Genomic DNA, 115343 nt, shown 5'->3' with positions numbered 1-115343 from the left:
TTCCGTAATTCAGGTCTTTCGGAGCCGTTCTTGGATAGGTTGTATTGGTTAAATCCTGTGCCTTTTCAAACTGACTTTCATTGATTAACCTTCTCACTTTCTGAATACTGTCAAACGTGTTTTTCGGGACATTATTTCCCGGTTCGCCTGCCCAGATTGTCTCTTCATTGAGCTGAAGATGCTCCTGAACAGCGCCTCCGAAAATCATTGCTCCCAGCCTACCGTTTCCTATAGGTAAAGCTTCGTTCCAATTTTCTGCAGGTTTGTTGTAGGTTAATTTGAGATTCTGCTGTGCAAAAGTTGAAACAGAGATCAACGTTCCACAAGCGAGTAAGATTATTTTATGTTTGATTATTCTTAGCATTTCTAAATTGTTTTTGTTAAACGCAAAGGCGCAATATTGTTTAAATTATAGTACTTTTAAGGCGCAAGAAAATCGAAGATTTTCAGCAAGGAATAAATTAATACACGTTAAATTTTATCGAAGATAAAATCTTTGCGCCTTAAAAAAAATGAGTTTGTCAATTTTCTTGCGCCTTAGCGATTAACTATTTTTTAATTGCTCATTTCCCGTTACTTATTACTAATATTCTGGAGCCAATCTGAGCAGATTTTTTTCCAGTTATCTGTCAGTTCAGTTTTATTTGAAATTCCGATATTGTGTTCACCTTCCGGAAAAATGAAAACTGCTCCTTTCACTTTATTTTTAATCATCGCTTCGTAGTACATGATACTGTTGACGGCAGGAACAGCGGGATCATTTTGAGCATGAAATAAAATCGTTGGCGGTGTTTTCTCTGTCACGCGATTCTGCATAGAATATTCTTTGATTTTTTCTGGGGAAGCATTTTCTCCTAATAGATTTACTCGGCTTCCTTTATGAGCAAATTCTCCCAAATCAATAACAGGAGAAACCAAAATTGCAAAATTAGGAATCGGTGAAACACTTGTCCAGTCACCTTTCAATTCAGTATAATCGGTTGGAATATTACTTACCATTGTTGCCAAATGTCCACCTGCTGAAGTTCCCAAAACTCCGATCTGATCGGGAGAAATTCCATATTGGGAAGCATTTTTTCTGATTAATTTTATTGCAGCCTGAATATCCTGAAGAGGTCCGATTTCTCTCTGTTTTAAATCAGGAGAAGTGGGCAGACGATAGTTTAAAACGAAAGCCGAAATTCCTAAAGTATTGAGCCATTTTGCATAGGAATATCCACCCAAATCATAGGTCAAATGTTTGTAACCACCACCTGGAATGACAATGATAGCCATCTTTTTTCTTTCCTCTTTGGCAGGCAGAAAAGCGAACAGTTCGGCTTCCTGAATTTGGGTAATGCGACCTTCTTTTTCTTCAACGATGTTTAATTTTAAACCCTTGGAATTGGGCATTTCACCTTTTGTCCAAACGGTTAATTTTTGCTGAGCTGAAATTTGATTAAGGAGAAAAATTAATATGAGGAAAGCTGCTTTTTTCATTGATTTTAAAATTTGATGTTTTTCGATAATCGCAAAGGCGCAAAGTTTTTTAATGAGATACTGTTTTTAAGGCGCAAGACACTTTGGTAAGCTCAGTGTGACAGTGTAATTGCAGAATTTCTGAGGCAAATTTTAAAGCATTTTAAATTACTCATTACCTATTACTTATTGCCAATACTCAAAAGCCAGTCTGCACACAGTTTTTTCCAGTTTTCGTTCAGTGGATCTTTATCGGTGACAAAAAACCGATGCCCGCCTTTAGGAAAAATAAACATCGCTCCTTTCACTTTATTTTTTGTCATTGCCTTGAAATACAAAATGCTGTTCATCGACGGAACTGCGGTGTCGTCCTGATTATGAAACAAAATCGTTGGTGGCGTTTTTTCAGTTACCAGATTTTGCATTGAATATTCCTTGATTTTTTCCAGCGAAGCGTTTTCTCCCAATAAACTATCACGACTTCCTTTGTGTGCATATTCGCCCAGATCAATGACCGGACAAAACAGAATCGCAAAATTCGGAATGGTTGAAATGTTTTCCCAATCGCCTTTTAGCTCTGTATAATCTGTCAACATATTGCTTGCCATTGCCGCCAAATGTCCACCTGCTGAAGTTCCGACAACGCCAACCTGATTTGGAGAAATCCCCCATTGAGCCGAGTTTTTTCTGATGTATTTGATAGCAGCCTGAATATCTTGCAATGGCGCAATTTCTTTTTGTATTAAATCGGGCGAAGTTGGCAATCTGTAATTCAACACAAAAGCCGAAATACCTAAAGTATTCATCCATTTTGCGATCTGAAAAGCACCTTCATCGTAAGTTAGTTTCGAGTATCCACCACCGGGAATGATGATAACAGATTTTTGATTTCTCTCCTTTATGGGCGGCAAAAAAGCAAAAAGTTCAGCTTCTTTTAATTCTGCCAATTCTTTTTCTTTTTGGTCTTTGAAGCCAAAATTTTCGAGTTAGGCATTTCACCTTTTGGCCAAAGAATAATTTTTTCCTGAGCTGAAAACTGAATGAAAAAGAGAATTATAAATACAAAAATTGCTTTTTTCATAGTTTTAAAATTATAAACCTCACAGGTTTTTTTAAATCTGTGAGGTTTGATTTTGTAAATTTAATCTTTTAGGAAATCTTCTCTAAACGGTGTGAATGCATCAATCAGCTTACCAGCTTCCAGACATTTTACCCCATGGAAAATATTCGGCTGGGCGAAAAATCCGTCGCCTTTTTGTAAAATTTTAGTTTTTCCGTCAACGGTTACTTCGAATTTTCCTTCTGCAACATACGTGATTTGCGAATGAAAATGTTGGTGTAATGTTCCAACCGCATCTTTCTCAAATTTAACGATGACCATCATGACCTGAGAGTTGTATCCCACAAACTGTCTGGAAACACCGCTTCCTAAATCTTCCCACTCGGAATTGCTATCGAAAAATGGCTCTTTTTTGAAATTCATATTTTTTATTTTTACTGTATTCTTTTGAAACAAAAGAATCAAAAATTCAAGACTTGGAAAATTCCACTAAAATTTTAAATTAAATCCTAAAATTCCCAAACTCGTGCGGATTGAAAATGGTTTGTCTTAAGATAATCTTTGCCGCACTCAAACAGTGGGAATTTTTTAACGGATTAAATTTAAATTTTCTTAACGCTCCATTTTCCTATGTCATTTAAATTATTGAGTTATTTAATATATTTTTCCAGACCGGTTTTTAAATCCTTCAAGGACTTTACCGCAAGTTTCGCCACAGTTTCTGCGCCCAACCTTGACAAATGCGTATCATCCGCTTTGTCTTTATCGTAATATGCATTTTCTCCAGCTTTAAAATGAAGGTGCAAAAGTTTTGATTTTTCAGGACCTGCTGAAATTTCCATTTGTTCGGTCAGTAACTGCATGTCTATGAAAGCAACTTTCATGTCATCTGCAACCATTCTCACCACCAACGGATAATCGGTGTGAGTATCAATTAAAACTCCATTTTCGTTGAAGTTTCTTCTTGTAATAGAAGTCATTAAAATAGGTGTTGCACCTTTAGCTCGTGTCTCATTCACATATCTTTCCAAATTGGCTCTATATTGTGTATATGGATTCGTAAATTTTGTTGAATCTTTCAATTTTTGATCATTATGGCCAAACTGGATTACAACGAAGTCACCTTTTTTTAATTGTTTTTCCACTTTGTCCCATCGTCCTTCTGTTCGGAAACTTTTTGAGCTTCTTCCGTTCATTGCATGGTTTTGAATTTCAATTCCATTGGTCATGAATTGTCCTAAAACCTGTCCCCAACCATGTTCCGGGTTTTTATCGGGATTGTCTTTGTTGGACATTGTTGAGTCGCCGATCAGAAATAAGGTTGGTTTTTTCTGCGCCAAAATTAAAGTGGAAACTGCAAGGCTAAATATTAAAAGTATTTTTTTCATTTTTTGAATTGATTTGTTTGAAGATGCTTCGACAAGCTCAGCATGACATTTCTAATACTAGCTTTTTTGAAACAACATTTTGTTTAATTTATTTTTAGTGAATATTAATAATTATTGCCTGTATTCGGATTCCAATCTCCGAAAATATTTTTAAGGGTGTATTTTTTTGCTTCTTTTTTTGTTAACTGATGCGACCATTGAACTCTTTGAGAAGTATTTCCGCCTTCGCCTTTGCTGTTGTATTCTGCATAGTAAGCAGTTTTATCTTTATCGGGAAACATTTTGTCACCTTTCCACGGATTCCAGCCTTCAGGAAGAATGTGACTTCCCATTTCGGTGTTGATGAAAACTGTTCTTGCATAAGGTCTCCAAGGTCTTCCCAAAAATACTTTGTTGATGCCTTCTTTGGCAATTAATTTACAGTCGAAAAATACATAGCCAAACCCTTTACTCTGATCTGTTGATGCCGCCGTAAGGTAAGAATTGGCTAAACTTTTTATCGTACAGTTTTTAAAAACTACCGTTGCCGAACCAAAAATAAAGTCGGTTGTGCCTTCGATAAAACAGTTCTCGTAATATTGTCTGCTGTGATTTCCGCCAGTGTAAACGGTGTCCTGACAACCTGAAATTTTAGAATCTTTGACGATAAAACGGTCACCTTCTACATGAAGTGCAACGGCCTGTCCCTGATTACATGATGCATTTTGAATGGTCAGATTATAAACTTTAACATCATCAGACATTACCAAAAGCGTGTATGAGTTGAAGGTTGTCATTTTCTCATTCAAAGCATCTAGTTTTCCGGAATAGTCGTCATTGGTAATGATAGTGTTTTCCTTATTTTCGCCCTGTAAAGTGATTTTATGTTTGGAGGATGGAATAACGATTTTCTCGTGATAAGTTCCCGCTTTAATTTTAACTAAAGCTTCGCCCGGACCCAAGTCTCTGATGGATGTTATGGCTTTCTGAATGGAAGTGAATTGTCCGCTTCCGTCTTGTGCAACGGTTATTGTGATGTATGGATCAGTTCCTGCCAAAAGTAAATTGGTGATGGAAATGAAGAGTATTAAAAGTAGTTTTTTCATAAACATATTTTATGATTGATTCTTAATTTTTTTAACGCAAAGATTTAATTTCTTGGTGTTGATATTTTTAAGGAGCAAAGGATGCGAACGAGTCGCTTAAGCTTGAATTAAAAGTGAGCTTATATTCTTTGCTCCTTAAAAGTTATTCAATTTTATAATAAATCTTTGCGTTTTAATTTTATCTAAACCTTATTTCAATACTTTATCCAAAAACTCCACCGTCAGATTCAAAGTTTCTGTGAACCATGGTTCGGCAGACCAGAATGAATGAGGAGTATCTTTAATTTCGTGGTATTCTGTAAAGATATTGTGGCTTTTTAAAATCTTCATCATGTCATCTCTTCCAGCATGAAAACGGGGCTGAGAAGAATTGATGAATAGAGTAGGAGGCGTGTTCTTGCCAACGTATTCCAAAGGTGAAGCTTCGGTCCAGTTTTTAAGATTGACATTTCTGTCTCCGCCCAACCAATAGGCTGCATAAGTGCTTTCTTCAGCTTCAGGATGGATGAAAGAAACAATTCCATCTAAGTTTACGATTGCTTTTATTTTGTTCTTGGATTTCACACCGACCAAAGTGGCGATTTGTGCTCCTGCTGATTCGCCTAAAACTGCCATTTTTTTGGTGTCCAAAGAATATTTTTTCTTGTTTTTCTTTAAAAAATGAATGGCATTTTCAACATCATTATTTGCGGCAGGGTATGCTGCGACCTCACTCAAACGGTAACCAACGGCGATGGCAACATAACCTTTGGCTGCCAATTCTTGAGCCATGTATTTTTCGTTCTCCTTGCTTCCCGAAATCCAGCCGCCACCATGAACTAATGCGATTCCCGGATGTTTTTTGGATTTATCGAGAGGATAGTAGATATCTGCTTTTAAAGATAGTCCGTTAATGTTGGAGTACTCAACATCTTTATCAATTCCGATGTTGGGCGGAACTGGTCTGTTCAGCGGAGTGATGAACGGATGTTTCTTTTTTAGTTTTTCATACGTTGCTTCGTTGGTGTAAGGAGTAGCATTCGGCTTTGTCTGACCGAATGCTGTTGCTCCTACAAAAAAAACAAAAAGAAAATATAGTTTGTGAAAACTCATATTCAATGAAATTATTTAACTGCATTTTTTGCAATCTCTTTCGAAACCTGCAATTGCTCGCCAGTTACATTTTTTGGTAATTTTACCGCTGAAGTTTTGCTTCCTAAAACTTTAATTGTCGGTTTCTGAGATGCTTCCAACTGCAGGGTAGAGAGGTCTACATTTTTACTGTTGTAAACAACAGCTCCTGTTCCTTCTGTATATTTCAGTTTTACGTTTTTCAGAACAATTCCATCGCCATCGATTATTGTCAATGCTTTTTTGGTGTCAAACTGAGAATCTTCAATCACGATGTTTTTAATATTCATTTCAGCCAAACCATTGATGGCAATTGCTTCATAAGAATTAACCGCATTAATATTTTTAAAATAAATATTTCTGAAAATCGGAGTTTTCTCGGTTACAGGAAATACTTTTTCAGGAACTTTATTTCCTTCTGCATTTTGTCCGTCCTCCAAAACAGGTGAAGCTCCTTCATAGAACATATTAAACCCGATGGTCTGCGTTGGAATGTTGATCATATCAATATTTTTCACATAAATATTTTCAACAACACCACCTCTTCCACGGGTTGTTTTAAAGCGAAGACCGATATCGGTTCCGATGAAAGTACAGTCTGAAACGTGAATATTTCTTGCACCGCCCGACATTTCACTTCCGATAACGAAACCTCCATGACCGTGATAAACGACATTGTTTTTAATGATTACATTTTCTGTCGGCATATTTCTTTTTCTACCGTCTTCATCTTTACCGGATTTAATACAGATTGCATCATCACCTACGTCAAAAGTATTGTCATAGATCAGAACATTTTTACATGATTCCAAATCTACACCGTCACCGTTTTGAGAATACCAAGGGTTTCTTACGGTAAGATTTTTAAGAATAATATTTGAAGACATCAACGGGTGAAGATTCCACGCCGGAGAGTTCTGGAAAGTTGGTCCGTCTAGAAGAACTTTATCGCAACCTACGATGCTCACCATTACCGGACGAAGAAAATCTTTTACAGATTCTAGTTCAGATTTTGAGATTTTATCTGGAACATTGAAGCTTGAGCTGCTTTCAAATCCTTTTTTATAACTTTCTGACGGATACCAGGTTTTGCCATCAGCAGAAACAATTCCACCTGATGCAACAAATTTTTTCCATTCAGTTTCCGACAGTTTTCCTTTTTTTACCGCTCTCCAAGCGTCACCATTTCCGTCGATCACACCCTTTCCGGTAATTGCAATATTCTTCGCATTTCTAGCAGAAATTGGAGATTGGCAACGGATTGTATTTAGTCCTTCAAAACTTACGTCAACCAAAGGATAGTCGCTTTTATCTTTGCTGAAAATAATAAAAGCACCGTCTTCAATATGAAGATTGATATTGCTTTGCAAAACGATTGGACCCGTCAGCCAGATTCCTCTCGGAACAACTAGTTTACCGCCACCTTTTTTTACCAAAGCGTCCATCGCTTTTTTGAAAGCTTCTGTGGTTTTTATTTTTCCACCTGCAATACCACCAAAATCTTTAATAGAAACGGTATTGGCTGGAAAAGAAGTTTCCGCCACCTGTGGCATTTTAAATTCAATATTTTTGTAAATGTCTAAATTTTGTGCGTAGATCTGTCCCGAAAACATCATTGCCGCAACAAGACCTATTATTTTGAATGACTTCTTCATTATATATATTCTTATTTTTTTGTTGATAAATTTTATATTTTTTCTCTACTAAAGATTTTTTAGATTTTCATAAACTTTATTGAAACCTATTTTCAATGGATGTGCAATCATCTGTGAAAATCCGTGAAATCTGTGGGAAATATCTAATTTTTTGTTATTCTAAAATATTCAAAATCGGCATAACCACCGCGATTTGCTTTCTGTGTACTCACAGAATATAATCCCACTTTGGCACCGATCCATTTTCCTGGTTTTGCCTGAAATGGTTCGCCTGCTTTGATGAAATTTTTTCCGTTTTCGCTGTAGCTGAATGTGCAGATGCCGTTGGGCTCGCTGACGTTGACTTTAAAATAAGCTTCGTTTCCTTTTAATTTAGCTTCAAATAACATCTTTTCAACGCCGCCTTTATCTGCCTTTTCAGCTTTTCTCAACTGAACGTAATATCCGTCGGGTTTGTTAGTGATAACAATTGATGCATGATCTAATCCCATTACCAAAAGGCCGGCAGTTTTTCCTTCTTTGGCGTCTTCGGGAGTCAATTTAACTTTCGTTGAAGCCACAAAATTCGGAGCAGGGAATTTTTGAGTCAGTAAATTCGGAACATTCCAAAGATTTAATTCTCCTTCAGGAGCTTTCATTGAAAATAATCTCAGGAATTTCTGTCCCGGAAGTTTGGAAGACCAAACGATATTTTCGTTGGCGCTCCATTGCCATTGTAAGCCTAATTTTTCACCATCAAACTCATCAGTCTCTGCTGGAGTTACAACCGGATAAGTTTTTCCTACGTTTGGTTTTTTATAAGTTAAAACAGGTTCACCGATTCCGTTTTTATCGCTGTCGATTCCCATTACCGGCCAGTCATTTTCCCATTTCATCGGCTGCAAATGCACGATTCTTCCTCCTGCATCCACATCCTGAAAATGATAGAACCAATCTTCACCTGAAGGCGTATCTACCCAAGCCCCCTGATGAGGACCGTTGATCTTTGTTTTTCCCTGCTCGAGAACAATTTTCTCTTCGTAAGGACCGTAAATATTTTTTGATCTTAAAACCAATTGCCAACCTGTAGCTACACCTCCCGCCGGAGCGAAAATATAGTAGTAGCCATTTCTTTTGTACATCTTTGGACCTTCAACCGTAGGATGCGCATCGTGACCGTCAAAAATATGAACGCCTTTATCTAAAACTTTTGTTCCTTCAGGATTCATTTTATTTAAAGACAAAATACTTTTCACTCCTGCACGGCTTCCTGCCCAACCGTGAACTAAGTAAGCATTTCCGTCTTCATCCCAAAAAGGACAGGAATCGATTAAACCTTTTCCTTCCATTACCAAAACGGATTCGTCCCATTTTCCAAGAGGATCTTTGGTTTTTACCATGTAAATTCCGAAATCCGGATCGCCCCAGTAAATGTAGAATTCACCTTTGTGAAAACGGATACTCGGCGCCCAAACAGCATCACCTCTTCTCGGAACCGAGAAATGTTCTTTAGGCAAAACATCCTGAATAGCGTAGTTGACCAATTTCCAGTTGACCATATCTTTTGAATGAAGAATCGGCAATCCCGGAGCTTCATTGAAACTTGAAGCGGTCATATAATAATCATCGCCAACGCGGGTAACGTCAGGATCTGAATAATCTGCGTATAAGATTGGATTTCTGAAATTTTTTCCCTGATCGGCAGTCCAGACTTCCGAAACGTATGGTTTTTCCTGTGCGGTCAAATAGGTTGATGCAATTGAAAATGCAGTGATTGAAAGTATATTTAAAATTTTGTTTGTCATCATAAAATCAGATTTTTGATCTGGTTTGTGTAATGTTAGAATGAATTTTTTTTTTCACCATTAAGGATTTAAGAAATACTAGCTGCTTAAATTAAGAATCAATAAATTGATTTTCATTAAGATCATTAAGTATTATGCTTAAAGCAACTCGCTTAATAAAATCTAGATTTTAACCTTAATGAATCTTAACTTCTTACCTCTCCTTAATGGTTTAAAGCATTATTTTTCAAATTCCAAACTTGCCAAAATAAATGGTCCTGTTCCTTTTCCGTCATTCGAACGGATTTCTTCATTTACATAATATTCGTAAGAACCGTCTCGGTAAGGTTTTCCTCCTAAACCGGCAACGGCGCAACATTTATTTAAATTTACCACTCCGTTTTCATCAACTGTGATTAAGTTTTTGATGATTCCGTCATAGCCTTTTTTAGCTGCAGTTTTGTATGATTTTGGAAGATATCCTTTGTTTACGGATTTAATCATCGTGTACACAAACATTGCTGAAGCTGTTGCTTCTTCGTAATTACCATTCGCTAAAGGTTTATCTAAAACCTGATACCAAAGACCAGATTTTTTATCCTGATATTTAATAATAGCGTCAGAATATGATTTGATATAAGAAATAATTCTCGCTCTTCCCGGATGATCTTTAGGTAAATAATCAAGAACATCTACCATCGCCATTCCGTACCAACCCATCGCTCTTCCCCAGAAATTGGGTGAAAGTCCGGTTTGTTTGTCTGCCCAAGCCTGTTCTTTACTTTCATCCCAAGCGTGATACAGCAATCCAGTTTTTTTGTCTAAAAGGTTTTTCTGAACCGAATCAAATTGCATCACAATATCATCATAAGCTTTGGTTGCATCTGCACCTTTTATAAAATCTTTTGTGTAATGCGTGTAGAAAGGCATTCCCATGTACAAACCATCTAGCCAAACCTGATAAGGATAGATTTTTTTATGCCAGAAAGAACCTTCATTTGTTCTTGGCTGTCCGTCGATTTGCAAACGTAAAGTTTGAAGTGCTTTCAGGTATTTGTCTTTCTTTTCTTTTTCATAAAGATAAAGCAATACGTTTCCACTGTTCAGCATGTCGATGTTGTACTTGTCAAGATCGTAAGTAGTGATTGTACCGTCTTCCTTGATCAAAGTTTCTCCGAAACCACTGATGTAATCGTAGTATTCTTTTTTACCGGTTTTAAGGTAAAGTTGCTCAGCACCATCCAAAACAATTGCCGAAGGATACGTCCATTTCGGGCTTTTGCTGAAATCAAGCATCCACGCTTCCGGGAATCTCTGCATTTCAGAAAGCATCATTCTTTCAGACCATTTCAGATTGGTAGGAACTACTTTTCCGGATTTTGAAGTTTGGATTGTCGCTTTTGCAGCCGTTGCAGTGTTTGTCTGTGCACAGGCAAGGAACATTCCTGAACCTAAAACTGCAACAGCGTATATTTTTAATTTTTGATTAATAAAACTCATTGTAAGTCAATTTTAAAGTTGATTGTTATTATCTAAAATTTCTAATTTTTTATCTAAATCTTTGTAAAATTCTGCTTCGGTTTTAATTCCGTTGGGTTCCTGTGACCAGGCTCCCATAAAATAATACGAAACATTTTTTGTCTTTTTGAAAACCACCACGTGAGTCGATTTGGTTTTTACAATTTTATCTAAATTTCCGATAGGGTAGAAGATGACCATTCCCAAATTATCTTCCTTTTTGGCTAAAGTTTGCGTTCCGTACGTTGCGATGTAGCCCCATTTTTTGTTTTTACTGACTGCCTGTTTCATTGGGATGTCTTTGAAAGCTACGATTCCTGTGCACAATCCTGAAAGTGTTTCATTTAAATTTAAATCAACCTTTACAAAACGGTCTTTGTTGAATATGGTTAATTTAGATTGAAGATCAACTGCTTTTCCCCAAGTTTTCCAGCCTTTGTAATCGATGGTTGCGAAAGATTTATCGCTTTCATTAACAACTTTTGCAGTGGTGGTTTTTACCGTTTTAAAAGTTTCCACAAAATCATTCTGATCATCATATCTTCCGTAAGAACCGACTCCGATGGTACGGCCTGATTTCAAAATATCCTGTCCCCAAGGTGCATCGTGATGATAGGTTTCAAAGCCGTCCTGTCCGACATCCGGCAATACTAAAGTATTCACTTTTTTACCGAAAATGTCTGTTGCATTTCTCCAGTCTAAATATAATCTGTAACCGATTTGATTGTTTTCCAAACCGATTCCTTCGTATCTGATGTAGTAAGAATGGTCGGTATGCTCTGCTGGAAGTTGTAATTCATTGATGTTTTTAAAAGTTCCGCCGATGTATTCGTTGCCTTGCCATTTTCCGCCATCTTTTATTGATAATTCGGCGTAGGAGAAAGGAGCTTTCGTGTTTTTACGGATTTTCTCAATCACATTTTTCTGTGCGAAAGATGAACCGCCTGCGAAAATTGCTGCCGCTAGAAATATTTTGAATAAGTTTGATTTTAGTTGTACTGACATTATTTTTAATTTAGATGACCGATGGGTCTGAAAGTTCAGTGACTATCGTTGATTTTCGGTTATTTTTTTAACGAGGCTATTGATATACACCTCAATATTATCATAATTTTTATCTAAATCTTTTCCGTTAGCATTTGCCGTATTTAGATCAAGATTATTTTTGATTTCCCAATCATCGGGCATTCCATCATTGTCTGAATCTGAAGGACTTTTTTCTGGTTTTAAATCAGGAAATCCTCCTACATCTTCCTGAGAATCTATGATTCCGTTATCACTTCCAAGCGAGCCTTTATGCGAAAATGTTCCGTTTTTTACATGTTCCAAAACACGTAAATCTACCGCATCTCTCACTAAACTGGCCCCTCCGATTTTTAATATTTTTTCATACGCCTCTTTTGGAGAATCAGTTTTTACGTTATTCTGAATATCGTGTGGCTGATTTATTTTAATTGAATTTTTATCAGCATCTGTTAAATTGTAAGCAGGTTTCATTTGATTGAAAACCCCCAAATTCCAATTATCGGCGGTAACTTCAGGATTTCCTTCCGAAACATTTCCATTGATATAATATTTGCCCCAAATGTTGTAAACTTCAGTTTCAGGCTTTTCATTTTTATCGATGGCAACTATTCTTTTCTTGTTCATCGATGCAGGTCCGGGTTTGTAATAATTGTTGACCATATTCACATTCATTCCCTCACCTCCGTAGACATTATTATGTCCCCAATTGTAAATGATATTATTTCTAAAATCGGTCAAATCGGTCAGAGCAAATTTACTTCCTGCATATTCTCCCAATCTCGGATTTCTGCTGTCGTGGTTGGCGTAGATATTATGATGAAAAGATGCGAATTTTCCACCGGCAATTCCGCCATATCCGTGAGCGCCTTTCTGATGGGCAGAGTTTCTCAGGCTTTCTGTAATTACACACCATTGGAGCGTGGTATTTTCATTCACATAAATGGAAACCGTCTCGTCCGTTGACCAGCTCATCGAACAGTGATCAACTATTAAATTTTTTATGAATCTTGCCCCTAAAGCGTCGCCTTCATACTTTTTCCTGTCACCCATTCTGAATCGCATGTAACGGATGATTACATTGTCTGCTGCCACAAAAGTTTCGTAGTTAGCAACGGTAATTCCGTCTCCGGGAGTGGTTTGTCCGGCAATCGTCACATCGCCTTCTTTTATTCTTAATGGAGATTCAAGGAAAATCGTTCCGGCAGTTTTGAAAACAATATATCTCGGACCTTTTTGTTCTAAAGCGTGCCTTAAAGTCCCTTCAGAACCATCGTCTGTCAATTTGGTTACGAATACAACTTTTCCGCCGCGTCCGCCAGTGGTAAATCTTCCAAAACCTTCTGCACCGGGAAAACTGATCAGCTTTCCTGAAACTATGATTTCAGATTCGGCTGAAGTTTTTATCTGGCTTGTACAGTTTTGTAAAGATAAAATTCCCAAAAGGATGATTGAATAAAAAGAAATTTTCATTTAAAATTTTTTGAGATTATTGAACTGCTTTTTTGAAGTTCCAATTGTCTTTTCCGGAAAGAATATTTTTAGCAGTATATTTTTTACTTTGCTCTTTCGTTAGCTGATGTGACCATGAAACTCTTTTTTCAGCATTAGCTCCTGAACCTTTAGAATTGTATTCTGCATAGAAAGTGGTTTTCTCTGCCTCAGGTTTAGACCAGTTGTGCCAACCTTCAGATTTTATTGTGGAATCGATTGCACAATTGATATAAATAGTCTTTGCAAATGGTCTCCACGGACGACCCAAATATACAGAATTTGCATCGGCATCTCCTGTTAAATTACAGTTAATAAATACATAACCGAACTCTTGACCTTGTGGCGTGGAGGCCGCAGTAATATAGGAAGCATTTTTTTTTGAGTAAATCGTGCATTTTTCAAACACTGCAGTTCCTGCTCCGAAGATGTAATCGGTCGTTCCTTCGATGTAGCAATTTTTAAAATAATTGCGGGAAGGTTTGCTTTTGTCCGGATTATCCTGAGATCCTTTTGTGTATAAAGTATCCTGAAATCCCAAAAAACGGCAGTTTTCAAATACAATCCTATCACCTGTCGTTAAAACTGCAACTGCTTGTCCCACGGGTCCTGCGTCATTTTGAAACGTAATATTTTTTGCTGAGAAATCATCAGAAAAGATAAATAGGGTAGATGAGCCAGTCGTTCCAATATTTTTACCCTCAGCATTTTGTTTTGAAGCGTGATCGCCGTAAACTAAGATTGTATTTTGTGCATTTTCTCCAATTAAACTGATCGGGCTTTTTGCAACGTCTACTGTGATTTTCTCTCTGTAAATTCCGGGTTTTACAATGATTTTTGTTCTTGCCGTTTTTCCTTTTTCAACAGAATTGATGGCTTCTTGAATGGTAGTGAAATTTCCTTTTCCGTCTTTCGAAACGATGATGGTTTTACCCTCATTCATCTTGAAAGAAAGAAGACTGATAACAACTACTGAAAAATAGGATAGGAACTTTATTTTTTTGTAAAAATTTGAAATCTCCATAGATTTTAATTTTCATTGGAAAAATACAGACTTTACCCCAATGAAGGAGAAAGTCTGTATTGAAATTAATATGAATGTATCTTGATTCTAATAACCGTAATCCTGTGTAAGATTGTAGTTATTTTGAATAAATTCGAAATAAATAGGTAATAATTCTCTCTTATTGGCTTCAAAATACTGTGCGTATCCTGCAGAAGGATCGTTTACATAAGTTGCCGTTATTCCTGATCTCCAGGCAATTGATTTGTAACCTGAAGGAGTCGTTGCAGACTGATTAGGAAGATAAAATACCTGGCTTTTGTCTGTTCCTGTAGTGTAAACGTCGATTGCAGCAATGTTTTGTTGAGCTGTTTTAGTTGGATCGTAAACAGAAGATTTATAGTAGATATTTAAAGGGACATTGGCATAAGCTCCTGTTCCGTTGATAAAATCTGTCAGTTTTTGTTTAGTTTCAATAATTTTTGAAGCTAATAAATTCCAACGAATCAAATCATATTTTCTAATTCCTTCAGAACCTAATTCCAACAATCTTTCTTTTACAATTGCATTGAAGAAACCAACTTTATCAGAAGGAATCGTTCCTACTTGTCCAAGATTTCCTGTATAGGCTCTGTTTCTTACCGCTAATAAAGCATTTTTTGCTTCTTGTGATGGTGCTCCGTGAATTTCATTATCCGCTTCTGCAAACATCAACATTACATCTGAAAGACGAAGTAGAGGCCAGTCAACCGCAAGTGTTTGAGATGGTCCTGTGATACTTGTCCAAGATTTTCTGTATTTAGAATCTGTCCATGCGTTTGAAGCAGCTAAATCAGCCTGATTCGTTGCATTAATGGTGAAAATTCCTACATTCATATCTCTTCTCAAATCATATTTTGTAAACTCATAAAAGTAGGTTGGTAACGCATTGATACCTCCACCACCTTTCCATACAGAGTTGTCATGGTGCTTCAGACCGTTGTAATATCCTATTTTAGAGTCTGTTCTGGTACCACCACCAAAAGCTCCTACTGCGAAAATAACTTCATTGGTTGCATCCTGAGCATTGGTATGTAAAGCTCTGAAGATATTTTCATAGCTTGGGTTCAGACTGTGCTCTCCTGTATGATTCATAATATCTTTACATTCGTCTAAAGCTATTTGGTAATATTTCTGAGGATTTGATCCCTGAGCCATGATTTGAGGACTTCTTCTTAAAGAATATCCTGCTCTTGCCAATGCAATTCTTGCTCTAAGACCTTTCACGAAACCTTTAGAAATTCTGTTGCTGGTAGTTCCGCCTTCAGATCTCCAAGGAACTAAAGTTGCAGCTTTCTCAAGATCGATAATCATTTGATCATAGATAATATCTCTGTCTGTTTTTGGCTGATTTTGCTCTGCCACATCAGAAGCTGGTACTAAATAAAAAGGTACATCTCCCCAGTTTCTGATCAATTCATAGTAATATTGAGCTCTTAGCGTTAATGCTTCTCCTAAAAATCTATCCATTAGTTTTTTATCTTCTGCTGACCCGGTTTGCATTACAGGAGATAAAGGAATATTTTTAATGACAAGATTTGCACGCTCAATTCCTGTATATAATTTTGAAAAAGGTCCGTTAAGTTCTGTATTGGTTGTACAAGCACCAAAAGTTGCTACCCCTCTTCTGTCATTACAATTGTAGCTTCCTGAAGTTCTGAAGTCGTCTCCGGATTGTGGTATAATCAAAGATAATCTTTGTCCATATCCGTCATCTCCTCCCAATTGAGCATACACTCCAACTAAGGCTGAAAATGTATCTGCAGTACTATCAAACTGCTGTGCTTCAGAAATACTTGAAAGGTTTTCCGGCTCAAGAAAATCGCTGCACGAATTAAGGAAAAGTGCACCTGCCAGAAAAGATAAAATAAATATTGATTTGCTTTTTTTCATGATAATAAATTTTAGAAAGTGATATCTACACCTGTTACAAAAAATCTGCTTCTAGGATATGCTGAATAATCTACCCCGGGAGTTAACGGATTTCTTCTTGTACTCGCTTCAGGATCATAACCTGAGTATTTTGTAATAACAAATACGTTGTTAACTGTTGCATACAATCTGAAATTTTTAACACCTACAGCTTCCAAAGAACCTTTTGGTAAAGTGAATCCTAAAGTAACGTTGTTTAGTCTTAAGAAAGAACCGTCTTCAATTCCGTAAGAATGTAAAATGTATTGTCCTGTCGGTGGCGTCCACATTGTAGTATTTGCGTTCAATGCTGCCAACGCAGTAGGATCGTTCACTTTTACCCCGTTGTTATCAAACCATCTCCATCTGTCTGCCACTTCTGCAGCCATGTTGTTGTCTCTATATAAGTATTGAGTGGTATTCTCTATTTTATTAGCATTGTAAACTTTGTTTCCAACTGAGAAATTAAAGAATAAACTCATGTCAAAGTTTTTGTAACGGAAAGTTTGGTTAAAACCTCCATAAAACTTAGGCTGAGCACTTCCTAATTCTTCTCTGTCTGCATCAGTAATCTGTCCGTCACCATTTAAATCTTTTAATTTAAGATCTCCGGGTTGAACGGCTTTTGCACCTAATGCTATAGCGCTGCTGCTAGGAACTCCTGCTTTTAAAGTGTAAACCTGTGTTGCAGCATTGTAATCAAAATCACTGATTTCGTATCTTCCTTCAGTTACATATCCGTAATAGGTTCCTACAGAACTTCCAACTTTAGCAATAAAGTCGAATCCGCCGATACCTCCCGATTGAACCAAATATGAATCTTGTCCCTGACGAACACTGCTTCCTAAACTTAGAATTTTGTTTCTGTTGGCAGAAAGGTTAATATCTGTTTTCCATGTGAAGTCTTCCTTGTTGACGATCACTCCTCCAAGAGTAAATTCTAAACCTCTGTTTTGAGTTTTACCTGAATTCTGAAACTGGTTTGAATATCCCGGGAAAGGAACTTTTGCTAAAACCAATAGATCTTTTGTGTCGGTAATATATCCGTCAACGCTACCATATAGTCTGCTGTTGAACAATTCAAAGTCAATACCGGCATTTTTTGAAACAGTAGCTTCCCATTTTACGTTAGGATTGGCCTGCGTTGTAGAAATCGCAGCTCCCGGTGTAACTGAAGTTCCGAATACGTACCCGTTATTTGCATTGATATTATAGAAGTTGGCCCAAAGGTAAGAGGTAATTCTATTGTTTCCGGAAAGACCGTAACCCACACGAAGTTTTAATTCATCTAACCAATTAACATCCTTAAGGAATTTTTCTTCTTTAATTTTCCAGGCCAGGGAAGCCGCCGGGAAATATCCCCACTGGTTTCCTTTCATGAAAACATTCGATCCGTCAGCTCTTACTGATGCTGTTAAGATGTATTTGTTATCAAAAATATAGTTTACACGTCCGAAAAATGAAGCCAAACGATCTGGTGCCAAAACTCCTGTTCTTGCAGCATCTTGGATTAAACCTGCTGGTGGAGTAGCGGCAGCAATATTCGCAAATGCCTCTTCAGGAAGGATAGATTTTGGAAACCATTTTACATACGTGTTACTTGTTTCACCATCTGTCTGAATGATCTCCTGACCTAATAAAACATCTAATTTATGCTTACCGAATTTTTTGGTATAGTTTAAGGTATTGGTATTGGTAATCCTTCTAGATTGAGATCTGTCTAACTGTACGATTGGCATATCAGCATTAGCTCTTGCCTGTGAAGTAACAGTGCCCCAAAACTGGTTGGTGATGATATCTCTCTGAACGTAACCGATTACACTTCTGAAAGTAATATCTTTTGAAATGTTCCAGTTGATATAACCATTTAATAGTAAATCGTTTGATCTATTGTCTCTTACTTCATTGTCATTTAAGATCAAAGGATTAACTAAGTTGGTATTCGTAGCGTAGTTAGGATCAAAATCATCAACAGGAATATTAGATCCACCTTCGAAAGGCTGATACCTTACAGCATTTCTTAGTCTATTATTACTTTGAGAACCTGAGCTTGATGTACCTACACCATTGATTAATGATCTGCTGTATCTTGCATTAAATCCGATTTTCAGTTTTTTGCTGATGTCGTAATCATATTTAAAGTTAACCATGCTTCTCTTAAAGCCTGATTTCAACATGATACCATCTTCGTCCACATGATTTAATGTTAACGCAAAAGCAGATTTTTCAGAACCTCCGTTTACCGTAAGGTTATGCGTAAAGTTGAAAGCTTCCTGTCCGAATAATTCGTCTTGCCAGTCTCTTCTTTTAACGTTACTGTACTTCGTTCCAAGCTCGTTATAAGTTCCATAACGGGTCGCGAAAGCTTGTACGTCAGCATCTACACCATTTTTATTATATAACTCGTACTGATACATTACAAATTCGTAAGGATCAAGAACATCCAATGTGTTCATGATTTTTCTTACTCCTGTAAATCCGTTGTAATTAATTGAAGTAGTTGCTCTTTTTTTACCACTTTTTGTTGTGATCAAAACTACGCCATTTGCTCCTCTGGAACCGTAGATGGATGTAGATGAAGCATCTTTCAAAACTTCAATTGATTCAATTTCTTTTGGGGTTAAAAGAGACATTGCGTTATCCATCTGTACACCGTCTACAATGTAAAGTGGTGCATTGCTTCCCGTGATAGAAGTACCACCTCTTACTTTGATATCCACCTCTGCACCTGGCGAACCTTCACTCGTCTGAACCTGTACTCCGGCCAATCTACCCTGAATTGCTTCAGCAGCACTATTTACCGGCATATCTTTTAAAGCCTCAGCTTTTACAGAAGATACGGCATTCGTAACGTCTTTTTTAGAAACCTTGGTATAACCTACCAAAACCACTTCGTCAATGTTGGTTTCTTTTTCTTTACCTTTCTCCTGCGCAAAGCCAAGTACGGGAAGCAGGAAAACAGTTAAATATAACCACTTTATTGAGTGTACTTTTTTATTCATTATTATATCCTTATATAGTTTAAAGTGTGGTCAGAAAGCATTTTTAAAGCTTTCAGCTTAGTTTTTTGTGGATTTTAAGTACTCTGTTTGATTTTATTATAAATTACGCTCTTCTTGTGCAATCGATTGCGTAATCTTTTACGACACATATTTATCGTGGCTCCTAAACTAATATTATTTTCCATTACACAAAGAAAAAAATATTATTTTTTCGTGAACTTATCTGTTTAGTTTGTTTAAAATTATAAAATGTTGTATGATATTTTTTAATTAAATATTTGATTTTTAAATAGTTACAAATGATATTTAAGTAAATGTAATAATTTGAAAAAAATATAAAATTTTAAGCTGTTTAGTCATTCAAACTATTAGAAATTGCATTAAAATCACTTGTTTTGCACTCTTAAAAATTCCCAAAATAGATACCCAACTGCCAAATTTTTAAATTTTAGCTGATTTTTATCAGTTTTTTATCATCAAGAAAAATGTGTATTTTCTAATTAGTGATAAATTCCCATAATTTAACATCTTAATATGATTATTTCTAATTTATCTTTGTGTATATGACATGAGTGTTATCATAGCTGTGTTTTGTGGCATGATTTTTATTTTCACAAGTGTTTCTATTTGATTTCGTTAAAAAAATACACATTCTTATTCTTAAAATTCCTTAATTTTTTTTAAAATGTCGGTTTTATTTTATTGTTAATCAGTTGATTAAAAATTTAAATAAATTTTTTGTTAACGGAATACATATTATCTATATATTTATCGACAAGTATTTCTGTACAATTTTAGTGTAATTTAATGCAATCGATTACACAATGTTTAACAGGTTTTTAAAAACCGTAATTTAAGTTTAAAATCTAGAGTATGACAAAATCAGAATTTCGATACGCCCATCATCCTGAAGATGTAAAAGAATATACAACTGAAGACCTGAGAAGGGAGTTTCTAATCAATGATTTATTTAATGAAGATCAAATCAATGTAGTGTATTCTATGTACGACAGAATGATCGTAGGTGGTGCAATGCCAGTAAAAAATGCGTTGAAACTTGAGCCTACTGATGATCTGAAGGCAGAAAACTTCTTAGACAGAAGAGAATTGGGAATCATCAACGTAGGCGCTGCCGGTAAGGTAACCGTTGACGGAGAGGTTTTCGAGCTTGGAAATAAGGAAGCTTTATACATCGGAAAAGGTGCAAAAGATGTTGTTTTTGAAAACGGAAATGAAGGTCAGACTTTATTCTATTTTAATTCTGCACCTGCGCATCACACTTTTCCTACAAAGAAAATCACTAAAAATGAAGCCGAAATTGTAGAATTAGGTGAAGCAAAATACGCAAATAGACGTACCATCAATAAACTGATCGTCAACAGCGTTTTGGAAACTTGCCAATTACAAATGGGAATGACCGAGTTGCATGAAGGAAGTGTTTGGAACACCATGCCTTCTCACACTCATACCCGCAGAATGGAAGCTTATTTTTATTTTGATCTTGAAGAAGGGCAGGCGGTAAGTCATTTTCTTGGCCAGCCGAACGAGACCCGTCATATCTTTATGAAAAACAATGAAGCAGTCTTGTCTCCGGAATGGTCTATTCACTCAGGAGTTGGTACTTCCAACTACACTTTTATCTGGGGAATGGCAGGAGAGAATATGGATTATGGCGATATGGACGCTGTTAAAACTAACGAACTAAAGTAATTTTTTCTACATGAATTTATTCGATTTATCCGGAAAAGTAGCCGTTGTAACTGGTGGTACTCACGGATTAGGAATGGCAATGGCTGAAGGTCTTGCCTCTGCAGGTGCTGAACTGGCAATCACAAGTACAACTCCCTCAAAATTAGATGAAGCTTTAGACTATTATCACAGCAAAGGATATAGCGCTACAGGTTATCTTTTTGATGTGACGGACGAACGTGAAGCTGCTCAGAAAGTAGCATTAATGCTTGCTACTCATGGGAAAATAGACATCTTAGTCAATAATGCAGGGATCATCAAACGTGTTCCGGCTATTGAGATGGAGGTGGAAGACTTTAGAAAAGTAATCGATGTAGATCTTACCGGTCCTTTCATCATGTCTCAATTGGTTGGGAAACACATGATCAAAAGACAATCCGGTAAAATCATCAATATTTGCTCTATGATGAGTGAGCTAGGCCGTGACAATGTAGTAGCATACGCTTCTGCAAAAGGCGGACTGAAAATGCTGACCAAAAATTTAGCAACAGAATGGGCAAAACACAATATTCAGGTGAACGGTATTGGTCCCGGATATTTTGCGACGAGCCAAACAGAACCAATCAGAGTAGACGGGCATCCGTTTAACGATTTTATCATCAGCAGAACTCCGGAAGGCAGATGGGGGAACCCGGAAGATCTTGCAGGAACGGCTATTTTCTTAGCTTCAGACGCAAGTAAATTTATCAACGGACACATTATTTATGTGGATGGAGGTATTTTGGCGACTATCGGGAAACCTGCTAATGAATAACACAAGAATTTTACAGAAATGAAATCTTTTATTACAGATCAATTTTTATTACAAAATAAATACGCGGAAGAATTATACTTCAATTTCGCAGAAAAACAGCCGATCATCGATTATCACAATCACTTGATTCCTAAAGATATCGCTGAAGATACGGTTTTCGAAAATATTTCTAAAGTGTGGATTGCGGGCGATCATTATAAATGGCGTGCAATGCGTACGATGGGCGTGAACGAAAGATTCATCACGGGTGACGCAACAGACAAGGAGAAATTTGAGGCTTGGGCAAAAACGGTTCCTTATACTTTAAGAAATCCTTTGTATCACTGGACACATTTGGAATTAAAGCGTTATTTCGGAATTGATGAATTGTTAAACGAGAAAAACGCATCAGATATTTACGACAACATCACGGCACAGCTTCAGACTCCTGAAAAGTCTACAAGAGGTTTGCTGAAAATGATGAACGTAGAATCTTTGTGTACGACAGAAGATCCGATCGATGTTTTAAATTATCATCAGGATTTGGCGAAAAGTGATTTCAGCATTAAAGTAAGTACCGCTTTCCGTCCGGATAAAGCGATTTTAATTGAAAACCACAATTTCGCAGATTATATTTCCAAATTAGGCGAGTCGGCAGGAATTGAAATCAATTCTTACCAGACTTTGTGCGATGCTTTATTAAAAAGAGTAGAATATTTCCACGAAAACGGATGCAGATTATGCGACCACGGACTGAACAATATTTCTTTTGAGGAAGCTTCAGAAGCTGAAGTAAGCGCAATCTTTAATGATAAAATTTCAGGAAAAGTAATCGCTGAAAAGCAGGTAAATCAATTCAAAACTGCGATTTTATTATTCTTAGGCGAAACGTATCATAAATTCGGATGGGTTCAGCAGTTCCACTTGGGAGCTTTAAGAAACAACAACGAAAGAATGCACAGAATTTTAGGTCCTGATACGGGATGGGATTCTATCGGTGACTTCGTACAGGCTGAAACTTTATCTAAATTATTAAACGCTTTAGACGGAAAAGACAAACTGACCAAAACAATTCTATATAACTTAAATCCTGCCGACAACGAAATTTTCGCAACAATGATTGGGAATTTTAATGACGGCAGTATCAAAGGAAAGGTACAGTTCGGTTCGGGCTGGTGGTTTTTGGATCAGAAAGACGGAATGATCAAGCAGATGAATGCCCTTTCAAACATGGGATTAATTAGCTGTTTCGTAGGAATGTTGACAGATTCAAGAAGTTTCTTATCTTACCCGAGACACGAATATTTCAGAAGAGTATTGTGTAACCTTTTCGGTGAAGAAATGAAAAACGGCGAATTGCCGGATGATATGGAACTGATCGGAAAAACTATTTCCGATATCTGTTATCATAATGCTAAAAATTATTTCGATTTTTAAGTTTCGAATAAATAAAAATCTCTCGCAGATTGAACTGATAAAGCAAATCAATTTTAAATCTGCAAAATTTGCTTAATCTGCGAGAGATAAAAAATAAATTTTAAACATTAAGATAATTAAAGTGTTAAGTTTTTTTAAGTTAAAATCCAAGATTTATTAAGCAGACTGCTTAAAGCAAAGCTCAACTTAAAATATCTTTAAAACTTATAAATCTTAATGGTTTAAATAATAACAATAATTTACATATCTGCAATTTTTCTAAACCTGAAAAGTCTTTGTGAGCTTGGCTGAGTAGAACGCCTTTGCGAACTTAAAAATATACATCGAGTTTAAAAGAAAAGCTTAGCGCACTTTGCGTTAAAATAACAGCAGATATTAAACAGAGTATTTATTAAATATGGCTAGCAAAATACTTACTTTCGGTGAAGTAATCATGAGGCTTTCACCTCCCGGGAACAAAACAATGAAACAGAGCCACGAGATGGAATTCTTTTTCGGCGGAACTGAGCTCAACGTAGCTTCTTCATTGGCAACAATGGGTTGCGACGTGACGCACATCAGCAATGTTTCTGATGATTTTGTGGGAGAATCTGCGTTGTCTTTCATCAAAAGTTTTGGGATCGATACGACTTTCATCAATAAAAACGAACACCCTTTAGGTTTATATTTCCTTGAAGTAGGTGCATCTGTTCGTGCGAGCAGAATTGCTTACAACAGACTAAACGGTTCTTTTGCCAACATCAAACCCGAACAGGTAGACTGGAAAAAAGCTTTGGAAGGTTGTAACTATTTCCACTGGACAGGCATCAGTCCCGGAATTTCAGAAGGCGCTTACGAAACTTTGAAAGAAGGTTTGTTGACTGCCAGAGAAATGGGAATTGAAGTAACCACCGATCCGGCTTACCGTTCCAATCTTTGGAAATATGGTAAAAACGGAAATGAGGTTCTAAAGGAATTGGTTTCTTACTCAACGATTTTCATCGGTGGTGTAAATGAGATCAATGAAATTTTGGGAACTCAGTTTTCATCAGATCAGCAAGGTTTCATGGAAGCTTGTGAAGAATTAAAAAAACAATGTCCTTCCATTCATAAAATTTTCGACAAAATAAGAATCGGCGTTACGGCGAGTTCTCAGCAGACACAGGGAAGAGCTTTGATTAACGGAAATTATTTTGAAACCAAATTTTTAGAAATAGACAACGTTGTTGACAGAATCGGAACGGGAGATGCTTTTGCCGCAGGTCTGATTTATGGTTTATTAAATTTCGATGACGAAAAAGCTTTAAATTTCGCCAACGCAGCCTGTGCCATCAAACACACTATTTTAGGCGACATTAATTACTGCAGCGCAGAAGATATCCTCGAAGTAATGGCCGGAAATTCCGGAGGAAGAATCAAAAGGTAGTTGGCTGTTAGCTTTTAACAATTGGCTCATTGCTTAAACAAAAAAATTGCGGACTTCGCTGAGTGGAACGCCTTTGCGAACTCAAAAATATACATCAAGTTTTAAAAGAAATCTTTGCGCCCTTTGCGTTAAAAAAAGGAAGTGTTGAAGTTACAGCATACCAAAGGATGGATAAAACTTCATCAAAGATTATTTTAACAAAATAATTAAACAAAATGACAAAAATTCAATTGGTTACAAACATCATTATTGATCAGGGAGCTTTGCCTCTGTATTACAATGCTGATGAAACGGTAACTTTAGAAATATTGAGATCGCTTTACAAAGCAGGAATCCGTGCGGTAGAATATACCAGCCGAGGAGAAGCTGCGTTGAGCAATTTCACAAAAATGGTAGAAGTTCGTAACGCAGAAATGCCTGAAATGCTTCTCGGAATCGGAACCATTAAAAATGTACAGCAAGCTGAAGATTATTACAAAGCAGGAGCGGATTTCTTTATCAGTCCTGGTTTTGTGGCGGAAGTTGCAGCATTTTTAATTCCGAAAGATTTGTTGTACAGCCCGGGTTGTATGACTCCGACAGAAATTATTGAGGCTGAAACGGCTGGGGTAACTTTCATTAAATTATTCCCGGGGAACGCTTTGGGACCTGGATTTATGAGCGCCATCAAAGATGTTTTCCCGAATCTGAAATTTATGCCGACTGGTGGTGTTGATACTACGAAGGAAAGCATTGAAAGCTGGTTCAAAGCCGGAGTTTCTGCAGTAGGAATGGGAAGCAAGCTGGTAAGCAAAGAATTGATGCTTGCGAAAGACTATGCGACGATAGAAATTGAAACCAAAAAAGTGCTGGATATCATTCAGACTTTAAAATAAATAAATGACTATGAGTTCAGTTAAATCTCTTAAGCCGACACAATACAGGTGGACGATCTGTCTTCTTTTATTTCTCGCCACCACGATCAATTATCTGGATCGTCAGGTTTTATCTTTGACGTGGAAAGATTTTATCGCACCGGAATTTCACTGGAATAACAATGATTACGGAAACATCACCGCATTATTCTCCATATTTTATGCGGTGGGAATGCTTTTCGCAGGAAAATTCGTGGATTTCATGGATACCAAAAAAGGTTTCCTTTGGGCAATCGGAGTTTGGTCGATCGGGGCAGTTTTACACGCATTCTGTGGAATAGCAACTTCAGGAATTCTTACTGGGACTTGGACGGCCGGTTTTCATGGTTCTAAAGAATTAATCGGAACAGTTTCCAATACTTCTGCCATCATCAGTACAAGTGTTACCTTATTTGTTTTTGCACGTTTCGTATTGGCGATTGGTGAGGCAGGAAATTTCCCGGCAGCGATCAAAACGACGGCAGAATATTTTCCTAAAAAAGACAGAGCATTTTCTACAAGTATCTGGAATGCAGGAGCGACAGTAGGAGCTTTGGCTGCACCGCTTACGATTCCATTTATTGCAAAATCAATGGGTTGGGAATGGGCATTTATCATCATCGGTGCGCTTGGGTTTGTATGGATGGGACTTTGGGTATTCGTTTACAAAAAGCCACATTTACATAAAAGAGTTAACGAGCACGAATTAACGTATATCAATCAGGATCAGGACGATCTCCCTAATGAAGATACTTCAGTTCCGGAAAAAGTATTTACGTTCAAAGAATGTTTCAGCTACAGACAGACCTGGGCTTTTGCCTTCGGAAAGTTCATGACAGACGGCGTTTGGTGGTTCTTCCTATTCTGGACTCCCGCTTATTTGAGTTCGGTTTACGGAATGGATTCCACACAAAGTGCATTGCCATTATTCGTATTGTACATGATTACTTTGCTGTCGATTATCGGAGGATGGCTTCCAAAATATTTTGTTGAAAAATTAGGAATGAATGCTTACACAGGAAGAATGAAAGCGATGTTGATTTTCGCATTTTTCCCTCTGTTGGCACTTTTAGCACAACCTCTAGGAACAATTACTTATTGGATTCCGGTTTTAATTATCGGAGTTGCAGGAGCAGCACACCAAGCGTGGTCAGCCAATATCTTCTCAACAGTGGGCGATATGTTCCCGAAAAAAGCCATCGCAACCATCACAGGAATTGGCGGAATGGCAGGAGGAATCGGATCGTTTATCATCAATAAATCTTCAGGAGTTTTATTTGATCACTCACACAAAGCATGGTCAACCGTTGACGGAGTTCCTCTGTTGGAAAAATATCCACAGTATGTCAACGACCGTTTACCGGATGATTTTTTCAAACAGTTAGAAAAATCAGGTGCAGTGGTTTCAGACGGAATTGACAAAGGATACATGATCATTTTCTCAATCTGTGCAGTCGCTTATCTTATTGCATGGGTCGTAATGAAATCATTGGTTCCAAAATATAAGGTAATCAGTAAATAGAAAATAAAATTTAAACCATTAAGGAGAATTAAGAAGTTAAGAAAGATTAAAAATTTGCAAGCAAATCGAAGTTCAATCTTAAGAAATATTTCTCTTAACTAATCTTAATTCCTTAATAAATCTTAATGGTTCAAATATAAAACTTTGAGTTCTTTGCTAAGTAGAACGCCTTTGCGAACTTAAAAATATACATCAAGCATTAAAAAAAATCTTAGCGGACTTTGCGTTTAAAGACAGCATCCCGCATCATGATTAAACAGAATTAAAAGCACAATTTAATTCAATTTAGAAAAATGGAAAATCAGACAAAACAACAGTTAAACCGTCAAAACAGCGGTATAGATACAAAATTACCAATCAAAATCATACAATTCGGTGGAGGAAACTTCATGCGTGGATTTACAGATTATGTAGTCGATAAATTAAATAAAGAAGCAGCTTTCAATGCAGGAATTGTAAACATTCAGCCTACTCCAAATGGTTCGGTTCACAAGCTTGAAGAACAGGGGAATTTGTATACTTTATTTTCAAGAGGTATAAAAAAAGGTGAAATCATCGATGAGAAATGCGTTATTTCAGCGATTCAGAAGTCGATTAATCCTTATACAGATTATAATAGTTTTTTAGAATTAGCAAAGGAAGAAGAGCTTGAATTTGTCTTTTCAAATACAACCGAAACTGGAATTGCTTACGACGAAACTGAAAATACCTACGAAGGTCCGCACAAAAATTTCCCTGCGAAAGTAGCGGTTTTACTTCATGAAAGGTACAAGCATTTCAATGGAGCGTCAGATAAAGGTTTAAGAATTATTCCCTGCGAGCTGATTGAAGAAAATGCGGTTGTTTTAAAAAATATTATCTTAAAATATGCCCAACTTTGGAATTTAGAAGAAGGTTTTGCGCAATGGGTTGAACAGAGCAATCACTTCCACAATACTTTGGTCGACAGAATTGTGCCGGGTTACCCGAAAGATGACGCGGCGACATATGAAGATCAGTTGGATTATGAAGATCCGATGATGGTGGTTTCTGAAACATTCCTTTTATGGGTGATTCAGGGGGGTGAAGATTTAAAACAGAGAATTCCATTCGATCAAATCAACGAACAGATTTTGGTGGTGGATGATATTCAGCCATACCGTTTGAGAAAAGTGAGAATCCTGAATGGTGGACATACGTTGATGTTGGCTCCGGCCATTTTAGCAGGAAAAGAAATCGTAAAAGAAGCGATTGATGACCAGTTTATCGGAACTTTTTTAAGCGAATCGATATTTAATGAAGTTAATCAGACTTTAGGTTTAGATGAAACTGAACTGAAAGAATTTGCGGAAGAAGTTTTCGACAGATTCAGAAACCCTTTCATTAAGCATCATTTGGCAAGCATTGCTTTATATTTTGTTTCTAAATTTAAAGTAAGAGTCGTTCCGAGTTTGTTGACTTATGTTGAAAGAAATAACAAACTTCCGTTGAACTTAACGTTCTCTCTGGCAAGTTTAATCAGATTCTATCAGGGAAGTTTTGGTGAAAAATCTCTTCCTCTGAATGATGAAGAAGCTATCATCAACAGATTCAAAGAAATCTGGAAAAACGAAGATTACGAAGTCGTTTCAGAACAGGCATTAAGCGAAAAACTATTCTGGGATACCGACCTTACAAATGTGGAAGGTCTGAAAGCCGCAGTAGCAAAAGCATTGTACGAAATCGATCACAATGACATGGAAACTGCTTACAAAAATTTTATTCAATTTTATTCTTAAACAATCATGCAAAAGAAAGTACTGAAAGTAAATCCCAAAGACAACGTTATTGTAGCGTTGATGGATTTGCCTGCCGGAGAATCGGTGCACTTAGACGGTACAGATTATACGATTCTTAAAGATATTAAAGCAAAACATAAATTCGCTGCCGTAGATTTTAAGGATGGCGACCATATTTTGATGTATGGCGTAATCGTTGGAAAAGCCAACCAATCCATCAAGAAAGGCGAAGTTATTACCACCGAAAACGTAAAGCACCAAAGTGCAAAAGTGGTCGGGAAAACCGCTACTTTGGGCTGGACTCCACCCAATGTTGACAAGTGGAAAGACCGTACGTTCATGGGCTACCACCGCGAAGACGGACAGGTAGGAACAGAAAACGTGTGGCTGTTTTTCCCGTTGGTATTCTGCGAAAACAAGAATATCGAAACACTGAAGGATATTTTCGAAAAAGAATTACTTCACGATAAAGCCAGCAAACACCAACTTTTACTTCGTTCGTTACTGAACGGCGGTGCAACTGCTGATGTTGCGGTGGAAGAGGAAGAACCTGATACAAGAGTATTTAAAAATATCGACGTAAGATTCATCACGCACCAGGGCGGTTGTGGCGGAATCCGTCAGGATGCTGAAGCGTTGGGAAGACTGTTCGCAGGATACGTCAACAATCCGAATGTTGCCGGAGCTACTGTTCTCAGCTTAGGCTGTCAGAATCTTCAGGTGCAGATTTTTATGGATTCACTGCACGCACTGGCTCCAAATAACAAAAAACCAATCGTCGTTTACGAACAGCAAAAATCGGGTACCATCGATGAAATGCTGACCGGCGTTATCAAAGATTCATACGAAGGCATTAAAAAAGCCAACGAAATAGAGAGAAAACCGGCATCTATCACCAAACTGAACATTGGTTTGGAATGTGGCGGCTCAGACGGTTTCTCAGGAATTTCTGCAAACCCAGTTTTGGGCGAAGTTTCAGATATTATGGCGGCAGTAGGCGGAACAACAATGCTGGCTGAGTTCCCTGAATTGTGTGGAGTAGAGCAGGAGCTGGTGAACCGTTGCATCAACGATGAAGACGGTGTAAAATTCCTGAAGCTGATGAAAGATTTTGAAGCCTCTGTGGTTGCGGCAGGATCAGGATTTGATATGAATCCGTCTCCCGGAAACATCAAAGATGGTTTAATTACCGATGCCATGAAATCCGCAGGAGCCTCTAAAAAAGGAGGAGCTGCCCCAATTGTGGAAGTTCTTGATTTTACAGAATATGCTACAAAACCAGGTCTGAATCTTCTATGTACTCCCGGAAATGATGCCGAATGTACAACGGCTTTAGTAGGTTCAGGTGCAACAGTGGTACTTTTCACCACAGGTCTTGGAACTCCGATGGGAAATCCTATTTCTCCGGTTGTAAAGATTTCTTCCAACACGGTTTTGGCAGAAAAAATGTCAGACATTATTGATTTCAATGCAGGTACCGTAATCAGCGGAGAAAAAACAATTCCCGAAGCGGCAGACGAACTTCTGGAACTCATCATCAACGTAGCAAGCGGCGAAGTAAAAACCAAAGCGGACGTTCTTAATCAGAATGATTTCATTCCATGGAGACGAGGAGTCTCTCTGTAATGGGTTAATTATATTAAATATTAGGGTTGAAAATGCTTCTTGCTTCGGTGGGGAGCATTTTCTTTTTTGGGTTTGTTTAAACCTTAGGATTGTCTAAACACAATTAACACGAATATTTTCACAAGCAAAAACAAATTTGGTATCCATAGGAACGAGCTTCAGCCCGTTTTTCTGTGAAGTATGAGGATTGGCTCTCACCTATATTCTATTAGTATAATTTTTTTATTAATAGTCTAGCATTTTTTTCAATTAATTCATATGAAATGATTGAAAAAACTAATAAAAACAATATGAAAATAAATAAGAACTGCATGTTGTCAATAGGCATATTATAATATGTAAATATTTTTTTCATTATTTTATTAACAGGATACTGGAGTATATACAATGAATAACTCACTTCTCCTAAATAGCAGAATATTTTATTGTCAAATATTTTTGTTATATAACCATTGTTTGCAGATATCAAAATTATTAATGGAGCAAATGTTACAGACAACAAACCATTGTGCAATTGTAATGATGTGAATTTTAAAATTATAATTGTTATAAATACAAATATTATTATTAAAAGGTCATAGTTTCTAACTTTCATTTTTGTTAAAAAAAACATTGCAGATAAATTTCCAATTAAGAATTCATTTAAATGCATAACGGGAAAATAAAATGCAAAATCATGACTTTTCGAAGGATATCCTTCATAAAAATTCGTTTTAGTAAAAAAGTTTATAAATAACTGACTTATAATCCAAAATACAATTATAATTATTGAAGTAGTTTTAAAAGTATATTTTTTAAAAAAGTAAAAAATAAGAGGAAATAAGCTGTAAAAAATATTTCAACAGAAATAGACCATCCTGGTGTATTTAATGTTAAAGGAAATCCAGGAATCCAAGATTGTAGTCCAACAACATTATAAAAAATCTGTTCATTATTATTGTTTTTAGTAATTACTAAAAACAATAATAATGCAAAAATGTACATAGGATATATTCGAGCAAATCTATTTTTATAGTAATTTAAGACATTAATATTTTTATTATTATAGGCAATAATCATAATAAAACCAGATAAAATAAAAAAATAGCTTACACCAATATGTGCATTTGAAACAATTAAATTTATATAATTATTTTCATAAAAAAAGTATTATGTCCATAATGAAATATTACAATTGATATTGCGGCTAAGAATCGAGTAAAAGTAATTTGATTTATCATCATAAAATTTGTGTTACATTTGGCTGTAAGCAATGCACCATCCAAACTATAATTTGTTAAAAATAATGAAATAAAAAGATATATCAAGTTTTAATTCACTTACTAGGAAAGCCCATTCGCCCGATGTCGCGGATTTGCAATCCGTGACTAAAAAACACAAGGAGTCACCCCATAAAAACCACAAAAACATCTAAAGCATTATCTAACTCTGCATAATTTCTGGCACTGCTGAAATAGTAATGCTTGGGCTCTGCCACTATTTTCTGTTTTACAGGATTTTGATGAATATAATTTATCTTTTCCTTAATCCATTTGTTTGAAAAAACTTCCCAATCTTATGCGAGCATCTTACTCGTATTCAATCAGATGCACTCAGAAGCAAACATTTTCTACATTCCTGCGAAAACAAACCACCCCGTCAAAAATTCTTTCAAATTTTCGCCACCCCTCCAGAGGAGGGGAATTTTTCATGTGTAGGTTTTCATTGAATATTTGTCTTATATTTCTAAATTTGAATTAAAGTCTTATTCTTCTTACGAAGACTATAATTCCCCTCCCTCGGAGGGGTGGATTTTTTCGAAGAAAAAAGACGGGTGGTTTAAGAAGTCCACAAATACAAATAAAAACACAGCACAATGAAAGAAATATTAACCCGAATCAACGGAATTTCCATCCGTGAAAATTTCGTAGAAAACCTTCCGTATAATCCAAAATTAAAATCATTATTATACGGAAAGCGAAAAGCCGGAATTTTAAGTGAAGTGATTTTTTGGAATCAGGTTCGAGCAAAAAGTTTTCACAACATAGATTTTGACCGGCAGAGAATTATTGGAAATTACATCGTTGATTTTTATGTCAAAAAGTTAGGGTTGGTTATTGAAATTGTCGGCTGGAGCCATGATGTAAAAAAAAGATTATGATGAAGTAAGGCAGAAGTATTTGGAATCTTTAGGACTGGAAATTTTTAGAATAACTGATTTTGATGTGAAGAATAATTTGGGGTTTGTGATAAAGGGTTTGGAGGATTTTATTGTTCAGCATTATGCTTATTAAACCACCCCGTCTCAATTTTCTTCGAAAATCGATCCACCCCTCCAGAGGAGGGGTGGATTTTTCCGAAAGGAAAAAAACGGGGTGGTTTAAAGAGTATTAAAAAAAGTTCTAAAGAGAAAACCTACTTCCTCTTCGAAGACTTCCTCACACAAATCTGCGGTGCCAGCACCACTTTCTTTTCAATAGAAACTCCGGAAGAATTATCTTTGATGCGATCTATAAAAACCTGTCCGGCCATATTTCCCATAAGCAGTGGAGTCTGATCCATCGAGCTCATCGGAAGCTCCATAAATTGAGTAAAAGGTTCATTGGAGAAACCAATCACAGCAACTTCCTGAGGGATTTTAATTTTACGTTTTTTTAATTCCTGACAAGCACCAAGTGCTGCAAAATCACTAGAAGAAAATATAGCATCGGGAATTGAAGGTCTGCTCCATAAAGTTTTGATGGCTTCAATTCCTGCCTCAATAGAACTTCCAGTAGAAATAATGTTTTCCTCTTTTACCTGAAAGTTGTGGTCGATTAAGGCTTGTTTATAACCATTCAGACGGTTTTGATAAATTTCAAGATTCAAATCTCCGGCAAAGTGACAGATGTTTTTGTAACCTTCACTAATCAGATGTTCGGTTGCCATATAACCGCCACGGTAATCATCAATCGTAACCGTGCTAATTCCAGGAATGTCTTTCTTTCTATCGAAAAATATAATAGGTGTATTTGTTGTATTTAAAATATGCTGAATGTGTTCTGTATCAACCGTTGTTCTGGAAACAGACATGAAAATTCCGTCTACCTGAGCATTTAGTAAAGTATTTAGGTGTTTCTTTTCGGTCAAAACATCTTCATGACTCTGGCAGATAATCACATGATAGCCATGCAGAGAAAGTTCCTCCTCAATTCCACGGATGACGGACGAGAAAAAGTTGGTATTGATGTAGGGAACGATAATTCCTACGTTTTTGGTTTCTCCGCTTTTGAGGGCTTTGGCAAGATTATTCTGCTTATAGTTCATCTCTTTGGCAGTCTTCATCACCAGATCTTTCGTGGCCTGACTGATTCTCGGATTGTCATTCAATGCTCTGGAAACCGTTGCCACACTTACGTTTAGCTTTCTGGAAATATCATAAATGGTGGCATTCTTCTTTGTCATAGGTATTCTGGACTAACGTTAAATTTCCTTCAATATTCCATTACGGAATGGAGGTAAATTTAATCAAATTAAGCATATCTGCGGTTAAAAAACCACATTTTTATTGTTTTTTAACTAGATGCAACGGACTTATAAGATAAAGATATTCTGAAGTTTAGATGGTGCTTAATCAAGGATGTATATTTTTTTATTTTTCAGGCTGATTCCTATTTTCTTTCCGAGCCAATTGATGCTGGTTTTCCCTTCGTAGATAAGGCCTTCTACAAACATCACTTTTGGATCTTTCAGTGTGACAAATTCATTGGAAATTGATCCCACTGATCCTTTGTAGAATTTGGTTACAACGTTTTCATTAAACTCACTTTTCTTTTCCATCATCTCGAGTTTTGCTGCATCCATACCCAAAGTTTTAATCAATTTGTCACTGAGCCAGAAAGAATTATTTCCCGCTCCGGAATCTAGTAAAACCTGAATTTTAAATTGATTATTTAGCATTATATAAGTAGAGATGTCAATGGTTTTATCCGCATGGGTGGTTAATTGAATATCAAAACTTTTTGACTTTTTATCTTTTGAAAAATCGGTTAAAGTGATTTCCTGCTTATCAAAATGAATGATAAAATCTGTTTCTTTAAACATAGGTAAAGAGATTAATCCATCGATACCGTCAAGTTTCATGTCAAAAGTTGAGTAAGAAATGTTGGTGAATTTTTTACCTGCAAATGTAATTTCTTTATTTTGGTACAAAGGAATATCTATTCTTTCGCCTGTCGCTCGGTAGGCTGTAAAGAAATTGTAAGTAGATTTTGGCTTGATGTCTTTCGCAAAACTGTCAAAGAAAAGATTGATTCCACCACCTGTATCGAAAATAAAATTTCCTTCTTTCCCTTCGATCGTGGCTTTTGCAATAATATGACCAGAAGGAAGAATTTTAATAGGAGTTTTTTGAGCAGATAAGAAGGTTGATAAGACGATGGAAAACAGGTATAGTATTTTTTTCATTTTCTTTTTGTTGGAATTTATTGATTTAAATGGAAGTCAAAAGTAAGTAGTTTCAATTAATTGTGAAATAAAAATAAAGTTTAATAATTTTTAAAGTTTTAAAAAAATAGTTTACATAATTAATTTTTCAACATAGAATAATAACTTTATCAATCGATGTATTTCTTATTTTTGTATTTTAAAACACAAATAATACAAATGCACAGTCTTTTACCTTTTATATTGGCAATGGTCGGCGTCATCGTTCTTTTGAATATGTTTGCTGCCAAACTGAAAATTGCTTATCCCATTTTATTGGTTATTGGAGGGTTAATCATCAGTTTTATTCCTGGATTACCTGTGATAAAAATTGATCCGGATCTGATCTTTTTCATATTCCTTCCGCCGTTATTGTTTGAAGCAGCCTGGAAGATTTCATTTAAAGAAATGATGAAATGGTGGCGAATTATCGGAAGTTTTGCCTTTCTTGTTGTGTTTTTTACTGCTTTATCTGTTGCGCTGATTACCAATTATTATATCCCGGGATTTACGATTGCTTTAGGGTTTTTGCTCGGTGGAATCGTTTCTCCTCCCGATGCAGTAAGTACGGGTGCAATCACCAAATTTGTTAAAATTCCGAGATCTACCTCTACAATTTTAGAAGGGGAAAGTTTGCTGAATGATGCTTCTTCATTGATTATTTTCCGATTTGCATTAGTTGCGGTTGGAACGGGGCAGTTTGTTTGGCAGGATGCTACGATGAGTTTCTTTTGGATGGTGATTGGTGGTGTTGGGATTGGCTTGTTGTTAGGATGGCTTTTCGTCAAGGCACACAAACTTTTGCCAACAGATGCTCCTTCTGATATTGCACTGACCATCATTGAGCCTTACGTCATGTACTGGGTTGCAGAACAGCTACACAGTTCGGGAGTTTTGGCAGTTGTAGCTGGTGGACTTTTCATGTCAGCAAGACGATTAAAATTTCTGAACAGCACAAGCCGGATTCATGCATACAGCGTTTGGGAAAGTCTTATTTTTATTTTGAATGGCGTTGTTTTTCTTATCATCGGTTTGGAATTACCGGAAATTGTAGATGGGCTTCGAGAGGATCAAATTCCTTTGGAAACTGCTATTGGTTATGGAGTTTTGGTAACCGGAATTCTAATCGCTGCAAGAATGATCAGTTCGTATGCCGCACTAATTTCTACCATGATTTTCCGTCCAAGTGTACAGCCACACGCATCTTCCAGAAGACGACGTTGGATGATGCCGCTTCTGTTAGGCTGGACAGGAATGAGAGGCGTAGTTTCTTTGGCAGCAGCTTTGGCGATTCCTGTGACTTTAGATAATGGCGAAGCTTTCCCGCACAGGAATTTGATCCTGTTTATCACGTTTGTTGTAATTCTGCTGACCCTATTGGTGCAAGGGCTTACTTTGCCTTACATCATTAGAAAAACTGGATTTTTTGATGGCGTTTTCAATGAAGAAAATGAAATTTTAACAAAACAAAGAATAAAAAAGAATTGAAACAACATATGTATCAATTTCTGAAGTCTAAATATGAAAACGAATTAAAAGATCACGCTGGATTGGAAATGTTCCTGAAACATTGGGAAGAACGTACAAAAGCTACCGATGACAGTTGGATGAATGAAAAAACAAAAGTAATTTTTGTTGAAATGCTTGAGATTCAGCGAGAATATCTTTCGGAACTGAATAAAGATCCCAAAATAAATGAGGAAATTATCCGTCAGCAATTATTCCAAATTGACTTGGAAGAGGAAAGGTTGAAGATGATTTAAAATTAAAATTTAGGTTAAACTAATTATATTGAATGAATGATTGAATAAGTATTCGATTCTTTTGATCGTTATAAATCAAGTAAATTTTCTGCTATCGTAGTTTTACTACATGAAATCGTAGAACTACTACAATTTTCGAAATAATGATTTAAAAGTTTAAAAAATAGTTTTTGTGTAATTATCTTTGGGTATACAAAAAATCATTACACGAAATATTAACGATTAAAATTTACAAATCATGGCAGCAAATTCAAGAGGAATCTTAAAATTCAATGGCAGCGAAGGTCAGAAATTATTAAAACTGAACTACAGCGTTTCAAGATCAACAGACGTATCGGGTAGAGTAGCATCAGATCCTTCGAATGCATTAATCAAATTAACAATCGAGGCAACAGAAAAATCTGACATCCTAGAGTCATTGTTAAACGGAAAATACAAGCCTACTTCAGGTGAAATCACTTTCAACAAATCTCACGAAGAAGGTACTTTGATTACTTTGAATTGGGAAAACGGATACGTTATTCAGCACGAAGTAGATTTCGATGCGGTAGACGAAAATTCAATGCTGATCAGCTTTATTGTAAGTGCTGAAAAAATCAACTACGGTACATCTGCTTATGAAGGTGTTTGGCCAACAAGCTAAATGAAAAACTTACCTTTTAAGTATTATTGTATACAAAGCAAAGACTGTCTTTAGAGGCAGTCTTTTTCGACAGAATATAAATTTCTGACAATATATTTATGAAAAGTACTTATGGTATTAGCTTTAGTATAATAATTAAAGTTTTTATATCATACGGTTTTGAATAAATTTTGTATATTTATCCTACCACACAATCACAAAATTATGTCAAGTACACCAGAACAGTCTAGTGGGAACCAATTCCGTCCGTCACAAAATGCGGCAGGAGTCTCAGAAAATCACCATACCGGCATCAACCGCCTGGTCAAATTATCTTTGGTTATTGAAGGTAAAGTAATCAAATATTACAAGCATTTCAAGCTTACTCAAAGTGCACAGAAGCACCACGAGTTTACATTGACTTTAGCTCACGACACTTTAGGTGACCGCCAAACTCATACTTTAGAAGAAGCCAATAAATTTTTAGGCAAACGTCTAACGGCAGTTATTTCTTACAAAGACATCGACAAAAGTCCTGAACGTACATTTGTGGGCGTCATTACGGGGGTAGGTTTCAGCCAGGAGAGAATGAGTTTGGGAAACATTGTTTTATCCGGTTACAGTCCGACCATTTTATTGGATGGTGCCCCTCATATTCAAAGTTTCGGCGGAAGTCAGGCCGTGAATATGGGAATTATTGCCGAAGAAGTCATTAAGCAAGGTTTAGATAAAAGCCGTTTTGATATCAGAATCGATACAAATGATTATTCTCAAATCATTTACAGCAGTCAGTATGACGAAACGCATTATAACTATTTGGCAAGAATGGCAGAAGCGTATGGCGAACAGTTTTACTACGACGGTGAAGTGCTGCACTTCGGAAAACTTCCACCACAAAACCAACCCATCAAACTGACGTATGGAAGCAGTGCTAATGACATAAAAGTTGAACTGAAAGCGGTTCACACAAAACCTCAGTTCTACGGCTACAACAGCAATAAAAATGAAGTTTTAAAATCAGGAGCAACCCCGATTCAACATGTTGGAGATTTGGCAAAAACTGCTTATCAGCACAATGATAGTATTTATAAAACTCCGTCATTAAGAGTCGCTCCAATCAAAGCAACAACCCATTTGGATGTAGAATATTCACAAAAAAGTACTTCGGGAAGTGAGGCGGTCAATGTTTTCAATATTTCAGGTTCAACGACGGTTCCTTTTCTACATCCCGGTTGCGCAGTCGATGTGGAAATGCGAAAACCTGATACGAATGAAACTTCGTATTTCACAAGAATCATGGTGACAGAAACGACGCATGAAATTGACACGATTGGTCATTACACCGGAAGTTTTAATGGAATCGCATCAGACACAGGATTTTTGCCAAAACCTGAGTTCACGACACCAAAAGCAGAGCCACAGATTGCCACAGTAATTTCCAACACTGATCCGGAAGGACAGGGAAGAGTTCAGGTAAGATTTGACTGGCAGACGAATGACACGACTCATTTCATCAGAATGATGAGTCCTGATGCGGGAGGAACAGACCAGATTACCCAGAACCGAGGATATGTAGCGATTCCAGAAGTTGGAGATCAGGTAATGGTGAATTTCGTACACAATCACCCCGATAGACCTTTCGTCATGGGCGGAATGTTTCATGGTGGAATTGGTTTGGGTGGCGGAATCAACAATCATTTGAAATCAATTCAAACGAGAAGCGGAATCAGAATTTTGATGAATGATGAAGAAGGAAGCGTGAACATCATCGATCCGAGTGGAAATACATACTTCATGGATGGAAAGGGAAATATTTCAATGAATGCTCCGAAAAATTTCACATTAAATGCAGGTGAAAACATCAATATTACAGCCGGTAAAGAAATATCAGTAAATGCAGGAGCTAGTATTACAAGTTCGGCAAACGACAATATTATTTCTACGGCAGGAACAGATATTGTACAAACTGCAGCAGGAGATATTCGTGAATCTTCAGACACCAGAACTGAAATGGTGGAAAAAGAATTTTTCCGTCAGTCTGAAACTTCCAACGAAATTGCCGGTGAAATGTCGATATTCAGCGAATTGGAAAACATGACAATGCAAAGCGGAAAGATTGTTGAATTCAACAGCGCAGAAAAATCAAAATTATTCTAATCATGGCCATTCGAAAAACTGCAAAAAATATTATCATCAAAGTGAACGATACTTATAATTTGAGTGTCGGGAAAAAGGCTGAAAAAATTGCGCAAAAAATCAATGCAGAGGCTAAAAAAGGCAATCTGGTTTTGGCAAGTAATAAAAAAATAATGTCTCATGGGAATAAGTAAGTTGAAAATATTACTTCTTTTTATTCTCTGTAGTTTCTCTGTGGCAAGTTGTCAAAATAAAAAAATGGACGAAAAATATAATTGGTTAGGAACCATCTCTGCGCCTGAGGAATATCCTATGGAAATTTACAAAGGAGCAATTATAGCAGATAATTTCACTTATGGTTTTGATGCTATTTGGGGGACTCAAAATACGGGTTGGGGAAATGAAGGCGGAACGATGAGTGTAGAAACCCAAAAAATGGACATTCCAAGTAAGCTGGAATTTACATGGTATTCTTTAGTTGAAAATAAATTTTATACCGGAAAATGGGATTTGGACAAAGAAAAAATAAAAACTCTTTTTGAAAAAGGATTTACTGATCAGGATAATGGCCAAAAAACAACATATACCAATTTTATTGTAGGCCTTGCTCCGAAGGGACGAGTTGTTTTATGGATTAATGGTGCAGGAAATCAAAGAGAAGTAGGTGTTTTTCAGGCTCATGATACATTAATTACTCAGGAAAAAGCCTACGACAATGCAAAATATATGTTGAAAGAAGGTTTTGCTGAAAGAATGTTAAAAGATCCGTCTTATAAAACATTTAAACCCGAAATCAGAGAAAAAATAGAAAAACAAGGGTATCCTTCACCTGAAATTTATGATGCTTACAGAGAAAGATACAGTTGGAAACCATCTGTTGTTTTGCCAAACGGAGCTGAATGGATTGACTTTGGAATGACGAATTATAATGGCGAGCAGGAAAACCTTTTTAATGAAAGCCTGACAAAAGATACTTACAAAAAAAGAGCGATTCCGAAATTCTGCGGTTTCTATTGGAGAGACCAAAATAAAAACAGATACGCTGTCTGGATAGATTCTTTTGACGAAAAAGAAATTTTTGGATTGTTCCAAAAACTAGGAAAAGAAAAAACATAGATTTTACGATAAAAGTTAATGACGATAATACGGCCGCAATCTTATCATTAAAAACCGATAACGAAGAACTGCCGATTACGAAAGCAAAAACGAGATTTTCCCGTAAGATAGAATAATCTATTCCTTACAATGTTTATTAATTAAGACAAAAAGAACAATGCATAATAACAAATTTGGAGACTACACCCCGGAAATATCCAAAGAGGAAGTTTTAGACATTACTCTTGGGATATTTTTTGACGGAACTTTAAATAATAAAACCAATACTATCGAAAGAAGAGATAAAACTCCGGATTACAAAAAAAACGGAGGCTCTCCTACAGATAACAACAGTTATAATAATGATTGGAGTAACGTCGCACGTTTATGGGATCATTATGATAAAAGTTCTGGGATCTATATAGAAGGAATTGGTACGGAAGACAAAGAAGAAGACTCAATGTTGGGATATGCTTTCGGAACGGGAGATACAGGAATCAGGGGTAAAGTAAGAAAAGGCTGTGAAGAAATCGTTAAGAAAGTAAAAAATATAAAAAATGCTAAAAAGCAGATAAAATAGCGGTGCTTACGTTTGATGTTTTTGGTTTCAGCCGTGGAGCAGCGGCGGCTCGTAATTTTGTGCATGAAATAGGTAAATCAAAATATAAAGCAAAAACCACAACGGTTTCTCATGAAGGGATGACTTTCACTTCTCATTCTGACAGCGACGGAAACGGAGTTGAAGGAGAAGAACTTCCAAAGTGGGGACATTTGGGATTAAAATTGCAGGAAGCCGGAATTAAAATTGATGTTCTTAAGGTTCGGTTTTTAGGAATTTACGACACAGTTTCGTCTTATTCAAAGAACTTTTCTCCAAAACCGAATTTTCACAATGATGTGGACGAATTAGGTCTTAATGATATCGGAAGAGCGCAGACTGTCATCCATTTTGTGGCAGAAAACGAGCATAGAGAAAATTTTGATTTGACCAATGTGCATGTTGGTATAGAAAGAATTTTTCCCGGAGTTCATTGTGATGTAGGCGGAGCTTATGAAGATGGCACAGAGAGTTGGGAAGAAATTGAGACCTCCTGGACAACGGCTACGAAATTAAAGACATTAAGAAGCCAGCTCATTGCAGATGCTTGGTTTAAAGAAGAACAGCTTACCATAGAACCTGGTTTTTATCTGGCATTAAAAGGAAGTCGGGATTTGGTGAAAACTTACAGCTATATTCCTCTGCATTTTATGGCAGAATATGGTGATCAAAAAGAAATTCCATTTACCTTAAAAAAACTTACCGACGAAAAACATTCTATCGCTTCTGATGCTTTGCTGATGAGAGTGAAAGATCGCTTAAGACCTTATGCAATGGGCAACGGAAAACAATATGTTTTTAAGAGATACAAAGAAGTTGAAAACGCTTATGGCGGCGCATCAATACCAGAACAAAAATATGCAGATTATCAAAAGAAATGAAAGAACAGGATGATCTGAGAATTCTCAGAAATAAATATCTGCACTGGTCTGCAAGAAGGGAAGGAATAGGAATGGATCCTACTTCCGACAGAGTAAGAGTTGTTCATTAATTGAGGAAATATTTAATGTATTTAAAAAAAGAAAAATTCGAAAGCTATCTATTGATGTAGTTGGAATTTAATTTATGCAGAAGTTCAACAAACATATTATACAACCCGGAGAGACTGTAAAAAGTATAGCCAATCTTTACAGCTTGTCTGAAGAATCTTTGAAGTTTTTTCACAACAATAATTGCAAAGTAGAAGACAGTATTTTAATAAATTTTACTCATCAAAAAGAGCTGTTTCTGCCAAGAACTGCGGTTATTGATAAAAATAAACTGGTAAAATTTGGTCATGGAAACAGTTTGATTTTTCAGCCCGAAAATTCATCGTTGAAATACAGTATGATCATAACTATCGAAAATGATGAATATAAAAATGAATTAAAATATGATGTTTCTGTTCGATGGATTAAATATGAAAGTGGTTTTCATTTTTTTGAAATCGATAGAATTTCAAATCTCTTTCTGAATGAAGAAGAAGTCAATGAAATTGCAGATCTGCTGGCATACAAAACGTCTAAAGTTTTATATCCAATGCAGATAAGCGTTGATCAGCAGGGGAAATTTAATAACATAGAGAATGCTGATATATTCAAAGAAAGATGGAAAGATGTAAAAGATGAGGTTTACAAAGAATTTGAAGGAGATATCGTTGATGAATATTGCCAGAAAATTGAAGCGGTTTTAGATGAACCCAATTCTCTTTTTATCTTCATTAAAAATGATTATTTCATCCGCACATTGTTTTTTGGGATCTATCAGAAATTTAATCAGGATTATCAGACTGAGATGACAAAAACTTTTCCGGTGATAAACAACGCTGTGGAACCGAATTATAAAATTGAAGTAGAAATAGATCCTTTAAAAGATGATTATGATTTAATAAATATTGTAGGAAACGGAAAATTACATGATGAAAGAAGCCGATATGATTTTATTAATGGAGCGCCATTTTCTCTGATTATAGAAGATAATCCTGTCATGAATGATGACGGAAATTTCAGACTTCAATATTATCTGAATGGTGAAACCCAACTTCCGGAATCATTGTATTTAGAATGTGATATCAACACTGAAAAAAGAAAAAAAATATCGGTTGTAATAGCTGTTATGACTGATTAATTTAAAATCAAACCAATGAAAAAAATATTTAATTATAAATTGTTTTTAACGCTGTTCATCTTAATTTCTACTCTCAATTTTGGGCAGAAAACAGAATTTACCGTTCCGAAAAATATTGAGGAATTACAAAATACCCTATTTGATTTTAAAAATGATTTCACGAGAGACGAAGCAAAAGCGGCAGCGGCGGGTGATAACGAATTTTCTACAACCGTTGATCTGTATGATTTGAAATTTGATGCTAATGAGAAAAATCCTTATTTAAATTTAGCAGTAAAGAATGGTGCAAAACCAAAACAGTTTATCCAGAAAGCAACTTGGAATGTTTCTATGAAAAAAGTTTCGGCAAAAAGCACGAAAATCAGTGTTTTTCTTGAAGAAATAAATCCGGATAGCTGGTCAAAAAAAGAAGTTGATGTAAAGCTTACAAAATCAACGGGAAAATTGGAAAAGGAAGTCAAAGAATTTCTTTTGAATAGTAAGACTAAAGCACTTTCGAAAGGATTGGAGGCTGTGGAAGATAGTGCAATTGATGCCGAAACAGTCGCAATGATGAATGCTCAGGCCGATGAACAGATTGCAGCTGTAGAAGTAAAACAAGCACAAAAAAAGATGACTTCAAAATATCTTCAGAATCTTTTTGCTAAAAAACAATTTATAAATCTTCCGACAAGCGCAGAACAGTTGACAAAACTTCTAAAAACAGACCCAAGTGAAATGGAATGCGAAACCTGCAAAAATGGCGAATATTCTAATTGGGATTTTGAAAATTTCAATATGATTTATGCAAATATGACCAGTGGTGAAGAGTATTATGCCATTCAATATTATGGTGAAGACGCAGTTTCTGGTTTGCCTTATGGTCTGGTTTTTAATGATAGTTCACCTTCAGAATGTAAAGATAAATTTGCCCGCTACAAAGCTCAATTGTATCAGACAACCGTGGGAGTTGATGAAAATACATCAAAAGCTTTAACGGTCGTAACCTTTAAAATGAATACTTCATTTGTCCGTTTAGAATTCGGAAATGAATATTTAACACGAATTGTAATTTCAAATAAAGAATTATAATCATGGCAGAAAAACACATCGTAGTACAGGGAGCCATGTGCAAATGTCAATTTGGGCAGGCTCCGGATAATCTTAAGGTTCTTACTCATCAAAAAGAGTATGCAAACGATAAAAGTGCAGCAAAAAAACTGATTGTCACGACTAAAGAAATCGGTGCTGCCACATTTGAAAAAAACACATTCGGAAATTGTACGAAAATGGGAGTTCCACCACCACCATGTAAAATTATGGTTACAGAATGGCAGAATTTCTATGATAAAGTACAGCTCAGCAATGGCGGATATATTATTTTGGAAGACAGCAAAGCAGTATGTGCAGTTGCAGGAACTCCGTGCATTGAAATTATAGATCACGGGCAGAGAGCAGAAGCGAGTCAGCAGAATTTTAAAAATGCAGATCAGGATGTGCAGCAGCAGATTAATCCGTTGATTAGTCCTAACGAAATGTTTGAAGAAGAGCCTACCCATGAAGGTCTTGAATCGGGGCAAACTGCACAGGAAGAATCCTTAAAATTGTAAAAAATGTCAAAAGGAATAAAGAAAATAAAATTTGTACCTCAACCTAATGAAGCCAATAACTCTAATTCAAGAGTTAGTGCGGATAAATGGGTAATTGTTCCGGCTAATAAAAAAGCTCATTTTTACATAAAAGAATGGCATAAGGATACTACTGAGGCTCAGAAAAAGGGAAACATATATTGGATGGTTTTGGATAAAGACAGAAAAAAGATAGTTGATCGTCTTCAATGTATGACCGACAAATATTTTTCGTATAAAATACCGAAGCGTCTATGTGGATATCCGTATTATGTGGAAGCTAGTATGACGGGGAAACCCGATATTAACTTCACAGGGCTTGTTATTCTAGCACAATGCCCGCCATTCATTGTTTCTAGTAGTTGGAGTAGAACAAGAGGTGGCAAGAATCTCAAAAATACAGATGATAATAACTATGGACTTTGCTACGGCGAAGAAGTACACTTCCATGCTGACACAGAAGGTATTAATGGTGAAATAGTTACCGTAGAGGTTTATAATGAAATGTGGAATGGTAATTATAAAATGCGTACAGTTCACAGTGTTACGGTTACAGACGGACAGATTAACCTTAAGATTCCTAATACATCAGAATGGAAAGCTTCAATAAAATTCATTCAGGATAATGAAGAATTTTATGTAAAAATTAAAAGAAAAACGGGTGGATATTTGCGAGACAAAGACGGAATAACAGAACACGGCAAGAACCTGAATATTAAAAATGAACTTAAAGTAGTCAATAAAACAAAACCGTCGAATCAATCTACAATTTTAGTCGGTAATACAGAAAAAAATCATCAGGGTGTAGGATTGTGTACATTTAAGCAAATTATTATTACTGATGGTACTCCTGTGACCATTTTTGAAGAAGGAAAAACAAAAGTAAAAAGAGGCGGGCAGACTTCTTATAATGAGATCATAGAGATTGTATATTTTGACTTCGATAAAAGCATCATTCGTGCTGATACCAGAAAGACACTAGATAATATAGCTAACAAACTCAAAAATAATAAACATTCTACTGTAGTTATAGAAGGTCATGCTGACGAACGCGGTCCCGGAGATTTCAATCTAAGGCTTTCCCAAAACAGATCAGAGGCCGTAGCTCAATATTTGAAGCAGCAAGGTCTTAATAAAACAAAGTTTAGCCCACAAGGATTAGGAGAAAATAATCTGATTTATCAAGGAACTAATCTTACTGAGAAACAACATCAGGAAAACCGTAGAGCAAAAATCAGATTTTCGGTAATTGATCATGACGAATTATCATTAATCTATGAAGTAATAGCACCACCTTATGATTCTGGCAATAAGAAAAAAATAACGATACAGGTAAATAATTTTGAAACTAAAGGATGCATCGGCTCCCATGAAAAAAATATAAAAATAACAGATATTGGGCAAGCTAAGAATGGGAACGAGAAAACTCAGTCATTTCCTGTTCCAAGCAAGCAATATGAAGTGTATTCAGATTTGTCAAAATATAATTTACTTCCTATACAATACATTTGGCCTGCTTCAAGTACCCCCAATAAAGTTTATATAGATGTTCATTCGTGTACTTATTTTGCCAATAAAAAAATACCGACAGTTATTGTTAGAACTTATCCTGATATTAAATGGAGATTTGCTTTTTATGTAAATCTAAGTAATAGTTTAAGTATAAAATGGCAAAAACTCTCTCCGGAAAAACATAAAGAATTAAGAAGTAAAGCACTAAAATTAGCAAATGAAGAAAAAGGTAAATATAGTGAGGTTGACTTTGGTGTAGAATTAAAGGCTTCTTTTGATAAGCAGAAAGATGGCACTTACGGCAGTAATCCTGAACTAACGGCTAAATATAGTGATAAGATCTCTAAATTATTTTCAACAATATCGTCTATAAAAAAATTGCCCAAGGAATTACCGGAGGAACAAAAGGTACTGTTTCTAAAGGTATTGGGAGAAAATTACCTTTTGAGATAAAATTAAATGCACCGGTGGTTTATCTTAGTGCCGATTGGGAAGCTGATGTAAGTGAAAAACACAGCGAAATAGGAACTAAACTGAAGTTCGCTTTAGAGACCAAGCCCTTAGTTGAGCTTGCTATTGTTTTTGATTTGTTAGGCTTAGCAGTTCAAGCAGGTGTTGCAGCGGCTACTGCGGGAACCGGAAATGTTTTGGCTCTTGAAATTTTTAATATGGTGAGAGAGTGGGCGGAAAAAGGATATGAATCTGAAAGAGTTGAAATTAAATTTAAAATGTACATTGACTTAGAAGTAAAAGGGAAGGTCGATGGTTCTGCTGATGTCACTTACAGTACCGTAAAAGATGGTAAAGAAATTAATTTTGATTTGACATCCAATATAACAGTAGAATTAAAGTCAGGATTAGAGTTAAAAGGAATGTTCGTGGTAATAGGAACAACTAAAAAACCTGAACTAGAAGGGCACATGGAGGGTAAATTATCTGCAGGAGCTACAATGGGAATTACCTCAGGGCACAAATTACAATATCAGTCTACTCAAGGAATTTACTATATTCCAAGTTTAAGTATAGATCCTTGTGTAGGAACAGTTGTTGTAATGGTAAAAGCAGGTTTTACATATAAAAAAGTAAGTTCAGATTGGACTCCTGTAAATTACAACAGAACAAGAACTTTCTTTGATGGATTTGATATAATGGGACATTTAGCAAAAATAACGGGTAGTGAAAATAAATTATTGCTTTGGGAAAAAAAGAAAAAATAAATTAATTATTTTACTTTTATTAAGTGTTTTTCTGACATCATGTAACGATAATACAATTGAATTATCTAATATTAATTTTCCTGTTAAAAAGGAATCTTTAATTAGTAAAAATAAATTTGAGGTCAAGGAAAGTAAGTATAAAGCTGGATTGCTGACATACGAGGTAAGTCAATTTAATAATTATAAATTTTTTAATGAAAATTTTGACGATGAAATTGCTCCAAATTCTGCCACATATTCAGGAGGAAATTACCTGCAATTTATAGGTAATCAAAAAGATATTAATGGTTTCCAAATTCATATTTACACAAAAAATGAAAGTAAAAAGCTCTTAAAGACCTTAGTGCAAAATTTAGGCAAACCCAGCTTTGAAGATGATAAAGGATTTGAGAAATATTTTATTTGGGAAAATTCAGGAAATATTTATATTTTAAATCAGGGGCAAAATGCAGTGATACAAAATGAAAAGACAATTGAATCTGATTTATTATATTTAAATATAAATAATTTAGGCGATGTAGCGATTAGTGCCACGTCAAATACAAAATATTCAGATTATTTAGATCATAGATTAAAGAGCAAAAAAAATAGTGTAACATATCCATATAGTGCTTATATAAAAGAAGTAAACTAAGAATTTATTATATGAAAAAAATAATTTTAAGCCAAATAATTTTGAGCTTTGTCTTGATTAATTGTCAGGAAAAAAATACCGAAAAATCAAATTCTAAAATAAATGTGTCAAATAACCAGATTACTAAAACAAACAATTCAAAATTAGACTTCAAAGAGTTGAAATTTGGTTCAAGTGTAGAGGAAGTATTGAAAGGAATAGGATTGACAACTAATGATAATGCATCAGATGAATACAATATTTCAGGTGATTATGAAGAGTTCCGATTTCCCAAAAACAAGAAATTAGACCTTTCAATTGCTGGTAATACTGTGTTGAATTCAGATAATACTTCAATTTTTATTTAAAAGAAAATAAAAAAATCTGGTGTTACGAAATGGAATTATTAAATCATAAAGACAGTAAAGAAATAATTAATTCAATCACCAAAACAATAGGTTCTAAACCTGCATTTTTAGAAAAAAATGTCAATACAAAAGAGAGACCTATATTTCTTGATGAAAATGGAGAATCTAAAACCGATCATATAGAAGAAACTAAGGAAGTTTGGGAGGATACTAAAAATAAAACCACCTATTTTTTTATTAATACCATCAATCATACTAAGAATGATAGCATACTGAAAATTTATGTATTGGATAAATTATCTCCAAAATACAAAGAATGGGTATCTTACCGTAGTTTTGATATGTTTTATAACAAATAAATAATATCACTGAAATGATTCACCAACCTTATTATACAATAGATTTTACGGCAGTAAAGTGCAGATTCGAAGTCCTGATTAATGATATACCCGTTATATCTTTGGAAACTGAGGGGCAAATGTCTCCAAACGTTCCAATAAATTTTGGGATTTTTAAATCAGGAAAACAAAAAGTAATAATCAATTTGTTTCCTGTTTCCGGAGAAAATTTACTGGATGATAAAACTAAGTTTGAATATGCCATAAAATTATTTGACGTTCATGGTGAAAGCTTCTCTCATGTAAAAGATTGTGTGAGTAATCAGATTCAAATAAATCGAAAGGAACCAAACTTTCAACAATCGTCATTTTTTGAAGCCGATATTCCGTATACAATGAGCTCCTTCGAAGATAGTGTAGATTTATCATTAGCTGTGAGAGATAATGTACTTGATGTCAACAACAGATTAGAGACAATCTACAAAAAAATAAACGCCTGTTTTGTCAATAAACAGTATGATTCTTTGTTTGAGATTATAAAGAATCGTGAAAATAATATGGCACTCTCAATGTATTTGAGTGAAGCAGATGCAAATGCGCGAATAAATAGTTTAATAGAAGATTCGCAAAATGGTTTTTTACCGATGCCTCTAAGTCATGATAAAGTTTTAAAAATATATGGCAATGGTAAATTAGCAACCTATAAAAAAATAAACGGAGAACCTGCTTTTTTTCTGTACAATAAAAATACAGGAGAAGAACTTATGCTCGATATTATGTTTCATATCCCAAAAGGGAAGAATGAATTTGAAGCTATTTAAATGTCTTTAAATGATAATGTTAGCTGTAAAAAATATTTAAATTAAAGAAAATATTGTTTAAAAAATCAGTGAATAAGACAGAATTTGAGATCTTTTAAAGTAAAAACCACTGAATTTCCAGTGGTTTAATTTTATTTGATAATGGATGAGTAATTCAAAAAGATTATAATTGCTCTTCTAATTTCAATATTTTTTCTTTAATCTCATTTTCGGTCAATTCTGTTTTGGTGTTTGATTCTAATAGGTTTCCAAGTGCTATAATTTGCGCTTTTACGAGTGCTTTTTCAGAACTTATTTTCACATCTGCATCAATTCCTGTATGTTCCCAATTCGTATTGGTGATTGTGTTTTTTTCTATAGAAATTGGGATGAAGAGATGGTATTTTTTACCAATAAAAAATGCTTTCACAGGATTTGCTGCGCCATAAGTTTTATCTCCAATTACTGTTGCAATTTTATGTTTTTGCAAATTATAGGCTAATGCTTCAGCCGCAGAAATGGTATTATTGTTTACAAGGAGGTATATTGGTTTATCTAAATACTTTTTGCTATTTACTTTTTTAAATGTGTACTTCTCTTCGGTTTTATTATTATATCTGGTGTAAATCTCACTTAATTTAATTCTTTCATTAAAAAAATAACTTAAAAATAGCCTTACCATTTTGCCATCACCGCCTCGATTGTTTCTTAAATCTATAATCAATGCATTTGTATTTGAAACAAAATTCATCGTCGCATCAAGAATTTGCTGAGCAGATTTGTTTCCTTCGGGGAATCCGGTGTATTCTATATAACCAATATTTCCGTCTAATCTTGTCACTTTTTCAAAGCCATAATTCCATTGTTTATTGATCGCATCATATTCTTTTAATATTTTTTTTCATCAACTGGTTTTTTTTCATCTTCCTGACTTGGGCGGTATAAAACATTGAAATGTAAATCGTTTCCGTTTTTGGTTAAATAAATTGAAAGCGCTTTTGCAAATTCTGCATCACTAAGATTATCAAAAGTTTTAAGTTCTATTTCTGATTTTAATTTTTTAGAAAGCTGACTTGCTACATTTTCAAAAATATAGTATTCATTAATTTTATCTGCAATTTCAGTTATTTGTTTATTTCTTTCAGCCAAATTTTGAGCATTTGCTCTTGAATTAAAACAAAGTATGGCGGAAAGCAATACTAGATTAAATAATATTTTCATTTTCTTAAAGTTTACAATTAGTAATTATTTTATTCAAAATTTTATCAAGCAATTCAATTTCTTCTGCGGAGAAACCATTTAATGCAGTATTTCTATTGATTAATACAATCGGGCTTATTAATTCCAGAGTTTTTTTGCCTTTCTCAGTTATTTGAAGGTTAAATTTCCGCCTGTCTTCAGTGTGAACAGTTCGATTCAGATAATCTTTTTTCACCATCAGTTCTATCATTCTCGTGATAGATGCATTGTCTTTAAATATCAGATTTGCAATTTCATTTTGAGAGATTTTCTCATCCTTGCTTAGGATTATCAAGACTAAACATTGATCAACGGTGATATCTTTTACAACTTTTGAAATATTTTTCTGAGATAATTTTCTATAATCTTTAATGGCTTTTTCTAATAAATAAAGAACAGTTCCGGTTGGGTTTTTTTGATTCATTATAATTTATTTGATACAAATATAATTGACATATCAATTATATAAAAATTATATTTGATTTAAATTATTTTATATATTCATTAGATCTTCTTTATAATAATATTTAAGCAGTCAATAAGCCCTTGAATAAAACAAAAGCCACTGAATTAGCCAGTGGTTTATTTGTTTTAACAGTAAAATTAAATGCTTATTTCTCCCAAACCTTCTCGATTTCCTCAAGAGATTTCCCTTTGGTTTCGGGAACCCATTTCCATACGAAGAAAAGTGAAAGAACACTCATCACGCCATAAAATCCGTAAGTAAATGCTCCACTGAATTCCATCATAAAAGGATAAGTAGATGAAATTAAATAATTAGCAGCCCATTGAGCCGCAACAGCAATTGCGATCGCGCTTCCTCTGATTTTATTAGGAAAGATTTCTGAGATCAAAACCCAGCAAATCGGTCCCCAAGACATCATAAAAGAAGCCGTGTAAACGATGATAAATACCAAAGTTAAAGTTCCGATGATTTGATAATACGATAAAATCGCAATCGCAAACATTCCAATTGCCATTCCAACAGAACCTACGATCAATAATGGTTTTCTTCCCCACTTATCAACCGTGAAAATAGCAATGACGGTAAACACAACATTCACCAATCCCATGACAACGGTCTGCAGCATCGATGAATCTTTGTGAACACCCATACTTTCAAAAATCCTTGGAGCGTAGTATAAAGCTACGTTAATTCCCACAAATTGTTGGAAAACAGAAAGCAAAATTCCGATCACAATCACGGTTTTCCCGAAGGCGAAAATTTCACTTTTATGTTCAACAACAGTACTTTTTATCTCAGAGAAAATTTCTTTCCCACGCGCTTCACCATTGATTTTGGTTAAAATTTTCAACGCCTCCGCATCTTTATTAATGAACGTCAGATAACGTGGCGTTTCAGGAACGAAAAACAGCAGAATTCCGAATAGCGCAGAAGGAATTGTCAGTGATAAGAACATATATCTCCATCCTATTTCGTTGATCCATTCTACGGTTTTTCCGCTTGCGATGCCCCAGTTCACAAAGTAAACCACAAGCATCCCGAAAATAATGGCAAACTGATTCAGTGATACCAGTTTACCACGTATTTCGGCAGGTGCAATCTCACCAATGTACATCGGGCAGACCGCCGAAGCCAGTCCTACACCGATTCCACCAATGATCCTATAAAAATTAAATGCCAGCAAAACACCCATAGAATGTTCGCCTTGTTTGAAGAGTAAAAATTCAGGATACGCCGCTCCCAATGCGCTGATGAAGAACAAAAATGCTGAAAGCATCAATGATTTTTTTCTTCCCAGCTTCGTGGAGATCATTCCGGAAATAGCGCCACCAATAATGCATCCAATCAATGCGCTCGAAATGGTGGCTCCGTGTGCCAATGAACTCAATCCCAAAGGAATAATCAGATATTCCTGAATCGATTTTTCGGCTCCGGAAATCACTGCGGTATCGTATCCAAACAAAAGTCCTCCCAAAGTGGCGACCAATGTGAGTACAGTAACGTACAGCATATTGATCTGCGCCTTTGTTCCTGAAGAATATTTAGGACCGGAATCTATTATCTGCATAGTTTGATTTAGTTAAATTGTTAAATTAAAACACAAATTGCACAATTGTTTAACTAATTTCACAAATATTTTATTAGTGTTATTTGTGAAAATTATTTGTGGCATTCGTGTTTAAAAAATTATAAATACTGATTAATAATACTCTCAAGATATTCCTGTTTTCCACTTTCTCTACCAATTTCACCAAGCCCTTGAGCGTAAGTGGCAAGATCGGTTAAAGATAAATTTCCGTTTTCGAAATCCTTTCCTTTTCCACTGTCGAAAGAAGAATATCTGTTGGTTCTGATCTCAGAATATTTTGATTTTTCTAAAATTTTATCTGCAGCTAAGAAAGATCTTGCAAAATTGTCCATTCCGCTGATGTGAGCGATGAAGATATCTTCAAGATCCGTAGAGTTTCTTCTGATTTTTGCATCAAAATTAACACCTCCACCTTGGAAACCTCCAGCCTGAATAATCACCAACATCGCCTGAGTCATTTCGTACAAATCAACTGGGAACTGATCTGTATCCCAACCGTTTTGGTAATCTCCTCTGTTCGCATCGATGCTTCCCAAAACATTGTTGTCAGCCGCTACCTGAAGTTCGTGCTCGAAAGTGTGTTGAGCCAAAGTAGCGTGGTTTACTTCAAGATTTAATTTAAAATCATTCAGTAAATCATACTGACGAAGGAAATTCAGACAAGTTGCAGCATCAAAGTCGTACTGGTGTTTTGTAGGCTCCATTGGTTTGGGCTCAATGAAGAAAGTTCCTTTGAATCCCTGAGCTCTTGCGTAATCTTTAGCCAAATGTAAAAACTTAGCCATATGTTCCTGCTCACGCTTCATATTGGTGTTTAGTAAAGACATATAACCTTCACGACCGCCCCAGAATACATAGTTTTCTCCACCTAATTTGATGGTTGCATCCAAAGCATTTTTCACTTGTCCACCAGCGTAAGCCAAAACGTCAAATGAAGGATTGGTAGCCGCGCCGTTCATAAATCTTGGGTTTGAGAAACAGTTCGAAGTTCCCCAAAGCAACTTCACCCCTGAAGCAGCTTGCTTTTCTTTAGCGTAATCGGTGATGAATTCTAATCTTTTGGTAGATTCTGTAAAATTATCTGCCTCGTCAATCAAATCATAATCGTGGAAACAGTAATAAGGAACACCTAATTTTGTGAAAAATTCGAAAGCGGCATCCATTTTTTCTGTCGCTCTTTGTTTTGCATCAGAGGCAGTTAGCCAGTCAAATTGCTGAGTTCCTGCACCGAACGGATCTCCACCAGTTGCGCAGAATGTGTGCCAGTAAGCAGACGCAAACTTGAAATATTCTTTCATTGTTTTTCCACGAACCACCAAATTCTCATCGTAAAATTTGAATGCCAACGGATTGTCTGATTCTCTTCCCTCAAACTTGATTTTTTCTATACCCTTAAAATACTCTTTGTTTCCTGTTGTAATTGCCATTATTTTGATTTTATATTTTTATTGATTTTTTTTAATTTGGGCAGCTATTTCCGCCTTCCACTCCCGCTTTTTTCTGAAAAAGCCAGCGCATTTCCCATTCATTTTTTCAGAAAAAGAGCTCCGTTCAAGTCGGGCTGCGAGTTTGTCATATGACAAATGAATGTTAATCCATCATAATTGAAACTATGAACCACTTATCACTTGCTCCAATTTATTTTTCCATTGACCATAACTTTCTCTGTACTGGTCCATATTTTTAAAGTCAGGAATGTAAGTGGTGGTAATATCTTTTTCGGTTAAAATATCATTTAAGGAATCAAATGCTCCCGCTCCTATTGCCGCTGCTCTTGCTGCTCCGGTTGAACCTGTCGTGTCGAAGATTCTGATTTCCGTATCTAATAATGTTGCAATCGATTGCGCAAATAGTGATGAACGAAATAAATTATCACCACCAGCTTTGATGATGCCTTTTTCTAGACCGTCATTCATCAGAATTTCAGTTCCATAAACGAAAGAGTAGGCGATGCCTTCCAATCCGGCTCTGAACAAATGAACACTTTTGTGACGGTTAAAATTCACATTATAAGTTGATGAACCGATGTCTTTATTTTTCAAAACTCTTTCAGCACCATTTCCGAATGGGAGAACGATAATTCCGTCTGATCCGATAGGAATTTGTGAAGCTAAATCATTTAATTCCTGATAAGAATGTCTTTTTTGATCTACCTGATGACGTAACCAGCTGTACTGAATTCCTGCACCATTTAAACAAAGCATTTTTCCGATTCTCGGTTGCTCTTTGGTGTGATTGATATGCGCAAAATTATTCACTCTCACAGATTCTTTAGAATGAATATTATCGGTCACCCCATAAACCACGCCTGAAGTTCCTCCTGTTGCAGCGATTTCTCCAGGATTCATGACGTTTAGCGATAACGCATTATTTGGCTGATCTCCGGCTCTGTACAAAATAGGAATTCCTTCCGGTAAACCACTTTCTTCAGCGCCCTGTTTTGAAACCACACATTGCTCTGTGAAATTGTCAACCACTGTTGAAACCAAAGATTCATCAATTCCCCAATGATTCAATAATGTTTTTGAAGCCTGATATTTCTGGAAATCCCAAAGTACACCTTCTGAAAGTCCGGTAACTGTAGTCGTTGCTTCTCCGCTTAATTTTAAAGCAATAAAATCTCCAGGAAGCATAAACTTCCAGATTTTTTCATAGACTTCCGGCTCATTTTCTTTGACCCATTTTAGTTTTGAAGCGGTGAAATTTCCCGGTGAATTCAAAAGTTTATTCATACAAACTTCTTCACCCAGATCATCAAAAGCTTGGTCACCAGTTTCTACCGCACGGCTGTCACACCAAATGATTGATGGACGCAAAACTTCTTTGTCCTTACCCACCAAAACCAAACCGTGCATCTGATAAGAAATCCCGATTCCTTTGATTTCATTTTTATCGATGTGGCTTTCTGCAATTATTTTTTGCGTCAGAATTCTCAGGTTTTGCCACCAGGCTTCCGGATCTTGTTCTGCCCATCCGATTTTTGGTGAATTGATAGGCATTTCTGTTTCCGGATATTTAGCATGTGCAATTACTTTTCCATGTTCGTCAACAATTGAAGCTTTCAGCGAAGAACTTCCAACATCATATCCTATAAACATTTTTTTGATTTAATATTTGTTAGTGACTAAATGTAATAATTTTATAATATAAATGAGATTTTTATTTTAAATTCATAATTTTTTATGATAAATATCTATTTTAAATGCTTGTTTCACAAGGGTTTTTAAAATACTAGTTATCTTATTTTTTATGATAAGGTAGTTTGCTTTTCGTATTTTTTACTCTAAGAATTTTACCGAAAAAGGCGAGTGAATCTGCAAAATGGGTTAATCTCCAGTAAAAAATGAGATTTTAGAAATAAATTACAGGATTTGGACTTAAAATATTATTTTTGAATATGAACAACAGAAATCGCGGGAAAAACACGGGCGACGATACATTATTTTCTTTACAAAAGCAGATCGACAAACTGAAACTGGCAAATCAGGATATGCAGTATTTACTAAACCGGGGCTATGCTGAAAAGGCTTCGTCAGATTTGGTGGGGAATCATTACAGATTAAAAGCCCGTCAGATTCAGGCATTGCGTGGAGCCTCAGCTTCTGAACTTCAGATTCACAATAGAAAATTAAAGGAGCTGGAAATTTCAGATTTAAAAAGCAAAACGATTTATCTTGATGGCTTTAATGTTTTGATTTTGTTGGAAAGTTTACTTTCAGAGGCTTATATTTTTGAAGGAACTGATGGTTGTTTTCGTGATCTGTCCGGCGTTCACGGAACATACAAAAGAGTAAATCAAACACAAAAATCGATTGAACTGGTTGTTGCATTTTTCAATAAATCACACGCTGAAAACCTGATCTGGATTTTCGATAAACCTGTTTCAAACAGCGGAAGGATTAAAGAAATGATTTTAGATTTTGCTAAAGAAAATTACCTCAATTGGAAAGTAGAATTAGAGTTTAATCCGGATAAATATTTAGTTGGAAATGCAGAAATAATGGTGTCTTCCGATGCCTGGATTTTAGATAACTGCAGAAATTGGTTTAATCTTGTGGGATATTTAATTAATGAAGAAAAACTTTCAGTCAATCTTGTGAAAATGTTTTAATCATGAATTTATTTAAAGAATTGATTCCATTCTTTTCACGCGAATGGAAAGAAAAATATCAATCGATTTTAGCTTGGGAACAGCTCAATAGTTTAAGTGAAAATATTCAAAAATTTAAAGACAATACTTTAGATTTAAATCTTCCTGTTTTCAATGAGGAAATAAAAATTGACCGAGATGAAAGTTTTAATCAGTTCATCGATGTTTTCAATTCAAAAAAATCAGATGAAATGAAAGCCAGAAGATTAGAAGAAATTCCATTTGAACATTGGCTGAATATTTTAGGACATAGACTGACTTCGGCAAGTCTTCGAGATGAAAATGCAATTCCACCAATGAAGAAAATGTTGATTGAAGCCTGTGAAAAGCCTTTTAACAATGAAATTATCATCGCACAAAGAGCCTGGGAAAAGCATGTAGGAAGAATGAATGACGAATTTTGGGGCGAAGTAAAAGGAAATAATCAAAAGAAACAACAAATGGTCATGGAGAAAATTAATTTCATTTTAGATCATAAAACATGGTGGAATGTTTTCTATCATTATAAACACGAATTGGTTTTTGAGGTCAGAGAAAAAGATGGTCACGGAATCCGGTGGAGCCATGGAGGGGAAAATCTGATTGGCTTTTTGGAGGGTTTTATGAATGAATGAAAAAATATTTTTTATTGCGTAAAAAGATTGCGCAGTTTCATTTTAGTTTTGCCAACTAAAATTTAATTATGAACACATTTATCGATATTGGCATTAATCTGACCAATAAACAATTCAACAACGAACACGAAGAAATCATCAATCGAGCTCTCGACAATGGAGTCGAACAAATGATTCTTACAGGAACAAGCGTCCGTGGAAGCAAAGAATCGGCGGAAATCGCAGAAGATTATCCAGAAATTTTATTTTCCACGGCTGGAATTCATCCTCACGACGCAAAATCTTATAACAACGAAAGTAGCAATGAATTAAGGAAATTATTAAAACAAGACCACGTCGTTTCAGTCGGAGAATGTGGATTGGATTTCGACAGAGATTTTTCTCCAAGACCCATTCAGGAAAAATGCTATCGTGCTCAATTAGAATTATCAATTGAAATGAATAAGCCTCTTTTTCTTCACGAAAGAGCAGCTTTCAAAAGATTTAACGAAATCACCGACGAATATCTATCCAAACTTCCAAAAGCTGTGGTTCACTGTTTTACCGGAACTTTACAAGAAGCAAAAACTTATCTGGATAAAGGATTTTACCTAGGATTTACCGGAGCAATAAGCGATACCAACAGATTTAAACATTTGGAAGAAGTGATTAAATATGTTCCGCTCGACAGAATGATGATTGAGACCGATGCGCCCTTTATGCTTCCGAAAAATATGCCGAGAATACAAAGCCGAAGAAACGAACCGCAATTTTTGCCTTATGTTGCCCAGACAATTGCCCATCTCAAAAAAATAAGTATTTCAAAGGTTGCCGATGAAACTACAGAAGTCGCAAGAAATTTTTTCAGAATATAAAAAAGAGCTCTACTGATCAAGTAAAGCTCTTTTTATTTATAGCGATTGTTTCTTATTAAATTACTTTCAAAGCAGCTTCCAAAGCCAGTTCAATCATTGGTTTTAACGCTTTTTCTCTTTCGTCTGCCGAAATAAATTCTTTGGTCGGAATAATATCAGAAACTGTAAGAATTGTCGCTGCATTTTTACCTAAATATTTTGCATTGGCAAACAATCCGAAAGCTTCCATTTCTACTGCCGGACAATTGTATTTGGTTGCAATTGCTGGAGTTGCAGGATCTTTTCTGTAGAAAATATCACTGCTGTGAATGTTGGTTGCTTTAGCATTTAAAGATAATTCTTCAGCTGTTTCATTGATGATGTCAAAAATATTTCCCTGATGAGACATAACTTCCTCTTCAAATCCCCACGCGTATTTTGCATACGTACTTTCACTTGCTGCATTTTCAACATTGAGAATATCAAATAATTTCACATCACTCGAATATCCGCCACAAGTTCCGATTCTGATAATCGTGTCAACCTCATACTCTGTGTACAGCTCAAAAGAATAAATTCCGATACTTGGAAATCCCATTCCGCTTGCTCCCACACTGATTTCTTTGCCTTTGTAAGTTCCGGTGTAATAGAAAATACCTCTCGTTTTACTTACCAGTTTTGCGTTTTCAAGAAAATTTTCTGCAATATACTGTGCACGAAGCGGATCTCCAGGCTGCAAAACAACTTTTGCGATCTCTCCTTTTTTGGCACTGATGTGTACACTCATATTTTTGTTTTAAATTTCAGCAAAGATAAAAACTTTTTAAATGGTATTGCATGAAACAAAATAGTAAACCAATTCCAACTGCGCATTGCCAATTATTCATTACTCATATTTAGGAGCTATTTCCTGCTCTCCGCAATCGCTATTTTTCGTGTTTCGGCGCGACGGCAAGCCGCCGCGCCGAAACACGAAAAATGAGCTCAAACAAATGCTGCGATCAGGGCTAGGAAAAGGCAAAATCAGCATTCTCAGAAACTTGTCTCCTGAATTGTGCTGGCGATGCCTCCCTCTTAATTTTGAATTATAAATATTTCGATAAATTAAAGCAAATGGAATAAAATTTAATTCTTAATCCTTGATTTAAAGTTTTATTCTCAGCAAAATAATTATATTTTTGTCATATCATGGAAATGAAATCCCCATTTTTAGACACTTTATTTCTGCTTCGGAAAGAAGAATGTATTACTATTTTTGAAGAAGTAAAAAAGATCTCTCCCAAAGAGGAGCAGGAAGCGGCAGCATATTTTGAAACTGAATTTGAAAAAGAAGGACTTGAATTTTTATCTGATCAGATTGCGTTTGATAGAGATTCTGCAGTTTGGGCAGCAAAAATTTTGTATCACAGCGTGCAGCTTTATCTTGTTCGTGAAAATACAGAAAAAGATCTTGCTCGGTTGATTTCGCCATTTAAAGGGAAATTTACACTTTCATCAAAATTATCTGCGGATTTATCACTGAGATTTTTGCCTCAGATTATTATAGCTCTGAAAAATCTGGATGCAGATGATCCGCTGATTCCACTTCTTGAAACTATTTTGCAACAGTTTCATTATTCCGGGATTGAGGCAGATTTAGATTTAGAAAAACTTAATTGGGAACAAGAGCTTCAAGATAAAACATACAGGAAACTCTATCTCGAAAGAATTGTAGAAAATAAAGTCTACAGACTGGCTGAAATTCCATACATCAACGCTTTGCTGACTGCAGAATTCGGATGGTATAAAAATGTTTTCTGGAAAGAATTAAAAATAAATAACACTGATCATCATGACTCAAAATATTGAAAAACTAAATAATGTTCTTAACTACGTCAAAGATACTTTCGTTGGGAAAAATGACGTCGTAGATTTACTCGGAATCTGTTTGCTGGCAAGGGAAAATGCATTTTTGTACGGACCTCCGGGAACAGCAAAATCCGCTTTGGTAAGAACATTAGCGAAAACCTTAAAAGATGGCAAAAACTTCGAATATCTTTTAACCAGATTTACAGAACCGAACGAGATTTTCGGACCTTTCGATATCAGGAAGCTGAAAGAGGGAGAACTTTTCACCAATACAGACGGGATGATGCCGGAAGCTTCGCTGGTTTTTCTTGATGAAATTTTTAATGCGAACTCGGCGATTCTGAATTCGCTTTTGATGGCTTTGAACGAAAAGATTTTCAAAAGAGGAAAAGAAACGAAACATTTACCTGCATTAATGTTCGTGGGCGCAAGCAATGTTCTTCCCGAAGATGAAGCATTGAATGCATTATTCGATCGTTTTCTTGTGAGAATCAATGTAGATTACGTACATCCTGATCTTCTTCAGCAAGTTCTTTTGGCAGGAAGAAAACTTGAAAACGATATAGATTCAGACATTCCTGAAATTTTGGCTCATGAGATAAAAGAACTTCAGGGATTATGCAAAACTGTAGATTTAAAGCCAATTTATGAAGCATATCTTAATGCCATTATCAGCCTTCGCAATACGGGAATTACCATTTCGGATCGTAGAGCGGTGAAAATGCAGAATTTGATCGCCGCAAGTGCATTAATCTGTGGTAGAAATGAAGCCATTCTTTCGGATTTATGGGTGTTAAAACATATTTGGGATACCGAAGAACAGATTGAAATTCTGGAAGGAATCATCAACAGAGTTATTGAAAAGGACGACAATCCGAAATCTCATCCGCAGGCATTGCAGAACAAAACTCCGAATCCTGAAGAAGTGATGAAAGATGTGAAGATACTGTCTGATCAATGGGAAAACGGGAGTTTGAGCTTCGAAGAACAAAATGTTATAAAAGACAAACTGAGATATCTTCAAACCCGTTGCGATTGGATCGCCAATGGAGAACAGAAACAGTATATTCAAAAAGAAATTGAAAGCTTATGGCAGAAGATTCTTCAGAGCGCTTAAAAGAATTTTGGGCTGAGATTTCCCGTAAAGATGAATATTCTTTAGGGGTAATCCGCGATTGGAAAAATATTCAGATTGCGGGAGATGATGATCTTATCTGGCTGAAAGGCTTTACCGCTGAACAAGCTGTTTCTTCGGAATTGAGGCAGCTTCCCAATTTTATATTGTATGAATTAAAGAACGGACTTTTATTCAGAAAAAATGCATTGGTTCCAAGTAAAAAAGTGAGAACAGGCTTACTTTGGTCACCGATCGATAAGGCATTAAAGCTGACTTTTCCTGTTTCAAATAATAATTTTTTCGGAATTGAGGAAAAGATTGAAGTTCATCTCAAGAAAGGAGAAAATGAATATCCTGCAGCAGCACTTTTATGTTCAATTGATGATGTTAAAGATAAAATCATTGAACTTCCGAAATTTAAGCTCGAAAAACTGCAATGGATGATCATCGATGACAAAGCATTATTTTTAGGAAATCCGTTGTTAGGCTTTCCGGGGAAGACTTTTTGGATGAAAGACAATCATCTTTTACCAAGCGGATTTGATTTTGAATTTAAAAATCTGAGCTCACTTTTACACAAAAAATATAACAAAGATTCCGATAAACTAATGGTCTGGAGTGAAAACGGAAGTTATTTGGCTATTGATAAAAATGATTTCAGGAAACTCTCCGTAAGCTCATTCCGTTTGACTCAAAAAGCAAGAGAATGGATGTAGTAAGTTATTTTCAATCATACGAAGATTATTTCTGGGAGTGGATCACAGATAAGGATGCCCGTGATCCGTCGGGATATCTTGAGAATAATCTGATTTCTGTTTCTCATGGAGGAGGTGCGATTGCTTACAGACCGTATATTATAGAGGTTTTAAAAGAACTCCAATCACAAGGTTTTCCGCCTTTCGGAGCTTTTCTTCTGACAATGTATGCAACTCAGGACGGCTATCTGAATCTGGATGGAATTTTTTATTTTTTGAGAAAATATAGAACTGAGGAAAGGAGTACATTTAATCTGGATATTCAAAACGCCTGTCAATTGCTTGAAAATCTTAGCAAAATAGGGGATTCGATGAAGAAAGGGCAAAACAGGATCAATCTTTTTCAGACTATTTTTAAAGATTCTGGTTACTCGGTTTCTGCTGAAGACTCAGAATACATTTTGACCTCTTATTACAGAGGACCTCATAAGATTGCTGATGCTGCGCACAAGCTTCCACTGACAAAAGATATTTACCATAAAGATATTGAGACACTATCATTTATTCATAAAAAATTTCCGACGACAGAATCAATTATTAAGGCCATGCGTGGTTTGGTTGACGAACCGGAAATTAAAGAAGAAATAGGAGAACAGCAAACGACAACAGAATCTGAAAAAGACTTTATTCAGGAGCTTATTGAAGAACCTAAAACTTTTCAGATCGGAAGTTTAATTAAAAGAATCTGGAGCGGTCTGAAAATCCCGATGCGGCATCTTTCTCCCGGTGCACAACCAATTGGCGGCGTTTCAGATATTACCAACAAAGGAGATCTTCACAGAATGCTGTTGTCAGAATTTGCCAATGAAGATGAGGTTTTTATGAACCGTGTGGCGAATAATGAAGCATTGTATATTCAACGCGAAATTCCGCCCGAAGAAAATGTTTTTGAAAGAATTATTTTAATAGATACTTCCCTGAAAAACTGGGGAACTCCGAAAGTATTGTCTTTCGCTTCGGCTCTTGCCGTGATCAAACATCCGAAAGCACATTCGGAGTGTAAGGTGTATGCCTTGGGACAATCAAGCATTGCTATGACATTAGACCTTGTGGAAGAGGTTATTGAAAATCTGAATTTGGTAAGCGGAACATTAGATGTTTCGGAAGCATTAGATTTATTCTTTAAAAAAGAACGTACAGAAAAAGATCTGGAAGTTTTCTTTATCACCAATCATGAAAATTTAGCGAATGAAAATCTGCAAAAAGTGATTCATGAAAACAGAAATCGACTTAAGTTTTTGGTAACCACGTCTGCAGATGGCGAACTGAATTTTTATAAACACCATCTAGGAGCAAGAAAGCACATTCAAAAGATAATACTTCCGCTGAAGGAACTTTGGGCAGATCCTCCACACCGAAAAAGTAAAAGGTCAGTGAGCCAGAATATTAAAGGTGAAAAAACAGATGTCCCTCTCAATTATCCTTTACTTTTTCCACTTCCGCAGCAACAGATTGCAAAGTTTATGTATGAAGGAGAATTTTTTATTTTAAGCAGTAAAAAGCAATTGCTGAGAACATACCTTTCAGATAATTATTACAATAGAGATTATTATGAAATTTATAAAATTCTCCGTGGCTGCGAGGTTTTGTTTGAAAATATATCTGTGAAAGACAAAGGAATATTTGCTTTGGCTAAAAATAAACAGCAACAGTTTATTTTATGTCAATATCAACAGGATAAAAAACTCATTTCAAAACTGAATATTGAAACTAAAGAATATTCCGAGCTTAATGTTTCCGGTTTTAATGTTCCGTTAAATATGGAATTGGTCTATTTTGACAGATATTTTTATTTGCATCAAAATAATTTGCCGACTATTTTTATGATTAATCTTGAAGGTGAAGTATCTGTAGATTTGGTGAGAAATGATCCTGAAATTCATAAAAATATAGAAAAAGTAAAGATTGAAGTCGATAAATTAAAGCAGAACAATTATAAATTTACCAGCAACTTTACCACGATTGGAATTAATGAAAATAATAATTTGGTGATTTCTAAATATGAATTAAAGTTTTGGGGAAGTTCAATGGCGCAGTATAAAAACCAATCTCCCATTGTGATGGTTGCCAATCAGAATAAAAATAAGTTCACTTTTTCAGACGGAAGCGAAATTGTTGCAGATTCTCGCGGAATGCTTACTTTCAGAAGTATTAATGCCAATATTCCCGAATTTTATATGCCGACTTCAACGCATACCGGAATGGCTTTGGCTTCTGAAACAGAATTTGGCGGTTATGAATATTTTTTACCGGATCATACTCTGCTGAAGGTAAAAACGATTGCAGAAATGTATGAAAATTACCTACAACCTTTTATAGATCAAGTATTGGAGTATGGAGTTGAAGATTAAACCCTTTCCGAAAAACAGTTATCCCAAAAGAGGCCTTCTCATCAGAAGTGCTTCACCTTTGGTATGGTTTCGTGAAATAGAATCATTGGGAATTGATCTGAATGTTGTGCAGACCTTTGCTATTCCTTCTCTTGAACCTAATGTTTTGTATGGCTGTTTTCTTATTTTTGGAGGTCAAGCTCCCGAGGAAATTGGGAAGAATTCTTATTTTCAATGTTTTGATAATCAATTGTTCATTCCAGAAAACACAGATTTTTATCCCAAGATAAATTCAGAAGACTGGAAAAATATTGATGCTCAATATATCATCATGCATCCTGATTTCGGATTTGTTAAATTAAATAAAACAATAGATTGGGTCACATTATTACAGAAATCGCCGGAAACAAAAGCAAAATTAAAAAAGCCGTCAAATAGTGTTTTCATTCCACAAAAAATCAGAAGCTTTAAAGTGGATATGAATGATGATGAGTTGCTTGAGCAGCTTCTTAATCCTACAACTGATGAAGATTGGATGAAAAATCTTCCATTCGATATGGAAAAGCTAAAAGTTGGAGATCAGGCCGAGATTTTGAAATATATAGAATACATTACAAAATATCCTGAGCGGGCGGTTTATTTAGGGATTCCATTAGATATTCATTCTACATTGCGAGGTGGTTTCGGAAATTTTGATTGGGGAATGTTTGGCGGAGCCGGAGGTGATAAAGATGATGGAACGCAAAATAAAAGATCACCATTGAAAATGACAGGGGCACAAAAGATGTTTGCCGTTTTCTTAGCACTTATTGTGATCATTATTTTTGCTTTTGAATTTGGTAAAAACCACGCGAGAAATGAACAGGTTTCTACAGATTTGTATAACGAGAGCACTGTTGAAATGGCTCCAGAGACAGAAAATAACGAAGGACTGATTTTTCAATCAGGTTTTACCGCTATTGATATGAAGGTTGATTCTGTATTTGGAAATGAAAGAAGATGGCTGGTTAATGATTATAAACAAACCTTCAATACTAGAGAAGGAAAAGCAGCAATGCTTTGGAAAATTGAAGAATACAGAGCCAAAGAAAAGAAATTCAGAGATTCATTAAAAAAATGTACCTGAAAAAAATAGAACATGTAGTAGATCTTAAAACAAGAAATTACCATAAAAAAATTCTGGATTCTATTCAGAAAGACCCATCAAACAAGATGTCTAAAATATCTAAAGAACTTCTTGCAGATGATATTCTGGAAATGAGAAAAATAATAATCAACGATTCTCTTGCAAGGATTTATGGCACAGACTATGAAACTAATCCTCAAATCGTATTCAATGATAATGTGCAGAATGATGCATTAAAAGCACCAGATGGTGCTCATGTTAAAAAAGAGATTTCCTTTTCCGAAATTGTCTGGTTGTTGCTTGCCGTTGTAGGTCTTGTGGGCGCGTATTCTTATTTTATCAGGAAAAAGCCATTTGACATGGGTGGGAGTTATGTTTCAGAAAGCATTAAACTGATTCTGATTGTCATATTGGGAAGTACCTTGCTGTATATTTTCTATCCTTTGATTGCTGCTTTCGGATACAATTGGCTGGTTTGGATATTAATTATTGGAGTCATTGTTCTTCTTTACCGTTTATTCAGTGAAGATATGGATGTTTTAAAATCAGGAAAGAAATGAAAAAGCAAAAGTTTATAGAAAAGTTTTTGACGGCCTTTTTTGTTCTTGTAATTTTTAAGGTGATTGCGATTTTTGCACAATTATCTCAAACAGATCTCGCAACTGTTATAGTAAGTTTGTTCAAATTTATATTTTTTGCCGCTGCTGCCATTGTGCTTATCGTTCTTCTGCAGAATCAAGAGAAAGATCCTCAGCCTCCTGCAACAAAGAATTATGGAGGTGGTGGTTTGTCTATAGATACTTCATTGTTTGACAAGCTGCGAAGTATATATGAAGATATAGCCAGAAAACACATTGAAGATAACGAATACAAAAAAGCGGCTATCGTTTACATGAATCTTTTAAAAGATAATTATCGTGCTGCCGCAACATTAGAGGAAGGCGGTTTTTATAACGAAGCAGCAGTTGTTTTTTTGAAAAAAGTATTAAGTAAAGCGGATGCAGCCAACTGTTATGTGAAAGCAAAACAGTATGATAAAGCAATTATTTTATACAAAGAGCTTCAGCAAAAAGAAAAAGTAGGCGATTTATACAAAGAAATCAACGATTCTGAAAATGCATTGATCTTTTATCAAATGGTAGTAGATGATTATCTACAGAGTCATCAGATGGTAAAAGCCTCTTTGGTATATCGCAATAAAATGGATAAACCGAACGAAGCCCAACAAATACTTTTACAAGGCTGGAAGGAAAATAAAGAAGCCTTCAATTGTCTTCAAAATTATTTTGCAAATATTCCTGAAATCGGTCAACTGGAAAACGAAATTCAGTATTTATATGAAAACACATCTCCCGACAAAAAATTGGTATATCTGGAAGCCATGAAAATTGAGTTTAAAAAAGACCAGCGATTACAAAAACCCACAAGAAATATTGCCTACAATATCATCGCAGAAAATATCAACAGCCGTTCCGAAATCGTCAATGAATTAAAACATTTCAATCCCGATGATGAAGTGATTTTAAAAGATATTTCGAGGTATAAAACAGGACGGAATAGAATGTTTAGGAATTAGAAGTAAAAAAATAAAAATACGCTTCTGTCATTGCGAACCGAAGGTGAAGCAATCTAAATTAAATAAACCCATTTTATGCTCAAGATTGCTTCCTAGCTTTGCTTCTCGCAATGACAAAATTAACAATTAATTAAGAAAAACATTTATCTTTGCACCAATAAAATTATGACAATACAAAGAGCACATATCAGTTTAAATCTATGCGATCGCCCTGTAATAAAGGGATCGTTTGGATATGAATGGATGATATTGGATGAGGCGAAATGTGCTTGCTTTGAAAATTATTTACTGTAAACTCGTAAAAATTTAATCAAAATACTGCAAAAACGCCTCGATGATCGGGGCGTTTTTTATGTTTTTAGGGCAGAAATTATTTAGAATGAAAAAAAACAACCATAAAAGTGAAAATTATTTAATCAATAATGAACAATTAATAAGAAAATAAAGCGTGATCAATAACCCGATGAGAGACAGTCATTTAGGTAATTATGATATCTGTAAAATATTACGGACAGAAATTCTGTACTCTAAAAATTGGGTGTAATTAATTGATTTTCAAATAGTTAATTGAAAAATAAATTTGTGAGTTAAAAAATTTCATACTTACTTTGCAACCGAAAATTAAAAGCAACACGTTTTTAATCTTTCAAAAAAACAATTTTTAACAAGAATATAATGAAACAATTACATAACATATCTAATCAGTATTCAAGACAACACGGACAAGAGCCGATGGGACTTGCGTGTATTCTTGATAGTGAATTTGTTGATAAAAGGTGCTTATATAAATGGGTCAGCTAATGTAGCGACACGTCAAAATATATAAAGCGCCTCCCGAAAAGAGGCGCTTTTTTTATGGTTTCTTTAGCTTATTTGGTAAAGCGCCGGTCTGTGGAACCGGAGAATAGGGTTCGATCCCCGGAGATACCCAAAGTGAAAATCTCATGGCTCAATTGGATAGAGCATCGGTTTACGACACCGAAGGTTGAAGGTTCGAATCCTTCTGAGATTACAAAATAAAATCTCATAGCTCAAATGGTTAGAGCACCGGTCTTTTAAACCGGGGGTTGAAAGTTCAAATCTTTCTGGGGTTACAAAGATCTCGTAGCTCAATTGGATAGAGCATCGGTTTTCTAAACCGAGGGTTACAGGTTCGAACCCTGTCGAGGTCACAAAAGGAGAGTAGGCAAATATTGGTTTGTTGCGGCTTACTGCTAATGAGTTCTACGACAGTAGTGAAGGTTCAATTCCTTTGCTCTCCGCAAAAAAGGTCTATTGAGGTAATGGTAACCTGCCTGACTGTCGCTCAGGCACTGCGAGTTCGAAATGCAAAGCATTCGTGAATTCAAAAGAAAAAATATATGTGATGATGAACAATCTCGCATAGACCGCAACGATTCACGGAAAAATTTCCGATCCGACTGTCTCTCGGAGAAGATTTTTGAAGTGAATCTGCAAAACTGGAAAGATAACGGTGGTTGTTTACCCGCCTTGGACGCGGGAGGTCATAGGTTCGAACCCTATTTTCCAGACAATTTGCTCCATTAGCATAGAGGTTAGTGCATTCGGCTTTCTACCGAACGACAAGGGTTCGATTCCCTTATGGAGTACAAACGATTTCGTAGCTCAATAGGTTAGAGTATCGGTTTCATAAGCCGAAGGTTGAAGGTTCGAGTCCTTCCGAAATTACAAAAAATGATTCTGTAGCTCAATGGTAGAGCGCCGGTCTGTTAAACCGGAAGTTGAAAGTTCGAGCCTTTCCAGAATCGCAAATAACTAAATGTTAATTGTTTCAAAAGAGAAAAGAAAAAGTTTGTCGAGAGCAGAAGATCTTTACGCCAAAAACACAATATAGACAGGCTTTTTCTTAACTCAAAAAATGAAAATTTAAAGGATGAAAGATGGATAAAGGAAGATGGAAGTTAATTAAACATAATATAAATTTTAGGTAAAATAAAGTTTGTCAAAGCGCAGAAGTTCTTATATCAAACAAAAATTAAGACAGACTTTATTTTTTAATGAAAATTTAAATAAAAAAAGAATAATCAATATGGTGAAAATTACTCATTACCTATTATTAATTATTCATAAAAACGATGGTTCGCCGAAGTGGAAGAGTCGGGGCGGTCTGCAAAACTGTTGTGAAAACTGAGTGGGTTTGAATCCCATAACCATCTCAAATAACTAAAATGAGATTAGTTCCGAAGAAAAAATAAAAGTTTGTCGAGCGTAGAAGTTCTTATATCAAACTAAAAAAATAATGACAAGCTTTGTTTTTCTTTAAAAAAATTAGAGTTAAAAGTTAATTGGAAAATTACTCATTACCAATTATTTATTACCCCTAAAAAAGGGAAGTACGCCGAAGTCGGAGAGTCGGGGCAGACTGTAAATCTGTTGCTTCATTGCTGAGTAGGTTCGAATCCTACTACTTCCACAAACACCGCTGATAATGTAATGGCAGCATGCAGGAAATGTACTCTTGTTGTTTAGGTTCGATTCCTGGTCAGTTGGTTAATTGCTCTATTCGTCTAACGGTTCAGGACGCCTGCCTTTCGAGCAGAAAACAAGGGTTCGATTCCCTTATAGAGTACTAGGTTAAATGGAAAAGAGAAAAGTTTGTCGAGCGCAGAAGATCTTTACAAATATAACAGGCATAGTTTATAAATATAGACAGGCTTTTCTCAGACCTAATTTTATAGATGATCAATTATCATTTATAAAAACTTGCGGGAATGGTGGAAATGGTAGACACACTTGATTTAGGCTCAAGTTTTTGGGGGTTCGAGTCCCTCTTTCCGTACAAAAAGTATTTAAAATCTTGGAAGAGTGGTGTAGAAGGTCTGCACGTTAGTCTGAAAAACTAAAGGTACAGGTTCGATTCCTGTCTGTTCCGCAAAACTGATTCATAGTGTAATTGGTCAGCACACAAGACTTTGACTCTTGTTGTTCAGGTTCGAGTCCTGATGAATCAACAAAAATTATCTGTCATCATTGAAAAAATGCTTTGTGTTCTTAGCTGAGTGAAACGCCTTTGCGAACTTTAATAGCAGTTAGTAGTAAAAAATCTTTGCGGACTTTGCGTTAAAATAAGCACTCTGCCGGATTACAGATATTCAAATAATAATTAATAAAAATTTAAACAAAACAAATTTAAAACATGTAGAAAAAATGGAAACGCAACAACAAACATGGCAAAACATGAATGGAAAAATTTTCCAACACTCTATCACACAATTGGTAGAAGAAGCCATAATCCGCGAACAGGCAAATGGACACCGACTGAAAGTATGTGTGGGTTCAGACTCCCACGTTTACGGGGACGCCATTAATTATGCTACGGCAGTGGTCTTTATTCGTGAGGGAAAAGGAGCGTTTACCTTTATCAGAAAAGAAAGAGAAATACAGAGTATCAGTATCAAAGAGCGAATGTTGAACGAGGTCAACAAATCCGTAGAAATCGCCTATGCAATTTGCTCTATTCTGGAAACTTATGATGTGGAAATGGAGGTACACGCAGACATTAACACTGACCCGGATTTTAAATCTAACGTCGCTTTGAAAGACGCAATGGGATATATTCTGGGAATGGGTTATATATTTAAAGCAAAACCTTACGCATTTGCAAGTTCAAATTGTGCTGATATGATGGTGTGATAAAGCGGGAAGCGGGAAGTTTTTAAAAGTATAATGTTAACTTCCTGCATCCAGCTTCGAACTTCCATCAAAATAATAAATAAAAGAACCTTAAAAAACTAATAACCATGTATTTTTTATTGCAGGCTAATGTATATTTAGATCCCGATCATTACAAAATTTTTGTTGCGTTGGAAGAATTAAATATTGATTATCATGTAATTAATATTCCGCCAACAGCAGAAAAAATAGACTTCGAAACGGACAGAAAAAATGTTTTCGTGTATGGTTCGGTGACGATTGCAAGATTGGCAAAACAAAATACCGATTGGTTTCCCGGTTCTTTTTACGGAGGAAATCACCTGTATGAAGTGTATTCTAAATATTATGGTGAAAACCTTTTAAATCATAAAGTTTCCGTTCACAAAATTTCAGAAGAATTGATTTGGAAAAAGGATGAAATTAAATTCATTAAACCTTATAATGAAGCTAAAATTTTTCACTGGAAAAGTTTTCAACGAAACAGAATGGGAAGACTTCGTTTTTGAATCATTAAAAAATCAATTAAACAGAATTACAGAAGATTCTTTGATTCAGATTTCTGAAGCAAAACGAACGATAAAAGAAGCTAGACTTTGGATTGTTGGCGGACAGATTATCGATGGAGGATATTATAAATTTAATGATAATGCGCCTTTCGAAGAAAACGTGCCAGAAGGCGGATTGATTTTCGCCAATGAAATGATCCAACTTTTTAATCTTGAAGAAGCTTTTGTAATGGATATTTGTTTAACGGATGAAGGCTGGAAAATTGTTGAAATAAATTGTATCAACAGCTCTGGATTTTATCCAAACACCAACGTGAAAAGTATTATCAAAGCATTGAATATTTACTTTTCCAATTAAAAAATAAAGCAATGGAACTAACAAAAAGATTATTGTTTCTAGATGAGATAAGATATCCGATTGAAGCACACCATTATACTAAACAGGATATTTTCCTTAGAAAAGATTGGCATATCGTTCGAAATTACGAGCAGTTTGTCAGCAGGATTTTGGAAAAAGGACTTCCGGAAATGATCTCTTTTGACCACGACCTTGCCGATGAACATTATTTAAACCCAGATTCTCAGGAATTTGTTGAAAAAACAGGTTACGATTGTGCAAAATGGCTGGTAGAATATTGTATGGATAACTATTTAGATTTACCAAAATTCTACTGTCACTCAATGAATCCGGTTGGAAAGGAAAACATTGAAAGCCTTTTAAAAAATTTCAAAAACTATTAAAAAATTAAAGAAATGATTTTCAAAACATATAACTCTATAGAAAATGCTTACCAAGCCCGCGTGATCGATCAGATCAGGTTGCAGGGTTTTGGGGATGAGGTTTTCATTGTACAGGAAAAGGTTCACGGTGCTAATTTCTCTTTCTTTACCCACGGAAAGGAGATTAAAATCGCAAAAAGAACCGCTTTCGTCGAGAAGGATGAGAAATTCTATAATGCCCATCAAATGTTGGAGCGTTACAGAAAAAACGTAATTGATTTGTTCGAAAAGTGAAAACAATCCATCCGGATTTGGAAACTGTAGTGATCTATGGTGAATTATTCGGTGGCGGTTACAAACATAAAGAAGTAGAGCCTGTAAAAAATGCGATAAAAGTTCAAAAAGGTGTTGAATATGCACCTCACAACGAATTTTATGGATTCGACATTAAGTTGAACGGCACTACTTATTTGGATACAGGTTTGGTCAACCAAATTTTCGAGGAAACCGGATTTTTCTATGCAAAGATCTTATTTCAAGGTACTTTGGATGAAGCTTTGAAGTTTCCGAATGTTTTCGATTCTAAAATTCCGGCTTGGTTGGGATTACCGGAAATTGAAAATAATATGTGTGAAGGAACGATTGTAAAAACTTTGAAAACCAAATATTTTGGAAACGGCTCAAGAGTCATTTTGAAAAATAAAAATGAAAAGTGGACTGAGAAATCTAAAATGGTTAGAAAAGACAGACCTGCTCAAAAAGAAGTTCATTTCAGTGAAAATGCCAAAAATATTTGGGATGAAATCCAAAAGTATGCAACTGTAAACAGGTTGAATAATGTTGTGAGCAAAATTGGTGAATTCGAACCCAAAATGATTGGGAAAGCCATCGGTCTTTTTTCACAAGATATTTTGGAGGATTTTGAAAAAGATTTCCCGAAAGTTTTCACAACCATAGAAAAAGAAGAACAGAAAAGGATCAACAAAAAGTTGAATTCTTTAGTCATTGACGTTGTAAAAGAAGAGTTGATGACTCTAAAAGTATAGTTTCGGTAATTTATTATCGAAACTTTTTTATAAGTTTAATTGAACAATAAAAATCGCAAAAAGTTTATTTATTAAACGCTCACTTTGTCTTCCCGAAGGGATCTAAGCAATGCTTGTAGAAGAAATAATGATTAAAAAAATACGAGCTTAGATTCTTCCAGAATGACAAATAGAGAGCAGAATTTTTGTGATTAAAAAATTAAAAAATGTTACATGCAGAAATAAAAAGTCTTTTAAAAGAAGACATCAGTATATTAATAAAAATCCCCAATTCCGGAAAGCATTATCTATGTGATTGCGGTGAAGCAAGTTTACTGACGGTAAAAGAAGTGCAGTCGATTTCAGCGATATTCATTAGTCATACTCATATTGATCACTTTTCAAATTTTGATGGAATTTTCAGACATCAAATTGGAAGCGGAGAAAAAATCGTGATTTGCGGACCGAAAAATATTCATCATCAAATTGAAGCCAGATTAAAATCATACACTTGGAATTTAATTGATGAAAATGCAATTGAATATGAAATAAGAGAGATCGTTTCAAAAGAAGAAATCAATGTATATAAAATTCGACCACCACACTGGAATCTTGAATTGATAACAACTCAAAATTTCCTTTTTGAAGATGAAAATGTGAACGTCGATTTCGCAATTCTTGATCACAAAACAGATTCAATCGCTTATCTGTTCAAAGAAAAAGATTCAATCACTTTTAATGAAAATGCTTCCGAATTCAAAAAAGGAAAATGGATCAGCGAATTGAAATCGGCTTTTGAAAAGAACGATTCAGATAAAGAAATTGAGATCGAAAATACAGTTTACAAAGCTTCTGATTTGTTTCACTTCTTGACGAAGAATGAAGGTTACAAATTAGGTGTAATTATGGATCATGCCGTTTGTGAAGACAATTATGAAAAGATAAAAGCTGTTTTCAACGGAGCAGATATGGTGTACATCGAAACATTTTACAAAGATGAAGATCAGGAATTTGCAAACATCAATTATCACAGTTTCGCTTCTGCATCAGGAAAAATAATGAATGAATGTGGAGTGAAAGAAGCAATCCCAATTCACTTTTCAAGAAGATATGTGGAAAGCGATCAACTGGAAATTGAAACTGCTTTTTATAAAGCGTTTCAAGGAAATTAATTAAAAATATTTATTAAACTAAAACTATAAAAACAGGACATCGAATTGTCATTCTGAACGTAACAAAGTGAAGTGAAGAATCTACAAAAAATAATATTGAGATTCTTCCTTCGTCAGAATGACAGTGAGAACGTTGATCTTTTTGTAGTTAAAATAACAATCAAAAAAATGAAACCAAATATATTTTTCACAGCAGACCATCATTTTGGTCACGAAAATATTATAAAATTTTCCGAAAGACCTTTTGAGTCTTTGGAACACATGAATGAAGAACTCATCAAAAGATGGAATGAGAAAATCGGAGAAAATGATATTGTTTACCATTTAGGCGATGTGAGTTTAGGAAAACCGGATGTTACAAAGGATATTTTAGATCGATTGAATGGTAAAATCCATTTGATAAAAGGCAATCACGAATATTCTGCACTTCGGGTTTCGGATAGATTCGAATGGATTAAAGATTATCACGAACTTTCCATTGAAGATGAAAAAGTAACTCATGGTAAGCAGAAAATTATTCTTTTTCATTACGCAATGCGTACTTGGAATGCGTCACATCACGGAGTTTGGCAGCTCTACGGTCACTCACACGGAACTTTATCTGATGATGAAAATGCTTTAAGCATTGATGTTGGAGTCGATTGTCATAATTTTTATCCGGTTTCTTACGAAGAAGTCAAAGAAATTATGAAAAAGAAAAAATGGACGCCACCGTTTGCTCCGAGAAATTAGAAATTGCTCCCTTAGGGGAGCTTTTTTGAAATTATTTTTCCACTACGTAAATAGAATGCGTACTGGTGGTTTTATCTTTGCAGAGCTTTAGCAGCAATTCTTCTTTAGGGGCTTTCTTCCCGCTTTCTCCTCCAACCTTTAAAATCGAATGTAGATGAATGAAAAATATGTAGAATAAAATAATTAAAATGAAAACAACAAATCAAATATTAATCGTCGACTTAGAAGCTACTTGTTGGGAAAACGACAGAATTCCTGCAGGGCAAAAAGTCGATATTATAGAAATAGGAATTTGCGAATTAAACAGAACAACAAAAGCAATTTCCAAGAAACAAAGCATTTACGTCATTCCGGAAAGGTCTAAAATCAATAAATTTTGTACAGATCTTACAGGAATTACTCCGCAATTAATTGAAGAAAAAGGAATTCATTTCGAAGAAGCCTGTGAGAAAATCAGGGATGAATATGATTCAACTTCGCTTACCTGGGCAGGTTTTGGAAATTTTGATAAAGAGCAAATCATGGAACAGTGTGATTATCTCGGTATCGAAAATCCTTTTTCAGAAAATTATCTGAATGTGATGTATCAATTCAAAAATTATCACGGACTTCATAAAATGATGGGTTTAAAAAGAGCTCTTAAAGCTATGAATATGGATTTTGAAGGAAATCATCACAGTGGAGCAGACGATGCTTACAATGCTGCCAAAATTTTGAGAGAGATTTTGCAGTAAATTTTTAACAATAAACAATTTAAAAAAGTGAAAACAACAGACAATATATTAATTATAGACCTCGAAGCCACATGTTGGAATGACCGCCCACCGAGAGGTCAGGAAAGTGAAATCATAGAAATTGGCGTTTGTATTATGGATGCAAAAACCGGTAAGATTTCGCAAAATGAAGGAATCTTAGTGAAACCTCAATACTCAAAAGTAAGTCCGTTTTGTATGGAGCTTACTTCCATTACTCAAAAAATGCTTGATGATGAAGGTGTGTTACTCGAAGATGCCTTAGATATTCTACGAGCAGAATACGATTCTGAAGACCTGACTTGGGCAAGTTATGGAAACTATGATTTGAATATGCTTCAAAATCAGGCAAGAAGATTCAATGTCGATTATCCTTTGAGTGATGATCATATTAATGTAAAAACATTATTCGGACAAACGCATCCGACCGTCAGAAAAAGTGTCGGAATGGCAAGAGCTTTAGGCGAGTTGGATTTTAAGCTTGAAGGCACTCATCACAGAGGTGTGGATGATGCGAAGAATATTGCGAAAATTTTGTATTGGTGTTTGCAACAATAGTAATGTAACAATTTAGCAATGTAGAAATGGCTTCCTTTTATAGGGAGCTTTTTTATTGACATAGGAAAATGGAGCGTTAAGAAAATTAAAATATAATCCGTTAAAAAATTTCCACTGTTTGAAGCGCGACATCAATTTTGAACCGAAGAAATAATATTCAATTCGCGCGAGTTTTGGGAATTTTAGGATTAAATTTTAATTTTTAGCGAAAGTTTCCAAGTCTTGAACTTTTGTTTCTTTTGTTTTAAGACAAAAGAAAATTTAAAAAAAACACATTAAAATTTTCTACGCAAAAACACTGCGCAACAACACCCTTACTTTGCATCATCAAAACAAAACAATACTAAAATTTTGAAAACAGATTTTAGTCAAAATATCAAGCAAGTCTTGTTGAGTGTTTCTGTATAGCACCATTGCAGGAGAATTTGTTGAGAAACATTATTCTTTTCTGTTCAACTTGACTTGAAGGTTTCAGGAGTTTTCCAAAAAACTTCTACCATGCGCTATGGGTCGAAGGTTCGAATCCTTCTATTTCCGTAAGGGAATATAACTCAGTTCGGTTAGAGTAATAGCTTTTTTGGATGCGAGGGTTCGACTCCCTCCCTCACTTCGAATGAGGTAGCTCAGTTGGTTAGAGCACTACACTATTAATGTAGGTTGAAAATAGGCTCAAAATCTATTTTTTATTAGAGTTGGAATATCTCGTTAAAAATATTCACCATGGGAAAATTTGAGTTTTTTTCAGTTGTTGAATCAACATTTTGAAAAAGCTTGTAAGAAAAGATTTTTTCTGAAAATAAAATTCAGGTGATGAATAGTCAATAATTGGACTGAGTTTTCTAAGAAGGACGATTTTCCGCGTGAGCGATGGTAACGGATACCCCGGAGTGAAGAGCCGAAAGGCAATGAACGAGGAGTAGAAGTGAACGTAGCGACCCGAGTTGTTGCTTTCAGCAATGGCAAGGGACACGCCCAAGATCTGATTCATTAGAAAATAAGTTTAAAAATGCTATTCTGAAATGAATGGAATTTTGTGAAAAACTTTCCTTCCGCCATTTTTGGAAGAGAAAATCTCAGTTTTTCCTTTTTTAATTAAAATTAATAACCTTTAAAATATAAAAACGATGATAAAGAATGTACAAATTAAAGCATATCAGATTGGTTTGGTTTTCAAAAACCGAAACTTAATTGAGATCTTAAAAGAAGGAAATTACTGGCTTTTCGGTAATAAATCTGTAGAAATTTTTGAAACAAAAGATCAGTTTAAAACCGGAAATGATCTTAATCTTTTGATGAAAAATGAAAACCTCAAAAACTTACTTGAAGTTATTGAAGTAAAGGACGGTGAAATTGTTTTAGTAAAGGAAAACGGAATCTTCAAAGAAGTGTTGAACGTTGGTCAATATGCTTTTTGGAAAGATGTTTTAAACAGAGAATTTCAAAAAGTTGACTTAACGAAAGTGGAAATCACAGAGAAAATCTCTAAAACAATCCTTGAAAATATGAAGTTGAAAAACTTCACAAGAAAGTTTGTTGTGACGAATCAATATAAAGGATTATTGTTAATTGACGGAAAATTAACCAAAATTCTGGAAGCCGGAACGTATTACTTCTGGAACAACGAAGTTTCTGTTGAAGTAAAAGCCATCGATACACGTATGCAGCAAATGGAAATTGCCGGTCAGGAACTGTTGACGAAAGATAAAGCAATGCTTCGTATCAATTTTTATGTGCGTTTTCAGGTAGAAAATATTGAAAAAGCGTTGATGGAAAATAAAGAATATGATAAACAATTATATATTTTGATGCAATTGGCTTTGCGTGAGTTCGTTGGAGCTTTGACGTTAGATGAATTGCTGGTGAAAAAAGATTCCGTAGGAAAAGAGATCCTTGAAAATCTTGGTAACAAAGCCGAAGATCTTGGTCTGAGAGCTTCTGATGCCGGAATTCGTGACGTAATCTTGACCGGAGAAATGAAAGAAATCATGAATCAGGTTTTGATCGCCGAGAAAAAAGCTCAGGCAAACAGCATCATGCGCCGTGAAGAAACAGCTTCCACAAGAAGTTTGCTCAACACCGCAAAACTGATGGAAGAAAACGAAGTCTTGTGGAAGCTGAAAGAAATGGAATATATGGAGAAAATCGCCGACAAAATTGGAGATATCACCGTTTCCGGGAATAGCAATATTCTTTCTCAGCTGAAAGAGATCTTTGCAAAATAAAACTAATAATCATTACTATAGAAGTGGGCTTCTGTAAAAGAAGCCTGCTTTACAAACAACCTTGTAGCTTAAAAGGAAAAGCCTACGGCAAAATATTGCTTACCGTAGAGTTTGCGGATATTCCGGTTAGACCTGTGCGGACTAATGGGTAGAGTTTACAGAAGCACCGAAAATCTTAGGAGAAGTAGGGAAGCGTATTTACAGCCGCAATGCCAATAGGGAATGTGAGTTCGAATCTCATCAAGGTTACAAAAAATCGACAAATCTAAAATTTAGGTTTGTCTTTTTATTTTTTCTCTAACCATTCCTCATAAGAAATAACTCCCAATTCCGGTTTTCCATCACCTTCCAAAATAGAAATAAATTCCAATTGATTTCCATCCGGATCATTAAAATAAATCGCCAAAGCAGGCATCCAGGCGAAAACCATTGGTTCATCAATTCCGTCTTTTAAGAAATTGTAAGGCTTTAAATTTTTGTTTTTCAAAAACTCAACGGAATAATTCAGAATATCTTCTTTATCGGCAGAAAAAGCAAAATGTCTTGTCTGTAAATTTTCGTTTTGCTCCCACAAACCCAACATGGCTTCTTTATTTTTTCCAATCCATAAAAATGCAATCGCGCGATTTTCGTCATGATGAGCAAACTCCAATCCTAAAACTTCAGTATAAAATTGTATTGAGTTTTCTAAATTGCTTACTTGGACATGAGTTTCATATAATCCTTTTATCATAGCTTAAATTTTAATGTACACAAAGCTAGACAACGGTTTTTCAAAAACTTTAAACTATTGATTCCTTTATATGAAATGAATCATAGATAGATTTTATTTTGGCTGATAGTTGTTTTAATTAATTCAAAAGCGAAAAGATTCAACGGTAAGTTTGTCATTCAGAGCGAAACGAAGTGGAGCGTGGAATCTCAACAATTAAAAGTTTGCTTAGATTCCTACGGAATGACAAATATTATGTTTAAGAGATTGCTTCCTCCTTACGCTCCTCACACTAATTTATAAAACAATCAATTTTATCGAAGATAAAATCTTTGCGCCTTTAAAAAATTCAAGGAAGAAAAAATTGCGCCTTTTCGATTAACCAAAATAAAAACTTTTTCACAAAAATACTTACTACGCAAAAACACTGCGCAATATCATGCTTGCTTTGCATAAGAAATCAGAGAGGAAGTGATAATCCTCCAAATGTTTAACAAAAAACAGTAACCATGAAATTTAATTTTTTGAGAAAAGAAAATAAAGTAATGACCAACTACGAAGGTGCAAAAGCTTATACAATGACACCTGCAGAAGAACTATATAGTGCTGTTGTTACAACAGGATTATCAAACACGACCTATGAAAAAGGAAATGACAGATTGACGAGAATTCAATCTTTGATTACAAAGAATGATCCTGAGTTCGTTGCAAAATTGTCGGTGTATGCAAGAAAAGATATGTATTTGCGTTCGATTCCGTTGGTTTTGACGACCGAATTGGCAAAACAAACTTCAGGTACAGACTTGGTAAGCAAAACCGTTGACGGAGTGATTCAAAGAGCAGACGAAATCACGGAATTGTTGGCATATTACCAATTAGCCAACGAAAGAACAGAAACAAAAAAGCTGAACAAACTTTCAAAACAAATTCAAAAAGGTTTGGTGAAATCTTTCAATAAATTTGATGAATACCAATTCGCAAAATACAACAGAAAAGCGGAAGTTACTTTAAAAGACGCTTTGTTTTTGGTTCACCCGAAAGCAAAAGACGAAAATCAACAGGCAATTTTCAATAAAATAGTCAACGATGCGTTGGAAACTCCATACACTTGGGAAGTTGAACTTTCGGTTTTGGGTCAGACAAAATTTGCGGATGAAGCAGAAAGAAAATCAGCTTTCAAAAACAAATGGGAAGAATTGATTTTCAGCAACAAACTTGGTTATATGGCAACGTTGAGAAACTTGCGAAACATCTTAGAAGCCAAAGTTTCTTCAGATGCGATGTACAAAGTGTGCAACTATTTGTCGGATGAAAGAGCGGTGAGAAATTCTAAGCAATTGCCATTCAGATTTTTGGCGGCGTATAGAGAATTGAAAACGATCGATTCACCTTACTTGTCATCAATCTTAGAAGCATTGGAAGATGCCGTGATGGTGAGTGCAAAGAACATCAAAGGTTTTGGTTTCGATACTTCGGTGGTGATTGCGGCAGACGTTTCGGGTTCGATGCAACAGCCGGTTTCTCCGAAATCTAAGGTTTTGTTGTATGATATCGGTCTGTTGATGTCGATGATGTTGCAGTCACAGTGCAAAAATGTGATTTCAGGTATGTTTGGTGGCTGTTGGAAAAGAGTTCCGATGCCTAAAAACGGTATCCTGAGAAATGTAGATGCATTTTACAAGCGGGAAGGTGAAGTGGGTTACGCCACAAACGGTCATCTGGTGCTTGAAGACTTGATCAACAAGCGAGAACTTGTTGACAAAATCATGTTGTTTACCGACACCCAAATGTGGGATACCGGTGGATTTACAAACGCTTTCGGAAACTCATGGAGCCGATACAAAAAGATCAATCCAAACGCAAAATTGTATATATTTGATTTGGCAGGTTACGGAAAACCACCGTTGGATGTCAGAAAAAATGATGTATATCTTATCGCTGGTTGGTCCGACAAAATTTTCGATGTATTGAATGCTTTGGAAGACCGAAAGTCAGCGGTAGAAATGATCAAGAAAGTAGTGCTGTAAAAGGCACTGCTTTTAAAAATAAAAACGAATTACCAATTTTTTTTAGGAGCTATTTCCCGCTTTCCACTATATCTTTTTCGCCAACGCTTTTTTTTAAAGCCATTTCAGAAAAAGGATGTCGTTTCAATCGGGGCTAGGAATAAAATGTAATAATTAATAATAGTAAATATGTTCAAATTTTTACAAAAAAGTAAGAATACAGATGATGATTTTCTTATTAAAAAAGAGAAGAAGTTTCTAAAGCAATTGATGAAAATATAAAAATTGCTGAGGCCGATATTGAGAATATTAAAAATTTAATGCTTCAAAATGAAAAGTACAAGACAGATTTTTTTAATAGTCTATATAATGTATCAATCTATACTTCAATTTTTGATATGGATGTTTCCATTTTGTCAGAAAAATATGTTTTGGCAAAAAGAGAATATGAAAAAAAACTTTTTGCAGAATATTAGCTTTAACAATTATCGAATTTTTAGATGATATAAACCCTTTATTAGGAAGAGATTTAAGTAATCAATTAGCTCAAGCAAATTTAAATTCTCACATTCAACCATTAAGAAGTATTTCTAAAAAATTTGCAAAATATAAAACAGATAATGAACAATATTTACGGGTTATTAGAAATAAAACTATTGCACACAAAAGTACAGATGCTCTAGAATTACATACTTTTATTACTGAAATTGATAATGACAAAATATATCAATTAACTATTGATTTAAAGGAGATTACAACTGAATTTACAAGATTAACAACTAAGATAATTTATTCTATAATAAGTTTTATGAAGAAAGATATTAAGAAAAGATCTAAGAAATAAAGCATTAATCATAAATAAGAAATTTGAGACTGTTTCATCGCTTCGCTCCTTGCAATGACAAGAAAAAATAACCGATGCCGTAAGAAAAGAAATCCTTCGACTTCCAATTGATATAGAGTCTTTTCGCTATATCGCTCGGTTTAAACTAACCAATGTCGTAAAATAAGAGTTCCATCGTCAAACTTAAAATTTGAACAACATTCAAAAAACTCTTATAACTTGTTACTTGGTTTTTTAATTTAAATTTTAACTGCGTAAAAAGAATGCGTACTAAAGCAATAATTTTGCTACAACAAAAAACAATAACCATGAAATATTATAAACAATTTCTTAAAGGAGCACTGTATTGAGGTTAAATACTCAATACTAATGAAAAATTTAAAGCATTAAAGAAATCTTTTGGAATCAACGAATATAGATTAATCGATTTCCCGAAGAAAATTTCAAACGTACAAATTTCCAGAATTTTATATGGAGATGAAATGGGATGTTCTCGGTGTTTTCCACATGGCTATGAAACGATTAATTCAAAAGAAATTAAGTTTCAAAGAAATTGGAAAAAATACAGAAAAACCCAATGGAAAAATAAAAAGTAAGTGTCGTAAAACAGAATTTCTTCGTTAAATTGCGGTTTTGCAGGTTCGAATCCTGCTCCTGAAAATTCAGGATGGTGTAATTGGTTATCACGTCGCGATGAAGTCTTTATTTGATTTTTACCTTACTTTAAAAATAATCGATGTCGTAAAAAAGAGTTCCTTCGACTTTCATTGAACTAAAAACTCTTTTTATTAATTACTCGATTTTTTACAAAGGTTCGAAATCGAAGATTCGACAGAGTCAATCCTTTCGCCGAAAGGTGTGGTCGAGTGGCTAGACAAGTTTTAAGACAGCTTTTATCAATATTTGCCTTGTAATTTTTAAAATAATATCAAGTGTCGTTTTAGAATCATACTTCGGTTATTAATCATTGGGACGCAGGTTCAAAATACGAAGTATTCGTGAATTCATAAAAAACAATAAAATATTTATGAACAATCCTGCCTTTTCCCAAAAGGAAAAGTAGCTCAGCGGGTAGAGCAAATGCACAGAAGATTCTATAATTTTTTACCTTGATTTAACAATAAAGAGTGTCGTAGAAAAGACTTACTTCTTGGTATAATTTTGGTTCGAGTCCAAACGATCTTGAAAAAGATTGGGAAGTCTTTCAATGAGTTACCTCTTTTTAATTCAGTTTAAATAAAGAGTGCCGTAAAGAAACTTACTTCGGTAAATCTTATGATATTGGTTCAAATCCAGAAAATAAGTGTTAAAACTTATTCGTGGTTTTCTTGCCTTTTGCCTCTTTTTTAATTAATAAAATAAAAACAAGTGCCGTAGAATAGTGTTACTTCGCTTAGGACGACGGGGTCGCGGGTTCAAGTCCCGTCTCTTCCACAAAAAACACAATGTATATTGGGAGAGTAGCTCAGATGGTTAGAGCACGATTACTCTTTTTGCCTGTTGCCTTGTTTTAATATATAAAGTGTCGTAGAGAAAAGGTACTTCGTCACCAGATTGGGGAGGAATAGTGAAGTAGATAATATCTGCAAGATTATCCGGTTCGACTCCGGCTAAAGACAATGCCCCGCTTTCTTTTCTTGATTTTACCTTTATTTTTTTCTAAAATTGCTATCCTTTCCAAAATTTCGGATAGGATATTTTTTTGCTCAGAAGATAAATAGCCTGCGATTTTGTACACCTCTTTTTCAGATTGGTTTTGCTCTGAAGCTGAACTTAGATACTGCAGATTTCCTTTTTCAACATATAATAAAGTTTCAGGATTTTCTTCCATCATATTTGACTTCATTAAAAACAAAAAGTCACCAATTTTGTAATTTGACAAAACCGATGTATTTTCTGTGAATTCATAGATTAAATCGATATTTGCTAATGCTTTTTGCAGTGAATTATATTGATGGTTATTTTCAATATTGTTTTCCTTATACGGTAAATCTGAATTAAATGACAATTGAAACTTTTCGAAATTTTCGGGCTTGTTGAGATCATCAATCGTTAATGGAACAGTTAGGAATTGATCCAAATCGAGATTAAAGTAATGAACTACAGTGAGTAATGTTGCGATTTTAGGTTCGGAGCGCCCTTCTTCATAAGCACCGATCACGCCTCTGTTTAAATCAAATAAATCTGCGAATGCTTGCTGGCTTAAACCTTTTGCATGTCTCACTGTCTTAATATTAGCTCCAAAAAAACTCATGATTCCTAATCTTTTTTGCAAATGTAAGATTAAATTTAATTAAATTGCTAATATTATTTGCAATTTGAGATATTTTTATTATATTTGTGAACAACCGATCTAAATGGAGTGTGTGGATGAGGTTTTAAGGTCAGTTTGTTTTAAATATTTAAACAAAATTAAATATTTATTATAAAAAGAATAATCTATTAAAAACGAATTATGATTGATCAGGAATTTTTAAACATTGCTTTTTCTCCGGTCAACACGGTTTTGACAGTGTTGCTGATTTTGTCAGTCATTTATTGGCTTTTCACCATCATTACAGGATTGGATATTGATGTCGGATTGGATGCTGGTATCAACAGTCCGGATGGTCATGTTCATGTTCCGGATGATGCGTCAGGATGGCTTCAGTTTTTGAAATTTCTAAATCTCGATATTGTACCAATTACATATTTTCTCACGCTCTCGCTTTTGTTGACCTGGCTGGGTTCATTTTATCTCGAATCTTTTTTTTCTTTCGAGATTTGGGTTTCGGCTTTGTTAGTCTTGCCTGTGTTTTTCATCAGTATTTTATTGACAAAATTAATTTTAAAGCCATTAAATCCATTCTTCAGAGAAATCAATCATAAAGGCGAAGTATCACATGATTTTCTAGGCCGACAGGGAAGAATGAAATCAACAATCCACGGAGCCAAAACCGGAATGTTGGAAGTTTTCGTCGGGAAAGATCCTATGATTCTCATGGTTAGAAGCAAAGATGGCGAAGTGATCGACCACGGAAAGACGGTTTATATTGTAGATGAAGATCGTGAAAAAAGAATTTATTACGTCGCTGAAGAAATTAGATTTTAAAAATGATATGATGACCACTTTATGATACTCCTCACTTATATTTTAGAATTACTTCTTTCGTTAAAAATCGTTTGAAAACTGAAATAACTTAGTGAACTTTTATAAGTGAAATCGAAGATTCGACGAAGTCAAACGGCTTTGTGATACTTAAAAAACAGGTAGTAGTTAAAAAAACTCTGTGCACTTGTGTTACAATTAATAATACACACTTGCAAGAAATAATTTAAATCAAACTAAAAAACACATTAAAATAAATAAACTATAAAAATATGAATACACCTTTGATTGTTGGGATTGTTGTCACAGTGGTAGCATCTCTCGGATTGATTTTCTGGATTTTATCAATGTATAAAAAAACCGTTCAGGGAATCGTTATGTTAAGAACTGGTTACGGAGGAACTAAGGTTTTCTTCAATGCGGGAATCGTTATTCCTGTTATACACAGAATGGAATCTATGGATATTTCTGTTAAAAAACTGGAAATTGCAAGGGAAGGAAAAGCAGGGCTAATCTGTAAAGATAATATGAGAGCCGATATTCAGGTAGCTTTCTTTATCAGAGTGAATAAATCAGCCGACGATATTGTGAATGTCGGTCAAACGATTGGCTGTCAAAGAGCTTCCGATATCAATACGTTGAGAGAGTTATTTGAAGCTAAATTTTCAGAAGCTTTGAAAACAGTAGGTAAAAAGTTTGAGTTCATTGAACTTTACGAAGCGAGAAGTGAATTCCGTCAGGAAATTTTAGATATTATCGGAACTGATTTAAACGGCTATGTTTTGGATGACTGTGCGATTGATTTCTTAGAACAAACCAAAATTGAAAATTTAGATAAAGACAATATTTTAGATTCAGAAGGTATTAAGAAAATTACTGAACTGACGGCTAATCAAAATATTAAAGCCAATCAGGTTCGTAGAGACGAGGAAAAAACAATCACAAAACAGAATGTTGAAGCCCGTGAAGCGATCTTAGAACTCGAAAAACAATTGGCTGAAAAAGAAGAATCGCAAAAAAGAGAGGTTGCTAATATTAAAGCGCGTGAAAATGCTGAAATTTTGAAAGTGGATGAAGAAGAGAGATTGAAATATGAAACCGTTCGTATTGCTACAGAAGAAAAACTTCAGATTGCAGAAGAAAATAAGCAAAGACAAGTGGTTATTGCTGCCAAAAATAAAGAACGTGCCGATTTGGTGGAAACCGAAAGGGTACAGAAAGATCAAATGTTGGAAGCAACAGAAAGAGAAAGAATTGTTTCTTTGGCTCAGATTGAAAAGGAAAAAGCAATCGAATTAGAAAAGAAAAATATTCAGGATGCAATTCGTGAGAGATTGACAATGGAAAAAACGGTGGTGGAAGAGCAGCAGGGAATTAAAGATCTTGAAGCTTTCAAAACAGCCGACAGAAACAAGCAAGTGGAAATTACCTTGGCAACTCAGGAAGCTGAAAAGAAATTAATTCAGGAAACAAGAGCAGCGGAATCCAGAAAACTAGCTGCAGAAAAAGATGCTCAGAAATATGTGATTGAAGCTCAGGCAAAAAGAGATGGAGCTGAAAAAGAAGCAGAAGCCCGTAAAATTATCGCTGATGCAAAAGCGAAAGAAGAAGCAACAGTAGGTTTATCTGAAGCTCAGGTTCTCCACGCAAAAGCGGATGCAGCAGAAAGACAGGGAATTGTAGAGTCAATTGTTATCGAGAAAAAAGCAGAAGCTGAAAGAAAAGAAGGTATTGCACAAGCCGAAGTTATCAAGGAGAAAGCTTTCGCAGAAGCAGCCGGAATTACAGAAAAGGCAGAAGCAATGAAAAAACTGAACGATGCAGGAAAAGATCACGAAGAGTTCAGGTTGACTTTAGCAAAAGAAAAAGAAGTGGAATTGGCTCAAATCTCAATTCAAAAAGACATCGCACAGGCTCAGGCCGGAGTTCTGGCAGAAGCGTTCAAATCCGCAAAAATTGATATCGTTGGCGGAGATAATACATTCTTTGATAATGTCGTTCGTCAGGTCTCTGCTGGTAAAGGTTTAGATAAATTCATCAGCCACAGCGAAAATGCAACATTGGTCAAAGAAAATCTTTTGGGTGACGGCGAAAACATCATCGGAAAAGTAATGGGAATGGTTGATAAATACAATATTTCTTCCGAAGACATCAAAAACATGAGCATCGCAAGCCTGATTTTCAAACTAAACGGAGTTGCTGATCAGCAGGAAAAAGGTCTTCTATCCAGAGCAATGGATATGGCGAAACATTTAGGTGTTGACCAAAAACCAATCAAATAAAACACTAACTATATTGTAAAACTCTCATTGTATGATTATTCAATTATACTTTGAGGGTTTTTAAAACATTAAGAAATTTAAAATATTAAGAATGATTAAGGAAATATCGAAGATATTTGTAAGCGTTCTGCTTAAAATTTGACTTTGTCAATTTTCTTAACTAACCTTTTTATCGAATAATTTTTAAACTTCTTAATGTTGAAAAACATTGCTTTCTTAAAAGCATTTTTAAACAGAATGATGATAGTCTAAAATCTAGCATCTAAAATCTAATATCCCAAAAATATGTCAGAAAAATTAAATTCAGGGACATACGAAATAATTCAGAGCCGTCTGAATGAGCAGAAAAATGACCTCATTCAAAGGCTTCAGAAGCTGAACGTAAACCGTAAAGAAATTTTCGGCGGCGTAGATTTTTCTCTCATTGCCAACGAAAGAATTTCTACAGAACATAATTGTATTGCTAAAGATATTTTTTCGTTAAAAAACACATTAATATTTGGTTCAAATGCTCATTTGGGCTTACAGACAGAGATTAATATTACCGATGTTTTTTCGGTTTATAAAATAAATAGCAAGCGTTTTGAGCCTCAAGATGCTTCTTTGATTGAAGATGAAATTTTCATTGAAGAGTTCAAAAATTTATATAAATATTACAGGAATACTTTTTTCGCACGCTTTCATTTTACCGAAAACTATCTGTACATGGTTTTCCAATTATCTGAAAGTACATCTGATATCAAGGCTTTCAAATGGTTGATCAAAGAAGATCAGCTTGTTTATGTTGATTCCAGAAGTGCTTCAGAGGTTACTTACCCTCCGCAACATGGTTTTACATGGACGAAAGCGACAAGAGATATGCAGCGCAGCGGAAAATTTCCGCACGTTTCTTTGGCTGATAAAGTTTTTGTGGAGTCGATTGGCGGCGATATTACCATTAAAATCGAAGACAATACCGACACCGGAAAAGGAATTTATTCTGAAGATGTCATTCATCAAGATCAGAATCTCGATGATGCTGAAATTCACTTCTGTGACCTTGATAACTTGGTTTTATTTAAAATCAAACCCTATCAGGAATCTGAAAGATATTTCATTTACAATCATAAAGAAAAAATAGTTTCTCGTGTTGATACTTTGAAGCATTCAGCGGTTTTACTTCCGGAAAATCAGGGCGTTTTGTTCTCGAATGGTTATGCTTTGCAGACGGGAGGTTTAAAGGTGATTTCTCAGGATCAGAATAGGCTTCACTATCTGAAGACGATCTCTGAACCAAACGGTGAAAACTTCATATATGTTTTCTATGACGATAAAACGAATAATTATCAGCTAATTTCATACAATATCATCACGCAATCCATTGAAACACCGATTCGTTGCAGTGGCTATTCTATTTTGAATGATGGGAAACTTATTTATTTAAGAGAGAGTGTAGAAACAACGAAACATCACTTGGCTCAAATCTGGCAGACTCCGTATTTCAGAGAATTACAGCCAAATACAGAAAAATCGGATACGCTTCTTTATAAAATTGGAAATAAAGATATTGTGAGGGTGATGGCAGAAAGTCAGGAGCTGATTACTTTACTGAATAAGGAAGATTCTTACAGCGGTTTGTATGATGATATTGTCAAGCTTTCAACCACGATTTTAGATGCATATTATTTTCTGGGTGATGATGAGGTTCAAAATTTAGATAAACCTTTAAAAGAAATCCGGAAAATAGCTCATTCTGCCATTAATGAATACGAAAAAGTAATTGAGCAGAAAAAAAGCACGGGTGAAGCGGTTGAAAAAATCAAAGTTTCTTGCGGAAAAATTTTAGATGATACTAAAAGAATCAATTATTCTCAATTGACAGAATATATTGATATGCTTTCGCAGATTAGAGCTTTGCGTGGTGAAATTATCGGAGCAAGAGATTTAAAATATGTCGATGCGAAAATTCTCGACACCTTAGATGAGTCACTGTCTGCAAGATCTGGAGAGCTTTCCAATGCCTGTGTAAATTTCCTGCTTCAGGAAAATTCTCTGTCGCCTTACGAAACCCGAGCGCAATCAATTTCTGAAAATATCATCAATTTGCAGAAAGCGATTGATGCTAAAACTATTGAAGAAGATATCAATAATTTGTCTGGGCAATTGGAGCTTTTGGTGGATATTGTCAATAATTTGAAAATTGAAGATACTTCGCAGTCAACGCAAATCATTGAGAATATTTCGGTGATTTTTGCAAGGTTAAATCAGGAGCGTTTAGAATTATCAAAAAGGAAAAGAGAGATTTCCGGAAAAGAATTGTCAGCTGATTTTCAGGCCCAGATGACTTTGTTTGATCAATCGGTGATTAATTTTCTAGAACTGTCCCAAACTCCGGAAAAATGTGATGAATATCTGACCAAGCTTTCTATTCATTTGGAAGAAATGGAAACAAAATTCATTGATTTTGACGAATTTATCCAAAAAATTGGCGAAAAAAGAGAAGAAGTATACGGTCATTTTCAAAACAAAAGAGTTCAGCTTACGGAATCCCGCAATAAAAGAACGCAGAATTTGTATGATTCTGCAAAAAGGATTTTACAGTCTGTCAAAACAAAAACCGAATCTTTCGATGCTGAAAACGAAATCAACGGCTATTTTGCGACTGATTTAATGGTTGAAAAAGTTCGTGATATTTCCCGACAGTTGATGGAAATGGAAGATTCTGCCAAGGCTGAAGAAATTCATACCTTGCTGAAAACTTCTCAGCAGGAAGCGGTCAGAAAGCTCAAGGATAAAAAAGAAATTTATGCGGACGGAGATAATCTGATTGCTTTGGGTGATTATAAATTTGCCGTGAATCGTCAGAAATTAGATATGACTTTGGTGCTTCGAAATGCTCAATATTATTATCATTTAACAGGAACCGGATTCTATGAACCTCTGAATTTTGAAGCAATTGCAGATTACAAAGAGGTCTGGAATCAGGAATATATTTCTGAAAATCAAATTGTAAAACGTTTTGAATATTTAGCATGGAATATTTTTTCACAAAATAGAAATATCAATACTGAACAGCAAAACCGAAATTCGATTCAGCAGTTTATGACTGATCACTTTGGTGAAGGCTTGGTGAAAGGAATTCACGACGAAGATGCGTTGATGATTGTTTCAAAACTGCAGCAAATGCACAACGAATTGGGACTGATGCAGTTTACACCGTCTGAAAGAGCGTTGGCGCAGTTATTCTGGTATTTTTTGAATGAAGAAAGAAAAGAATATTATCAGAAACAGTTTGAAGCGGCAAATTTAATTTTGAAATCATTTGTAACCGATAAAGGTTTTCAATATCTCAATAAAGAATTGTCGGATGAAATAAAATCTTTTGCTCAAAACAATCATCTTTTTGCTGAGGTCAATGATTTTAATGCTGCGATTTATCTGAAAAGAGAAAATAAATCAGCATTTGTGGTTTCTGAGAAGGCGGCTTTGCTGTATGATTCATTTTTAAAAAATTTAAAGGAAAAAGGAAAAAACCTTGAGTTCATTGATCAGCTGAATGCGTTGAAAAATTATCCTTCAGCATGCTTTTCGATTGCGGAAAGTGCTTTGAATGCATTCTTATTTAATTCAGAATTGAATTTTGAGGATGATATTAAAAAAGAAAGTGCTGTGTTTTTTGTGACCCAACAATTCAATGCTGAAAATATTCTGTATGTCACTTATGAAGCAGTTTTGAAAGGTTTAAAATCATTAGAAAAAGACCTTGATTATCATTTGAATTATTATGAATTCAATTCCCGTTTATCCAATTTCAATGAAGTGATTGTTCTGAAATACAAGCAGTTGCGGGAGTTGAAAGCAAAATGGGTGAATGATAAAAAGAAAAGTCTGAAAATCGATACGTTCAAATCTCAGGTTTTGAGTTCGTTTGTAAGGAATAAATTGATCAGTGATGTTTATTTTCCTTTAATCGGAGCAAATTTGGCCAAACAATTAGGAACCATCGGAAACGACAAACGCACCGACAAAATGGGGATGTTGTTGCTCGTTTCGCCTCCGGGTTATGGAAAAACCACCTTGATGGAATACATGGCAGACCGAATGGGATTGGTTTTTATGAAAATCAACGGTCCGTCAATCGGTCATGATATTGTTTCCACAGATCCGAATGAAGCTAAAAATGCCGGCGCAAAACAGGAACTTGAAAAGTTGAATTTAGCTTTAGAAATGGGTGATAATGTGATGTTATATCTCGATGACATACAGCATTGCAACCCTGAATTTTTGCAGAAATTCATCTCTCTGGCCGATGGGCAAAGAAGAATTGAAGGAATTTATAATGGTGAAAGTAAAACGTATGATTTAAGATCAAAACGTTTCTGTCTCGTCATGGCTGGAAATCCATACACGGAAAGTGGTGAGAAATTTAAAATTCCGGATATGCTGGCGAACCGTTCCGATACCTATAATTTAGGTGAAATTTCAGGAAGCAAAACGGAACTGTTTGATTTGAGTTTAATTGAAAATGCGCTGATGTCAAACGATTATCTTACAAGATTAACTAATCAGGGAATGGAAAATCTGTACAGTTTATACAATAGTATTCAAACCAATTCTCCGAATGTAGATCTGGCAGGAAACTTCAGTTCAAATGAAATTTCAGATTTCAGAAAAGTTTTAGAGAATACTTTGAAAGTCAGAGATGTTGTTTTAAAAGTCAACAAGCAGTACATTGCTTCCGCAGCAATGTCTGATGATTACAGAAACGAACCGTCTTTCAAACTTCAGGGTTCTTATCGAAACATGAATAAGCTGATTTCGCAGATTCAGCCAATTTTAAAAGTTGAAGAAGTTACGCAGATTGTTTTGAATCATTACCAAAATGAATCTCAGACGCTGACTACGGGAGCGGAATCGAATATGCTGAAATTGAAGGAGCTGATGAATCTGATTTCCGATGATGAAAAAAGTCGTTGGGAAGATATTAAGAAAACGTTTGTCAAAAATAAAATGATCAAAGGTTTGGGAGAAAATGATAGAATGACGCAGATTGTGGCTTTGCTGGCGCAGTTCAGTGAAGGTTTAGATGGAATTAAGGATGTTTTGAAGAAAGATTAACTTCGAAATTTCGCAAAAAAAATGCTGCGGTAATCGCAGCATTTCTTGTTTTAATTATTGAATATCATCTTCGCAGATTTTTTTCCATTTTGCAATGGTCGTTCTGCTGATTTTATATTTTTTCGAAATATAATTGCTCGAGAATCCGTGTTGTTTTTGATAAGTTAATATCTTCAGCATCGTTTCTCTGTCGTACGTTCTCAGCTTCTGGTTGTTTTCTAAACTTTCTTTCGATTGCTTGAAAAGTTTTTCATTAAACTTAATCACCTCGTCGCTGGTGTTAAGATTCTGAAGAAGCTCCGTAACTTTTACGTCTTTCAATTTCTCGGGATGTTCTGCAAGAAGAAGATCGTGATAAATCTTGCTGTAATTAGGTCTCATTTTCATAATAAATAAATTTGGTGATTTATGGTTGGTTTTTTTGCAGCCATCTGTGAAGTGTACTCTTTGGTATTGAGTAATCTTTGATTACGTCTGCCTGTGTCATTTCTCCGGAAATAATTTGTTTAAGAATAAAATCCTTAATTTCCTGAGTGTAAATATTTTTTCTGAATTGTGGTGCCTTGTCAGATTTTTCCTTGCTTTTGTTTACTGCTGATGGCGGTGCATACAAAATCAAATGGGAACTGTAAAGTCTGAAAAAGTCATACTCCAGCAGTTTAGACCATCTCAAAAGGACTTCTGTATCGATAGAATTGCTCTCGTAAACAGTCTTTACAAACTCTTCATCTTTATTCAGGAAATTACAAATTCTCTCTATTGTAATCCCTTTCTGGTCTACAAGTTCTTTGATTGATTGGCCTATATGTATTACTTTGTATAACATTTATAAATAATGATTTATTTTTAAATATTTTCCATTAATCAGTAACTGATAAGCATTTGTGTTTTTTATTTAAGCTTTTTAATAGCTTTTTGTGGAATCTATAATCTGTAGATTGAAGATGTGGTATGTTTTCAAAATTTTTATTGATTTAACTAATTTGTAGTCAGTTAATTGTGAGCAATCAAATTTAAATTTTATACATTTTTTAAATATTAATAAAACTATTCAAAGTCAAAGGGAGTTTTTTGATTAGCGATGACAAATTAAGGCTCGTTAATATTAGTTTTTCTTTAAATTTTCCCGTAACGATGAATAATTGCATCGATGTTTTGATTAAGGGGATTTAAATCTTATCTCAATATTTGATTAAAAATTAACTTATCAATACCCCAAATTTAAAAAAATTAATCAATAAATCACTAAAATCACATTTAATAATTGTTAATAATAATTAATTTATGTTGTTGAATGAAAGTTAATACGGTTAATTATATTTGTTATTTTCTAATTATTTTGTTGCTTACTTTAAGTTATTCAATAAGATACGATGCTTTGCTTGATAAAAATTCTTTCCTTTCAAAGATTGTATAGTTTGTTGATAGTATTTAACTTTGCCAAAGTAAAAAATAAAATTGATTTAGTGAATTAATTAATTTTAAAATCATTTCAATCATTGAAATAAGTCATTATTTTATTTTAAATAAATATTCGCCTCTTTTATTGTAAGATATATAACCGCTTAAGGCGAAGTTATCCAAATGAAAAATACCCCTGCTCTTTTTGATTTTTCACAAAAAATTAACTATAAAAATGAATTATTAGCTGGTTTTACAGTTGCCATGACAATGATTCCGGAGTCGCTTTCTTTTGCAATCCTCGCCGGATTATCACCATTGACGGGTTTGTATGCGGCTTTTATGATGGGATTGGTCACTGCCATTTTAGGTGGACGTCCCGGGATGGTTTCCGGTGGAGCAGGAGCTACGATTGTAGTTTTAATCGCTTTAATAAAAACTCATGGTATAGAATATCTCTTTGCAACTGTGGTGCTTGCTGGAATTTTTCAAATGCTGGTCGGGATTTTTAAGCTCGGAAAATTCGTAAGATTAATTCCGCAACCTGTAATGTATGGTTTTTTGAATGGTTTGGCGGTGATCATCTTCATGGCGCAAATTGAGCAGTTTAAAATTACAGATGCAAACGGAATTGTTGGTTGGCTGCAAGGAACATCCTTATATATAATGTCGGGTTTAACAGCTTTGACGATTGCAATTGTTTACTTTTTCCCAAAAATTACGAAAGTTATTCCAGCTTCTTTGGTTGCAATTTTAATCGTTTTCGGAATTGTTTTAGGATTTAATATAGATACAAAAACTGTTGCTGATATTGCGAATATTAGCGGAGGCTTACCTGATTTTCATATTCCTCAAATTCCATTTTCTTTGGAAACTTTACAAATTATTTTTCCTTACGCGATGATTATGGCAGGAGTTGGTTTGATCGAATCTCTTTTGACATTATCAATGGTTGATGAAATCACGAATTCAAAAGGAAGTGCCAACAAAGAATCTGTGGCACAGGGAATTGCCAATATTACCAACGGATTTTTCGGGGGGATGGGAGGTTGTGCGATGGTTGCACAAACTTTGGTTAATTTAAATGCGGGTTCAAGAGCAAGATTATCAGGAATTATTGCATCAATTACCATTTTAATTATCATTCTTGTCGGAGCTCCTTTTATTGAAAAAATCCCGATGGCTGCGTTGGTTGGAGTAATGATGATGGTGGCGATCAGTACTTTTCAGTGGGTTTCGATTAGAATTGTCAACAAAATGCCAAAATCAGATATTTTTGTCGGAATGACGGTGGCTTTGATTACCATTGTTTTACATAATTTGGCTTTGGCTGTTTTGGTGGGAGTGATTATTTCAGCGCTGGTTTTTGCTTGGGATAATGCGAAAAGAATTCGTGCAAGAAAGCATATTGACGAAAACGGAATTAAACATTACGAAATTTTCGGTCCATTATTTTTCGGTTCTGTAATGAATTTTACAGAGAAATTTGATCCTGCAAACGATCCCGAACAAGTTGTAATTGATTTTAAAGAAAGTAGAGTTGTCGATATGAGTGCTATCGATGCGTTGGATAAATTGTCAAAAAATATAATGAGTTAAATAAAAAACTGCATTTAAAACATTTAAGTGAAGATTCTATAAAATTATTGAAAAACGCAGAAGCTGTGATAGAAGTCAATATTCAGGATGATCCAACGTATAAAGTAATGCCTGAGAAGTAATTATAATCGAATAGGTTATTGATAAATATAATGGAAGTTTTCTCTAATGTCTTATTTTTATCGTGCTCATCATATCTTAAATAATCTTAAAAAAAATACAGATTAAAAGAAAAATTTTATCTTTGGGTAGAATTGAAATTCAAACACAATTGATTTAAAAAAAAGATATGAATCATTTGAAAATCTTTTTCAATAGAAAGCTAAATCATTTAACTTAAAAACATTTTGAAAACAGATATCGACATTCAAAACCACGCTCATTTTTCCTTTGATCTGTGGCTTACTTTAATAAAATCTCATCCCGAATTTAAAACAAAAAGAGTTGAGTTGTTTTCTTCGTTTTTTGAAGTGAATAAGCCAATTGATGAAGTTGCAAAAGTTGTAAAATATTACGATGATCTTTGCAATTCTATCAATGAAATAATTGGCGGGAATGTGGATACTTTCGAGATTTATTTATTAATCTTGAATGCTTTAGAAGTTGATTTGAAACAATTAAATAATGAGAAATTAAACGAGTTTTACCAAAAAAGCGAAGACTTATTTCTAGAATACAAACCTGTTGTGATTTTCGAAAATTTGCATCAGTTTTTTGACGAAATTAAAAATCAGGGAAAAACAATTAATATTCTAAGTAATACTGGTTTTATCAAAGGAACTACAATGAGAAAATTTTTGATTGATGAAAACCTTGATCAGTATATAGATTTTCATATTTATTCTGATGAATTGAAGATTTCTAAACCCAATCCGCTCGTTTTTCAGGAGGTTAAAAATTTAATTAAAAACCAGGATTTACAAATGAACCAGATTTTGCATATTGGTGATAATCCGATTGCAGATTACAAAGGAGCAAAAGATTTTGGTTTCAACGCACATTTACTAAAACATACGATATAATATGAACAAAAGGTATAGCTTGCACCATATTCATTCGGCGGACGAATTTACGTTTTCGCCTGCTGAATACAGCTATTTCAAGTATGGCGATAAGTCGTACGCAGAGAAATTTGCGAAAGAATTATTTGAAGGATTTATTGCTCAGCACGAAGAAATATTAAATACGGATAAAGAAATTCTCATATTGCCAAGCCCTTACATGGCGATTCCGACGGCTTCTAATTTTTTATGTTTTTACTTCAAAAAACAACTTGATTTTTATCTTTTCCAAAAAGGAAAAAAGTCAAGTATTTTATCAAAAATAAACAGGAATCATACTTATACGACAGATTACGGAAATTTAAGTTTTGAAGACCGTAAAAATCTGATTGCTAATGATACTTATTATCTAGATAAGGATTTTCTTAGAGGAAAACTTTGTATTTTTATAGACGATATAAAAATTACTGGAAGTCATGAATTTACTGTGAATAAAATCTTGAATGAATTTAATGTGCAGGCAGATTTTCTATTCATGTATTACGCTGAATTAATGAATTTTGAATTAGATCCTAAAATTGAAAACTATTTCAACTATTACGCTGTGAAAAACGTTGAACACGTTGCAGAAGTAATGCTGAAGCCGAGTTTCCAGTTTAATACAAGGATTGTAAAATATATTTTGGGCTTAGAATCAAGTAATTTTGATTATCTTACGTCTAAAATAAAAAAAGAGCAGATGGATCACCTTCTCGAGCTGGCAATTAGCAACAATTATCATTTATTAAAAGAATACGAAACTAATATAAACACTTTAACACAAACAGAACTTAATTATGGCTATTAACTTACAAAAAGGACAAAGAGAAAATATAAACGCACCTAAATTCACGATCGGTTTAGGATGGGATATCAATAATACATCTACCGGCGGTGCTTTTGATCTTGATGCCTCTTTATTTTTGTTGAATGACGGCAAAAAACTGGTTTCAGAAAACCATTTTATTTTTTACAATAACCTTGAGTCTCCGGATAAAGCGGTGATTCACTCTGGTGATAACTTAACGGGTGACGGCGATGGTGATGATGAACAGATCAAAATAGATTTAACGAAAATTGATGATGCTGTAAAAGAAATTACCGTTGTAGTAACCATTCACGATGCTGATGCAAGAAGACAGAACTTCGGACAGGTAAGAAATTCTTTCATCAGAATTTTCAATACCGAAACCAACGAAGAGATTTTAAAATATGAATTAGACGAAGATTTCTCTATCGAAACTGCCGTAGAATTTGGAAGAATCTACAATAGAAACGGAGAATGGAAATTCGAAGCGGTAGGAAGCGGTCAGAGAGACGGTCTTGAGAAATTTGTATCAATGTATCAATAATCAATTATGGATAATCAAGAAAATCAAAATATAGATCCGCTACAGTCGATCGAGCCTTTGAAGACGTTTGAGCCAACGCCAATACCACCAGCGCAACCTGCTCAGCCAGCGCAAAGTTCAGTTCCGGCAGTTCTTGTGGACAGAGACGGAAACGTGAATTTAAGTCAGATTCAGGATGCAGAGCGTCATAAATTTGAATTATTGGCCAACGCAATTGATGAATCGAATCCTGGTTCTATTGTGAATTTTGGTTCAGATTTACAGAAAACTTTAGCAAATCAGAGTGATAGTTTCTTAGGAAATGTAAGAAGATCAAATTCAGGTGAAGTAGGAGAGTTGATCAATAATTTATTGATTGAACTTAACTATGTAGACGTTGATGAGATCAATAACGGCGGAGTAAAAGGTTTCCTGAGCAGACTTCCTTTCATGAAAAAGATGTTGACTCAGGTGGATAATCTTTTTGCTAAATATGATAAAATCACCAGTAATATCGACCAGATTTCTCATAAAGTAAATGCAGGAATCATTACTTCTACGAAAGATAATGCAGTTTTGCAGACGATTTTCGACAGCAATGTCAATTCAATCAAAGCGATTGAAGAATTGGTTATTGCCGGAAATCTGAGAATGGAAAAAGCAGCTGGAGAATTGGCAAATATGGAAACCAATGTTCAGAATTTTGCTGATTACCAAATTGCTGACAAAAGAGATTTCATTAACAGATTAGACAGAAGATTGGCTGATTTGAAGGTGGTGCGTCTGATCATGATGCAGTCACTTCCGCAGATCAGGTTGGTGCAAAATAATAACGTTTCGATTGCTGAAAAAGCACAAACGATTTTAACGACTACTTTACCGGTTTGGAAAAATCAGCTTTCATTAGCAGTTGCGATGCACAGACAGCAGCAGAATATTGAAGTTCAGCAGAAAGTATCTTCTACAACAGAAGAAATTCTGAGAAAAAATGCAGAACGTTTGGGTCAGAATTCAATCAATGTAGCAAAAGCCAACGAGCAGACAATTGTTTCTGCTGAAACTTTGAAAGAAACTACTGCAATGTTAATCAATACCTTGAACGAAGTAAAACAAATTCAGAAACAAGGTACTGAAAGCAGAAGAAAACTAGATCAAGATCTGCAGACTTTAGAATCAGAATTGAAAGCAAATATCAGAGGATAAAACAGGACGAAAGCGTGAATGATGAGGTTGTAAACATAATGTCCCAAAGCAGAAGAAGATTAACAAAGCTTAAACTTCTCTCTAATTTCTTTGAAAATATTGACGTAATATCGGTTTACATAAAAACAGATATTATTCATAAATTATTCGAAGAAAACAAGACTTTAGATTATAACAAACTTGAGCTTTTTCATTTGCAATATACTGACAGTCTAATAGAACTGCTCACGAAGATCAAAAAGAAAAAGGAAAATGATCTTTTGGCAGTGATTAACGAAATCAATATCAACAACCAGTATATTGATGCTTTTGAGGAGAAAAAAATAGATAATTTTGAAACAGACCGGAAATTCTATAGCGGAGTTTTTTCTGAACATTTAAGAAAACTGTATAAAGATCTTACCGAAGATAAATTTACGCTGAATTGGAATGACGTTTTATATTTTCACAAAAAATATGCAGTAGAATTCTACAGAACGGAAGCTGACGAAAATAAGTTGAAATTAGGCAACTTTCCGTCTTACCAATATCAGGATTATTTGATAGAAAGAAAATTATTGGGTAAGCTCAATATTCAGAATTTTAAAGTTCGTTTCGTGTGTGGCTACAGAATCGGAAGGGACGAATATGAATTGTTTAAGATTTTTCAGTCGGATGAGCATTTTATTTTTAATGTTGAAGAAAGAAAATTATACCTGATTGATGATGAATTATCTTATTTAGATACTTCCGAAAATGAATCAAACCAGGCTTCGGTTATGAATCAGCTCAAAAGAAGAAACGAAGAGCTTGAAGAAACCATTCACGAAAAGAAAAGAATTTTGCCTGAAGGGGTTGACAATGTTTTAAAAGATTATCTCAAAAATATCGAAAGTGTAGATATCATGAGCAAAATATTTGACGTGAACGAAGAAACCAATATTCTTAGGGCAATGTTGAATTTAAACTTAAATAACTAAACTAAATTTAAATAATAAATAATAAATAAACAATATAAAATGGCTATTAACTTACAAAAAGGTCAGAGAATAAACCTTACAAAAGAAAACGGAACAGCGCTTACACAAGCTTGTGTCGGAATAAACTGGGGTGCAATTGAGAAGAAAAGTTTCTTTGGTGGCGTTTCAAAAGAAGCAGTAGATTTAGATGGAAGCTGTATTTTATATGATACAAACAAAAATGCTACTGAAGTAATCTATTTCGGTAATCTGAAATCTAAAAACGGTTCTGTAAAGCATAGTGGAGATGATTTGACAGGTGATGTTAGCGGTGATGACGGATTGGATAATGAAGTGATCACAGTTGATTTTGCAAATTTGGATCCAGCAGTAGAGCACGTTGCTTTGGTTTTGAACAGTTACAAAGGACAAGATTTTGGCACCATTCCTTTTGCTTCAATCCGTATCTATGAAGGAACTCCTACGAACGTGAGAGAAGTTTTTGCTAAATATGATATTGCCAATGATAAATCTTTCAGTGGTCACGTAGCAATGGTAATGGGAGTTTTCTACAAGAGAAACAACGAATGGAAATTCAATGCTATCGGAGATCCTACAGCTGACAGAAAATTGGAGCAGACGATTGAAACCGTTAAGCAGAAATATTTGTAAAATAGTAAACAATCTGTCTGAAATTGTATAGTTTTAGGCTCATAAATAGTAAGCAATACCTGTATCTTTACAGCTATTGCTTTTATCATATAATAACACATATTAATTTAAAGTGGAACAACATAATATTTTAGATTTACACCCTGGCTTAGTTTGGGGATTTGCGATAACGGTTGTTATCATGCTGCTCTTGGACTTAGGGGTTTTTAACAAAAAAAGTCACGAGGTATCTTCAAAAGAAGCGACCATTTGGTCAGTCGTTTGGATTTCTCTTTCAATGGTTTTTTCTGGAGTTGTATATTGGGTTTTCAATACCGACGGAACGGCTGGAAGTCATGCGGTAGCTGTAGAAAAATTTACACAATATCAGGCAGCGTACTGGATTGAGAAAGCGCTTTCTGTAGATAATTTATTTGTATTTATCTTGGTGTTTGGGTTCTTTAAAGTTCCTAAATTTCTTCACCACAAAGTTTTGTTCTGGGGAATTATTGGAGCTTTGATCTTCAGGGCTATCTTTATTTTTGCAGGAGTTGAGTTGATTGATCTGACTTATTTACCTGAAATGAATGTTTTTGGTCATGCAGTAAGAATCAACGTGGTAATGACCCTTTTCGGATTGTTCCTGATCTATGCAGGAATCAAATCTTGGGGCGACGGCGGTGATGACGATGATGAAGATTACAGCGATACAGCAGGCGCAAAATTGATTAAAAGCTTTTGGAAAGTTTCCGATAACTATGATGGCGATAAGTTCTTCACCATACAAAACGGAATCAAAATGGCAACACCGCTTTTGGTAGTTGTGGCAGTAATTGAGTTTACCGACGTATTGTTTGCGGTAGATTCAATCCCGGCAATTTTTGCAATTTCAAATGATCCTTTTATCCTTTATACATCGAATATTTTTGCGATTTTAGGATTGAGATCGTTGTATTTCTTGCTGGCGAATTTCATTCACATGTTCAGCAAATTACCTTATGGTTTGGCGATTATTTTAGCCTTTATCGGTGTTAAAATGTTGATTGCGCCTTGGTATCATATCTCATCACCGGTTTCATTAGGAATTGTAGGTGGAGTATTGGTCATCTCGGTTCTGCTATCCATCATTTTCCCTGATAAAAAGGAAGATGAAAAAGAAACAATAGAATAATAAATATTGAAAGGCTTTACAATTTTGTAGAGCCTTTTTTATTTAAACTTTCTAAGGTTTTTTAAGAATAAATTCACCCAGTCACTTGCGAAGCAAAATTCACCTTACTTATATTTCAATAGCTTATTAATTTTCTTTCTCGTCTGCAGCGAAACCTTATAGGCTTCATCCCTCAATTTCTGAATTTTCCCTACTGGCTGAAAGATTTCTGCGCTTTCGAAAGGGTTGAAAGACAGTAATTCGTTATCACAGGTATTAGGTGTAAGAAAAGAATTTTTCTCAATTTTCACTTCACCGATTTTAATAAAAGGAGAATTTTTCCATTCACGATTCAAAGTATTGATGGGTTGATCTTTCAAATCGTAGCAGAACTGAATCATCACATCAGCATCATAATTTTCCTGAAGACAAAAATTTTCAATTGCTTTTTTTGTAGTTAAATCTTTACCAAATTTTCTTTGCGGATTTTTCGGGCTCAATTTTATCTTCATCATGTGGTCTCCTAAGCGGTACACACCGACAGAATGATAATCGAAAGACAACATAAAGTCATTCTTTTTAAATAAAAACTCTAAACTTTTCTTTAAAAATGAACCCGTGAAAATGCTTGGCGTGACTTGATAAACCTGCGATAGTAGAGGAGTAATATTCCCCCATTTTTTAATAAAAAACCGATTGACTGCGGTAAATAATTTTAAAAAAATAGAAACAGAATTAATAGGAAATAGAGGGAAGTTGACCAAAGGATAATTGGCAATCGTACGATCTGCATCATCCTTAATCTTTATTGCAAAACCATAAGCAGGAATATCTTTTCTATTATTTTTTATCTTTAAATGGGCATTAGAAAGCCTTACCACAATATTGTATTTTTCCTTATCAAATAAATAGAGTAAATCAGACCGCATTTCAGGGTTAATGATAAATTCTCCTTTCAGAACTGCGTATGTTTTTGCATGAGCGTTTCTTGTTGCATAATTAACGTCGCTGAGAGTCGCTGAGTGCTCTACAAAGTCTGCAATACTTTTTTTATTTTCCTCAAGAAGCTGTTTTTCTTCGTATGAAAGCTTGTCAAAATTCTTATTATATTTTAGTGGATTTGGCATATAGTTTTTAAAACTCAATTATAACGCCAAGTTTCTAATTCTAGGTTAAGAGAATATTAAACTTGTTTGAATTTTGAGATGCAGAATTATAGAACAAAATTGAAACTATAAAACTTCCTGATTTTGACTCCTTTCTTCCCGCTGCAAAAACATTATCTTTGTAAAAAAATTATGGGAGTAGCAGATATGTTATTTAAACGCAAAAAAGAGCAGGCAGAGAAAAACCTGAAAGACGGTCAGGAATATATGATCGAATACGGTAAAAGAGAAAGCGTGGTAGAATTGCCAAGCGGTTTGCAGTACGAGATCATGGTTGAAGGTGACGGACCAAAACCGGGCCCGAAATCAATGGTAAAATGTCATTACCATGGGACGACAATTGGTGGGAAAGTTTTCGACAGTTCTGTAAAAAGAGGAACTCCGGCATCATTTCCTTTAAATAAAGTAATCAAAGGTTGGACAGAAGCTCTTCAGTTAATGCCTGTAGGCAGCAAATGGAGATTGATCATTCCTCCTCATTTGGCTTACGGTGATCAGCAGATTAGTAAGGAAATCGGCCCAAACAGTACCCTTGTTTTTCAGGTTGAATTGTTAGATATTAAATAAATTCAACGCATATATTTAAATTAAATTACCTGTTTTTCGGGTAATTTTTTTATTTTAGAACATCGTATTTTAAAGTCTGATGAGAATGAAGAAGTTTTTCTGTTTTTTGTGATTTCAATTTTGCTTACCTCGTGTGTTTCCAAAAAGAATCAAACGATAAAGCAGAATATCCTGACTCTGAAAGACAGTTACTGCAAAGCACCTTTTCAATATAATTACAACAACAAATTACCTTCTTATAATTCAGATTCTATTCTTTTGGCAAATCAAAAGCTGAAAAATGTGTTTTCTGACCAAAGTATTTTAGTTTTAAACGCTTTAGACAACCTTGATGAGGTGAATGAAATTATGGAACTGAAAAAAGATTCTTCTCTTAGTTCACAGGTGAAAGTTCTTCAGCTTAAAATGAAAATCAACAGCAAAATTACCATTGCACTGACAGAGTTAGATGCCGTTGCTGCCGAGTTTGATTGTGAAGGTGAGCGTGTCGCACAGATCGGAAGTTATGTTGATAATCTGAATGACTCACGAAACAACCGATTGATTTTATATTCAATCGTTGCCGGTGCAGCCGCTTCCGTAGCGGGTGGAATCGTAAAGAATGACAGTTGGAGCAGTGCCATCGACATTGCTGGTGGTGGTTTGGGAGCAGGTTTTGGTTTGGCAACTTTAAATCCGAAAGGTAAAAAAGTAGAGTTCATTCATCAACGAAACTTGCTGAGAGATGTTTGGAACGAAAAACTGGAATCTCCGAATTTCCCGCCTTTTATTTGGTATATGTATACTGAAAAGAAGTTTTCGAACAGACAAGATCATTCGATTGTAAAAAATATGAAACAAAGATGGCTTCATTATCAGTTTGATGACCAGCAGACTGCGGCTGATCAATCGGTAATTTTCAGCGATGGAGGATTCTATCGTGCCGGAGATCTGCAAAACCGTGCTGCGATGCTCAATCAGATGCAGTCGGCAACGAGAACGATTAACCAGACCATCAATTATTTGCTTTTAGATTTAGATAAATTGATTTTGTAATCTTGAATCTTTAAATTTGTTTCTGCAATGTCGGAATTAAAAAAATAAGGGAAGAAAAGAATCTAACTCAGGAAGAATTGGCTGAAAAGTCAGGCCTTTCTGTGAGAACAATTCAACGGATTGAAGCTGGAACAGAACCAAAAGGATATACTTTGAAGACATTAGCTTTAAGTCTCGAAATTTCAGAAAAAGATTTGTTAATTGCAGAGATTTCAAACGAAGAAATCAAAGTTGAAGAGCTAATTTCGATGACAGAAAAAGAAGAGGTTTTCAACTCTACATTAATCAAAATGATTAACCTTTCTTCACTTCCTCTTGCATGGTTTCCGATTGCTAATTTTTTGCCACCGTTATTTATTATGCTTTTTACAAAAGAGAAATCTCAAATCGTAAAACAAATCATTTCTCTCCAAATATTTTTAGCCATCATTTCTCCGATTATTTTTATGCTGATTGCCCTTCTAAAATTAGGTTCAGAATCTGTGATGATGACGATGGTTTTCTTAGCACTGGCAAATGTTTACATTATTCTGAGAAATGCTTACGAAATTGACCAGAGAAAAAAACTTCGTTATCAATTGAATTTCAATATTATATAAACTTGGAGCATCATTGTCGGGTTTTTGTCGGGTTCATTTTTTGAGTTGAAATCAATTTATTCTGAATCTTTGTCAAAAATAATTCAATGACAAAAAAACTCAACATCAGCATTTTTATTCTTTTCCTTTTCTTCGGAAATGTACAAGCACAAATTGAGAAAAATTCCCCATTATTTTTAGAATTAAAAAAGAAGACAGTATCTTTTTCGAACGAGGATTTAATGGCTGTGATATGGCATTTTTAGAAAGAAAAGTTGATGATAATTTGAAATTCTATCACGACAAAGGAGGCTTTCAGGACAAGAAATTGTTTCTGCAAAGAACGAAAGAAAATATCTGTTCAAATCCCAAACAAAAACCGATTCGTAAAGTAATTGAAAGCAGCTTGGATGTTTTCCCTTTATACAACAACGGTGTTTTGTATGGAGCAATACAAACTGGGGAACATCAATTTTTTATTCGTGAAAAAAATAAGGAAGATATTTTGGGTGGTCAGGCAAAATTCACAAGTGTCTGGGTCAAAAAAGAAGGAAATTGGATGATGAGTGATGTTCTCAGTTATGATCATCAATAGCAAATGATATAAATAAACTTTAAAACTAAAGCTCACTTTTTCTCATAAAATTAATTACAATTAGAAATTTTTAATTGTAATTAGTTTTGTTACAATTAAAAATTGTGTATCTTTGTTGCATAATTTATGAGCAATACAAGATTTGCTACGGCAATACATATCATGACTTTATTAGCAAAAGTTCCTCAGGAGTGGCTTACTTCTGATTGGATTGCTGGAAGCATTAATGTAAATCCTGTAATTGTTCGTAAAGAACTGCGTGAATTGCGTGAAGCAGGATTAATCACAAGCCGATTGGGAAAAGAAGGAGGAACCAAGCTAGTGAAAAGTGCTGAAGAAATTAAAATTTCTGAAATCTATGCAGCTGTAAAAAACAACGAAGTTTTAGGAAAGAAAAATCAGAAACCCAATCCTGCATGTCCAGTAGGGAAGGAGATTAACAATCATCTTTCAATGCTTTTTGAGCAGACAGATCTTTTGGTGAAAGGTTTTTTGGGAAATAAATCGTTGCAAGAATTTACCAATCAATTTGATTAAAATTTTTTGTCTTAAAATGTAACAAATAGTATTACAATTAATGAAAATAAATAAAAAAGTATGAACAAAAAAGTAGCAGTAATCGGAGCCACAGGATTTGTGGGAACACAGGTAGTAAAAGAATTGGAAAACAGAGGATATTCTGTAGATGCCATTGTAAGAGATGCTTCAAAAGTGGAGCAGAAAGAAAATGTAGTTGCAAAAAGTATTGATGTCAATAACATCGATGATTTGGCTGAAGCTTTAAAAGGAAATGATGCAGTAATCAACACGTTCAATGCAGGCTGGACAAATCCTAATCTTTACAATGATTTTCTAAACGGAAGTAAAAACATCGAAAAAGCAGTTGAAAAATCGGGTGTCAAAAGATTTATTACTGTTGGTGGGGCAGGAAGCTTGTTCATCGACGGGAATCAATTGGTTGACAGTCCGGATTTCCCTGCAGACATCAAACCGGGAGCCACGGCTGCAAGAGATTATTTAAATGAAATCAAGAAAAACGAAATCTTAGACTGGACGTTTTTCAGCCCAGCCATCGAGATGCACCCAGGAACTGCAGGAATCAGAACCGGAAAATACAGAACTTCTTTAGAATCACCTGTATTTGACGAAAACGGAAGAAGTGTTTTGTCTGTGGAAGATGTAGCGGTTGCTTTGGTTGATGAATTAGAGCAGAATAACCACATCCGTGAACGTTTTACGGCCGCTTATTAATTAAAAAAATAAATTATCACAATTTGATATAATGAAGAAGGTTTTGTGGACTTTGCGTTAAAAGCAGTTAGTATTAAAAGTGGATATTTAAAATTAAAAAAACAATAATGTTAGGAAAGAAATTATTATCACTAATAGTCTTATTTGGTTTTGTAAGCATCGTATTTGCGGGAAATTTAAAGATTAAAGTCTACAATCCGGGTTCAAAAGCGATCTTTCCCATTACCTCAACAATAATTTACGGAGATAAAGATGCAATTCTTATCGATGCACAGTTTCAAAAGCAATATGCAGAAGAACTTGTCAAGAAAATCAAAGCGACTGGAAAGAGTCTGAAAACAGTTTTTATTTCTCAAAGCGATCCTGATTTTTATTTTGGATTGGATGTCATCAAGAAAGCTTTCCCAAATGTGAAAATTATTTCCACAGCACAGACAGCTTATCTTATTTCGGCTTCAAAAGATGATAAACTTGCAGTTTGGAAACCTCAACTGAAAGAGGATGCTCCTTCAGAAATTATTATTCCAGAAGCAGTAAATTCAATTCCAGATTTGGAAGGAAATAAAATTGAACTTAAACAAAACCTTGATGATTCAGCGCATAGTTTTCTTTGGATTCCATCATTGAAAACGGTTGTTGGAGGAATTTCAGTTTCTGTAGATTCTCATCTCTGGATGGCCGATACACAGAATCAAAAAGCTATCGATCAATGGATCGGGCAAATTGATGCTATGAAAGCATTGAATGCTACACAGGTTGTATCTTCCCATTTTGCAAAACTGACTCTTTCTCCAAGCTCGTTGGATTTTGTAAAAAATTATCTTGAAAATTATAAAAAAGCAGTCGCCGAAAATAAAACTTCAGATGCGATTGTTAATTTTATGGTTAATAAATATCCAAATCTTCCCGGAAAAGATGAATTGACAATGGGAGTCAAGGTTTTCTTAGGCGAAATGAATTGGGATTTAAGATCACCTTATCCTGCGATTGGACGAAAAGTAGAAGTGAACTTTGGGGCTGTTCAATTTGTTTTAGATTTTAAGGACAATAAAACCATGTCTTATGTCGGAACAAAAGGTGAAGTAAAAGGACTTGCAGATACAGTTGGATACACTGCAACAGAAGTTTCAAAAAATGTATTTATGGTCTATTGGTACGAAGCTAAAGCTGGTGTAAACGTTGTAAATGTTCAGGACTATAATAAGAATATTATTTATTCAAATATCTTGAAAAAAGACGGTTCATCAGATCATCCAAAAGGAATGATTAAAATTATAAAATAATTCATTCTTATTTATTATTTATATAAAAGAGTTTCGGCGGCACCAAAGGTGCCGCCGAAACTCTATAAAGATCAATTTTCTTTTATAAATTCATAAACAATTTCGGATTTACCGGCGTATTGTTTTTGTGTACTTCATAATGAAGGTGCGGTCCAGTAGAACGTCCTGAGTTTCCAGATTTTGCAATCACTTGTCCTACTTTTACTTTGTCATTTGCTTTAGCAACTAACTGTGATAAGTGTCCGTATAGTGTTGCCAGACCATTTCCGTGGGAAACAATCACACAGTTTCCGTAACCTCCCTTTTGTCCTGAAAAAATAACTGTTCCGGCTGCTGTAGCAATTACATCAGACCCAAACGGCACGGCAATGTCTAAACCTTTATGAAACTGCATTTGGTCAGCTTCTGCAGGTGGATTATTTTTCTCCGGTGCTTTTGATGTATTTGTAGCAACAGTTTTCGTAGAAGAAGCTGTTGGAGCAGCGGCAACGGCTTCTGTTTTAGCTTTTGGCGTTACCCAAACTTTTACCTCACGTTTATTTCCGTAGCTGTCCGTAACTTCTAATATTTTTTCGTAAGGTTCTGCTTTTACTTCAGGTTTTGGAGCGGCTACAGCAACAACTGCTGGCTTTGCTTCTGCAGTTGATTTTACAGATGCATACACTGTTTTGAATGGAATTGGGTTTTTTCTGATTCCAAAATTAGATGAAATGTAACCTTCACTCGGCATTCCCAAAGGAACCTGCATCAGTTTTTTCTGCAAATCCATCAGATATTTGCTGTATCTGTTTGATTGTTTTGCCAGATAAATAGAGTTCGAGATACTGTCACTATCAAGAACCATGAGCTTTTCGTTCTTGATGTCTTTAGATTTTAAAAATGAGTTCAGCTGTCCTACTGTTTGATCTACTAAATTAAGATCTGTCTTCATTTTCAGGTAATCTACACTGTCTTTTTCGGTGTTTATTTTTACCAGATTGACTTCGTAATTTTTATCATCTTTTTTCGAAAATAAGCTGGCGATAAAAATACTTTGTGCAAAAACTATCAGTAAAAGTCCTCCAATCAGAATGTTTACCTTCTTTTTGCTTCTTAAAAATTTCTTCATTTTCTCTTTCTTAGAATTTAAAAACCGTTTTAAGGGTGCAAATTTAATTAAAAATAATATTTGAGCGATATCTTTAATTTAAATTTATGATAATCTATACTTAACGGATTTTTAGATATTTAATTGTATAGTAATGTTAAATTTTTCAAAAAATGAGGTTTATCAGATTTATAAAGTCTTGTTATTTCTTTGTTTTAATATATTTGCAGTTCACACTTTAATTATGGCGAAAAAGAAAACAATTTCAGAATCAGCGAACTCAAAAAAGCCTAAAAAAGACATTTCCGTAGGAGTTGTCGGCAGCGGAAGTTTTGCTACAGCGATTGTGAAAATGCTTGTTGAAAACTGTAAAACAGTACATTGGTGCGTGAGAAGTGAATTTGTAAAAGGTGCAATCGAGCTTCGTGGTCACAACCCGACGTATCTTACGGCAGTTAATTTTAATCTTAAAAATTTAAAGCTTACAACCGATATCAATGAGTTGGTTACAGCTTGCGATGTGGTGGTTTTGGCAACTCCGTCCATTTATCTGTCAGACACGATGGATAAAATGACCTGTGAGTACAAAGACAAAATTTTTGTATCGGCAATCAAAGGGATAATTCCTAAAGTCAATGATGTCGTAGCGCACTATTTAAAGGAAGAATTCCAAATCGGTTTCAGAAATCAGGCGGTAATTGCTGGGCCTTGTCACGCAGAAGAAGTTGCGATGGAAAGATTGTCTTATCTTACAGTTGCTACCGTTGAAGATGAAACTTCTGATAAATTGGTCGGAATTTTTAATTCAGATTTTATTAAAGTTAATTCTAGCAAAGATATTTTAGGAAATGAGTACAGTGCCATTCTTAAAAATATTTTCGCAATCGGAGCGGGTATTGCAAGCGGTTTAGGCTATGGAGATAACTTTACAGCAGTCTTCGTGTCCAATGCGATCCGTGAGATGGAAACCTTCCTCGAAGCGATTTATGAAGCACCTAGAGATGTCAACGAGAGCGCTTATTTGGGAGATTTACTCGTGACGGCTTATTCATTGTTCTCAAGAAACAGAAACTTAGGAAACCTCATTGGAAAAGGATATACCGTAAAATCCGCCATTCAGTCGATGAACATGGTTGCTGAAGGATATTATGCTGCTGATTCAATTTATAAAACGGCAAGACAGAAAAATCTTGAACTTCCTATCATTGATACTATTTATGCGATTTTGTATGAAGGTAAAAACGCAGAGAAACAGTTCAAGAAACTGACTGCAAAATTGAATTAAAAATAATTTAAATTAAATCAAAAATAGAACATCAGCATTCATTTGCTGGTGTTTTTTTATGGCAGCTATTTCCGCCTTCCACTCCCGCTTTTTTACCTCCGCTTTGCTCCTGCAAAAAGAGCTCCGTTCAAGTCGGGCTGCTGCAATTCGATGTTTAAGAGCCAAGAAGAAAGCGAAAAGAACAAGGCGTAAATTATGATAAAAACGAGTGGAATAATACAAACATCCTGCTCCTACGGAGCTCCCAATTCCTCCGTGATATTGATTTCTACAAACATTTTGCACCTATTGAGCAAAAGTTTTAGTGATTTCAATTTTTAGAATATCAATTAAAAAATCTGCAAAATCCGTTCAATCTGCGAGAGAATAATTTGAAAAATCCAATTCAAAATTATCGTGTTAAAAATCATTAAACACGCATTTAATAAAAAACTTTTCCCGAAATTCGTAGTAAATTTAATGGAATGCCGAATACAATTTTAAGCAGAACGCCAAAACCAAAATACGACGTTGTTTTAATCGGAGGCGGAATTATGAGTGCCACTTTAGCAACTTTACTTCACGAATTTGACCCAAATCTTGAAATAGCAATTTTTGAAAGACTCGGAAGATTTGCCAAAGAAAGTACTGCCGCTTGGAATAATGCAGGAACAGGGCATTCAGCTTTCTGCGAATTGAATTATACACCGGAAAATGAAGACGGAACAATCGATATTTCAAAAGCAGAAAAAATTGCCGAACAATTTGAAATTTCAAAACAGTTTTGGTCTTATCTTATTGACAAAAAATATATTTCTACTCCTTCAGATTTCATCAATTCTTGTGCACACATGAGTCTGGTATTTGGAGAAAAAGATGCCGAATATCTTAAAAAACGCCACGATGCGATGAAAGATTCTCCATTGTTTTCAGCAATGGAATTTTCAACTGATCATGACCAACTAAGAGAATGGATTCCTTTGGTGATGAGCAAAAGAAATGAATCAGAAGTTCTGGCAGCCACAAAAATGGATTTGGGAACCGATGTTAATTTCGGAAGCTTAACTCGAAAAATGGGGAGACATCTGCTTGAAGACTCCAATGTGGAAGTTTTCTTGTATCATGAAGTAAAAGACATCGACCCAAGAGATGATGGAAAGTGGGAAATGAAGGTCAAAGACAGAATCCACAGTCATAAGCAGGAAGTGGTTGCAGACTTTGTTTTCATCGGAGCCGGAGGGTATGCATTGCCGTTATTGGAAAGTTCAGACATTAAAGAAAGCGAAGGCTACGGCGGTTTTCCGGTTTCCGGAGAATGGTTGGTGACGCACAATCCTGAGTTGGTAGAAAAACATCAGGCAAAAGTGTACACTCAGGCAACTGTCGATGCACCGCCAATGTCGGTTCCGCATTTAGATTTAAGAATTATTGATGGTAAAAAAGCCTTGTTGTTTGGTCCGTTTGCCGGATTTTCCACTAAATTTTTAAAAGAAGGAAATTATCTTGATTTGCCTGCAAGTGTCAACACAAAGAATATCAAATCATTGTTCGGGGCTTGGTGGCATAATATTCCACTGACAAAATATCTGGTTCAGCAGGTTGCGATGACCAAAGCTCAGAGAATTCAGCATTTAAGAGAATTTGTGAAAGACGCCAAAGAAGAAGATTGGGAACTGAAAGTTGCAGGACAACGTGTTCAGGTCATCAAAAAAGACGGTAAACAAGGCGGAAAACTTGAATTCGGAACCGAGGTCGTAGTTAATCAACAAGGCACGATTGCATCTTTATTGGGTGCTTCTCCAGGAGCTTCAACAGCAGTTTTTGCAATGGTTAATATTCTTGAAAAATGTTTTCCTGAAAAAATCAATGGAGAATGGAAAGAAAAATTATTGGAAATGATTCCGTCTTATGGACAGAAATTAGCCAACAATCCTGAACTTACAGAGAAAGTGAGAGCTTACAGCAAAGAAAAATTAGAACTCAAACATTAAATATAAATAATGGGTAATGAGTAATGTGAATTTGACCGAATTTAGATATTACCCATTACCGATTCTGCATTACCCATAACCCATGGAAGAAGTCATTGTAAAACCCATTATCGCAAAAGAATTGCTGGAATCTCTTCAGACAAAGGTTGATGAAGAGAAGCAGGTGATTGTGCATTGTTGTTTTCCGGCGTCACCGTTTTTGGGAAATCTTATCAGAATATGGAATACGACTTACTTGGTAGACAATTCTTCCAGCCACAAAAGTAAGTTGATTCACGCAGAGAATATTACGATTTATCCTAATTGGACAGCAGTTCCTTTTATGAGAGATTTTTGGTTTACATTGGTGTTTTCTGGACTTCCGAAAGACTGTACAAGTTTTGATTTTAAAGAGATCATTCCTGAAGAAGGTGGTTTTTTTGTGAAATCAATTAAAAGAAATTCGTCAGATATTTATAGAATTAAAATTTCAGAATAATTCAATGAAAAAATATATCCTATTTCTATTTTTTATACTTCCGGTATTTGCATTTCCCCAAAATAATAAACGGCAATCGAAAGAAATTAAAGAAATCAAGAAATTTCAGCAAGATTTAAATAAAGAATATTTAGATCCAAAAGAAACACCACTTAGGGATGATAATTTTGCGAAATTTAAACAACATCCTTTCTTTCCGATTGATTTAAAATACAGAGTTATTGCAAGATTTATTAAAACTGAAAATCCTCAACCTTTTGATTTGCCAACATCATCAGGAAAATCAAAATCGTATCAGGAGTTTGGGAAAGCAACCTTTGAATTAGATGGAAAATCTTATACCTTAACCATTTACCAAAGTTTAGATTTAATGAAAATGGAAAAATATAAAGATCATCTTTTTCTTCCTTTTCATGATGAAACCAACAATAAAGAAACTTATGGTGGGGGAAAATATATGGATCTGAAAATTCCAAGCGGCAATACGATTGTTTTAGATTTTAATCAATCCTATCAGCCTTTCTGTGCTTACAATGCGTATGATTACAATTGCCCGATCGTTCCTGAAGAAAATAAATTGGCGGTAGAAATACGAGCAGGAGTAATGTACGAAGATATTTATCATCATTAAAAATATGATTGAATTAAAATTTTATCAACCTGAAGACCTTCCTGAACTTGATTATGTTCTGGATGATATCCAGTCGCAGTATACCTCAACTGCAAAGCAATCTTTAGAAAGAATAGAAGAGAGAAATCACAAAGGAGATTTTTTTGCTTACCCGATTACCATTTACTATGATGAAAAGATTGCCGGATTTTTTGTGCTTGATTTTGGAGAAGATAAATTTGATCTTACAGAAAATCCGGATTCGGTTTTGCTTCGATCATTATCTGTAAACCCAAATTTTCAGGGAAAGGGAATTGGAAAATCAGCAATGATTGAAGTCGATTATTTCATAAAAGAGCATTTTGCAGATTGCAATGAAATTGTTTTAGCTGTAAACGAAAAAAATACCTCAGCTTTTCAATTGTATGTCAAAAGCGGGTATGAATTTGAAGGTAAAACGAGAGAAGGCAGAAGCGGACCTCAGTTCTTATTGTTTAAAAAACTCTAGGATAATTTAGAAAACAAATTTCTAGTTTGGCGTGATACTTTCAATTGTGTTTAGACACTATTTGAATATTCATTATGGAAGTATCATTAAAAAATCAGGTTGCCATCATCACAGGTGCATCAAGCGGTATAGGAACGGGAATCGCAAAATCTATCGCCGAAGCCGGAGCAACCGTTATCATCAATCATTCTTCAGAAAAATCTCACGATAGCGCTCAGGAAGTTTTAAAGGAAATAACCAATGCAGGAGGTAGTGGAATAACTTATCAGTGTGATGTCTCAAAGGAGGATGAAGTTATTAGAATGTTTAAAGATGTTATTGCACAATTCGGAACGGTTGACATTCTCATCAATAATGCCGGAATTCAGAAAGATGCAAAATTTACCGAAATGACATTAGACGACTGGAATGCAGTGATGGGAGTAAATCTTACGGGACATTTTCTTTGCTCAAGAGAAGCCATTAAAGAATTTCTACGTCGCGGCATTGATACTACCCGTTCTGTGGCTGGTGGAAAAATTATTCATATCAGTTCGGTACACGAAATTATCCCTTGGGCAGGTCACGCAAACTATGCCGCAAGTAAAGGAGCTATCAAAATGCTGATGCAGACTTTGGCGCAGGAATACGGTGCAGATAAAATCCGGGTGAATTCTATTGGGCCGGGAGCTATTCAAACACCTATTAATAAAGAAGCTTGGGAAACAAAGGATGCTTTGAATTCGTTACTTGAGCTGA

The 115343-nt window shown here is 35.0% G+C and carries 103 protein-coding genes, 14 tRNA genes and 3 pseudogenes (2 of these 120 only partly in view); 87 read left to right on the top strand and 33 right to left on the bottom strand.

The features are described 5' to 3' along the window. From EAG08_RS06770 to EAG08_RS06700, 16 genes are all read right to left on the bottom strand, one after another. Positions 1 to 364, bottom strand: the 5' portion of a protein-coding gene (locus tag EAG08_RS06770) for a glycosyl hydrolase family 95 catalytic domain-containing protein (protein ID WP_129534792.1). The gene continues 2105 nt to the left of window position 1, outside the view; 364 of the gene's 2469 nt are visible here — the first part of the coding sequence; the start codon lies at positions 362 to 364; its stop codon lies off the left edge, out of view. A gap of 209 nt (positions 365 to 573) precedes the next feature. Beyond that, positions 574 to 1479 carry an alpha/beta hydrolase gene (locus EAG08_RS06765; RefSeq protein ID WP_129534791.1) on the bottom strand — a complete coding sequence of 302 codons (906 nt, stop codon included), beginning with the start codon at positions 1477 to 1479 and terminating at the stop codon, positions 574 to 576. Positions 1480 to 1640: 161 nt separating this feature from the next. Beyond that, entirely contained in the window at positions 1641 to 2405 is a 765-nt protein-coding gene (locus EAG08_RS06760) for an alpha/beta hydrolase (protein ID WP_129534790.1), read from the bottom strand. Continuing rightward, a complete protein-coding gene (locus tag EAG08_RS21315) occupies positions 2393 to 2539 on the bottom strand; it encodes a hypothetical protein (RefSeq protein ID WP_164998536.1) in 147 nt (48 codons plus the stop codon). Before EAG08_RS21315 ends, EAG08_RS06760 begins: the two co-directional genes overlap by 13 nt. 60 nt (positions 2540 to 2599) lie before the next feature. After that, complete coding sequence (locus EAG08_RS06755) at positions 2600 to 2941, bottom strand: cupin domain-containing protein (protein ID WP_129534789.1); 342 nt, start codon at positions 2939 to 2941, stop codon at positions 2600 to 2602. Positions 2942 to 3168: 227 nt separating this feature from the next. Continuing rightward, a complete protein-coding gene (locus EAG08_RS06750) occupies positions 3169 to 3906 on the bottom strand; it encodes a rhamnogalacturonan acetylesterase (RefSeq protein WP_129534788.1) in 738 nt (245 codons plus the stop codon). A 104-nt stretch (positions 3907 to 4010) separates the two neighbouring features. Continuing rightward, positions 4011 to 4991, bottom strand: coding sequence for a pectinesterase family protein (locus EAG08_RS06745; protein WP_129534787.1), 981 nt, complete (start codon positions 4989 to 4991; stop codon positions 4011 to 4013). 189 nt (positions 4992 to 5180) lie between these two features. Beyond that, on the bottom strand, positions 5181 to 6083 hold the full coding sequence (locus tag EAG08_RS06740; protein ID WP_129534786.1) for an alpha/beta hydrolase: 903 nt from the start codon (positions 6081 to 6083) through the stop codon (positions 5181 to 5183). 11 nt (positions 6084 to 6094) lie between these two features. Next, positions 6095 to 7756 carry a glycoside hydrolase family 28 protein gene (locus EAG08_RS06735; protein WP_129534785.1) on the bottom strand — a complete coding sequence of 554 codons (1662 nt, stop codon included), beginning with the start codon at positions 7754 to 7756 and terminating at the stop codon, positions 6095 to 6097. Positions 7757 to 7899: 143 nt separating this feature from the next. Further along, complete coding sequence (locus tag EAG08_RS06730) at positions 7900 to 9543, bottom strand: glycoside hydrolase 43 family protein (RefSeq protein WP_129534784.1); 1644 nt, start codon at positions 9541 to 9543, stop codon at positions 7900 to 7902. A gap of 216 nt (positions 9544 to 9759) precedes the next feature. Further along, on the bottom strand, positions 9760 to 11019 hold the full coding sequence (locus EAG08_RS06725) for a glycoside hydrolase family 105 protein (RefSeq protein ID WP_129534783.1): 1260 nt from the start codon (positions 11017 to 11019) through the stop codon (positions 9760 to 9762). A gap of 12 nt (positions 11020 to 11031) precedes the next feature. Beyond that, positions 11032 to 12042 (bottom strand): DUF4861 family protein, encoded by a 1011-nt coding sequence (locus EAG08_RS06720; RefSeq protein ID WP_129534782.1) that lies wholly within the window; start codon positions 12040 to 12042, stop codon positions 11032 to 11034. Between the two features lie 42 nt (positions 12043 to 12084). Continuing rightward, a complete protein-coding gene (locus EAG08_RS06715; RefSeq protein WP_129534781.1) occupies positions 12085 to 13533 on the bottom strand; it encodes a polysaccharide lyase family 1 protein in 1449 nt (482 codons plus the stop codon). A 16-nt stretch (positions 13534 to 13549) separates the two neighbouring features. Then, entirely contained in the window at positions 13550 to 14575 is a 1026-nt protein-coding gene (locus tag EAG08_RS06710) for a pectinesterase family protein (RefSeq protein ID WP_129534780.1), read from the bottom strand. 87 nt (positions 14576 to 14662) lie between these two features. Then, positions 14663 to 16486 (bottom strand): RagB/SusD family nutrient uptake outer membrane protein, encoded by a 1824-nt coding sequence (locus tag EAG08_RS06705; RefSeq protein ID WP_129534779.1) that lies wholly within the window; start codon positions 16484 to 16486, stop codon positions 14663 to 14665. A gap of 11 nt (positions 16487 to 16497) precedes the next feature. Further along, entirely contained in the window at positions 16498 to 19506 is a 3009-nt protein-coding gene (locus EAG08_RS06700) for a SusC/RagA family TonB-linked outer membrane protein (RefSeq protein WP_129534778.1), read from the bottom strand. An 873-nt stretch (positions 19507 to 20379) separates the two neighbouring features. On the opposite strand from EAG08_RS06700, the gene kduI reads away from it, so the two are divergent. From kduI to EAG08_RS06660, 8 genes are all read left to right on the top strand, one after another. Continuing rightward, complete coding sequence (kduI, locus tag EAG08_RS06695; RefSeq protein ID WP_129534777.1) at positions 20380 to 21216, top strand: 5-dehydro-4-deoxy-D-glucuronate isomerase; 837 nt, start codon at positions 20380 to 20382, stop codon at positions 21214 to 21216. Between the two features lie 10 nt (positions 21217 to 21226). Continuing rightward, positions 21227 to 22009, top strand: coding sequence for a gluconate 5-dehydrogenase (locus tag EAG08_RS06690; RefSeq protein WP_129534776.1), 783 nt, complete (start codon positions 21227 to 21229; stop codon positions 22007 to 22009). A gap of 18 nt (positions 22010 to 22027) precedes the next feature. Beyond that, positions 22028 to 23425: a glucuronate isomerase gene (gene uxaC, locus EAG08_RS06685; protein ID WP_129534775.1), complete on the top strand. Its 1398-nt coding sequence runs from the start codon at positions 22028 to 22030 to the stop codon at positions 23423 to 23425. 397 nt (positions 23426 to 23822) lie between these two features. Then, positions 23823 to 24830, top strand: a complete 1008-nt coding sequence (locus EAG08_RS06680; RefSeq protein WP_129534774.1) for a sugar kinase — start codon at positions 23823 to 23825, stop codon at positions 24828 to 24830. A 215-nt stretch (positions 24831 to 25045) separates the two neighbouring features. Further along, complete coding sequence (locus EAG08_RS06675) at positions 25046 to 25705, top strand: bifunctional 4-hydroxy-2-oxoglutarate aldolase/2-dehydro-3-deoxy-phosphogluconate aldolase (RefSeq protein ID WP_129534773.1); 660 nt, start codon at positions 25046 to 25048, stop codon at positions 25703 to 25705. Between the two features lie 10 nt (positions 25706 to 25715). Next, positions 25716 to 27245 carry an MFS transporter gene (locus tag EAG08_RS06670; protein ID WP_129534772.1) on the top strand — a complete coding sequence of 510 codons (1530 nt, stop codon included), beginning with the start codon at positions 25716 to 25718 and terminating at the stop codon, positions 27243 to 27245. A gap of 293 nt (positions 27246 to 27538) precedes the next feature. Beyond that, positions 27539 to 29002, top strand: a complete 1464-nt coding sequence (locus EAG08_RS06665; RefSeq protein ID WP_129534771.1) for a tagaturonate reductase — start codon at positions 27539 to 27541, stop codon at positions 29000 to 29002. Positions 29003 to 29008: 6 nt separating this feature from the next. Further along, on the top strand, positions 29009 to 30628 hold the full coding sequence (locus EAG08_RS06660) for a UxaA family hydrolase (RefSeq protein WP_129534770.1): 1620 nt from the start codon (positions 29009 to 29011) through the stop codon (positions 30626 to 30628). A 208-nt stretch (positions 30629 to 30836) separates the two neighbouring features. Here the strand turns inward: EAG08_RS06660 and EAG08_RS23110 are convergent. Together EAG08_RS23110 and EAG08_RS06650 are read right to left on the bottom strand one after the other, a co-directional pair. Further along, positions 30837 to 31690: pseudogene (locus EAG08_RS23110) on the bottom strand (acyltransferase family protein). Positions 31691 to 32012: 322 nt separating this feature from the next. Continuing rightward, a pseudogene (locus tag EAG08_RS06650) lies at positions 32013 to 32174 on the bottom strand (transposase); the annotation flags it as partial. A 309-nt stretch (positions 32175 to 32483) separates the two neighbouring features. Between EAG08_RS06650 and EAG08_RS06645 the strand changes: the two are divergent. Further along, positions 32484 to 32768: a DUF559 domain-containing protein gene (locus EAG08_RS06645; protein ID WP_228446802.1), complete on the top strand. Its 285-nt coding sequence runs from the start codon at positions 32484 to 32486 to the stop codon at positions 32766 to 32768. 254 nt (positions 32769 to 33022) lie between these two features. On the opposite strand, the gene EAG08_RS06640 is transcribed toward EAG08_RS06645, so the two are convergent. Then, positions 33023 to 34051 carry a LacI family DNA-binding transcriptional regulator gene (locus EAG08_RS06640; RefSeq protein ID WP_129534769.1) on the bottom strand — a complete coding sequence of 343 codons (1029 nt, stop codon included), beginning with the start codon at positions 34049 to 34051 and terminating at the stop codon, positions 33023 to 33025. 165 nt (positions 34052 to 34216) lie between these two features. After that, on the bottom strand, positions 34217 to 35053 hold the full coding sequence (locus tag EAG08_RS06635) for a retropepsin-like aspartic protease (RefSeq protein ID WP_129534768.1): 837 nt from the start codon (positions 35051 to 35053) through the stop codon (positions 34217 to 34219). Positions 35054 to 35251: 198 nt separating this feature from the next. Here EAG08_RS06635 and EAG08_RS06630 point away from each other — a divergent pair, with 198 nt between their 5' ends. The 17 genes from EAG08_RS06630 to EAG08_RS06560 all read left to right on the top strand — a co-directional run bounded on the left by EAG08_RS06630 (position 35252) and on the right by EAG08_RS06560 (position 49867). Further along, positions 35252 to 36559 (top strand): Na+/H+ antiporter, encoded by a 1308-nt coding sequence (locus EAG08_RS06630; protein WP_317126314.1) that lies wholly within the window; start codon positions 35252 to 35254, stop codon positions 36557 to 36559. Next, positions 36556 to 36834: a hypothetical protein gene (locus EAG08_RS22905; protein WP_317126313.1), complete on the top strand. Its 279-nt coding sequence runs from the start codon at positions 36556 to 36558 to the stop codon at positions 36832 to 36834. Before EAG08_RS06630 ends, EAG08_RS22905 begins: the two co-directional genes overlap by 4 nt. A gap of 238 nt (positions 36835 to 37072) precedes the next feature. Further along, complete coding sequence (gene tssD / locus EAG08_RS06625; RefSeq protein ID WP_185145185.1) at positions 37073 to 37477, top strand: type VI secretion system tube protein TssD; 405 nt, start codon at positions 37073 to 37075, stop codon at positions 37475 to 37477. A gap of 204 nt (positions 37478 to 37681) precedes the next feature. Beyond that, the gene (locus tag EAG08_RS06620; RefSeq protein ID WP_129534767.1) at positions 37682 to 39613 is read left to right on the top strand and encodes a type VI secretion system Vgr family protein; all 1932 of its coding nucleotides are present in this window, start codon (positions 37682 to 37684) and stop codon (positions 39611 to 39613) included. A 2-nt stretch (positions 39614 to 39615) separates the two neighbouring features. Then, on the top strand, positions 39616 to 39786 hold the full coding sequence (locus EAG08_RS21310; protein ID WP_164998535.1) for a hypothetical protein: 171 nt from the start codon (positions 39616 to 39618) through the stop codon (positions 39784 to 39786). Between the two features lie 64 nt (positions 39787 to 39850). Next, entirely contained in the window at positions 39851 to 40708 is an 858-nt protein-coding gene (locus tag EAG08_RS06615; protein ID WP_262696811.1) for a DUF2931 family protein, read from the top strand. Between the two features lie 157 nt (positions 40709 to 40865). Continuing rightward, complete coding sequence (locus EAG08_RS06610) at positions 40866 to 41267, top strand: hypothetical protein (RefSeq protein WP_129534765.1); 402 nt, start codon at positions 40866 to 40868, stop codon at positions 41265 to 41267. A gap of 2 nt (positions 41268 to 41269) precedes the next feature. Then, the gene (locus tag EAG08_RS06605; protein WP_164998534.1) at positions 41270 to 42166 is read left to right on the top strand and encodes a T6SS phospholipase effector Tle1-like catalytic domain-containing protein; all 897 of its coding nucleotides are present in this window, start codon (positions 41270 to 41272) and stop codon (positions 42164 to 42166) included. Positions 42167 to 42350: 184 nt separating this feature from the next. After that, on the top strand, positions 42351 to 43391 hold the full coding sequence (locus EAG08_RS06600; RefSeq protein WP_129534763.1) for a hypothetical protein: 1041 nt from the start codon (positions 42351 to 42353) through the stop codon (positions 43389 to 43391). Positions 43392 to 43406: 15 nt separating this feature from the next. Beyond that, positions 43407 to 44462 (top strand): hypothetical protein, encoded by a 1056-nt coding sequence (locus tag EAG08_RS06595; RefSeq protein WP_129534762.1) that lies wholly within the window; start codon positions 43407 to 43409, stop codon positions 44460 to 44462. A gap of 2 nt (positions 44463 to 44464) precedes the next feature. Then, the gene (locus tag EAG08_RS06590) at positions 44465 to 44980 is read left to right on the top strand and encodes a DUF4280 domain-containing protein (protein WP_129534761.1); all 516 of its coding nucleotides are present in this window, start codon (positions 44465 to 44467) and stop codon (positions 44978 to 44980) included. Between the two features lie 3 nt (positions 44981 to 44983). Further along, the gene (locus EAG08_RS06585; protein WP_129534760.1) at positions 44984 to 46963 is read left to right on the top strand and encodes an OmpA family protein; all 1980 of its coding nucleotides are present in this window, start codon (positions 44984 to 44986) and stop codon (positions 46961 to 46963) included. 14 nt (positions 46964 to 46977) lie between these two features. Continuing rightward, entirely contained in the window at positions 46978 to 47727 is a 750-nt protein-coding gene (locus EAG08_RS06580; RefSeq protein WP_129534759.1) for a hypothetical protein, read from the top strand. Beyond that, entirely contained in the window at positions 47687 to 48361 is a 675-nt protein-coding gene (locus tag EAG08_RS06575; protein WP_129534758.1) for a hypothetical protein, read from the top strand. The genes EAG08_RS06580 and EAG08_RS06575 overlap by 41 nt, the downstream gene beginning before the upstream one ends. Positions 48362 to 48372: 11 nt before the next feature. Further along, on the top strand, positions 48373 to 48708 hold the full coding sequence (locus EAG08_RS06570) for a hypothetical protein (RefSeq protein WP_129534757.1): 336 nt from the start codon (positions 48373 to 48375) through the stop codon (positions 48706 to 48708). 29 nt (positions 48709 to 48737) lie between these two features. Continuing rightward, on the top strand, positions 48738 to 49067 hold the full coding sequence (locus EAG08_RS06565) for a hypothetical protein (protein WP_129534756.1): 330 nt from the start codon (positions 48738 to 48740) through the stop codon (positions 49065 to 49067). Between the two features lie 119 nt (positions 49068 to 49186). After that, a complete protein-coding gene (locus tag EAG08_RS06560; RefSeq protein WP_129534755.1) occupies positions 49187 to 49867 on the top strand; it encodes a hypothetical protein in 681 nt (226 codons plus the stop codon). 163 nt (positions 49868 to 50030) lie between these two features. Here the strand turns inward: EAG08_RS06560 and EAG08_RS06555 are convergent, their stop codons facing one another. The 6 genes from EAG08_RS06555 to EAG08_RS06530 form a co-directional block, all read right to left on the bottom strand. After that, the gene (locus tag EAG08_RS06555; protein ID WP_164998533.1) at positions 50031 to 50687 is read right to left on the bottom strand and encodes a S41 family peptidase; all 657 of its coding nucleotides are present in this window, start codon (positions 50685 to 50687) and stop codon (positions 50031 to 50033) included. Between the two features lie 47 nt (positions 50688 to 50734). After that, positions 50735 to 51067, bottom strand: coding sequence for a hypothetical protein (locus EAG08_RS06550; protein ID WP_129534753.1), 333 nt, complete (start codon positions 51065 to 51067; stop codon positions 50735 to 50737). Positions 51068 to 51071: 4 nt separating this feature from the next. Then, positions 51072 to 51509, bottom strand: coding sequence for a MarR family winged helix-turn-helix transcriptional regulator (locus tag EAG08_RS06545; protein WP_129534752.1), 438 nt, complete (start codon positions 51507 to 51509; stop codon positions 51072 to 51074). 187 nt (positions 51510 to 51696) lie between these two features. After that, positions 51697 to 53118: a D-xylose transporter XylE gene (gene xylE, locus EAG08_RS06540; RefSeq protein WP_129534751.1), complete on the bottom strand. Its 1422-nt coding sequence runs from the start codon at positions 53116 to 53118 to the stop codon at positions 51697 to 51699. A gap of 119 nt (positions 53119 to 53237) precedes the next feature. Next, entirely contained in the window at positions 53238 to 54566 is a 1329-nt protein-coding gene (xylA, locus tag EAG08_RS06535) for a xylose isomerase (RefSeq protein WP_129534750.1), read from the bottom strand. 183 nt (positions 54567 to 54749) lie between these two features. Further along, positions 54750 to 56237, bottom strand: coding sequence for a xylulokinase (locus EAG08_RS06530; RefSeq protein ID WP_129534749.1), 1488 nt, complete (start codon positions 56235 to 56237; stop codon positions 54750 to 54752). A gap of 299 nt (positions 56238 to 56536) precedes the next feature. Between EAG08_RS06530 and EAG08_RS06525 the strand changes: the two genes are divergently transcribed. The 3 genes from EAG08_RS06525 to EAG08_RS06515 all read left to right on the top strand — a co-directional run bounded on the left by EAG08_RS06525 (position 56537) and on the right by EAG08_RS06515 (position 58757). Then, on the top strand, positions 56537 to 57250 hold the full coding sequence (locus EAG08_RS06525) for a DUF434 domain-containing protein (protein ID WP_129534748.1): 714 nt from the start codon (positions 56537 to 56539) through the stop codon (positions 57248 to 57250). A gap of 2 nt (positions 57251 to 57252) precedes the next feature. Next, positions 57253 to 57903, top strand: coding sequence for a hypothetical protein (locus tag EAG08_RS06520; protein WP_129534747.1), 651 nt, complete (start codon positions 57253 to 57255; stop codon positions 57901 to 57903). Positions 57904 to 57971: 68 nt separating this feature from the next. Then, positions 57972 to 58757 carry a TatD family hydrolase gene (locus tag EAG08_RS06515; protein ID WP_129534746.1) on the top strand — a complete coding sequence of 262 codons (786 nt, stop codon included), beginning with the start codon at positions 57972 to 57974 and terminating at the stop codon, positions 58755 to 58757. A gap of 55 nt (positions 58758 to 58812) precedes the next feature. Here EAG08_RS06515 and deoD read toward each other — a convergent pair whose 3' ends face one another. After that, complete coding sequence (gene deoD / locus EAG08_RS06510; protein ID WP_129534745.1) at positions 58813 to 59523, bottom strand: purine-nucleoside phosphorylase; 711 nt, start codon at positions 59521 to 59523, stop codon at positions 58813 to 58815. A gap of 401 nt (positions 59524 to 59924) precedes the next feature. Between deoD and EAG08_RS06505 the strand changes: the two genes are divergently transcribed. The 32 genes from EAG08_RS06505 (at position 59925) to EAG08_RS06365 (ending at position 78850) form a co-directional block, all read left to right on the top strand. Continuing rightward, positions 59925 to 60584, top strand: coding sequence for a hypothetical protein (locus EAG08_RS06505; RefSeq protein ID WP_129534744.1), 660 nt, complete (start codon positions 59925 to 59927; stop codon positions 60582 to 60584). Beyond that, a complete protein-coding gene (locus EAG08_RS06500) occupies positions 60568 to 61701 on the top strand; it encodes an AAA family ATPase (protein ID WP_129534743.1) in 1134 nt (377 codons plus the stop codon). Before EAG08_RS06505 ends, EAG08_RS06500 begins: the two co-directional genes overlap by 17 nt. Beyond that, positions 61674 to 62417, top strand: a complete 744-nt coding sequence (locus tag EAG08_RS06495) for a hypothetical protein (protein ID WP_129534742.1) — start codon at positions 61674 to 61676, stop codon at positions 62415 to 62417. Before EAG08_RS06500 ends, EAG08_RS06495 begins: the two co-directional genes overlap by 28 nt. Then, positions 62408 to 64807: a hypothetical protein gene (locus EAG08_RS06490; protein ID WP_129534741.1), complete on the top strand. Its 2400-nt coding sequence runs from the start codon at positions 62408 to 62410 to the stop codon at positions 64805 to 64807. The genes EAG08_RS06495 and EAG08_RS06490 overlap by 10 nt, the downstream gene beginning before the upstream one ends. Further along, on the top strand, positions 64791 to 65912 hold the full coding sequence (locus EAG08_RS06485) for a hypothetical protein (protein WP_129534740.1): 1122 nt from the start codon (positions 64791 to 64793) through the stop codon (positions 65910 to 65912). The genes EAG08_RS06490 and EAG08_RS06485 overlap by 17 nt, the downstream gene beginning before the upstream one ends. Beyond that, positions 65903 to 66472, top strand: a complete 570-nt coding sequence (locus EAG08_RS06480; protein ID WP_129534739.1) for a hypothetical protein — start codon at positions 65903 to 65905, stop codon at positions 66470 to 66472. The genes EAG08_RS06485 and EAG08_RS06480 overlap by 10 nt, the downstream gene beginning before the upstream one ends. Further along, the gene (locus tag EAG08_RS06475; protein ID WP_129534738.1) at positions 66469 to 67488 is read left to right on the top strand and encodes a tetratricopeptide repeat protein; all 1020 of its coding nucleotides are present in this window, start codon (positions 66469 to 66471) and stop codon (positions 67486 to 67488) included. The genes EAG08_RS06480 and EAG08_RS06475 overlap by 4 nt, the downstream gene beginning before the upstream one ends. Positions 67489 to 68351: 863 nt before the next feature. Beyond that, positions 68352 to 68419 (top strand) — tRNA-His (locus tag EAG08_RS06465). Between the two features lie 7 nt (positions 68420 to 68426). After that, positions 68427 to 68500 (top strand) — tRNA-Arg (locus tag EAG08_RS06460). 8 nt (positions 68501 to 68508) lie between these two features. Beyond that, positions 68509 to 68582, top strand: a tRNA-Lys gene (locus EAG08_RS06455). 4 nt (positions 68583 to 68586) lie between these two features. Next, positions 68587 to 68660 (top strand) — tRNA-Arg (locus EAG08_RS06450). Positions 68661 to 68665: 5 nt separating this feature from the next. Continuing rightward, positions 68666 to 68750 (top strand) — tRNA-Ser (locus EAG08_RS21305). A 198-nt stretch (positions 68751 to 68948) separates the two neighbouring features. Beyond that, positions 68949 to 69020 (top strand) — tRNA-Pro (locus tag EAG08_RS21300). A 6-nt stretch (positions 69021 to 69026) separates the two neighbouring features. Further along, positions 69027 to 69098: transfer RNA gene (locus EAG08_RS06445), tRNA-Glu, on the top strand. Between the two features lie 5 nt (positions 69099 to 69103). After that, positions 69104 to 69177, top strand: a tRNA-Met gene (locus EAG08_RS06440). A gap of 8 nt (positions 69178 to 69185) precedes the next feature. Next, positions 69186 to 69257 (top strand) — tRNA-Asn (locus tag EAG08_RS06435). A 581-nt stretch (positions 69258 to 69838) separates the two neighbouring features. Then, positions 69839 to 69922 (top strand) — tRNA-Tyr (locus EAG08_RS21295). 83 nt (positions 69923 to 70005) lie between these two features. Then, positions 70006 to 70078, top strand: a tRNA-Glu gene (locus tag EAG08_RS06430). 136 nt (positions 70079 to 70214) lie between these two features. After that, positions 70215 to 70288 (top strand) — tRNA-Leu (locus EAG08_RS06425). 20 nt (positions 70289 to 70308) lie between these two features. After that, positions 70309 to 70381 (top strand) — tRNA-Phe (locus tag EAG08_RS06420). Positions 70382 to 70387: 6 nt separating this feature from the next. Further along, a tRNA-Gln gene (locus EAG08_RS06415) sits at positions 70388 to 70460 on the top strand. A gap of 196 nt (positions 70461 to 70656) precedes the next feature. Beyond that, positions 70657 to 71142: a ribonuclease H-like YkuK family protein gene (locus tag EAG08_RS06410; RefSeq protein ID WP_129534737.1), complete on the top strand. Its 486-nt coding sequence runs from the start codon at positions 70657 to 70659 to the stop codon at positions 71140 to 71142. Positions 71143 to 71249: 107 nt separating this feature from the next. Further along, complete coding sequence (locus tag EAG08_RS21915) at positions 71250 to 71669, top strand: hypothetical protein (RefSeq protein WP_228446801.1); 420 nt, start codon at positions 71250 to 71252, stop codon at positions 71667 to 71669. Further along, positions 71605 to 72027 carry an ATP-grasp domain-containing protein gene (locus EAG08_RS21910; protein WP_228446800.1) on the top strand — a complete coding sequence of 141 codons (423 nt, stop codon included), beginning with the start codon at positions 71605 to 71607 and terminating at the stop codon, positions 72025 to 72027. The genes EAG08_RS21915 and EAG08_RS21910 overlap by 65 nt, the downstream gene beginning before the upstream one ends. 11 nt (positions 72028 to 72038) lie before the next feature. Further along, complete coding sequence (locus tag EAG08_RS06400; RefSeq protein ID WP_129534736.1) at positions 72039 to 72410, top strand: cyclic-phosphate processing receiver domain-containing protein; 372 nt, start codon at positions 72039 to 72041, stop codon at positions 72408 to 72410. A gap of 12 nt (positions 72411 to 72422) precedes the next feature. Continuing rightward, a complete protein-coding gene (locus EAG08_RS22605; RefSeq protein ID WP_129534735.1) occupies positions 72423 to 72683 on the top strand; it encodes an RNA ligase family protein in 261 nt (86 codons plus the stop codon). Further along, positions 72680 to 73435, top strand: coding sequence for an RNA ligase family protein (locus tag EAG08_RS22600; protein ID WP_129534734.1), 756 nt, complete (start codon positions 72680 to 72682; stop codon positions 73433 to 73435). The genes EAG08_RS22605 and EAG08_RS22600 overlap by 4 nt, the downstream gene beginning before the upstream one ends. A 206-nt stretch (positions 73436 to 73641) precedes the next feature. Further along, positions 73642 to 74586, top strand: coding sequence for a peptidase (locus EAG08_RS06385; RefSeq protein WP_129534733.1), 945 nt, complete (start codon positions 73642 to 73644; stop codon positions 74584 to 74586). 168 nt (positions 74587 to 74754) lie between these two features. Then, positions 74755 to 75318 carry a metallophosphoesterase family protein gene (locus EAG08_RS06380; protein ID WP_129534732.1) on the top strand — a complete coding sequence of 188 codons (564 nt, stop codon included), beginning with the start codon at positions 74755 to 74757 and terminating at the stop codon, positions 75316 to 75318. Between the two features lie 188 nt (positions 75319 to 75506). Beyond that, positions 75507 to 76052, top strand: coding sequence for a 3'-5' exonuclease (locus tag EAG08_RS06375; protein WP_129534731.1), 546 nt, complete (start codon positions 75507 to 75509; stop codon positions 76050 to 76052). Positions 76053 to 76079: 27 nt separating this feature from the next. Beyond that, positions 76080 to 76628, top strand: a complete 549-nt coding sequence (locus tag EAG08_RS06370; protein ID WP_129534730.1) for a 3'-5' exonuclease — start codon at positions 76080 to 76082, stop codon at positions 76626 to 76628. A gap of 1124 nt (positions 76629 to 77752) precedes the next feature. Next, positions 77753 to 78850, top strand: coding sequence for a slipin family protein (locus EAG08_RS06365; protein WP_129534729.1), 1098 nt, complete (start codon positions 77753 to 77755; stop codon positions 78848 to 78850). Positions 78851 to 79136: 286 nt separating this feature from the next. On the opposite strand, the gene EAG08_RS06360 is transcribed toward EAG08_RS06365, so the two are convergent. Beyond that, positions 79137 to 79583 (bottom strand): VOC family protein, encoded by a 447-nt coding sequence (locus tag EAG08_RS06360; protein WP_129534728.1) that lies wholly within the window; start codon positions 79581 to 79583, stop codon positions 79137 to 79139. A 488-nt stretch (positions 79584 to 80071) separates the two neighbouring features. Between EAG08_RS06360 and EAG08_RS06355 the strand changes: the two genes are divergently transcribed. Next, on the top strand, positions 80072 to 81589 hold the full coding sequence (locus EAG08_RS06355; RefSeq protein ID WP_129534727.1) for a TROVE domain-containing protein: 1518 nt from the start codon (positions 80072 to 80074) through the stop codon (positions 81587 to 81589). Between the two features lie 2414 nt (positions 81590 to 84003). Here EAG08_RS06355 and EAG08_RS06345 read toward each other — a convergent pair. Then, complete coding sequence (locus EAG08_RS06345) at positions 84004 to 84666, bottom strand: helix-turn-helix domain-containing protein (RefSeq protein WP_129534726.1); 663 nt, start codon at positions 84664 to 84666, stop codon at positions 84004 to 84006. Between the two features lie 201 nt (positions 84667 to 84867). Between EAG08_RS06345 and EAG08_RS06340 the strand changes: the two genes are divergently transcribed. The 3 genes from EAG08_RS06340 (at position 84868) to EAG08_RS06330 (ending at position 92879) form a co-directional block, all read left to right on the top strand. Continuing rightward, a complete protein-coding gene (locus tag EAG08_RS06340; RefSeq protein WP_129534725.1) occupies positions 84868 to 85503 on the top strand; it encodes a hypothetical protein in 636 nt (211 codons plus the stop codon). Positions 85504 to 85772: 269 nt separating this feature from the next. Then, positions 85773 to 87782 (top strand): flotillin family protein, encoded by a 2010-nt coding sequence (locus EAG08_RS06335; RefSeq protein WP_129534724.1) that lies wholly within the window; start codon positions 85773 to 85775, stop codon positions 87780 to 87782. A gap of 285 nt (positions 87783 to 88067) precedes the next feature. Beyond that, the gene (locus tag EAG08_RS06330; RefSeq protein ID WP_129534723.1) at positions 88068 to 92879 is read left to right on the top strand and encodes a DNA repair ATPase; all 4812 of its coding nucleotides are present in this window, start codon (positions 88068 to 88070) and stop codon (positions 92877 to 92879) included. 54 nt (positions 92880 to 92933) lie between these two features. Here the strand turns inward: EAG08_RS06330 and EAG08_RS06325 are convergent, their stop codons facing one another. Both EAG08_RS06325 and EAG08_RS06320 read right to left on the bottom strand, forming a co-directional pair. After that, positions 92934 to 93266: a helix-turn-helix domain-containing protein gene (locus EAG08_RS06325; RefSeq protein WP_228446798.1), complete on the bottom strand. Its 333-nt coding sequence runs from the start codon at positions 93264 to 93266 to the stop codon at positions 92934 to 92936. Positions 93267 to 93285: 19 nt separating this feature from the next. Beyond that, complete coding sequence (locus tag EAG08_RS06320) at positions 93286 to 93705, bottom strand: transposase (RefSeq protein ID WP_129534722.1); 420 nt, start codon at positions 93703 to 93705, stop codon at positions 93286 to 93288. 758 nt (positions 93706 to 94463) lie between these two features. Here EAG08_RS06320 and EAG08_RS06315 point away from each other — a divergent pair. From EAG08_RS06315 to EAG08_RS06280, 8 genes and pseudogenes are all read left to right on the top strand, one after another. Then, positions 94464 to 96001: pseudogene (locus tag EAG08_RS06315) on the top strand (SulP family inorganic anion transporter). A 225-nt stretch (positions 96002 to 96226) separates the two neighbouring features. Further along, positions 96227 to 96901 carry an HAD family hydrolase gene (locus EAG08_RS06310; protein WP_129534721.1) on the top strand — a complete coding sequence of 225 codons (675 nt, stop codon included), beginning with the start codon at positions 96227 to 96229 and terminating at the stop codon, positions 96899 to 96901. A 1-nt stretch (position 96902) separates the two neighbouring features. Continuing rightward, a complete protein-coding gene (locus EAG08_RS06305) occupies positions 96903 to 97727 on the top strand; it encodes a phosphoribosyltransferase family protein (protein WP_129534720.1) in 825 nt (274 codons plus the stop codon). Then, a complete protein-coding gene (locus EAG08_RS06300; RefSeq protein ID WP_129534719.1) occupies positions 97717 to 98271 on the top strand; it encodes a TerD family protein in 555 nt (184 codons plus the stop codon). The genes EAG08_RS06305 and EAG08_RS06300 overlap by 11 nt, the downstream gene beginning before the upstream one ends. 6 nt (positions 98272 to 98277) lie before the next feature. Beyond that, complete coding sequence (locus EAG08_RS06295) at positions 98278 to 99453, top strand: toxic anion resistance protein (protein WP_185145184.1); 1176 nt, start codon at positions 98278 to 98280, stop codon at positions 99451 to 99453. A 38-nt stretch (positions 99454 to 99491) separates the two neighbouring features. Further along, entirely contained in the window at positions 99492 to 100412 is a 921-nt protein-coding gene (locus tag EAG08_RS06290; RefSeq protein WP_129534718.1) for a hypothetical protein, read from the top strand. A 39-nt stretch (positions 100413 to 100451) separates the two neighbouring features. Continuing rightward, positions 100452 to 101063 (top strand): TerD family protein, encoded by a 612-nt coding sequence (locus EAG08_RS06285; RefSeq protein WP_129534717.1) that lies wholly within the window; start codon positions 100452 to 100454, stop codon positions 101061 to 101063. A gap of 112 nt (positions 101064 to 101175) precedes the next feature. Continuing rightward, a complete protein-coding gene (locus EAG08_RS06280; RefSeq protein WP_129534716.1) occupies positions 101176 to 102213 on the top strand; it encodes a TerC/Alx family metal homeostasis membrane protein in 1038 nt (345 codons plus the stop codon). A gap of 104 nt (positions 102214 to 102317) precedes the next feature. Here EAG08_RS06280 and EAG08_RS06275 read toward each other — a convergent pair whose 3' ends face one another. After that, complete coding sequence (locus EAG08_RS06275; protein WP_129534715.1) at positions 102318 to 103319, bottom strand: catalase; 1002 nt, start codon at positions 103317 to 103319, stop codon at positions 102318 to 102320. A 171-nt stretch (positions 103320 to 103490) separates the two neighbouring features. Here EAG08_RS06275 and EAG08_RS06270 point away from each other — a divergent pair, with 171 nt between their 5' ends. The 8 genes from EAG08_RS06270 (at position 103491) to EAG08_RS06240 (ending at position 108667) form a co-directional block, all read left to right on the top strand. Continuing rightward, positions 103491 to 103925 (top strand): FKBP-type peptidyl-prolyl cis-trans isomerase, encoded by a 435-nt coding sequence (locus EAG08_RS06270; RefSeq protein WP_129534714.1) that lies wholly within the window; start codon positions 103491 to 103493, stop codon positions 103923 to 103925. Between the two features lie 108 nt (positions 103926 to 104033). Further along, complete coding sequence (locus EAG08_RS06265) at positions 104034 to 104960, top strand: hypothetical protein (RefSeq protein ID WP_228446797.1); 927 nt, start codon at positions 104034 to 104036, stop codon at positions 104958 to 104960. Between the two features lie 77 nt (positions 104961 to 105037). Continuing rightward, positions 105038 to 105559, top strand: coding sequence for a DUF4870 domain-containing protein (locus EAG08_RS06260; protein WP_262696810.1), 522 nt, complete (start codon positions 105038 to 105040; stop codon positions 105557 to 105559). An 86-nt stretch (positions 105560 to 105645) separates the two neighbouring features. After that, positions 105646 to 105804, top strand: a complete 159-nt coding sequence (locus EAG08_RS21895) for a hypothetical protein (protein ID WP_228446796.1) — start codon at positions 105646 to 105648, stop codon at positions 105802 to 105804. Beyond that, positions 105792 to 106133: a nuclear transport factor 2 family protein gene (locus tag EAG08_RS06255; protein WP_262696809.1), complete on the top strand. Its 342-nt coding sequence runs from the start codon at positions 105792 to 105794 to the stop codon at positions 106131 to 106133. The genes EAG08_RS21895 and EAG08_RS06255 overlap by 13 nt, the downstream gene beginning before the upstream one ends. Before the next feature lie 126 nt (positions 106134 to 106259). Beyond that, a complete protein-coding gene (locus EAG08_RS06250) occupies positions 106260 to 106670 on the top strand; it encodes an Rrf2 family transcriptional regulator (protein WP_129534712.1) in 411 nt (136 codons plus the stop codon). A gap of 60 nt (positions 106671 to 106730) precedes the next feature. After that, entirely contained in the window at positions 106731 to 107384 is a 654-nt protein-coding gene (locus EAG08_RS06245) for an NAD(P)-dependent oxidoreductase (protein WP_129534711.1), read from the top strand. 107 nt (positions 107385 to 107491) lie between these two features. Continuing rightward, positions 107492 to 108667, top strand: a complete 1176-nt coding sequence (locus EAG08_RS06240) for an MBL fold metallo-hydrolase (protein WP_129534710.1) — start codon at positions 107492 to 107494, stop codon at positions 108665 to 108667. Positions 108668 to 108749: 82 nt separating this feature from the next. Here the strand turns inward: EAG08_RS06240 and EAG08_RS06235 are convergent, their stop codons facing one another. After that, positions 108750 to 109775 (bottom strand): M23 family metallopeptidase, encoded by a 1026-nt coding sequence (locus EAG08_RS06235; protein ID WP_129534709.1) that lies wholly within the window; start codon positions 109773 to 109775, stop codon positions 108750 to 108752. A gap of 223 nt (positions 109776 to 109998) precedes the next feature. Here EAG08_RS06235 and EAG08_RS06230 point away from each other — a divergent pair, with 223 nt between their 5' ends. The 6 genes from EAG08_RS06230 to EAG08_RS06205 form a co-directional block, all read left to right on the top strand. Next, positions 109999 to 111039 carry an NAD(P)H-dependent glycerol-3-phosphate dehydrogenase gene (locus EAG08_RS06230; protein ID WP_129534708.1) on the top strand — a complete coding sequence of 347 codons (1041 nt, stop codon included), beginning with the start codon at positions 109999 to 110001 and terminating at the stop codon, positions 111037 to 111039. Positions 111040 to 111503: 464 nt separating this feature from the next. After that, on the top strand, positions 111504 to 113009 hold the full coding sequence (gene mqo / locus EAG08_RS06225) for a malate dehydrogenase (quinone) (RefSeq protein ID WP_129534707.1): 1506 nt from the start codon (positions 111504 to 111506) through the stop codon (positions 113007 to 113009). Between the two features lie 82 nt (positions 113010 to 113091). Continuing rightward, positions 113092 to 113487: a hypothetical protein gene (locus EAG08_RS06220; RefSeq protein ID WP_129534706.1), complete on the top strand. Its 396-nt coding sequence runs from the start codon at positions 113092 to 113094 to the stop codon at positions 113485 to 113487. Between the two features lie 4 nt (positions 113488 to 113491). Beyond that, positions 113492 to 114118, top strand: a complete 627-nt coding sequence (locus EAG08_RS06215; RefSeq protein ID WP_129534705.1) for a DUF1684 domain-containing protein — start codon at positions 113492 to 113494, stop codon at positions 114116 to 114118. A 4-nt stretch (positions 114119 to 114122) separates the two neighbouring features. Further along, a complete protein-coding gene (locus EAG08_RS06210) occupies positions 114123 to 114605 on the top strand; it encodes a GNAT family N-acetyltransferase (RefSeq protein ID WP_129534704.1) in 483 nt (160 codons plus the stop codon). Between the two features lie 74 nt (positions 114606 to 114679). Then, positions 114680 to 115343 carry the 5' portion of a glucose 1-dehydrogenase gene (locus tag EAG08_RS06205; RefSeq protein WP_129534703.1) on the top strand. The gene runs 146 nt beyond the window's last position, so only the first 664 of its 810 coding nucleotides appear in the window; its start codon is at positions 114680 to 114682; its stop codon lies off the right edge, out of view.

The sequence above is a fragment of the Chryseobacterium sp. 3008163 genome, assembly GCF_003669035.1.
Classification (GTDB): Bacteria; Bacteroidota; Bacteroidia; order Flavobacteriales; family Weeksellaceae; genus Chryseobacterium.
This window is presented reverse-complemented; position numbering and strand designations above follow the sequence as displayed.

Bases quoted from the DNA above. Each gene is read 5' to 3' on its own strand.
- EAG08_RS21315 (WP_164998536.1), bottom strand. From the start codon at position 2,539: ATGAAAAAAGCAATTTTTGTATTTATAATTCTCTTTTTCATTCAGTTT.
- EAG08_RS06250 (WP_129534712.1), top strand. From the start codon at position 106,260: ATGAGCAATACAAGATTTGCTACGGCAATACATATCATGACTTTATTA.
- EAG08_RS06610 (WP_129534765.1), top strand. From the start codon at position 40,866: ATGCATAATAACAAATTTGGAGACTACACCCCGGAAATATCCAAAGAG.
- deoD (WP_129534745.1), bottom strand. From the start codon at position 59,523: ATGAGTGTACACATCAGTGCCAAAAAAGGAGAGATCGCAAAAGTTGTT.
- EAG08_RS06295 (WP_185145184.1), top strand. From the start codon at position 98,278: ATGGATAATCAAGAAAATCAAAATATAGATCCGCTACAGTCGATCGAG.
- EAG08_RS06485 (WP_129534740.1), top strand. From the start codon at position 64,791: ATGGAGTTGAAGATTAAACCCTTTCCGAAAAACAGTTATCCCAAAAGA.
- EAG08_RS06545 (WP_129534752.1), bottom strand. From the start codon at position 51,509: ATGAATCAAAAAAACCCAACCGGAACTGTTCTTTATTTATTAGAAAAA.
- EAG08_RS06705 (WP_129534779.1), bottom strand. From the start codon at position 16,486: ATGAAAAAAAGCAAATCAATATTTATTTTATCTTTTCTGGCAGGTGCA.
- EAG08_RS21915 (WP_228446801.1), top strand. From the start codon at position 71,250: ATGTATTTTTTATTGCAGGCTAATGTATATTTAGATCCCGATCATTAC.
- EAG08_RS06355 (WP_129534727.1), top strand. From the start codon at position 80,072: ATGAAATTTAATTTTTTGAGAAAAGAAAATAAAGTAATGACCAACTAC.
- EAG08_RS06595 (WP_129534762.1), top strand. From the start codon at position 43,407: ATGAAAAAAATATTTAATTATAAATTGTTTTTAACGCTGTTCATCTTA.
- EAG08_RS06735 (WP_129534785.1), bottom strand. From the start codon at position 7,756: ATGAAGAAGTCATTCAAAATAATAGGTCTTGTTGCGGCAATGATGTTT.
- EAG08_RS06670 (WP_129534772.1), top strand. From the start codon at position 25,716: ATGAGTTCAGTTAAATCTCTTAAGCCGACACAATACAGGTGGACGATC.
- EAG08_RS06710 (WP_129534780.1), bottom strand. From the start codon at position 14,575: ATGGAGATTTCAAATTTTTACAAAAAAATAAAGTTCCTATCCTATTTT.
- EAG08_RS06375 (WP_129534731.1), top strand. From the start codon at position 75,507: ATGAAAACAACAAATCAAATATTAATCGTCGACTTAGAAGCTACTTGT.
- EAG08_RS06520 (WP_129534747.1), top strand. From the start codon at position 57,253: ATGAATTTATTTAAAGAATTGATTCCATTCTTTTCACGCGAATGGAAA.
- EAG08_RS06570 (WP_129534757.1), top strand. From the start codon at position 48,373: ATGAAAAAAATAATTTTAAGCCAAATAATTTTGAGCTTTGTCTTGATT.
- EAG08_RS06680 (WP_129534774.1), top strand. From the start codon at position 23,823: ATGGCTAGCAAAATACTTACTTTCGGTGAAGTAATCATGAGGCTTTCA.
- EAG08_RS06330 (WP_129534723.1), top strand. From the start codon at position 88,068: ATGTCAGAAAAATTAAATTCAGGGACATACGAAATAATTCAGAGCCGT.
- EAG08_RS06640 (WP_129534769.1), bottom strand. From the start codon at position 34,051: ATGACAAAGAAGAATGCCACCATTTATGATATTTCCAGAAAGCTAAAC.
- EAG08_RS06565 (WP_129534756.1), top strand. From the start codon at position 48,738: ATGGAATTATTAAATCATAAAGACAGTAAAGAAATAATTAATTCAATC.
- EAG08_RS06550 (WP_129534753.1), bottom strand. From the start codon at position 51,067: ATGAAAATATTATTTAATCTAGTATTGCTTTCCGCCATACTTTGTTTT.
- EAG08_RS06335 (WP_129534724.1), top strand. From the start codon at position 85,773: ATGAATACACCTTTGATTGTTGGGATTGTTGTCACAGTGGTAGCATCT.
- EAG08_RS06290 (WP_129534718.1), top strand. From the start codon at position 99,492: ATGTCCCAAAGCAGAAGAAGATTAACAAAGCTTAAACTTCTCTCTAAT.
- mqo (WP_129534707.1), top strand. From the start codon at position 111,504: ATGCCGAATACAATTTTAAGCAGAACGCCAAAACCAAAATACGACGTT.
- EAG08_RS06345 (WP_129534726.1), bottom strand. From the start codon at position 84,666: ATGAGTTTTTTTGGAGCTAATATTAAGACAGTGAGACATGCAAAAGGT.
- EAG08_RS06385 (WP_129534733.1), top strand. From the start codon at position 73,642: ATGTTACATGCAGAAATAAAAAGTCTTTTAAAAGAAGACATCAGTATA.
- EAG08_RS06325 (WP_228446798.1), bottom strand. From the start codon at position 93,266: ATGAAAATGAGACCTAATTACAGCAAGATTTATCACGATCTTCTTCTT.
- EAG08_RS06715 (WP_129534781.1), bottom strand. From the start codon at position 13,533: ATGAAAATTTCTTTTTATTCAATCATCCTTTTGGGAATTTTATCTTTA.
- tssD (WP_185145185.1), top strand. From the start codon at position 37,073: ATGGCAGCAAATTCAAGAGGAATCTTAAAATTCAATGGCAGCGAAGGT.
- EAG08_RS06410 (WP_129534737.1), top strand. From the start codon at position 70,657: ATGGAAACGCAACAACAAACATGGCAAAACATGAATGGAAAAATTTTC.
- EAG08_RS06615 (WP_262696811.1), top strand. From the start codon at position 39,851: ATGGACGAAAAATATAATTGGTTAGGAACCATCTCTGCGCCTGAGGAA.
- xylE (WP_129534751.1), bottom strand. From the start codon at position 53,118: ATGCAGATAATAGATTCCGGTCCTAAATATTCTTCAGGAACAAAGGCG.
- EAG08_RS06600 (WP_129534763.1), top strand. From the start codon at position 42,351: ATGCAGAAGTTCAACAAACATATTATACAACCCGGAGAGACTGTAAAA.
- EAG08_RS06745 (WP_129534787.1), bottom strand. From the start codon at position 4,991: ATGAAAAAACTACTTTTAATACTCTTCATTTCCATCACCAATTTACTT.
- EAG08_RS21310 (WP_164998535.1), top strand. From the start codon at position 39,616: ATGGCCATTCGAAAAACTGCAAAAAATATTATCATCAAAGTGAACGAT.
- EAG08_RS06500 (WP_129534743.1), top strand. From the start codon at position 60,568: ATGACTCAAAATATTGAAAAACTAAATAATGTTCTTAACTACGTCAAA.
- EAG08_RS06690 (WP_129534776.1), top strand. From the start codon at position 21,227: ATGAATTTATTCGATTTATCCGGAAAAGTAGCCGTTGTAACTGGTGGT.
- EAG08_RS06630 (WP_317126314.1), top strand. From the start codon at position 35,252: ATGCACAGTCTTTTACCTTTTATATTGGCAATGGTCGGCGTCATCGTT.
- xylA (WP_129534750.1), bottom strand. From the start codon at position 54,566: ATGGCAATTACAACAGGAAACAAAGAGTATTTTAAGGGTATAGAAAAA.
- EAG08_RS06765 (WP_129534791.1), bottom strand. From the start codon at position 1,479: ATGAAAAAAGCAGCTTTCCTCATATTAATTTTTCTCCTTAATCAAATT.
- EAG08_RS06475 (WP_129534738.1), top strand. From the start codon at position 66,469: ATGAAAAAGCAAAAGTTTATAGAAAAGTTTTTGACGGCCTTTTTTGTT.
- EAG08_RS06635 (WP_129534768.1), bottom strand. From the start codon at position 35,053: ATGAAAAAAATACTATACCTGTTTTCCATCGTCTTATCAACCTTCTTA.
- EAG08_RS06585 (WP_129534760.1), top strand. From the start codon at position 44,984: ATGTCAAAAGGAATAAAGAAAATAAAATTTGTACCTCAACCTAATGAA.
- EAG08_RS06620 (WP_129534767.1), top strand. From the start codon at position 37,682: ATGTCAAGTACACCAGAACAGTCTAGTGGGAACCAATTCCGTCCGTCA.
- EAG08_RS06730 (WP_129534784.1), bottom strand. From the start codon at position 9,543: ATGATGACAAACAAAATTTTAAATATACTTTCAATCACTGCATTTTCA.
- EAG08_RS06340 (WP_129534725.1), top strand. From the start codon at position 84,868: ATGATTGATCAGGAATTTTTAAACATTGCTTTTTCTCCGGTCAACACG.
- EAG08_RS06495 (WP_129534742.1), top strand. From the start codon at position 61,674: ATGGCAGAAGATTCTTCAGAGCGCTTAAAAGAATTTTGGGCTGAGATT.
- EAG08_RS21910 (WP_228446800.1), top strand. From the start codon at position 71,605: ATGAAGCTAAAATTTTTCACTGGAAAAGTTTTCAACGAAACAGAATGG.
- EAG08_RS06215 (WP_129534705.1), top strand. From the start codon at position 113,492: ATGAAAAAATATATCCTATTTCTATTTTTTATACTTCCGGTATTTGCA.
- EAG08_RS06300 (WP_129534719.1), top strand. From the start codon at position 97,717: ATGGCTATTAACTTACAAAAAGGACAAAGAGAAAATATAAACGCACCT.
- EAG08_RS06505 (WP_129534744.1), top strand. From the start codon at position 59,925: ATGGAAATGAAATCCCCATTTTTAGACACTTTATTTCTGCTTCGGAAA.
- EAG08_RS06245 (WP_129534711.1), top strand. From the start codon at position 106,731: ATGAACAAAAAAGTAGCAGTAATCGGAGCCACAGGATTTGTGGGAACA.
- EAG08_RS06360 (WP_129534728.1), bottom strand. From the start codon at position 79,583: ATGATAAAAGGATTATATGAAACTCATGTCCAAGTAAGCAATTTAGAA.
- EAG08_RS06560 (WP_129534755.1), top strand. From the start codon at position 49,187: ATGTCTCCAAACGTTCCAATAAATTTTGGGATTTTTAAATCAGGAAAA.
- EAG08_RS06320 (WP_129534722.1), bottom strand. From the start codon at position 93,705: ATGTTATACAAAGTAATACATATAGGCCAATCAATCAAAGAACTTGTA.
- EAG08_RS06210 (WP_129534704.1), top strand. From the start codon at position 114,123: ATGATTGAATTAAAATTTTATCAACCTGAAGACCTTCCTGAACTTGAT.
- uxaC (WP_129534775.1), top strand. From the start codon at position 22,028: ATGAAATCTTTTATTACAGATCAATTTTTATTACAAAATAAATACGCG.
- EAG08_RS06400 (WP_129534736.1), top strand. From the start codon at position 72,039: ATGGAACTAACAAAAAGATTATTGTTTCTAGATGAGATAAGATATCCG.
- EAG08_RS06235 (WP_129534709.1), bottom strand. From the start codon at position 109,775: ATGAAGAAATTTTTAAGAAGCAAAAAGAAGGTAAACATTCTGATTGGA.
- EAG08_RS06270 (WP_129534714.1), top strand. From the start codon at position 103,491: ATGGGAGTAGCAGATATGTTATTTAAACGCAAAAAAGAGCAGGCAGAG.
- EAG08_RS06365 (WP_129534729.1), top strand. From the start codon at position 77,753: ATGATAAAGAATGTACAAATTAAAGCATATCAGATTGGTTTGGTTTTC.
- EAG08_RS06665 (WP_129534771.1), top strand. From the start codon at position 27,539: ATGGAAAATCAGACAAAACAACAGTTAAACCGTCAAAACAGCGGTATA.
- EAG08_RS06490 (WP_129534741.1), top strand. From the start codon at position 62,408: ATGGATGTAGTAAGTTATTTTCAATCATACGAAGATTATTTCTGGGAG.
- EAG08_RS06675 (WP_129534773.1), top strand. From the start codon at position 25,046: ATGACAAAAATTCAATTGGTTACAAACATCATTATTGATCAGGGAGCT.
- EAG08_RS06305 (WP_129534720.1), top strand. From the start codon at position 96,903: ATGAACAAAAGGTATAGCTTGCACCATATTCATTCGGCGGACGAATTT.
- EAG08_RS06660 (WP_129534770.1), top strand. From the start codon at position 29,009: ATGCAAAAGAAAGTACTGAAAGTAAATCCCAAAGACAACGTTATTGTA.
- EAG08_RS06725 (WP_129534783.1), bottom strand. From the start codon at position 11,019: ATGAGTTTTATTAATCAAAAATTAAAAATATACGCTGTTGCAGTTTTA.
- EAG08_RS06755 (WP_129534789.1), bottom strand. From the start codon at position 2,941: ATGAATTTCAAAAAAGAGCCATTTTTCGATAGCAATTCCGAGTGGGAA.
- EAG08_RS22605 (WP_129534735.1), top strand. From the start codon at position 72,423: ATGATTTTCAAAACATATAACTCTATAGAAAATGCTTACCAAGCCCGC.
- EAG08_RS06285 (WP_129534717.1), top strand. From the start codon at position 100,452: ATGGCTATTAACTTACAAAAAGGTCAGAGAATAAACCTTACAAAAGAA.
- EAG08_RS06240 (WP_129534710.1), top strand. From the start codon at position 107,492: ATGTTAGGAAAGAAATTATTATCACTAATAGTCTTATTTGGTTTTGTA.
- EAG08_RS06380 (WP_129534732.1), top strand. From the start codon at position 74,755: ATGAAACCAAATATATTTTTCACAGCAGACCATCATTTTGGTCACGAA.
- EAG08_RS06275 (WP_129534715.1), bottom strand. From the start codon at position 103,319: ATGCCAAATCCACTAAAATATAATAAGAATTTTGACAAGCTTTCATAC.
- EAG08_RS06230 (WP_129534708.1), top strand. From the start codon at position 109,999: ATGGCGAAAAAGAAAACAATTTCAGAATCAGCGAACTCAAAAAAGCCT.
- EAG08_RS06645 (WP_228446802.1), top strand. From the start codon at position 32,484: ATGAAAGAAATATTAACCCGAATCAACGGAATTTCCATCCGTGAAAAT.
- EAG08_RS21895 (WP_228446796.1), top strand. From the start codon at position 105,646: ATGACAAAAAAACTCAACATCAGCATTTTTATTCTTTTCCTTTTCTTC.
- EAG08_RS06220 (WP_129534706.1), top strand. From the start codon at position 113,092: ATGGAAGAAGTCATTGTAAAACCCATTATCGCAAAAGAATTGCTGGAA.
- EAG08_RS06525 (WP_129534748.1), top strand. From the start codon at position 56,537: ATGAACAACAGAAATCGCGGGAAAAACACGGGCGACGATACATTATTT.
- EAG08_RS06530 (WP_129534749.1), bottom strand. From the start codon at position 56,237: ATGTTTATAGGATATGATGTTGGAAGTTCTTCGCTGAAAGCTTCAATT.
- EAG08_RS06700 (WP_129534778.1), bottom strand. From the start codon at position 19,506: ATGAATAAAAAAGTACACTCAATAAAGTGGTTATATTTAACTGTTTTC.
- EAG08_RS06255 (WP_262696809.1), top strand. From the start codon at position 105,792: ATGGCATTTTTAGAAAGAAAAGTTGATGATAATTTGAAATTCTATCAC.
- EAG08_RS06480 (WP_129534739.1), top strand. From the start codon at position 65,903: ATGTACCTGAAAAAAATAGAACATGTAGTAGATCTTAAAACAAGAAAT.
- EAG08_RS06720 (WP_129534782.1), bottom strand. From the start codon at position 12,042: ATGTCAGTACAACTAAAATCAAACTTATTCAAAATATTTCTAGCGGCA.
- EAG08_RS06515 (WP_129534746.1), top strand. From the start codon at position 57,972: ATGAACACATTTATCGATATTGGCATTAATCTGACCAATAAACAATTC.
- kduI (WP_129534777.1), top strand. From the start codon at position 20,380: ATGACAAAATCAGAATTTCGATACGCCCATCATCCTGAAGATGTAAAA.
- EAG08_RS06740 (WP_129534786.1), bottom strand. From the start codon at position 6,083: ATGAGTTTTCACAAACTATATTTTCTTTTTGTTTTTTTTGTAGGAGCA.
- EAG08_RS06590 (WP_129534761.1), top strand. From the start codon at position 44,465: ATGGCAGAAAAACACATCGTAGTACAGGGAGCCATGTGCAAATGTCAA.
- EAG08_RS06750 (WP_129534788.1), bottom strand. From the start codon at position 3,906: ATGAAAAAAATACTTTTAATATTTAGCCTTGCAGTTTCCACTTTAATT.